We start from the raw sequence: 113947 nt of genomic DNA, 5'->3' as shown, positions 1-113947 counted from the left end.
ATGTCGTGCTGCCGGGCCTCGGCCGTCGCGACGAGCTCGGCGAGATGGCCGGCGCGGTCGAGGAGTTCAAGGTCCAGGCGGTCGCCAAGGCCGAGCGCGATGCCGCGACCCAGGAGGCGCAGAACAAGGCGAGCGCCACCGCGCGGCGCAACGAGCTCATTCGTTTCGCCGACGAATTCGAATCCGCCGTCGGCTCGATCGTCTCCAACGTGTCGGCGTCCGCCGTGCAGCTCGAATCCGCAGCCGGTACGCTGACCCGGACCGCGGAGACCACGCAGAACCTGTCGAGCCAGGTCGCCGGCGCCTCCGAGGAGGCCTCCAGCAACATGCAGTCGGTGGCATCAGCGACCGAGGAGCTGTCGGCGTCGGTCGACGAGATCGGCCGCCGCGCCAAGGAATCCAGCCAGATCGCCGACTCAGCCGTGCGTCAGGCCGAGCAGACCGATGCGCGGATCGGCAAGCTCTCGCGCGCCGCGCAGGAGATCGGTGACGTCGTCAAGCTGATTACCGCGATCGCCGAGCAGACCAACCTCCTGGCGCTGAACGCCACCATCGAAGCCGCGCGCGCCGGCGATGCCGGCCGCGGCTTCGCGGTGGTCGCATCGGAAGTGAAGTCGCTGGCGAGCCAGACCGCGAAGGCCACCGACGAGATTTCCACCCACATTTCGGGCATGCAGGCCGCGACGCAGGAATCGGTCGCCGCGATCAAGGAGATCGGCGGCACGATCGGGCAGATCTCCGGGATCGCGACCAATATCGCGAGCTCGGTCGAGCAGCAGAGCGCGGCCACGCAGGAGATCGCGCGCAGCGTGCAGAACGTCGCACAGGGCACCCAGGAAGCCGCCTCCAGCGTCACCCAGGTCAATCGCGGCGCCACCGAGACCGGGGCCGCCTCCGAAGAGGTGCTGAATTCGGCACGTTCGCTGTCGGTCGAGAGTTCGCGGCTGCGCGAGGAGCTCGACCGCTTCATGGCGAACATCCGCGCGGCGTAAGCGGACGCGTTGGTCTCTCCATCATCGTCGTCCCGGCGCAGGCCGGGACCCATAACCACCGCTGGTCGTTGGTGTATGGACAACTAGCCGCTTGCCCCTTCCGATGGCCGCGGCGTATGGGTCCCGGCCTGCGCCGGGACGACAACAACAATTCCGCTCGAAGTGTTTTCAGTGGCCCGGCGATTGTCCCCGCCGTCCCGCATCGCGGGAACCCTTGCCGGCCTGCGGCGTTGATATCGCGTGGCGGGCACTCTGTTTGCCGCAATCCTAGGAGGGAGAACCTTGGAACGTATCGTTCCAGGGATTTTCTCATTGGTCGATTCGGATGAACTTGCAGCAAGTGAGCTCTGCGACAGCGACAGACAAGACCGCGTCGCCGGCTGCGCAGAGCGGCGACCGCGTCATCGAGACCTCGATTCCGGTTCGTCTCGACAATCTCAGCTGGAGCGGCTTTCACACCCGTGTCGTGCTGGCGCTCGGCATTACTTGGATTCTCGACGGGCTCGAAGTGACGCTCGCCGGCGCGCTGTCGGGTGCCCTGAAGGAGAGCCCGACGATGAGCTTCTCCAACGCCGATGTCGGGCTTGCCAGCAGCGCCTATCTCGCGGGCGCAGTGCTCGGCGCGCTCGGCTTCGGTTGGCTCACCGACCGGATCGGCCGCAAGAAGCTGTTCTTCATCACGCTCGCGCTGTATCTCTCGGCAACGGCCGCGACCGCGCTGTCGTGGAATGTCGCGAGCTACGCGCTGTTTCGCTTCCTCACCGGCGCCGGCATCGGCGGCGAATACACCGCGATCAATTCGACCATCCAGGAACTGGTACCGGCGCGCTATCGCGGCTGGACCGATCTCGTCATCAACGGCAGCTTCTGGATCGGCGCCGCGATCGGTGCGCTGAGCGCCATCGTCCTGCTCGATCCTGCGTTCCTGGCGCCGGATCATGGCTGGCGGATTGCCTATTTCACCGGAGCGGTGCTCGGCCTTGTCGTGTTGCTGATGCGGATGTGGATTCCGGAAAGCCCGCGCTGGCTGATGATCCACGGACGCCCCGAACAGGCTCACAAGATCGTCGCCGACATCGAGACCTCAGTGCTCGGTCACGAACAGCCGAGCGAGGGCTTCGAGAAGATCAAGCTCCGGATGCGCGATCACACGCCATTGCGCGAGGTCGCGGTGACGCTGTTCTCCACCTACCGGCAGCGCTCGCTGGTCGGGCTCACGCTGATGGCCGCGCAAGCATTCTTCTACAATGCGATCTTCTTCACTTTCGCGCTGATCCTGACCGATTTCTTCGGCGTCGCCGCCAGCAATGTCGGCTGGTACATTCTTCCCTTCGCCGCCGGAAATTTCCTGGGGCCGCTGCTGCTCGGACGCTTGTTCGACACAGTGGGCCGCCGCACCATGATCGCGCTGACCTACGGCGTGTCGGGTGTGCTGCTTGCGGTGTCCGGCTATCTGTTCTCGATCGGCGTGTTCAGCGCGCAGACCCAGACCATCGCCTGGATGGTGATCTTCTTCTTCGCCTCGCCGGCGGCGAGCGCCGCCTATCTGACCGTGAGCGAGACGTTTCCGCTGGAGGTCCGCGCGCTCGCGATCGCGGTCTTCTATGCTGTCGGCACCGGCATCGGCGGCGTGATCGGACCGGCGCTGTTCGGCGTGCTGATCGACACCGGTTCGCGCAACAGCGTGTTCGCCGGCTACCTGCTGGGGTCGGCACTCATGTTGGTCGCCGCAGCCGTTGCATGGCGCTATGCCGTCGCGGCCGAACGAAAATCGCTCGAATCTGTCGCACGGCCATTGGCATTTGTGGAGTAAACTATGACGAAGCATGATGTGGCCGAAATGCCCCTGGATGATGACATCACCCCTGACGCGACGACCGGCAGCGTGCCGGCGCCGGCAGCGCTGATTCCACCGCTGGATCGCACTGCGGTGCTGCTCGATATCGATGGCACGCTGCTCGATTTCGCGCCGACGCCGCGCGAGGTCTGGGTACCGCCGGAGCTGGCGACGACGCTGAAGCAATTGCATGAGCGCACCGGTGGTGCGCTGGCGCTGGTCTCTGGCCGGTCGCTCAACGACATCGACCTGATCTTCGCGCCGGACACGTTTCCTGCGATTGGCGGCCACGGCGCCGAGATGCGGCTGCAGCCGGACAGCGAGGCGGTCGCCGCGCACGCGCCGCCGCTCGACAAGGAATTGAAGCGCCGCCTTGCTGCGATCGCCAAGCTCAGTCCCGGCATTCTGCTCGAGGACAAGGGCTATTCGCTGGCGCTGCATTATCGGCTGGCACCGGCCGCGGAGAAGGCGATCTATGAAGCGGTGTCGCTGATCCGCGCCGAGCTGCCGAATGCGCCGATCGAGGTGCTGCCAGGCAAGAGCGTCTGCGAGATCAAGCATTCCGGCTTCACCAAGGCGACCGGCGTGCTCGAGCTGATGACCCATGAACCGTTCAAGGGACGTCGCCCGTTCTTCATCGGCGACGACGTCACCGATGAGACGGTGTTTGCGATCATGCCTGATTTCAACGGTCTCGCATTCTCCGTCGGCCGCCGCGCGATCGGCGTCGCCGGGCATTTCGACGGGCCGAGCGATGTGCGTGCATTCCTTGCGCAGCTGCTCGACGATAGGGACGTCAGTCTGTCCTAACCAAATCATCTGCATCGCGTCGAATCGAATGCGGTTGTTTCGCGTCGTGAGCAGCTGTTCGCGCGAATTTTTCTTTTTCGCGAGTTCCCGCAAGTTCCTTAAGCGCGCGCCAGAATTTGGTTTCAATTTGGAGATTGTTTGATCCGGAACCATCTTGATGAATGGTTGTTAATACGCGAGTTGACCAACAGGAGGGGACCTGGTGAACCTCGTCGTCGTATCGAACCGCGTCTCGCGCGGAAAACCCAATGAACCCATGACGGGGGGGCTGGCTGCGGCATTGTTGCCGGTGGTGGAAAAGACAGGGGCAATATGGGTTGGTTCCAGCGGACGTGTCCGCGACGGGAACCACAAGGAACCTTTTGCAGAAGTCGAAGCTCTCGGCGCGGGCGCGCTGGCGATGCTCGATCTGCCGGCGGCGCATTACGGCGGCTATTACGAAGGCTTTGCAAATTCCGCGCTGTGGCCGGCGATGCATTCGCGCGCCGATCTGATTCGCGCCTCGCACGATGACTACACGAGCTATCGCGAAGTGAATGCGTTCATGGCGCGCGCATTGCTGCGCTTCCGCAAGCCTGATTCCGTGTTCTGGATCCAGGACTATCATTTTCTCGCGCTCGGTGCCGAGCTGCGCGATCTCGGCGTCACGCAGCCGATCGGCTTCTTCCTGCACACGCCGTGGCCGGCGCGCGCGGTGATCGCGGGCGTGCCCAATCATCGCGAGCTGATCGAGGCGATGCTGTCCTATGACCTGATCGGCTTCCAGACCGACGAGGATTGCGAGAACTTCCTGAGCTATGTGCAGAACGATCTCGCGTTCGAGGTGCGCGACGGCGTCGTCAATTCGCCGTTCGGCCGCACCCGTGCCGCGGTGTTCCCGATCGGCATCGATCCCGGCAAGTTCGCGCAGCAAGCCACCAAGGCGATGACGCATCCCGACGTGACGCGGCTGCGGCGCAGCCTCAACGGCGAGAAGCTCGCGATCGGCGTCGATCGGCTCGACTATTCCAAGGGGCTCGTCAATCGCATCAAGGCGTTCGACAAGATGTGGACGCTGCACCCGGCGCTGAAACGTTCGGTGTCGCTGCTGCAGATCGCAACGCCGTCGCGCGGCGCGATCGAGGCCTACGGCAATCTCGCGAGCGAGGTGGCGAAGCTCGTCACCGACGTCAACGGCGTGCATGGCGAGGTGGACTGGACCCCGATCCGCTACCTCAACAAGGGCTTTGGCCAGGGCGTGCTCGCGGGGCTCTATCGCACCGCGCAGGTCGGCGTCGTGACGCCGCTGCAGGACGGCATGAACCTCGTCGCCAAGGAATACGTCGCAGCCCAGAATCCGGCCGACCCCGGCGTGCTGGTGCTGTCGAAATTCGCCGGCGCGGCGAACGAGCTCGACGCCGCGCTGCTGGTCAATCCGCACGACATTGACGGCATGGCGCGCACCCTCGCAACGGCGCTCGCGATGCCGCTGACCGAGCGACGGATGCGCTGGGAAGCGATGATGGAGAAGCTCAACGGCGGCACCATCCAGCAATGGTTCGCCGACTTCATCGAGGCGCTGCAGGATACGCATGGTGCGGGAAACGCGGCGCTGCCGGAGCCACCGACCCTGTGGCCGCGCCGCACCGCGGATTTTGCCGCACGCTATCACTGAGCGAGCAGCGATCGCATGGCGGGATGGGCAAGGCGCACGGCGTTGTGCCTGCCTACGGTGTCATCACCCGCGCATTTGGAGGCTTGTGCCGTTTGGGCAAATCGGCGGCATGGGCCGCGACACGCGACCTGCCCGTCATTCCCAAGCTGCGGAGGTTTACGCGCTTGGGAATGACGAAGGGCGGGTCGTTCGGCTGTCGGGATTGATTTGCGCCGGTCTCTGACCGGCTACGGGCCAAAACCGCGCGCGACAGCCAGCAAAACTGCGACGCGCGACTGATGCCGTGGCCAATTTACCTAATATTTTCAATCTATTGGGGAAATTTAGCGCGCCGACCGCGCGCTCCCTTGCAAAATGCGGCTGAGCCCTTCAAGAGAAGCCTCCCGGAGAGATGGCCGAGTGGCTTAAGGCGCACGCTTGGAAAGCGTGTGTGCGGGAAACCGTACCGTGGGTTCGAATCCCACTCTCTCCGCCATTTGTACGATCGTACACGCCAGGCTACGATTTCGCGCGATCCGCAGGGACCCGCCAAGATGGCCAGGTGGCGACCGCTGGCACGGCGAGAACGACCGTGCATCCATGCCACGAGGCCGAGCTGAAGCGATTGCCTGAGCCGCCCCGACGTGTTCGATGCTCGCACCGGAGAACACCTTGCCGAACCCTGAAGGGGGACACGCTGCCCCTGGGAAAGGTGCGGCCGCTATCGGGGCCCGGAACCAACAAGGGCTGCCCGGTCGCTAGAAGCTGGCCGCATTGTGGTCGAGCGCGCGCGACGTCTCGATGCACATGCCGCCGTCGATCCGCGCCTGGACGGCTGGGTCGTAGTGTGGCGTTGCCAGCCTCTCGGTGCGCCTGGCAGCCGGACCGGGTGACTTGATTTGAACAGGTTGATTGGAGTCGATAGGCAGTACCGTCTTGTGAGAAATTCGCTTCAACGCCAGGTTCGACCGAATGCTGGTCACGCCTTGTATGCGTGAGAGCTTGTTGACGATGAGGTCTTCAAGCGCGTCGATGTCGGACACCATCACGCGCAGAAGATAATCGCTGTCGCCGGTCATCAGGTAACATTCCATCACCTGGCTGAGGCGATCGACTGCGCGCGTGAAATTCTCAAGTGAGAGCTGGACCTGCTTCTCGAGCTTGACCTGGATGAACGCGGTCACGCCGATCCCGACGACTGCCGGATCCAGCACGGCAATTCGCCGATCGATCACCCCGAGTTTCTCGAGCGTGCGGACGCGGGCGAGGCAAGGCGACGGTGAGAGGTTGACGCGCGAGGCAAGCTCGACATTGGTCAAGCCGGCGTTCTGCTGCAGTTCATTCAGAATCTTGATGTCGATCCTGTCCAGAGCGGTCGTCGTCATTTCGATTTCTCCCTGGCAAGCTGTGGCTTCATCGAGGCCCGGTCCCGCGCGTTATCTCGCGCGGTGACATCTCCATGACAGCGATGCTAGCCGCAGTCGCGACCGTGGGAATTTCGACAAAACGACGACTTGTATCGAAAAACGGTCAATCTCCCCGCGGCTGGTGAGCAACGACACCAAGGCCGCCATGTCCCGGCACAAAATGCTGCGCGACGACGGGCGCGGCCGATTGTTCGAGCATTAATGCCGGGCAAGCGGCGTGACTATCGCGCGACGATCGAAGTCTGCGGAGATCGTGGATCGACGGCCCATTCGGAATCGGGAGCGAGAAAGTGAAGCTCAAGCACGTCTATCTGACTGCCGTCGAGCCCGAAGAGCTGGCGGGGTTCTACGAAGCCCTCGGATTGACGATCCGCTTTGCCGACCGCGACAAATGGATTCAATTCGCAGGAGAGAAGGCCGCTCTCTGTGTCGCGAGCCCGGCGGAATCCGTATCTGAACCAACCCGCAATGCCGTCCTCGTCTTCGAGGTGGATGACCTCGAACTGGCTCTCGATCGCGCGCGGGCGCAAGGGGCTGAGGTGCTTGGCGACATCAGGGACATGGGCGCCCATGGCCGGGTCGCCCATCTCAAGGACCCTCAGCACAACACGATCCAGCTCTTTCAGGCCGCGGCCATGTAGGCCGCAAATCACCCGACAACTTCGGCTCCATGTATCAGGGCAATCCACCATGAACCTCCGAGTCTCTCCCATGCCCAGTCAGCAAATCCCGGCGTTCAGCAGCGCGGAGTTCCGCAGCGCCATGCGCAACGTCCCGGGCGCCGTGTCGATCGTGACGACCGGCGCGCGGCCGGGCAGGCACGGTCTGACATTGACGGCCGGTTGCTCGGTGTCGACCGAGCCATCGAGCGTGCTCGTTTGCGTCAACAAGTCGGCCGGCGCTCACGATACGATCAAGCAGAGCGGATCGTTCTGCTGGAATATCCTCACCTCGGATCACGCTGCGCTGGCTCAGAAATTCGCAGGCCAGGACGGAAGCAAGGGCGACATTCGCTTCAGCGAAGGCCTGTGGCGCGAACTCGCGACGGGCGCGCCGAGTCTCGTCGAGGCGATCTGCAGCTTTGATTGCCGCGTGTCCGATTCATACGACGCCGGCAGTCACACGATCTTCGTCGGCGAGGTGGTCGCGCAGGCGACGAACGCCGACCGCGAACCTCTCGTCTACGTGAACGGCGAATTCACCGTGCCCAAGCGCCGGTAACCATCCATGCTGTCACTCTGGCTCAATGTTCTCGCGAGTGGCGTCTTGCTCGGTCTGGTCTACGGGCTCGTGGCGCTCGGTCTGACGATCATCTTTGGCGTCATGCGGGTCGTCAATTTCGCGCACGGTGAGATGGTCGTGTTCGGCGTCTACATCGGTTATTGGGCCGTCCGCCTCTGGGCCGTTCCGGTCATCGTCGCGGCGGCGGTCGCGGCGGTCGTGATGTTCGTCTTCGGATATCTCCTGGAGACCCTGCTCGTGAAGCGGTTCGTCAACCGGCCGCATCATTACCAATTCATCGTCTTCATCGGCCTGTCGCTGCTCTTCACCGGCGTGTTGCTGGTGACGTTCGGGCCGGATCCGCGTCCCACCGCCTCGCAGCTGTCGTTTCACACCGTATCGCTCGGCCCCGTGACGCTGGATCTGGCGAGGCTGCAGGCAGCGGCAACCGCAGGCCTGCTCATCACGCTGTTGGGGGCCTATCTCAAGTTTTCATCGTTCGGCCGGTCGTTGCGGGCGGCCGCGGACAACCGGTTGGGCGGCCTGGTCGTCGGCTTGAACATCCCTCGAGTCTATGCGGTGACCTTCGGCATCGGCGCGGCCTGCGCGGGTGTCGCCGGCGCGTTGATATCTCCCCTGTTCGACGCGCAACCCTATCTGGCCGTCGACTTCACCCTGCTGGCGTTCGTGACGGTGATCGTCGGCGGTCTCGGCAGCTTCAGCGGCGCGCTGTTGGGCGGCCTGCTGATCGGCGTCGCTGAGGCAATTGCAGCGCTGACATTCTCGCCGTCGATGAAGACGGCGCTGCCTTATGCGCTCCTGATCATTATTCTGATTTTCCGTCCGAGAGGTTTTTTTGGTGCAAAAGAGATTTGAAGGGGCGCCCGACATCAAGCCGTGGCTTGCCGGAGCAATGGTCTTCGCCATCCTTGCCGTGGCCGGCGCCCTGGCAAATCCGTACCTGATCTCGTTGATGACGATCGTGTTGCTGTTCACGTTCCTCGGCCAATCCTGGAATCTGATGCTGGGGATCGGCGGGCAACTGTCGATCGGTCATGCCCTCTTTGTCGCCCTTGGAGCCTATTCAGTCGCCGTGCTCGACGTGAAGTACGGTATCTCTCCGTGGATCGGCCTCCTGCTTGGCATGTTCATCGCCGGATGTGCCGGCGCGGTGCTGGCGTGGCTGAGCTTCCGGTTCGAAGTGCGTGGAATCTATTTCGCGCTGCTGACGATCGCCGCCGCCGAATTCGCCAGGATCATGTTCAGCGGCTGGGAATTCGTTGGCGCCATGCAGGGGCTGTTCTTTCCCGCGCCGACGAATGCGATCGAGTTCGCGATGCTGCGGGGCGATGCGCGCTTCTATTACTTTGTCGCGCTAGCCCTGGCGGCACTCGGCATCGTGGGAACCGAGCTGATCTCGCGATCGTATCTCGGATATGTCTGGCGAGCGATGCGAGACGACGAGCAGGCTGCGCGCGCGCTCGGCGTCCGCACATTCCGGCATAAGATCCTCGTGATCGCGATATCGGCGGCGACCGCGGCGGTGGGTGGCGGAATTCTGGCGCTGGTGCAGGGATCGATCTTCCCGGATTCGATCATGGGCATGGGGCCCTCCGTCGACGTCCTGATCGGGCCCGTGGTCGGCGGGCTGGGCACGACGTTTGGTCCGCTGGTCGGGTCGCTTGCGGCCATACCCCTGAACCATCTGATGGGTGCGCTCGGCGACAGTCTCCGGATCCCGGGACTGAACAATATTGCCTACGGCATCGTGCTGGTGCTGGTCGTCTGGTTCCTGCCCGACGGCATCTGGCCGGCGATGGTGCGGCTCTCCAAGGCAATCCGGCCGCCGTCCCGGGTCTGGCTGCCGCAACCGAGGAAGGCCGAAGAATGACCGCCTTGCTCGATGTGAAGCAGCTCTCCAAATCGTTCGGCGGATTGGTCGCGGTGAACAATGTCAGCTTCGCACTGGAAGCCGGACGTATCACCGCGCTGATCGGGCCGAACGGCGCGGGGAAGACCACCTGCTTCAATCTCGTTGCGGGCGCCTTGCGGCCGACCGGTGGGCAGGTGTTCTTCGAGGGGCGCCCGATCGAGAACACGCCACCCGAACTTGTCTGCAGGATGGGTATTGCGCGGACATTTCAGATCGTGCGGCCGATGCGCGATATGTCCGTGCTCGAGAACGCCATGGTCGGCGCCTTCAGCTGGACCACGAATGTCAACGAGGCCAGGTCGACGGCATACGAGTCGCTCGAAAGCGTTGGGCTTGCCGGCAAGGCCGATGCGCGGACGGACCAGCTGACGCTGCCGGATCGGAAAATGCTGGAAGCCGCCAAGGCGCTGTCCACCCGACCCAAGCTGCTGCTGCTCGACGAGGTGATGGCGGGCCTCCGCCCCACCGAAGCCGCTGGCGTTGTTCGCGTATTGCAGAGGCTCGCCGAAGCCGGACTGACGATCCTGCTCGTCGAGCACGTCATGCGGATCGTGATGGAGGTCGCCTCGCGTGTCGTGGTGCTTCATCACGGCGCCAAGATCGCCGAAGGAAGCCCCAGCGAGGTGGCCATGGACCCGAGGGTGCTTGAGAGCTATCTGGGAGCGGGTTTCCATGCGTGACGGGGCGCTGCTATCGATCGACGGCCTTTGTGTCGCCTACGACGGCTCGAATGCCCTGAACGGTGTCTCCCTGCAGATCTGCAAGGGCGAGTTGATCTGTGTCATCGGTGCGAACGGTGCAGGGAAGACCTCGCTGATCAGATCGATTGCAGGAATCGTTCCATCTTCGGCCGGCGTCGTGAAGATGAACGGCGTCGATATCACTGGTATGCCGCCGTGGGAGATCTGCGAGCGCGGCATTGCGCAGGTCGCCGAAGGCCGGCAGATCTTTGGAAGCCTTTCAGTCGAAGAGAATTTACTGTTGGGGGCAGCGCTGAAGCGCGCGAAGACCACTCAGCTCGAGACGCTGGACGTTGTCTATCGATTGTTTGAGAGGCTGCGGGAGCGCAGGCGGCAGCTTGCCGGGACGCTGTCGGGCGGCGAGCAGCAGATGCTGGCCATCGGACGCGCGATGATGGCGAAGCCCGAAATCGTCATGTTCGACGAGCCGTCGATCGGTCTCTCGCCCGCGCTGACGGACGTGATGTTCGGCGTCGTGAGGTCCTTGCACGAGCAGGGGATCACCGTGCTGCTGGTCGAGCAGAACGTCGCGAAATCCCTGGCGTTGAGCAATCGCGGCTACGTCTTGGAGAACGGCTCGATCGTGCTGCACGGGCCGAGCGGTGAATTGTTGAGCAACGCCGAGATCCAACGCGCATATCTTGGAATGTAGTTGATCCGCCCGGCGCGGAACCCGGACAACATCAAGCAGATCGTGCTGCGATCCCGTGCCGCAGCGGCGATTTGTGCCGACGGGCGCCGATGCCGATGCGCTGTATGGCAACCAATTCCGTGGCGCGCCACATAGGCTGCTCCCATGGAGAACGACGATCCCCTTCTCGTCGAGCGCGACCTCGACATGGTCACGATGACCATGAACCGGCCGCCGGCGAATGCCTTGAACAATGGACTGGTCAAGCGCTTGCTGGACGCGATTCGCGAGCTGTCCGCTCACGCGTCACCACCGGGTATCGTCCTGACCGGCGCAGGCGATCGCTTCTTCAGCGCGGGTGGCGACATCAAGGAAGTCGCCGGCATCGAGGTTTCCCGACCCCGCATGCGGGACTTCCACGCGCTTCTGTGCGAGATGGAGCGATATCCGGGCCCGCTCGTATGTGCCGTCCGCGGTTATGCGGTCGGAGGTGCGCTGGAATTCCTGCTGTACGCCGATTACGTCGTCGCGGACCACGCCTGCATGGTCGGGTTTCCCGAGATCAACCACGGTCTCCTGCCTGCGGCCAAGGGAATGCGGCAAGCCGTTCGGAAGCTGGGGATTCGGGAAGCGCAGGCATTGCTTTACTGCGGTGAGCTGGTCGATGCGCGGAAAGCGCTCGTCATCGGAGCGGTCAGCGAGGTCACAACCACCGAGAATGTGCTGGTCCGTGCCGTGGAGATCTGCCGGCAGCTTCGTGGGAAGGAACCGAAGCTCTTCGCTGCCATCAAGCGTTCGTTGAACTTGACCGGGCAGATGGATGACGCTTCGCTTGAGGCGATGACGATCGAAGATCTCGGCGCCTATTTGACCGGCGATAGCTCGGCAGATGCACGCGCCCGCTTCCTGTCGAAGAATGCAAGGAAGGCATGAATGGCTGAACTGACGTCCCCTGAAGAAATCCGCCTGGAGCTCATGAGCTTCGAGGCGGTGTCGGCCGCCCTGGCTCGGGGATATTCGACGGTCTTGATACCGTGCGGCGCTGTCGAGCAGCATGGGCCGCATCTTCCGCTGTGCATGGATGCCGATCACGCGGAGGCGCTCGCGGCAAAACTGGCGCGGCTCTTCGGCTCTGCCCTGATCGCTCCGACAATCAAGGTCGGCTGTTCGGCCCACCATCTTGTCTTTCCCGGGACGATCTCCCTTCGACCGGAGACGTTCGAGGCCATCTGCCTGGACTACTGCACAAGTCTTGCCCGGCATGGTTTCAGGCGGATCCTGTTGTTCTCCGGACATATCGGAAACTTTCCTGTCCTGCGTGACATGCTTCCGCGGTTGCGGCGTGCAGTTCCGCCAAACGTCGAGATCGACGCGTTCTGCGACGCAATTGCCTGGATCGACCGGTGGCGAAGCGCCGTCGGGGATGCCGGCGGCGACCCCGATGCGGTCGGCGGGCACGCCGACATCGCGGAGACCTCGCTGATGATGTGGCTCCGTCCCGATAGCGTGCGGCTGGACCGGTTCGAAGCAGGGTACCGCGGCGCGCTGTCTGAAGAGCAGCTTCAGTCCATGTGGAGGAATGGCATCAAGTCGATCACGCACAACGGGATCATCGGTGATCCGCATGGATCGACCGCAGAGATCGGCGCGCAGTGTCTCGAGGCGATCGCGGATCTCCTGGTGACCTCGTTTGGTCGATGAGCCCGCGCCGGCGACGCCTCTACCGCGGGAAGCCGCAAGCTGCGGCGTTGGCCGGGACAAGAGTTGATCCACCCGCCGACAGCACAAAATTTGGAAAGTTACGCAGCCCCGACGAACATTCAGACGAAAATGTTGCTGCCTCTGTGAAACTCTCTGCCATCACGAATTCCCAGAGGATTTTGGAAGATGGCACTTTCGTTCGGGTTCTGGTCGGAGCAGGAGACCCAGGTCGGGCAGAGCTACGCGCGCCGGCTCCATGAACTGGTAGACGAGGTCCGCCTCGCGGAAAAGATGGGGTTCGACTGCGTCGCGCTGTCCGAGCAGCACGTCGCGCTCGGCGGCATCTCGAGCTCGGCCCCTGAGGTAGTCTACGGTTACCTTGCCGCGGTGACATCACGCGTGAAGCTGCGATCCGCAGTCACCCTGATGCCGCAGAAGATCAATCACGCCTTGCGCTCGGCGGAACGGCTGGCCGTCACCGATATTCTGTCGCATGGCCGCATGGAGTTCTACGCCGGTCGTGCCAACACGACCATCGCGATGCGCGCCTTCAACGTCGACCCGAATGAAACGCTCCCGCAAATGGAAGAAGGGCTCGCGCTCCTCAAGAAATCGATGCGCGAGGATATCTTCACCTTCGAAGGCAAGTATTACCAGGTTCCGCCGCGAATGCTGGTCCCGAAGCCGCTTCAGAAGCCCCATCCAGTGATCGGCATCGCTGCCACGAGTGAACGGAGCCATGGCTGGGCCGGCTCCGAAGGGTTCGCTGTGCTGAGCAGCAACATCTACCAAGGGTGGGACTATCAGGCCAAGCTGATCAACACCTACCGTCGAGCCTGGAAGCGTGACGAGCTTGGTCCGCTCGATCGCTCTCGCATCGGCCTTCCGCTGTTCTTTGGCATCGGTCCCACGGACCAGAAGGCGAAGGAAGACTACGCCGAACCTCTGATGCACTACGCCCGGATAGCGACCGACGCTTATCCCCGCCTGGCGAAGCTCTCCGGTGACTACGCCTACATGAGCGAGAGCCAGCCGGCGGCACAACGTGCCGGAAAGGATTGGGACTATCTGCTCAACGAATCGGCGACCACCGTTTGCGGGAGTCCGGACACCGTCATCCGTCAGCTCGAGAAGTTCGAGGCATTGGGTATCGATGAAGTCCTGCTTCATCTCGATTCGGTGAACCATGAGAAGATCATGGAAGCGATCGAAATGTGCGGCCGCTACGTGATCCCGCACTTCAATGACAAGAACAATGTCGTGCGACCCACCGAAGAAATCCTCGACAAGATTCGGGCGATGCGGCCGCAGAAATAAACTCAAGGAAAGCAGGACGGAGAAACCGATGTTACAGCACAGCTACAAGTATCTGATCGTCGAGAAGCGCTCCAGCGGCGTTGCCGTAGTCACGATGAACCGGCCGGAGATCCTGAACGCCATCAATTGGGACATGCACGAGGAGCTGGAGCGGATTTTCGTCGAACTCGATCACGACAAGGACGTTCGCGCGATCGTGCTGACCGGCGCGGGCCGTGGCTTCTGCTCCGGCGGCGATCAGAAGTCGCTCGACAAGGGCCCGCTGCCGTCGCCGACCAGGAGCGGGCGGCATTTGGTGCGCAATATGCTCGAGGTCGAGGTGCCGATCGTGGCGGCGGTCAACGGCGTTGCCGTCGGCCTCGGGGCGACGCTTGCGCTGTTCTGCGACGTCATCTTCGCAAATCCGACGGCGCGATTTGCCGATACGCATGTGACGGCCGGCGTGGTTGCGGGTGACGGCGGCGCGGTGATCTGGCCGCTGCTGATGGGGCCGGTGCGCGCGAAGCACTACCTGATGACGGGGGAGTTCATCTCCGCCGAGAAGGCCGCCGCCATGGGCATGATCAACGAGGTCGTCTCGAACAGGGACGTCAAGGACGCCGCGATCGAGTACGCCGAGATGCTTGCAAGCGGCCCTCGCGAGTCGATCATCTGGACGAAGTACAGCGTCAACAAGATCATCAAGCAGTACGCGCATCTGGTGCTTGACACTTCGGCCGCGCTGGAGATGCTGACCTTCGCGCTGCCCGAGCGCCGCGAGGCTGTCGCCGCCTTCGCTGAAAAGCGAAAGCGCTTCGCGGAGCGCTGAGATGGACGTCGAATCCATCACGTCGGGGGCTCAACTCGTCGACGTGACCATTCCGCAGCTTCTGAGCGCGCGAAGGGCGGAGCGGCCCGAGGCGGTCGCCTACAAGCAGAAGCGTCGCGGCGAATGGATCGCCGTGACCTGGCGGCAGTATTCGGATCAGGTGGCCAATCTGGCGGCCGCCCTGCAGAAGTCCGGGTTCGCGCACGGTGACCGTGCAGCCATCATGGGCGATGTGTCCCAGGAGTGGCTGCTCGCCGACATGGCGACGATCTGCGCCGGCGGTGTCATGGTCGGCGTGTACTTCACCTCGTCGCCGGAGGAGGTCGGCTACTATCTCAGCGATTCCAGCGCCTCCTTCGTCTTTGTCGGCAGTGAGCTTCAGCTCGGCATCGTCCTGGCGTCGGGCCAGGCCGAGAAGGCGCGGAAGATCATCGTGCTCGATCCGGAATGGAACGGGGCCGATGTGGCGGCAAACGTCGTCTCGCTCCGGACCTTTTGCGAAGGGATTTCGGTCGACGCCGATGGATTCCTTCGCAAGCAGGCCGGGCAAGCCACGGCGAGCGACCTGGTCAGCATCGGATACACATCCGGTACCACCGGCTTTCCCAAGGGCGCGATGCTGACTCATCTGTCGTTGCTCGCCGGTGCGCACAGCGTGACGACGTTCACCCCGCGGATGCGGTCCGACACGCACCGCGTCGTGGTGCATCTGCCGATGTCGCATACGGTCGCGCGCGCGCAGGCAACGACCTTGCCGTTGCTGGTCCGGATGGTGCCGCATTTCGGCGAGACCAGCATGGAATTCGCCCAGACCATCAAGGACGTGAAGCCGACATATTTCACCGCGCCGCCCCGCTTCTATCAGCGGTTTGCAACCCAGATCCTCAGCAAGGTCCATTCCGCATCGGCGAAGCAGAAGCAGGCCTATCAGTTTGCAATGACGATCGCGCGCAAGGCGCTCGACGACCGCCAGGCCGGCGGCACGCCGGATCCCTTGATATCGGCCCTCTTTGCGGTGTGCCAGGACCAGATCTTCCGTCCGCTGCTTGCCGAGGTTGGATTCGAGGAACTCGCGATCACCTACACATCCTCGGCTGCGATGCCATCCGAGCTGATGTCTTTGTGGCAACTATGGGGCCTGCAGCTGAAGGAATGTTACGGCCAGACGGAGCTGGTCGGCGCCAATCTTGTCCAGATGGCGGAATGGCCGGAAGCCGGCACCGTTGGCGTGCCCGTGCATGATGCGGCTTGGGAGACGGCGGTTCTCGAAGACGGGGAGATGATTGTCCGGGGGCCGGGGCTCTTCATTGGCTACTGGAACAAGCCGGAGGAAACCAAGTCGGCGCTGCGCGAAGGCTGGCTTTACACCGGAGACATCGTGGATATCGGCCCGACAGGCTTGTTCAAGCTGGTCGATCGGAAAAAGGAGATCATCAACACGTCCAACGGAAAATCCATCAGCCCGACGCAGATCGAGAATGAAGTCCGGCACAGTCCGTTCATTTCCGAGGCCGCGGTGATCGGAGAAGGAAAGAAATATCTCACCGCGTTGATCGAAGTTGACGCGGTCGCGACGATGGAGTGGGCGCGATCGCGCGACCTTCAGATCGCGCAATACGGGGATCTGGCGAATTCCGAGATAGTTGTTCGGATGATCGAAGCCGAGATCGGCAAGGCAAACAGCAGATTGGCCAGGGCCGAGCAGATCAAGGCCTTCCGGATATTGCCGGAGGAACTCTCTCCCGAGAATGGCGTGATGACTCCGACCAGAAAGAAGCGCCGTAAGCAGATCATCGAGAGATATCGGTCATTGGTCGATTCGCTTTATGACGACAGTGAAGACGATCTGGTCAAGGCCGAGGTGAAGGAGTGATTTGAACGGCGCATCTGCCGCGAGAGTCGCGCGCCGCGTGCGTCGCCAGTCATCGGGATGTTCAATTGGATCGTCTCAAGATTAATGCAGCTGACTGAGGGGGAACGTCACATGATGAGTCGCAATGAAACTGGTTTGACGCGCCGTGCACTGCTCGGCAGCAGCGTTGGCGCCGCCGCCGGGCTGCTATCGTGGCCGGCGAAGGCAAACACTCCCGGCAAGGTACGAGTCGGCGCGATCAATCCGAGCAGCGGCGTCCTGGCATTTCCCGGCCAGGCCTGCGTGCGCGGGATCGACGCCGGTGCGAAGTTCGCCAAGGAGAAGTTCGGAGTAGACATGGAGATCATCCATGCCGATACACAGAGCAGGCCGGAGAACGGGCGAATTGCCGCCGAGAACCTGATCCGGCAAGGCTGCACGGTGCTCATCGGGGCCTGGGACTCCGGCGCCACCATTTCGGCGCTGCAGGCCGCGGAAGCCGCGAAAGTCCCGATGGTGGTGCATATCGCGAGCGCGACCCAGGTGACGTCGCAGGGCTTCACCCAGGTCTTTCGCTACTATCCGACCTCGCTGACGGTCGTCAGGAAGTCGCTGATCGAATTGAAGTCGCTGTTGTCGTCGCTCCAGGATGTGCCGACGAGTGCGGCCATCATGCATCTCAACAACACGATGGGGCAATCGACCGCGGCCAGCATCGATCAGGCCTGGAAGGAGGTCGATGTCCCTCTGAAGATTGCCCAGTACATCCCGTACGACGAGAAGGCGAGGGATCTCTCGGTCGAGGTGGCAAAGGCGAAAGCCTCGGGCGCCGATGCGCTGGTATCGGTGACGCGCGTCAACGATGCCATCATGATCATCCGGGAATGCGTCAAGCAAGGATGGAACCCCAAACTGATCTTCTCGCCGAACTCCAATGGCGTGCAGGACAAGGCCTACTACGACGCATTGGGCAAATACGGTGACGGTGCGATACTGTCGACGCTGTGGTACAACCCGAAGGCTCCCGACGCCGCAGCGATCCTCAAGCAGTTTGCGTCCGACTATCCAAACGACTGGCTTGACGCAAATTCGGGATGCGCGTTCGAAGCCGTGCAGATCGTTGCGGATGCCGTGAACCGCGCCGGCTCTTCCGAATCGGTTGCCATCCATGCCGCGCTCAAGGCAACCGATATGACGCCGATCCTGATGTCCAGCGGCAGGATCAAGTTCGATGCCAGCGGTCAGAACATGGGAGGCAACGTGACTCTGCTGCAGGGGCAGAACGGTAGGCCGCGCGTTGTGGCGCCGCAAGTCGTGGCCGAGGCCACCCTTCAGTACCCGCTGGTGCCGTTCAATTCGAGATAGAGCATCGCCGGCCGCGGCTTCAGGAGACGAAGCCGCAACTTGCTGCCTATTCGACCGGCTCGCGACTGACGAAGCCCGACCGCTCGGCAAGGAAACGGCGAGGGCTCTTGCCCATCGTCTTCCTGAACATGGTGATGAAGGCACTCGGCGTTTCATAGCCGAGATCGAGCGAGACCGCCTGGACCGAAGATCCGGCCGACAGCCGCTGCAGCGCGACCAGGATGTGCAGGCGCTGTCGCCAGCGCCCGAATGTCATTCCGGTCTCCTTCAAGACCAGGCGGGCGAATGTGCGCTCGCTCATGGCATATCGGGCGGCCAGTTCGTCGACCGTGCTCCGATCGGCCGGATCATTGAGCAAAGATGTGGCCAGATGCTGCAACCGGCTATCGGCGGAGATCGGCAGGTACATCTGTTCGGTCGACATCTGCACCAGTTCGTCGAGCAGGACGCGCCCCAGTCGGCTTGTCGGCCCATCGATCGGATACAGCGGTGGGAATACCGACAATCGATGGATCAGCTCGCGGACCAGCGACGATATCGTGAAAGTGCAGCAAGTGGTCGGAAGCGCACTCGCCTGCGGATCGATGAAGACGACGTAGACCGTTTTCGCCTCTGACATGCAGTTGCTGTGCAGGACACCGGCGGGTATCCATACGGCTCCCTGCGGTGGAACGATCCATAGTCCTCCCGGTGCGCGGCACATGACCGATCCATGAGAGGCCACCACCAACTGGCCCTTCTTGTGCGAATGGAGCGGCAGCTCCTCGTTCCCCTGACCTGTCTCGATGGACATGGCGACAATAGGCCGGTCGAACTGGTCCGGATCGATCGGATCGTAGTTGATCCGGACGTCCGGCACATTCATTCGGGCAAAGCCCGGATCCGTTTCAAAGGCGGGCGACGTGCGCATCGAATTCGCTCGTGGAAGCCGCAGTTTCAATCTATTGGGCGGCGATGACGCCGACCGAGGATTCCTGCAAAGGATAGCTCTTTGACAGCTAATCGTCACGGGAAAGTAGGACGAGGGAGAAGATGCCGCGGCAGGGGACTCGATAAATTCTGCGCGCTTGGACCCGCGCGCGGTAGGCTGCCTCGGCCAGTGCTATCGAAGCCGTCGAACTGTCACCCGAACGTTGATCTTGCGCTGGAGGGGCGCTGACTGAGACCGTGAAGGGTATTCGCACATCAGCACGGGCCCAGCCGGCGGGGAGCCGAGCAGATGGTCCGCGCAGCGGGTCGGCTTCGAAGGTGGTTTTGTCGATCCGCGGCTCAGCCTCGGAACGTTGTGAAGGCCCGCCACATTTCCCGCGAGAAAATCTCGGGCTGCTCGAACGCGGCAAAGTGTCCTCCCTTGTCAACCTCGTTCCAATAGAACAGCTTGGACCAAGCAGCTTCCGCCCAGGAGCGCGGAGCAAGGAAGGTTTCGCCCGGAAAGATGGTCGCTCCCATCGGGAGATCGATCGGGTCGGACGACGCACGCGAGTTCGAGAAGAAGCTATTCTCCCGGATCGTGCTTCCGACGCCCTCCCAGTAGAGACGCGCGCTCGATGTACCGGTGCCAGTGAACCAGTACAGGGAGATGTCGTCGAGCATCTGATCTCGGGTCAGGGCGTCCTCGGGGAGGCCTCGATTGTCCGTCCATTCCCAGAATTTCTCGTACATCCACATCGCAAGCGCCAGCGGCGAATCGTTCAGCGCATAGCCGATTGTCTGCGGCCGCGTATTCATCTGGTCGGCGTAGCCGGCCATTTGGTTGAGATAGTGCTCGATGTTGTCCAGCGCCTGCTGTTCTTCCTTGGTAGGCCGCACCGGTGCCGACTTCGGCACGACCAGCGGCAGGTTGACATGGGCGGCAAGTAGACCCGGCGGGCGCTGGCTGGCCATGGCGTGGGTGATCGCCGAGCCCCAGTCTCCTCCCTGCGCGACCCAGCGCTGGTATCCGAGCCGCTCGTGCATCAGCACCGCCCAGGTTCGCGCGATGCGTCCCGGATTCCAACCCGGCTCGGTGGGTTTGTCGGAGAAGCCGTAGCCGGGGATCGACGGCACGACCACGTGGAACGCATCCTCGGCGCGTCCGCCGAATTGTGTCGGGTCGGTCAGGCGGTCGATGACGTCGAGAAACTCCACCACCGAGCCCGGCCATCCATGGGTGAGGACGATGGGAAGGGCCTGCGGATGCGGCGAGTAGGCATGAATGAAATGGATGCCGATGCCGTCGATGCGCGTGCGGAACTGCGGAAAGCGATTGAGGCGCGTCTCGAACTTTCGCCAGTCGTAGTCATGCAGCCAGTAATCGATGAGCGACTTTGCGGCAGCCAGCGGCACACCTTGCGACCAGTCGCGCACGGTCTCGCGATCGGGCCACCTGATGAGGCTGAGCCGCAACCGCAGATCGTCGATGGCGCCTTGCGGAATGTGGACCTCGAAGGGAGCGAGGCTGTCAGGCGCGGGCGGCAGCACCAGCGCCGGGCGTGCGTCTGGGCCGGCGACGGGAAACGATCGCGCATCGGACAAGGGAGCGGAGGTAGGCATATCAAACTCCGGATGATCGCGCCGGATAGACAACCGGGCGGGCTGATGGTGAGAGCAAATCCTGTGGCGGCCGCTAGTCTGGCCGGACCATCTCGAACATGGTGTCAGCGGTCATCTCGAAATAGTCGCCGCGGCGGCCGGCGCGCGCGATCGGGCGCGCGAGCTCAGTGAGATAGACGCCGTCCCTGATGAAGGCCTTGTCGATGTGGACAGCGACGACTTCGCCGAGCGTCAGCCAGGCCTTGGCCGGCTCGCCCGTCGTCCCCTTGAGCTGGATGATGTCGGTGACCCTGCACTCGAACGACACGGGGCTTTCCGCCACGCGCGGCACGCTGACGAACCTGCTAGGCGCTTGCGTCAGTCCGGCAATCGCGAACTCGTCGATCTCACGGCCGACATGCACGGCCGTCGCGTTCATCCGCCGTGCCAGGTTCATGGTTGCGAGATTCCAGCAGAACTCGCCGGTATCCTGGACGTTCGCGACGGTGTCCTTCCAGCCGGTCGAGGAGAAGCCAACGAGCGCCGGGGTGTAGCAAAAGGCGTTGAAGAAGCTGTACGGCGCGAGGTTGACGTTGCCCTTTGCGTCATGCGAGGAAATCCAGCCAATCGGCCGCGGCGCCACGATGGCGTTGAACGGGTCGTGCTTCAGCCCGTGTCCCTTCGACGGCTCGTAGAAGTGGATGTCCTGCGACGCAGCACGGGTTGCCATGGACTCCACGGTTCACATGTCCTGCCAGAATTGATCGTAGCTGGGCTTGCGCCGCTCATCGAAGGATCGCAGTCCCTCGCGCCACTCGGCCCGCGGAACGTCTTCGGGCGAAGACAGCACGCGCGCCCAATCCGTCTCGCCGTGATGGGCGAGGTTACGTTTTGCGGCAGCGATGGCGCCGGGTGGCGCCGACTGCACGATGCCGAGCGCGAGATCGATCGCGCTTGAAAGCACGTCGGCGGTCGGGACCGCGCGATTGGCCAATCCCCAGTCGACGGCCTGAGCCGCACTCAACCGGCGGCGCGTCAGTATCAGTTCGGCTGCACGCCTCGTGCCCACCACGCGGTGGAGGCGCGCCAGCGCGGTGTTGGGGATGACGCCGTGGCCCAATTCCGGCAGAGCGAAATAGCTCTCCGTTCCCGTCACGACGAGATCACAGCAGAGCGTCAGCTCGAATCCGCCGCCGAGAGCGCCGCCTTGTACCGCTGCGATGGTCGGACGCGTTTCCTCGGCCAAGGCGCGAAACAGAAGGGCAGGGTCTGTCGGATCGGGAGTTCCGCTCATCCATCCGGCCTTCAGATCGTCGATGTTGGCGCCGGCGCAGAACACAGGGCCATTCGCAGCGATCACGATGGCTCGCGCCTTCTCGGCGCGAGACCGCTCAATCAGCTTGAACAGCATCGCGACCGAAGCCCTGGAGAGGGCATTGCGTCGCTGCGGCTCGTTCAGGGTGAGAACGGCGATATCGCCGCTACGGCTGTAAAGCACGGGCATGGTCAAGTCCCCGCTGAACTGGAGGGATCGCCCAGCAGGTGCCGCCGGATCTCGTCCGGAACGGCATGCGGCTTACCCGCCTGAAGCAGCACGCACGACGCCGTAGCGGAGGCCACGCATGTCCCGTCTCGGAAGACGCCTTGCAGGACCTCGAAAGACGAGCGGCCGATATGGGTGACCATCGAACCGATGTTGACCTCACCGGGATAGAAAACCTCGGTATGGAATTCGATGCTCAGCCGTCCGACCACGACGTTGAGCCCGTCCATGAGGCGGCTGATCGCGGGAGCCGCGAACAGTTCCATGCGGCCGCTTTCCAGGAAGCTTGCGATTGCTGCGTTGTTGACGTGCCGGAATTGATCCGTGTCTGCGTTGCGCAGCTTTTCCAGACTCCAGAACCGGAACTGTTCCGGCGCGAGCGGTGGCGTTGAAGGGGGGCGCGAAACCGGAACCTGGTTCATCAGACGCTCCCTCACTCGCGCGGGCGGGAGTGTTCAGTGGCCTCGTGCTCGATCCGGTAGTAGATCTCCTCGGCCATCGGCTGACGCATTTCCTCGATGATGTGCCCGACGAGCCCGACTGCGCGGGCTGCCACGGCGAGGCCGCGGCACATCTTCCAGGGCAGCTTGAACTCCGAGGCGATGGCTGCCATCGCGCCGGTGACGTTGAGGGGAAGCGGTCGGCCGTATTGCCGGCTTGCCTCTGCGCCGATGTTCTCCATCAACTTGACGTAGCGGCCCGCAAAGCCGGTTTCGCGCGCGACCTTGAACAGGGCGGGTGTGCGCGGATCGATCGGCTTGTGGAAGGGGTGGCCGACGCCCGGGATGATCTCGCGCCGGCTTCTGTGAGCGTTGACAATGTCCGCCGCCAGCTGCTTCAGATCGACGGGCGCCTGCGGGTCGGGCAAGGCCTCCTGGAGCATCTTCGCTGCGTTGTCGAGCGAGCCAACGAAAACGGAGCCGAGCCCCAACAATCCTGCGGCGACCGAAGCCTGGACTGCCTCCGGCGCCCCGCAATAGGTCATGCGCGTGGCGAGGGAGGAGGGTGTGATTCCATGCTCGACCAGGATCACCATCATGGCATTGAACATGCGCGCTTCGTTCGCGTCTGGAAGACGGGCGAAGATCTCAAGGAAGGCCATCTGCCCAAAATCGACAACACCGACGATCTCGGAGCAGAGATCGAGCCCGTGGACCTTGATTTGTGTGGGGGTCGCCCAGGCGATGTCGGATTTGATCTCGTGGCGTTTCATGTCAACCTCGTCAGGTGATGGGAGCAGAGCTGAGAAGCTGGGAGGCGTGCTCCCTCAGCGCCGCCTTGCGGATCTTGGTGCCGTTCGGGCCGTCGATGACCGGAAACGCGTCGACCTGAACGATGCGACGCGGGACCTTGTAATTGGCGATGCCTTCGCGGCAGTAGGCGAGCAACTCGGTCTCGCCGAGTTGGCGGTCGGCGCGAATAAAGGCGACCGCAACGTCGCCTTCGCCCTCGAGGCGAACGCCGACGACCTGTGCAGCGGACACGTCCGGATGCCGGCAGAGAAAGGTCTCGATCTCGCTGGGATCGACCAGATAGCCGCGCAGGCGGAGGCCGTCGCCGATGCGCGACAGGAAAACGAAAGCGTCCTCGTCGGCATAGGCGAAATCGCCGGTTCGGTACCAGCCGTCGGAGGTGAACGACCGCGCGGTTGCGGCCTCGTTATTCAGATAGAAGGGCATCACGTTGTAGCCGCGGATCTGCAACTCGCCGGTCGCGCCGGATGCCACCGGCGTCGCCGTGTCAGGCTCGACGATGCGAAAAGCCATCTCGTCGGACAGCAAACGGCCGCCAGGTAGCGACCTCGCCTCGATCGATTCGGAGGGCGAGCGCACGGCCATCAGGGCAAAACCTTCGGACGAGCCGTAGACGCTAACGAGGCGCAACCCCCATTTGGCTTCGGCGGTCCTCATCACGCGGTCGGTCAGGCCTGCAAAATCGGCAAAGCCTCCGGCGCGCAGCGTCGAGATCTTCGCCGCGGGCACGTTGAAGACGGCATCCAGCAGCCCGTCGGAGCCGAACACATGGGTTGCCGCATGCCGCTCGATCGCCGACGCGGCTTCGGCGGCCTTGAAGACCGGAAGCAAGACGCAGGCGCCGCCGCCCGCCAACGTCGCAATGGCCTGGACAAATCCCAGCACGCCATAGAGCGGCAATGCGCACAGCGTCTTGTCGCCGGAATGGATGTCGAATGCGGAAGCGACGGCGTGCGCGTGGGTGCGGCAGCTATGCTGGTCGTGAACGGCGAGCTTCGGCGCACCAGTGGTTCCGGAGGTGCTGAACGTGCACAGCAGATCCTGTGGCCGGCCCGCAGCTTCCACGCGACCGTCGGCGCCAGCATGGAATCGGGTCGGGTCTGCGATCTCAATGACGTGTGCGAGCGTGAGTACTTCGCTCTGAAAGTCGCGCACAATCTGCGCAAAGGCCACTTCGAGGAAGTTGGTCGCTGCCACAACGGCTTTCGCGCGGGACAACGCGATGACATGGAGTGCTTCGGCGCGCCGGTATCGCGTGCTGATTGGAACGACGAGAATCCCCTGATGCGCGGCGGCAAACAGGAATTGCAGCCAGGTCGGGCCATCCGGAAGCCAGAGCGCGATCACGTCGCCACGCGTCAGGCCGAGGCCGCTTAGAAAGGCAGCCGCACGGTTCGACGCCTCGGCCAGATCCCGGCGGGTTGCGACATAGTCACCAAGATAGATCGCCGGCGCTTCGACATTGTCATCGAGCAGCCCGAAAAACGGCCTTGGCGCGCCACTCATTCGTCATCCCCTACGTGTCAGTTGGAAAGAGCCTGGCGAGCGATTTGAATTCGCTGCATCTCGGACGTGCCCTCGCCCAGCCGGAACGCGCGGGCGTCCCGATAGAAGCGCTCGATGGGGAGCTCGCACATGTAGCCCATGCCCCCGAAGATCTGGAGGCAGCGATCGACCACACGGCATCCCATCTCGCTGGCATACAGCTTGGCTCTGGACACAGCGATCCGTGAGGACGGATCTTCCTGGTCGCACAGCGCGGCGGCGCGATAGATCAGCGCCCGTGTTGCTTCGATCTCGACGTCATTGTCCGCGATCATGAACTGGATGGCTTGATGGCCCGCAAGTTGCGAACCGAAGGCTCGACGCTCTTTCGCGTAGGCGACGGACATGTCATGCGCGCGCTGCGCCAATCCCAACGAACGGCAGGCAGAGAGGATTCTGTCGTGGTTGATCGAGGCCATCATGACCAGGAAGCCGTCGCCGGGACGGCCGAGAACGTCCGCATCCGGAACGAAACAGTCCTCGAGCGAGAAGCCGTTCAGGTGATAGCCGCGCCACCCCATTTTCCTGTAGCGCGTCATGCCGGCGAGCCCGGGATTGGTGCGCTTGACGATGAAGGTGGTCAGGCGCCCCTTGAGGGAGGCGGAGGGATCGCTGACCGCCAGCACGATCACATAGTCGCAGGTCTCGACGTTGGAGATGAACTGCTTTGCGCCCTCGAGGCGCCAGCCGCCTTCGACCTTTACTGCCTTGGTCCGGATCGCGCCCAAATCCGACCCGGCATCCGGTTCGGTGAGGGCGTATGTCATCGTCACGCGGCCGGACACGAGATCGGGAAGAATGCGGCCGCGCTGCTCTTCATTCAGGTGGATCAGCGAGAGCGGCAGGAATCCGACGACCTCGGAGAGTGGAACGGAGGTGTGGGTGACCTCTTCCAGGATTCCGACCTGTGCTGCGACCGGAAGGCCGTAACCGCCAAGTTCGGCCGGAAGATTGAAGCCGTAGATCCCGAGCCCCGCGGCCTCGCTGCGCAACTTGGCCAGCAAGTCTGGCGAGACGTTGTCGTCGGTCTCGATCTGCTGTTCGAGCGGCTCCAAGCGGTCGCGGACGAATCCCCGCACCGTCTGGCGGAGCATCGTCATCTCATGCGAAGCAAGGTCGATCATGGAAATCTCCGAAAACGATTTCGTAAGTAACCTAGACGGCGGCGAACTCCTGTGTCAAGTGTTGGCGGCAAGAGGCTGGAATGAAACAGCGGATCAACATCGTAGAGCTCGCCCGGCATTTGGGGCTGGCCGTGTCGACGGTCTCCAAGGCCATCAATGACCGCGGCGACGTGAGCGACGCAACGAAGCGGCGCGTGCTGGAAGCGGCGGAAAAGTTTGGCTTTTCGCCGGATCCGGCGGGGCGGCGGCTGCGCACGCAAACATCAGAGACGATCGGCTTCGTGCTGTCGCCGCCGCAGACCCATTTCGCGCATCCGTTCTTCCTGGATCTGCTCATGGGGATCGACCAGAATCTCAGTCAGACCCCGTTTCAGCTCATTATTGTCTCGGCTCGAACGCTGGAGACGGAGCTCGATAGTTTCCGCCGCCTGGTCGAGCGGCAGAGGGTCGATGGCGTGATGTTCGGCCGCACGCGTCGCGACGACCCCCGGATCCGTTATCTCCAGGAGCGTAACGTGCCGTTTGTCGCGCTGGGCCGCAGCGAGACCGGCAAGCCGTTCCCCTTCGTGGATATCGACCGAACGGTCGCCGGTCGTAACGGAACGGCGCGTTTCATAGGGTTTGGGCATCGCCGGATCGGGCTATTGAGTACGCCGGGATACCTCATGATCAGCCATCTGCTGCAGGAGGGCTATCGCGCAGCCTTGAAGGCCGCGAAGTTGCCGTTCGATGCTGAACTCGTGGTCGAGACCGGCACCAGCGAGGAGGGCGGGCTGAACGGCGCCCGCCAGCTCCTCGCGCTGAGCGATCCTCCGACGGCGATCATGTGCGGTCACGACCTGATTGCCACCGGCGCAATGCAGGCGATCACGGAGACGGGGAGGCGCCCGGGCGTCGATATCCCAGTGATCGGATGTGACAACCACCCGCTCGGGCCCTATTTGAACCCGCCCCTGACCACGTTCTCCGCGCCGACCTTCGAGGCCGGGCGCCGTATGGTCGATCTGCTTCTGGCCCTTATGGACGGCCGATCAGCCAAGGAATTGCAGGAAATCTGGTCGCCCGAGCTGATTCTGCGCTCGTCTCACGGCAGCCAAATGGTCGCAGCCGGCGAAATCTGAAAGCCGGCATCTGCCGCTTGACAAGCCAGGTTGCCGCGAACTAGTTTACGAAATCGTTTTCGTAAATCGGGAGTTTGCGATGTGGCCTCTGCGGAAAGTCGCGGTTCTTGCATTTTCGATGCTGGTTGCGCTCGCCGGGCGGGCCTCAGCCGAGGATCTTCGCATCGGGGCGATCTTCCCCCTGAGCGGCGCAAATGCCGATTACGGCGATCTCTACATGGGGGCGACCGAGCTTGCGGTCTCCCATCTCAACGACACGAAAGCCCTCGGCGGAAAGCTGTCGATCGCCTACGAGGACAGCCAGGCGCTCCCGCAGCAGGGCGTGATCGCCATGAACAAGCTCGTGAACGTCGAGAAGGTCAGCTACGTGCTCTCGGCTTTCACCGGCGTGTCCAAGGCGATCTCGACCACAGCGACGCGGAGCCGCACGGTTGCGGTCAATGGCGGCGGAGTCGGGCCCGACCTTGCCGAGCTTGGCGAGTATTTCTGGAACGTCATCCCGCTCGCCGATTTCGAGGTGCGGGCAATGGCGCCCTACCTGGTGCAGAAGCGGGGATTGAAGCGGTTCGTCCTCGTCTATGTCGACGACCCGCTTGGCCAATCGATCAAGCGCGAGCTCGAATCCAGCCTGCCTTCGCTCGGCGCAACATTGGCCGAGGCGCTTTCGGTGCCGTCGAATGCCCAGCAGTTCAGTGGGGTGGCGGCCCGGGTGCGCGATGCCAAGCCCGACGTCGTCTACATCGCCTCGTTCGGCGCGCAGCAATCGCAGATCATCAAGCAATTGCGTGACAACGGCGTCACGCAACAGCTCGCCAGCTACTCGGGTTTTGCGATTCCCGCAATCGCCAGCCTTCCCGAAGCCAAGGGAGCGCTCTTCACCACGCAGCGCATCGACTGGAATTCAGACGATCCGGTGACCAGGCGCTTCACGCGGGAGTACCAGGCCAGGACCCGCCGGGCGCCGACCGCCTACGCCGCGAACTACTACAATGCTGTGCTGCTGTACGGGGCCCTGGCCTCGGCCTTGCAGAAGGCGGGCTTGCCGATCACGGGCGAAAATCTCCTGACGAAGCGACGCGAGATCGGCGCGTTCGATCTGGTCGGCGGGCGTGTCACCTTCGAGAAGGACGGCACGATCCGATCGGCGATGCAGATCAACGAAGTGGCCGGCGAACCGGCCGTCCTCGAGACTGTTGTGGCTCACTAACTTCTGGCGCCTGTGCGAGGAACCATGCTGCTTATTCAGCTCATCATCAACGGAATCCAGGTCGGGGCGCTCTACGGCCTGACCGCGGTCGGTTTCTCGCTGATCTTCGGGGCCACGAAGATCTTCCACTTCGCTCACGGCGCGAGCTTCGCGATCAGCGCTTACGTATTCTACTATCTCTATGCGGTCCTCCTGGTCTGGTGGCCGATCGCGATTCTTGCGGCCTGCATCGTGGTCGTGTTGTTCGGAGTTGCCCTGGACCGCTATGTCTATGGCCCGATCCAGAGCACCGATGGATCGTTCTTCACGATCTTCGTCGGCTCCTTTGGCGTCGCCGTCGTCATTCAGAACCTGATCGGGACCGTCTTCGGGCGCGGCTTCATCTCGGTGCCTTCGGTACTGAGCAGAAGCGTCGAGCTCTTGCCTGGGCTCTACGTGGCTCCGACGGCGGGCATCGCCGTCGTCACCGCGGTGGTGTGTTTTGTGGCGCTCCAGCTCTTTCTCGGCAGAACCAACATCGGGATCGCGCTTCGGGCTCTATCCGAGAGCCCCGCACTGGTGCGGACGTTTGGGTTGAATCCGAAGGCGGTTTCGACATGCGCGTTCGCGCTCGGCTCGTTGCTCGTGGTTCCCGCCGCGGTGCTCACCAGCATGACCTCGGGGCTGAATGCGGCAATCGGCGGCCGCGTCATGCTGATCAGCGTCGCTGCGACCATCGTCGGCGGCGTCGGCAGCCTGCGCGGCGCAGCCTGCGCGGGGCTGTTGCTGGGCGTTGCTGAAAATCTGGCGTTGTGGCGCTTCGATCCGCAATGGAGCGAGGCGGTCACCTTCCTCATTCTGTTTGCGTTCATCGTGCTGCGTCCGTCGGGCTTCTTCGGCCGCGTCGTGACCAGCTGAAGGATCTGTATCGTGATCGCTTATCTCGTGAACCTTGCAACGCTGGTTTGCATCAACGCCGTTCTGGCGGTCACCCTGAATTTCATCATGGGATATGCCGGCATCTTCTCGTTGGCCCATGCGGTGTTCTTCGGTATCGGTGCGTATGTCGCGGCATTCATTGCCCTGCGGTGGACGGATTCGTTGCTGCTTCAACTGCCGGCCGCGATGCTTATCGCCGGCGTGATCTCGGCTGCCCTTGCCTTGCCTGCCTTGAGGGTGCGGGGCGACTACTTCGTGGCGGCCTCACTCGGTTTTCAGGTCTTGGCTGCGACGGTGTTCTCGGAATGGAAGTCGGTCACCGGCGGCATCGGCGGGCTCGTCGGCATCCCGCCGGCAAGTATCGCAGGGCACGCGTTCACCGATCCCCTCCAGTTCCTCGGCCTCGCCGGCGTGACATTGGCCCTGGTGGTCGTGCTCACGACGGCGATCGTCCATTCGAGCTTCGGCCGCAGCCTCAAAGCCATCAGAGACAGCGAGTCGGCTGCGTTGGCATTCGGAAAGAATGTCGCGCTGATCAAGACGCTCTCGGTGTTCTACTCGACCGCGATCTGTGCCGTGGCAGGCGTTCTATACGCCGACTATCTCAGCTTCATCAATGTCGAGAGCTTTACCATCGATGCCTCGACGCTCTTCATGGCCATGGTGATCGTCGGTGGCATCGGAACAGTATGGGGGCCGATCGTCGGTGCGGTCCTTCTCACGCTGCTGCCGGCCGCCTTGACCTATCTGCCATTCCTCCCGCGCACCGAAATCGGGTCCGTGCAGCAGATGATCTACGGCCTGGCGATGGTCATGCTGATGATTTTCAAGCCGGACGGCCTCATGGGCGCAAAGCAGAGGGAGGCCTGATATGCTGCAAGTGTCGAAAGCTCAGGTCCCCCCAGCGACGCTTCTCGAGATCGCCAATCTCACCAAGAGTTTCGACGGCGCGAAAGCCGTCGAGGATGTCTCGCTGCATCTGCGCGAAGGGATCATCACCACGCTGGTCGGGCCCAACGGGGCGGGCAAGACGACGCTCTTCAATCTGATCACGGGACATCTGCGGCCGACTTCGGGCGATATCCGCTGGCGGGGCGAATCGATCGTCGGTACCGCGCCGTGGAAGATCGCTCGTCTCGGGGTTGCCCGGACCTTCCAGGATCTGCGTCTGTTCTCCCACATGACGGTGTTCGAGAACGTGCTCACGGTGATGGAGAAGAGCGCCTGGTTCTGGCAGGCCGAGGCCGGCAGCGGCGCGGAGCGTCGTCAGCGTGTGCACGAGATCCTCGAGATCACCGGCTTGCAGCACAAGGTCGGCGTGCGCGCGGACGATCTTGCCTATGCGGAGCGCAAGTTCCTGAGCATGGCGCGGATCATGGCCACCAGGGCCAAGATGTGGCTTCTCGACGAGCCGGCGTCGGGGCTCGATCCCAGGTCCTACGAGCGTTTCGTGACGCTGCTGCGCAGTGAGGTCCGGCGGGGCATCACGATCTGCATCATCGAGCACAACCTCGAGATCGTCGTCAGCATCTCCGACCGGATCAGTTTCCTTGACCAGGGGCGGCTTCTCGCCGACGGCGAGCCCGAGGAGATCCTCGGGAATCCGGAGCTATCATCCATCTATTTCGGCGAACGCAACTCATGACCGATGCTTTCATCAGCGTTGACAATATCCGCGTCGGCTACGGCGGCCGCGTCGTTCTCGACAATGTCAGCCTCGAGATTCGCAGGAATGAGGTGCTTTGCCTTGTCGGTCACAATGGCGCTGGCAAGTCGACCTTGCTTAACGCGCTGTTCGGCGTGGTCGCCCGGCAGGGCGGCGAGATATCGGTCGATGGCCAGCGCCTGCACCAGCCCGAACCAAAAAAGATGGCCGCCTTCGGGGTTGGCCTCGTGCCCGAAGGTCGCGGCATTTTTCCGGGCCTGACGGTCGATGAAATCTTCCGCCTCGCGATGTGGGCAACCGACGTGCCGCAGCGCGAACAGCCCGAGCGGATCGAGTGGGTGATGTCGATCCTGCCCCGCATCAAGACGTTCTACGCGCGCCGCGCGGGCACGCTGTCGGGCGGACAGCAGCAGATGGTCAGCATCGCGCGCGCCCTGCTGAGCCGTCCCCGCTGCCTCCTGATGGACGAGCCGTCGATCGGTCTGGCGCCGAAGCTGTTCCAGGATCTGCTCCAGCCGATCCGGCAGCTTCAGCAGCAGCTCGGGCTTTCGATCCTGCTGGTGGAGCAGAACGTGAAGGAAGCGTTCAAGATATCCGATCGCGTGCTGGTGATGCGCTCCGGCGCGATCATCCACGAAACTTCGCCCGACGCATTGGCGGACAACAAGGTCCTCATGCAGTTCTACTGAACTGAAGGCAGCATCATGCAACAACCTATCCTCTTCGCGAACAGCGCCCGGTTGCGCCCACCTGCCGGTCATTATTCCCACACCTGCACTGCCGCAGGCCTCGTGTTCGTGTCCGGACAGCTTCCGGTCGACGTGAATGGCAAGCCCATGAGCGACCAGCCGTTCGAACGGCAAGCCGAACAAGTGCTCGCCAATGTCGATGCCTGCCTGGAAGCCGCGGGGGTCGATCGAAGCCGGCTCCTCCAGGTGCGCATCTACGTCACCGACATGAATTTCTGGCCGACTTTCAACCAGATTTACGCCCATTGGATCGGCGACGTCCGGCCGGCGAGGGTGGTGGCCGGCGTGGCATCCCTGCATTTCGGATTGCTGCTCGAAATCGAAGCCATTGCACTTGCTCCGGCCCGAACGGGCCGTCGTTCACCAAAAACATCGCACAACGTGGAGGAAGCGTGATGCCCACGAGGCGCTCGACCATTCTCGGCCTGCTTGGCATGGCCGCGACACTCCCGGTATCGGGGGCCATCGCACAAGCCGGCACGGCGCCCGTCAAGATCCGCGTCGCTTCGGTGATCTCGTCGGCCTGGCTTCCGCTCTGGGTCGCGAAGGACAAGAGCCTCTTTCTGGAAAAGGGGCTCGACGTCGAAGTCATGACGGTCCAGAACCTCTCCACGACGATCGGTGCGCTCGGCCGCCAGCTGGACATTTCGGGTGCCACTGCGATCGATATCGTGAAGGCGGCGGCCGGCGGTCTCGATGTCGTGGGCGTGTGCGGCAATACGCTCGAGACCGCCGCCAACCGGCAGATGCGTCTCATCGCCGGCAAACAATCCGGCATCACCTCGATCGGCCAGCTGACCGGCAAGACAATCGGCACGCCGTCGATCAACGGCGTCGTCCACGTCGCAACCCTGCTTGCGCTCAAGCGCGGCGGGGTGGATCCGAAAAGCGTGCGCTTCATCGAGATGATGTTCCCCAACATGGTGGACCAGCTCAAGGCGCAACGCGTCGATGCGGTGGAAGAGGTCGAGCCGTTTGTCAGCGCGCTCATCAAGGCGGGCCACGTCGACCTCGGCGATCCGATGCTTCGGGTCGGCGATCCCGTTACGCTCACCAGTTGGATGGCGAACGGAACCTGGGCACGGGCCAATCCCGACGCGGTCGCGCGCTATGTCGCCGCTCTCGACGAGGCGAGAGCCTATATCGCGGCTCACGAGGTCGAAGCGCGCGAGATCCTCGCCAAATGGACCCGGCTGCCGAAGGACGTGATCGAGAGCATCGTGCTGCCGACCTACAGCACAACTTTAACGGCAACGCATATCTCGGCGTGGATCGAGGCGATGCGGGAGACCGGGCAACTCTCCGCTGAGTTGAACGCATCCAACCTCGTGCTGAAGTAACCCGGGACGACTGGCGGTGACCATGACAACCCAATCTGCTTTTCAGTGCGAGCGCCTCTGCATCGATCTGCCTGGCGCGCCGGGCGTTCGCCGCATCATCGAGGATCTCGATCTCGAGGTCGGACGAGGCGAGTTCGTCTCGATCCTTGGCGGCTCGGGCACCGGAAAGACCACCCTGCTCCGGACGCTGGCGGGGCTGACACCGTACAGCTCCGGCCGCGCCGTCTATGAAGGACACGAGGTCCGATCCCCGGCGCCCGGCATGGCCATGGTGTTCCAGGACTACGGGCACGCCCTGTTGATGTGGCGAACCGTGCGGAGAAACGTCGCGCTCGGCGTAGAAGGGCGACTGCGCGCCGCTGAGCTCGATAACAAGGTTCAGAACGCCATCCGCATGGTCGGCCTCGAGCGGTTCAAGGATGAATACCCGTGGCGGCTGTCGGGCGGCATGCAGCAGCGGGTGCAAATCGCCCGGGCGCTTGCCATGGAACCGAGCGCGCTGTTGATGGACGAGCCGTTCGGCGCGCTGGACGCGATGACGAAGGCCTCGCTCCAGGACCAGCTTCTGGCGGTCCAGGCCGAAACCGGCGCGACCGTGCTGTTCGTGACCCATGATATCGAGGAGGCGATCTATCTCAGCGATACGATCATTCTCCTGAAAGGCAGTCCGGCCCACATCGCGCGGCGCATCCGCGTCGACCTGCCGCGGCCGCGCGACCAGATCGTGACCAAGGAGCTTCCCGAATATCTACAGCTGCGTCATCAGCTCTACGAGGCGTTTCGCCATGAGATCCATGCTTAGACGCTCAATGGGCGTGCTCAACCCGTCTGCGCTCGCGACCGCCCTGGTTCTTCTCGTCGCGTGGGAAGCCGGCGTCAGGGCTGCCGCGACCCGGTTCGAATTCCTGCCGGCGCCGACGGAGATCGGCCAGGCGCTCTATGGCGCGATCCGATCCGGCCAGATCATTGCCGATTCCGTGCATACCGTCGCCTGCGCGCTGGCCGGATGGGCGATCGCGAGCGTGCTTGGCGCGGCCATCGGGCTCGCGCTCGCGTTCTTGCCGATCGTCCATCGCTTCTTCGGCGCGTCGCTCGAGTTGCTCCGGCCCTTGCCGGCCGTGGCGTTCGTTCCGGTTGCGGTTCTGTTGTTCGGTTTCACCGTCACCACGGAAATCACCGTGATCGTCTTCGCGAGCGTGTGGCCGGTCATCGTCAATACCGTCGCCGGTGCGAAGGCCATCCACCCGAGGCTCCTCGATACGGCCGCGACGCTGCATCTGTCGCGAACACAACGGCTCGGCAAGGTCATCCTTCCTGCGGTATTGCCATCGACCATGGTCGGCGCGCGTGTCGCGCTCGGGCTCGCACTCGTCGTCGCAGTTATCGCGGAGATGGTCGGCAATCCGGCCGGGCTTGGCTGGGGGCTGGTGACGGCGCAGGAGGCACTCCAGCCGGGCCTGATGTTTGGCTATCTGGTTGCGACCGGTGCGCTCGGCGTTCTCCTCAACGCGTGCCTGCGACTGTCCTTCGCGCGGCTGTTTCCCGGCATCCGGGAGCTCCAGCAATCATGATCGCAACCGACGCGCCCGCGCTAGCCGTTGTCGGTGGCAGAGGACGCCGACGGGTTCTCCATGCGGCCGCCAACGCATGGTCGGCGTTGCAAGGACTGCTGCCGCTGATCGCCTTGCTGTTGCTCTGGCAGGCGCTCGGCGATCCGCATTCGCCGTATTTTCCGTCTCCGTCGACGTGGGCGACCGCCCTTCGCGATCGGACGAGCGCGGGAGATCTTGTTCCTGCGGTGCTGGCGACGTTCCAGTCGGTCGCCGTGGCCCTTGTTCTTGCCACGGTATTGGGCGTCGGCATCGGCGGGTTGATCGGTGCCTCGCCGGCTCTGGCGCGCTGTCTCGGGCCGACGCTGGAGTTCCTGCGCACGTTGCCGCCGCCCACCATCGTGCCGGTGGCGGCCTTGATCATCGGCGTCGACGAAAAAATGAAGCTGTTCGTGATCGTATTTGCGGCGCTCTGGCCGGTTCTGCTCAACACGACCTCAGGTGTGCGGTCGCTGCATCCGACGTTGCTCGAAGCTGCGCGATCCCTCCATCTTGGTGTGGTCGCGCGGGTGACCAAGATTTTCCTGCCGGCGTTGCTGCCGTCGATCCTGACGGGCGTACGCGTCGCCGCGCCGCTGGCGATCATCGTATCGCTGCTCGCGGAGATGCTGACGCTGATGCCGGGGCTCGGTGCTCTGCTCCTGATGGCTCAGCGCAATTTCAACGCGGCCGAGGTCTTCGGCCTGCTGTCGGTCGTCGGCGCGTTCGGCTTCATCATCAACGCGGCGCTCGCCGCCTTCGAATCCTGGGCCTTGATGCCTCAGGGGCGGTCATAAGGGAAACGGATCATGTCCATCGACTTTGAACGAAAGGGCGCTGTTGCCCTCGTCACGATCAATCGGCCCGACGCCATGAATGCTCTCGACGTCGAGCACGATCGTGCGCTCGCCGAGGTCTGGAAGGAGTTCGAGGCCGACGCGAATTTGCTGGTTGCTGTCCTGACCGGCGCAGGCGGCCGTGCCTTCTGTTCTGGCGGCGATCTGAAAACGTATATGCCGTGGCGCCGCGAGCAAGCCTTGCACGGCGCGAACAGCACCATCAGTTTCGGCGGCATGACTCTCGCGGGCGAGATCACCAAGCCGGTTATTGCCGCGATCCAGGGCCATTGCATCGCTGGCGGGCTGGAACTGGCGATGGCGTGCGACATTCGCGTCTGCACGCCGGACTCGCGGTTTGGCCTGGCGGAGGTGCGATGGGGTGTGTTGCCGGGCGGCGGCGGCACCCAGCGGCTGCCGCGGCTCGTCCCCATGGGCTGCGCCCTCGAGATGATCCTGACCGGGGAGCCGATCGATGCGCAGCGCGCCGAGCGGATCGGTCTCGTGAACCGCGTGGTCGCTGCCGATGCGCTACTCGATAGCGCCTTTGCGGTCGCGAAGCGCATTGCGGCGAACGGGCCGCTTGCAGTCAAGGCCGCGAAGCGAGCCGTCCAGCACGGATTGGACGGCTCGCTGGAGGAAGGGCTGGTTCTGGAAGGTGCGCTGCAAAAGCAATTGCTTCAAACGGCTGATGCGGAAGAGGGGCTTCGTGCCTTCGCCGAACGGCGGCCTCCCGCCTTTGCCACCGCCACGCTAGCCGAAAAGTAAGGGTCACAAGAGGAAGGTTCAGTCTTATGTCGACGTCACACGAAAACAGACCGCGATTTTCGCCGGCCCGCCGCGTCCCGCTCGGACCGAGCGGGGATCTGCTGTTCTTGTCGGGAAGCCTTTGCGTCGACGAGGACGCGCGCGATAACATCGAGCTCCAGACCCGCCGGATATTCGAGCGCATCGCGCGCGTGTTGGGCAAGCACGGCGCCTCGCTGTCGGATATCGTGAAGACCACGGCCTTTCTGGCCGACCTCGCCGACTATGACGGCTTCAACAGGGCTCGCGTCGAAATATTCATGGGCGCCAAAGAGCCGCCGGCCAGTACCGCCATCGGAGCCGGGTCGCTCCTCGGTGTCGGCACACGCGTGGAGATCGAGGCGGTTGCATTCGTGCCGTCGCGCTGACGCGCCGTGAGTCGGGCCACGTCTTGGCTACCTCCGACCATCGCGCCAAGACGTCGCGCGTGCAATCGCCGCCGGATGGCTAAGCGACGGGATCGAGGTGGAGAGCCAAGCGTGCCTCCCGCGGCGAGGCGGGGCGGGCACCGTGTCGGCCGATGGCGTCGACGGCGAGCTTGACCAGCTCTGCATTGCTGCTTGCGAGCCGGTCCCTGGAAATGCGGATGTTGTCTTCGAGGCCAGTGCGCACTCCGTCACCGCCGCGGGCCAGAACCCATTCCATGACGCGCGCCTGGTTTGCTCCGATCCCCGCCGCCGTCCACGTGGACTGCGGCAGGACACGCCGGGTTTCGTCGAGCAAGATATCAAGGAGTCGCTCGTCGGCGGGCATTGCGTTCAGCACGCCCATCACGAATTGGACGTGTGGGCGCGTATCCATCAGTCCCTTGTCGATCAGGCGGCGTGCGCCGTGGATGTGGGACAAGTCGAAGATTTCGATCTCGGGCCGGATGCCATTGTCCCGCATTTTCGAGGCGAGGTCCTCGACTAGTGTCGTGTGGTTTTCATAGATGATGGTGGGGAAGTTGACCGAGCCCGTGGACAGCGACGCCATATCGGGCTTCAGATAAAGCGCCGAGCCGCGCGCGGCCGGGTCGCGGCCCCGTCCGCCGGTCGAGAACTGAACGATCATGCCGGGGCAATGTTTCTCAACGCCTTCCTTCACGACCGCAAACCGCGCGGCATCGGAAGACGGGCTTTCGTCGTCGTTGCGCACATGGATATGGACGAGCGACGCGCCCGCTTCGAACGCCTCGTGCGTCGATTCGATCTGTTCGGCGGGTGTCACCGGCAAAGCCGGATTATCACTTTTGCGCGGCACTGATCCGGTGATGGCAACTGCGACGACGACGGGTTTGGTTGGCATGGCTCTCGATCCTCAAGCGTCAAAGAACACGGTTTCACGCTCGCCCTGGAGGTGAATATCGAACGAATAGACCGTCTTGCCATCGCGCTGTTCGCGACGCGCCAGCAACGTATCGCGGCGCATCGCGGGCTCGATCATGCGCAGCACCGGATCTTCAGCGTTGGCGATCGGCTCGTCGGCGAAATACATGCGCGTTGACAGCCCGATATTCACGCCGCGCGCGGCCAGCCAGAGATTGACATGCGGCGCCATCAGCCCGTGCCCGCGGCGGCCGATGACGCGCCCCGGCTTGATGGTCTCGAAGGCGTAAACGCCCGTCTCGAAGTCCGTACCGGCGCGGCCCCAGCCGCGGAACGACGGGTCGACCGGCTGATCGTCCTGTCGGTCCGCCGGGTGGCTGTACCGGCCCGCTGCGTTGGCCTGCCAAATCTCCACCAGCATATCGCGCACCGGCGAGCCTGTCCCATCCAGAATGCGTCCTTCGATGCGGATGCGCTCGCCGGGCGTCTCGGGGACGAAGAGCACGTTGCCGAAATTGTTCTGGAATATGTCGAAGCCGGCCTGCTGGGGAATCAAGCCGATATGGACATAGGGACCAGCTGTCTGCGACGGCGTTTCGGGCGTATACGGCAGAACGGTCATCGCTCAGGTTCCCTCCCTCTTGTTCTCGAACAGGGTTTGACGACTTCCCCGCAGCACGATGTCAAAGCGATAGGCGAGCGTATCGAGCGGCACCGAGGCGTTGAGGTCGAGCCGTGCGATCAGGCGATCGCGCGCCTTCGGATCGGGGATCGTCTGCAAGATGGAGTCATGAGGGATGAGCGGATCGCCTTCGAAATACATTTGCGTGATCAGGCGCTGCGCGAATCCGGATCCGAAGATCGAGAAATGGACGTGGGCGGGCCGCCAGGAATTCACCTGGTTCCGGAATGGATACGCACCGGGTTTCACGGTGCGAAAGGCGTAGTATCCTTCCGCGTTCGTGAGCGTGCGGCCACAGCCTCCAAAGTTGGGATCGACGGGCGCGAAATAGGTGTCGTTCTTGTGCCGATATCGCCCGCCGGCATTTGCCTGCCAGATCTCGATCAAGGTGTTGCGAACGGGCTGACCGGCTTCGTCGCGGACGTGCCCATGAATGATGGTCCGCTCTCCGATCGGCTCGCCGGTTCGCGCATAATTGAGCAAGAGATCATTGTCGAGCGGCCCCAATTCTTCGGGCTTGAACAAAGGACCGGTTACCTCGGACAGCGAGGTTTGCAAGGACCAGAGGGGCATGCGCGGCGAACGCAATACGCTCGTCTTGTATTGCGGAGTAAACGCAGGCGGATGCAGACGACGGTCGCGTTGAAAGAATTCTCTCTCGACCATCATGGCCGGCGCCCCTGTTTTTCACATGTATGCTTCTTCAATGCTTGGAGCTCCACCGCATGCGAGCAGTCCATTTTTACATCCTGCCGAGCGAGCCCGGTGATCGCGGTACCGCGTCGTGGACTTCGCCGCTTCATGCCAACGGCAGCCCTACATAGTTCTCAGCAAGAGTTGTCGCGGCGGCCCGCGACGATGCCACGAGCTCGAGCTCTGCGAGTTGACGCTTCAGGTCGAATTCGGTGCCTTCATGGAATCGGTGCAGCATCGACGTCATCCACCAGGAGAAGTGTTGAGCGCGCCATACCCGCCGAAGCGCAGTAGGCGAATACGCGTCTAGAAGCTCGGTGGATCGACTGGAATAGTACGAGGTCAGTGCTCGGGCGAGGACGTGCACGTCCGCCGCCGCCAGATTCAAGCCCTTGGCGCCGGTCGGAGGGACGGAGTGCGCTGCGTCGCCTGCAAGGAACAGCCGGCCATGCTGCATCGGCTCGCAGACGAAGGAGCGCAGCGGGATGATCCCCTTCTGAAAGATCGCTCCCGTCTTGAGCTCGAACCCGTCGCCGCCTACCCGCGTCTGCAACTCGTTCCAGATCCGGTCATCGGACCAGTTGTCGATGTTGTCGGCGGGATCGCACTGGAAATACATGCGCTGCACGTCGGGGGACCGCGTCGAGATCAGCGCGAACCCGCGTTCATGATGGGCATAGATCAGCTCCTCGGATGACGGGGGTGCCTTGGCCAAGATGCCGAACCAGCCGAACGGGTAGACGCGGAAATAGTCGCGGCGGACCAAATGTTCCGGAATGGCCGCGCGGCTTGTGCCGTACCCGCCGTCGCATCCGGCGACGAAGTCGCAGGACAGTTCCCGCGTCTCGCCGTCCTTGGTGGTGAATCGGATGACGGGCTGGTCGGAGCTGAGGCCGTCGATGCCCGTTGCCTTGGCTTCAAAATGAACCTGGCCGCCAGTACGCAAGCGAAGCGCGATCAGATCTTTCAGAACTTCATGCTGCGGGTAGACCGTGATCTTGCGGCCATTCGTCAGGTCTTGAAGATCGATGCGATGCCCGCGGCCGCCGAATCGCAACTCGAAGCCGCCATGCACGAAGCCCTCGCGCTTCATGCGCTCTCCGGCGCCGATCTCGGTCATCAGGTCTACGGTCGACTGCTCAAGCACGCCGGCCCGAATCGTCTTCTCGATCTCTTCCCGCGACCGGCTTTCAACGATGACCGATTCGATGCCGTTCAGATGCAGTATATGAGAGAGCAGCAGCCCCGCCGGACCGGCTCCGACAATACCTACTTGTGTTCGCATTGAGTGTTCCTCTCGGGATGTCCGCGTCAGGTTTCGTGTGCGGGGATGTGGCGTCGAACGACGGCGAGCGAGAGGGCGAGGCCGGTCATCGCGACGCCCAGCATCAGGAGATAGCCATCCTTGCCGCCGGCCGTGATCACGGTTGCACCGGCGAAGGCACTGAGGATCGCCCCAAGCCGACCGAAGGCGAGGGCGGAGGCGGTGCCGGTGGCCCGGACAGTGGTCGGGTAGACGTAGGCGCAGACGGCATACATGGTCGACTGCACCGCATTGGCGAAGAAGCCCTGCACACCGAACCCGATGATCAGAATGCTCGTCTGTAGCGCGATGTTCACCCTGGTCAGGTAAAACGCGGTAGCGGCGCCGAGGAGGCTGCACAGCAGGAGCGGCCAGCGGGAGCCAAACCGGGTGATGGTCATGGCGCAGATCAATGCGCCGAGGACTCCGCCGAAATTGTAGGCCGTCAGGCCCGCGCCGGCGATTGCAACGTCCAGTCCTTCTGATGCAAGCATCGTCGGCAGCCACGTGAAGGCGCTGTAGACGGCCAGCAGGTTGAGAAAGAAGGCGCACCAGAGCGCGATCGTGTCGCGCGTCCTGCCCTGCTCAAACAGCGCAAAGAAGCCCTCGCGTTTCTCGATCCGCTGCTCGCCTAGATCGGTAAAGACAGTGTCGGCCGCGACCGGTCGCGTCATGCGTCCGACGAGCCGGCTCAACTCGGCCCAACGCGCCGGCCGGCGCACGAGAAAGCGGGGTGTTTCGGGGAGAATGAAGAGCAGGATGAAGCTCAGGAGCACGGCCAGAGCGCCGCCAAGAAAGAACAGGGCCCTCCAACCGAGGTTCGGCAGGACGAGGCCGGCGAACAGGCCGGCCAGCATGCCTCCAAGCGGGACACAGACGATGGTCGCGGTAATGGCGAGCGTCCGCCGCCGCGCGGGTGTGAATTCCGCTGCAACGGTGGTGGAGCTCGGCAAGGCTCCGCCAATGCCGAGGCCGGCGATGAATCGTAGTGTGCCGATCTGCCAGAGGTTGGCCGCAAAGCCGATGCAGAAGGTTGCCAGCCCGAAAACCATTACGCTGACGATCACAGCCCCGCGTCGTCCGAACCGGTCGGCTAGGAGGCCGGCGAAGGCGCTCCCTATCCCCATTCCGATCAGCCCGGCCGCAAGTGCGGGAGCAAAGTCGCCGCGGGTAACACCCCACTCCTTGATCAGGACTGGAACGGCGAAGCCGATCAGCTGTCCATCGAACCCGTCCATGATGATCGACAGGGCGGCGATGAAGACGACCATCTTCTGCATGGCGCTCCAGGGGCTGTTATCGAGCAACTCGCCGATGTCGAGGGAAGGATGCGCGCTTTCGCGGCCGCCGCTCATCCCGGCGGAAAGGCGAGTTGGATCTAAGCCCGTTGCTGCGATGTGCAGAGCGTGGCCCATGGGAGACGGCTCGTTCACGACGGATTTCCTCTCTGTTGTTTTGCGTCGTGTTGGTCGAAGTGCCGACACGATCCTTCGCTTGCCTGCATCACCGGCGCAGGATGTCCGCTATTCAGGAATTGCAGGCGATCTTCGAATCGATGTGTCGAATTAGGGTCAAGACGGTGTCGGTAATTGGCGTGGAAATGCCGCGTTGCCTCGCGTGCCCCACGACGGTGCCGCAGATCGCTTCGATCTCCGTGGGCTTTCCGGCAAGCACGTCCTGCAGCATCGAAGGCTTGTGACCCGTGTGGTGATGCATCGCAGATGCCAAGGTCTGCTCGACGTGCGAATGGTTCACCGCAAAGCCGCAGGCGATAGCCGTCTTGCAGACTTCCGCAGCGATCGCGATCGCCAGCCCCCGAGTGATCGGGTCGCGGCCGATCTCGCCGACCGTTGAGCGCGTCAGCGCGCAAAGCGTATTCAGCGCGGCGTTGAACGCCACCTTCTCCCAGATGGCCGTTTCGACCTGCGGATCGACGGTGGCGTTTAGTCCTCCGCGCGCGAGCAGATCAGGGAGCTGTGCCAGAATCGGCGCGGCAGGCTCGGCGATCGCCGCGAGGCGAGCGACACCCGTTCCGTGCGACCCGACATGACCCGGAGCGACCAGATCGGCAGGATAGGTCGTCATGCCGATCAGGACGTTCTGGGGGCGAGCGAACGCGGTCAGCGCGAGCTTGTTGTCGAGGCCGTTCTGAAGGCTCAACAATACCGTCCCGGGGCCGATGCAGCTGCGGACCGCCGAGAGTGCAGTCGTCGTATGCATGGCCTTGGTGAAGACGATGATGAGGTCGAATGTCGTCGTCACTTCGTGCGGAAGGAGAGCCGGGACGCGGATGAATCGTCTGCCCGAGTCGGTGCTCAATTCGAGGCCGTGCATGCGGATCGCCTCCACATGCGGAATATTCAGATCAATCAGGGTGACGTCCGATCCGCCTTCGAAAAGGCAGCCGCCGAACAATGATCCCATCGCGCCGGAGCCGAGAATGGCGATCCGATGCTGCTGTAGCTGCTGATCTGACATTCTGTGCTCCATTTGGACGAGCTTCCTCGCGCCTCCCCTGAGGGGAGGCGACATCACTTCATTGGAGGTTGAGATCGGGCTCGTGCTTGATCAGAACGGATAGTGTCGTTCGCTGGTCTGAATCGTCATCCAGCGAACGTCCGTGAACTCGGCAATTCCGGACTTGCCGCCAAATCGGCCGTATCCGCTGTCCTTCACGCCTCCGAACGGCATCTGGGCCTCGTCATGCACGGTGGGGCCGTTGATGTGGCAGATGCCGGACTGGATGCGCGCCGCGACGCGCATGCCTCGCGCCGTATCCCTGGTGAACATGGCGGACGACAGGCCGTAGGCGTTGTCGTTCGCACAAGCGATCGCGGCGTCCTCGCCCTTGACCCGAACGATCGGCTTGATCGGTCCAAACGACTCTTCGCTGTAGATTCGCATGTCCGGTGTGACGCCGTCGATCAGCGTGGCGGGCATCAGCGTGGAATCGGCCTTGCCGCCGCACAGCAGTTTCGCGCCCTTCGCGAGTGCGTCGTCGATCAGTTCGTTGCAGCGCTTGACGGTCGTCATGTCCACGACGGAGCCGAGAACGACAGGGCCCTTCCTCGGGTCGCCGAGCGGCAGCTTGGAAGCCTTGTCGGCAAGGCGGCCTACAAACTCGTCTGCGATGGTCTCATCGACAATGATGCGTTCGGTCGACATGCAGATCTGCCCCGAATTCGCGAAAGCACCGAACGCCGCCGCGTTCACGGCGGCGCCGATGTCGGCATCGTCCAGGATGACGAGCGGTGCCTTGCCGCCGAGTTCGAGGACGGCCGGCTTGAGATACTTCGCGCATGTCGCGGCTATGATCTTCCCGACGCGGGTCGATCCGGTGAAGTTGACGCGGCGGACAGCGGGATGCGCGATCATCGATTCGACGACGGCGCCGGCATCCGACGGCGCGTTGGTCACGTAATTGACGACCCCCTTGGGGAAGCCGGCTTGCTTGAAAGCCTCGACGATCAGCCCATGCGTCGCGGGGCACAGCTCGGAGCCCTTCAGGACGACGGTGTTGCCGCAGGCCAGCGGCAGCGCGATGGCGCGCACGCCGAGGATGACAGGTGCATTCCAGGGCGCCATGCCCAGGACCACACCGGCGGGCTGCCGCACCGCCATCGCAAAGCTGCCGGGCACGTCGGAGGGAATGATCTCACCGCTGATCTGCGTCGTCATCGCCGCGGCTTCGAGCAGCATGCCGGCCGCGAGATGGACGTTGAAGCCTGCCCAGATCCCCGAGCCGCCGGTTTCAGCAGCGATGGACGCGGCAAATGCCGGGCCCATGGCTTCCAACGCGTGCGCGGCCCGGGTCAGCAGGGCGCGACGTTCCGAGGGGCCCGTCGCAGACCAGCTCGGGAAGGCTGTGGCGGCTGCTTCCACGGCAGCGACCGCATCGCGCGTCGTGGCGGCCGGCGCGCGCGTCGCAACCTGGCCATCGAGCGGATTGAGGCGCTCGAATGTGCCGTTACCGGTGGCCGCTTGTGGTTCGCCGCCGATCAGCATTGAAATCGAATTCATGTCTACTCCCTCGGTTCTGTTCTATTTGTGCAGGTCTCTGTCCTCGACCTCGACTTCGATCAGGGTTGGTCGTTCGGACTTAAATGCGGTGGCCAGGGCGTCGTGGAGGCCTTCGGCCTTCTCGACATGCGTTGCGGGGCAGCCGAAACCCCTTGCGATCGAGACGAAATCGAGCCCAGGTAGGTCGGTGCCCTGGACGGGCTCCTGCGAGCCGAAGCCGAACACGGGCGCGAAATCCTGTAGCGCGGCGTAGCGCCGGTTCTTGAGAATGACGAAGCTAACGGGCAGGCCGAGTTGCGCCGCGCTCCAGATTGCCTGGATCGAGTAGAGGCTCGAGCCATCGCCCATGAGGGCGATCACGCGGCGGCCGGGCTTGCCGAGAGCCACGCCGACAGCCGCCGGCATGCCGTAGCCGAGGCCGCCGCTATCCATCGTGTAGAACGATTCACTCTGTGTAATCGGCAGGTGCGCCTGCATCACGGCCCTGGCGCCCGGCGCTTCCTCGACGATGATGCCATCAGCTGGTTTCGTATCGGCGATGGCCTGCATCACGTAGGCGGTCGAGAGCGGTGCCGTCGGCTGCACTCTCGGGGCGCCGACGCGCGCCGGCGGGGCATCGCGTCTCGCTGGCGCCGCACGTGCGAGAAGATCCAGGAGGCCCAGCCCTACGCTGCCGATCGCGGCCATTCCCTCCGGCGTCCATGCGGCGGTCTGCGGGTCGTCGGTCAACTGGCAGAGCTCGGCCCCGGCCGGAAGATGCGGACCGAACCCCTCGACATGATAGGAGAACGCCGGCGCGCCGATCGCGAAGACGAGATCGTGTCCCTGAAGCAAATGGACGATCTTCTCGCGGATTGCCGGCAGGAAGCCGGCGAACAATCGGTGGTCTTCCGGGAAGCTGCAGCGGCCGGACATCGGCGCAGCGAAGACACGCGCATTGTGCGTTTCGGCGAGCCGCCGGACCTCGTCAAATGCCCCGTCGCGATCAACGGCCGCCCCGACGACAAAGGCCGGTCGCTTCGCGCGGTCGAGGGCGTTCCCGATCTGCTCGAGAATGGCGGGAGCGGGGCGGACCTGCTGGCTGACGGTGCGCGCCGGCAGGTATTCGGCTGGACGATCCCAATCGTCCACCGGCACCGAGACCAGGACGGGACCGCAGGGCTGGGTCATGGCCATGTAGTAGGCGCGCGCGATTGCATGCGGCACGTCCTCGGCACGCGCGGGTTCGATGCTCCATTTCACATAGGGCTTCGGAAGCTCGGTGGCTTCGCGGGAGGCGAGAAACGGGTCGAACGGGAGAATGGAGCGGGCCTGCTGGCCGGCGGTAATCACGAGGGGCGTCCGGTTCTTGAACGCGGTGAAGATGTTCCCCATCGCATTGCCGACGCCCGCCGCCGAATGCAGGTTGACGAAGGCCGCATTGCGCGTCGCCTGCGCGAAGCCGTCGGCCATGCCGACGACGACGGCCTCCTGAAGTCCGAGAACGTAGCGGAAGTCATCGGGGAAGTTGCGGAACAACGGCAATTCCGTCGATCCCGGGTTGGCGAAGACGGACGTCATGTCGAGACGGCGCAGCAGATCGATGACCGCATCGCGCACGGTCGGTGCCTTCACGCGTCGTTGTTCGAACGTATCCGTCCCTGTGGCCATGTCCGCTTCTTCCCGGTTTCCGTTGTTGTCGGGACACTAGGGGACGGCCCCATTGCAGAGAATTGAAAAAATCGGGAAAAGCCATTACACTCGGTTATGGCATTGAGCATCGAACAGCTGTCGACCTTCACGACGATCGCCAAGGCGGGAAGCCTCGGCCGGGCCGCCGCCCAGCTGAACATGACGCAGCCCGCGCTCAGCCGCGCGATCAAACGGCTGGAACAGCAGCTCGGCGCCGAACTTTTCGAACGCCACTCCAAGGGAATGCAGCTCACCGATATCGGCAGGGCGTTCTTGCCGCACGCGACGTCGCTGCACGCCGAAGCCTCGCAGGCATTGGAAGAGATTCAGGCGTTGCGCGGCGGCGCGAAGGGGACCGTTCGGGTCGGGGCGGTGGCGAGCATCGCGAGTTCGATCCTGCCGCCTGCGATCGAGCGTACCTTGACCAGGTGGCCTGGCCTCCATTTCGAGGTATTGGAGGGCGTCTGGGATCTGCTAGCGGCGAGTTTGTCGAAGCACGAAATCGATCTCGCCTTGGGCGCGGAAGCGCCCGACACGGACGAAATCGTTGCAGTTCGCGATTGCTACTGGGAGGACACCAGCTACGTGGTCGTTGCGTCGGACCATCCTCTCAGGCGTCGCCGAAAGCTGACGCTCGCCGATACGCTTCACGAGAAATGGACGATCCCGCCGCCCGGCACCGGTCCGCATCAGCATGTCGAACGGGTGTTCGCCGAACAGGGCCTCGGCATGCCCGATGTGATCGTCAGAACGCGCTCGATCACGGTGCTCAAGAGTCTGGTCGTTGATTCCGGGTTTCTGAGTTGGATGGCGGAGCCGATGTTCGAGCCGGAGCGACGCGCCGGCCTGATTGCTCCGCTTTCGATCGCCGGCGTCGATGGGAGCCGAAGATTGGTGGCATTTCGCCGCCGGCGGGGTCTCCTCGCCGTGCCGGCGCTCAAACTGCTGGACGAGTTGAGGCGGCTGACCTCGGCGGGAAGCCGCAAACGCTGATCGCAAGTCCAGCCATGGCGGCTGGACCGCGTCCTCTAGGAATGCATCGCCTCGCCGTTTCTATAGTCGCGCGGCGCCAATCCGAACTTGATCCGGAAGGCCTTGCTGAAGTGGCTGAGATCGTTGAACCCGTTGTCCATCGCGATCTGGGACACACCGCGCGCGCGCAAGGCCGGATCCTTCAGTTGTTCGGCACATCGATCGAGCCGCCTCGACCAAATGTAGCGCGACAATGAGGTCCCCTCAGCTTCGAGCAGCTGGTTGATATATCGCGTCGACAGCTTGAGCTCGGCCGCAATTGTGGCCGGTGTCAGTTCGGCGTCGTGAACGTTCCGCTCGACCGTCTCCTTCACTCTCATCAGGGCCAGGCTCCGATATTCGGTAAGGGAGGGTGAGCGAGAGTCGGCCAATTCCGCCAACAGGGCGAGCAGAAGATCCTTGAAGTTCTGCGATACCTTGAGGCCAGCCGCACGGCTCGTGAGATGGGGCGCACGATCGATGAGATGCGACACGTAGCCGAAGACCATCGGTGCGAGCTCCGATCGTTCGCTCAAGTTGCAAGCCGACAGACGATTCAGATGCGGAATCCGGCCGACGCACTGCTCGCGGGGGACCCGAATGCACGCAATTTCAAACGCCTCGTGCGAGGAAAGCTTGTAAGGTCTCGTTGCGTCACACAGCGCGCCGTCGCCGAGCTTGAGCTGCGCCGAGCGCCCGTCCTGCTCGGCGACCAGCGAGCCCGACAGCACGAAATTGAAGACCAGCACAGAGCTGTCCGCGCGGGAGATGCCTGCCGTGCTTCGCTGAGCCACGTGGGGTGAAGCCTTGATGCGGCCCAGGTCGAGACCATTGATCGGAGTGCAGTGGAAGGACGCATCAAACTGACCCTCGCCGAGCAGCCGGTAGTCCAGGTCGACGAGATTGCGGCACACCACGTCGTGCCAAAAGTCGAAGCGCTCTCGCGGCGGAAGGCTCGCCGTCGACGCGAAGCACGGCTGCATCGAAGCAGCCTTTGTGGCTTCCAGAAGCATCTCTTGATTCCCCTCGGTCCGTTACGATGGGGGTTCTTGGGCGCCCCTTCGGCGGTCGATCGCTGACCGTCATCCGCCAGCGCGAAGTTTATTGCTCAATTTTGAGCGATCAAGCACGAAATATGCCAATTTTACGAATTTGGTCGAGGCATTCCCTCGGGGAGGGACATCGCGTCCCGCCGTCTCAAACAAGTTTCTGTTCCGTCCGAACCAAGCCGTCTCCGGCCGAAGCTGACCAAAGTGGGCCCGCCAATTCGGTCAGCATTTTTGCATCGGAGAGAATTATGGCTTCAAGGATTAACTCCAGACTTGTCCCCGAGACCGGTATCGCCGACCCCGCGCGACGCGATTTCCTCAAGGCCGCCGCGGCATTGACGGCGGGGGCGACTCTCGGCTCGACCGGCCGCGCCTGGGCCGCCGCCGACAAGAAGATCCGCATCGGCTACATCAGCCCGAAGACCGGGCCTTTCGCGCCGTTTGCCGAGGCCGACGATTTCATTCTCGATCAGGTCAGGAAATCGCTCGCCGGCGGATTGTCGGTGGGGGGCTCGAAATATGAGGTCGAGATCATCGCGCGTGACGATCAGAGCAGCCCGGATCGGCAGTCCAACCTCGCAGCGGAGCTGATCAACAAGGAGAATGTCGATCTGATGCTCGCGCAGGTCTCGATCGGTCCGGCGGTGTCGCAGCAATGCGAGCTCAACGGCGTTCCCTGCATTTCGACGATGGGCCCCTGGCAGGCGTGGATGTTCCCGATGAAGGGCGATCCGGCCAAGGGCTTCAAGAACGTGTTTCATTTCTTCTGGGGGATAGAGGACATCGCGGCCGTCTATCTCGACATCTGGAAGGACGCGGACACCAACAAGGTGGTCGGCTCGGTCTTTTCGAATGACGTTCCCGGCAATGCCATGGGCGATCTGAAGCTCGGAATGCCGGGCGCCTTCGCCAAGGCCGGCTACAAGATCGTCGACATCGGCCGGTTCCCGGTCGGCGCCGATGACTTCTCGACCCACATCCAGGCCTTCAAGAAGGAGGGCGTCGAGATCGTCACCGGCCTGTTCAATCCCCCCGAATGGGCGACCTTCCTCAATCAATCGGCCCAGATGGGATTCAAGCCGAAGCTTTGCACCATCGCGAAGGCGTTGCTGTTCCCGGGTGGCGTGGCGGCTCTCGGACCACGCGCGGAGGGCATGTCCACCGAGATCTGGTGGTTGCCCAGCTACCCGTTCCGCTCGAGCCTGACGGGGCAAACCGCGGCCGAGCTCGCCGCTTCCTACCAGGAAACCACGAAGCGGGAGTGGACGCAGCCGATCGGCGTCGCGCATGCTCTGTTCGAGGCCGGCGTACAGGCCCTGAAGGCAAGCGGCGATCCGAAATCCCCGGGCAAGGTCGTCGAAAGCCTCCGCAAGCTCAAGACCGACACGGTCATCGGAAATCTCGATTTCGGTGCGAGCGGCATCGCGAATGTCTCGAAGATCCGGGTGGTCGGCGGGCAGTGGCATGTCGAGGCCGGCGGAAAGCCGCACCTCTACATCACGAGCAACAGCACGGCGCCCGAAATCAAGGCTGAGCGCAAACTCGAACTGCTCAAGAGCTGACGACGATGACAGCGTTGCTGGAGCTACGGGACGTCAGCAAGCATTATCGCGACATGGTCGTGATCCCCGGCCTGACGCTTACGGTTCGGGCAGGCGAGTTCGTCGGCGTGATCGGACCGAATGGAGCGGGCAAGACCACTCTGTTCGGCCTGATCTCCGGCAATCTCACTTGTAATTCCGGCGCGGTCTATTTCGGTGGGGAAGACGTCACCGCGCTCGGCGCCGACGCGCGTTGCCGCGCGGGCATCGGCCGGACGTTCCAGATCCCACAACCGTTCCAGGGCATGACCGTGTTTGAGAACGCGCTCGTGGCGGCGACCTTCGGAGCTTCTCTGCACGGGAAGCAAGCGAAGCAAAAAGCCAGGGAAGCGCTCATCAGCTGCGGCATCGAGCATCTCGGTGATACAACCGCCGGGCGGCTTACGTTGCTGCAGCGCAAGAGGCTCGAACTGTCTCGCGCGCTTGCGACCGAGCCACGGTTGCTGCTGCTCGACGAAGTCGCGGGCGGGCTGACGGACGCCGAGGTCGGCGAACTGCTGGATCTCGTCACCTCGATCCACAAAGCCGGCGTGACCGTGATCTGGATCGAGCATCTCGTCCATGCGCTGGTCTCGTCAGCCGATCGACTGCTCGTGCTGTCCGAAGGAAGGTTGCTCGGCGACGGCGCGCCCGGCGCGGTCATGAGCAGTCGCGAAGTTCGCGACGTCTATCTTGGATCCGATCTCGACGAGCAGGCGCATCATGCTGCGCACTGAAGATCTCAACGCGAACTACGGCATGTTTCAGGCCCTGTTCGGCATCAATTTCTCGGTCGGGCGTGGCGAGGTCGTGTCGTTGATCGGAGCGAATGGCGCCGGGAAGTCGACGCTTCTTCGCGCCATCGTGGGCTCCGTCCAGGTTGCCGCCGCGAGCGTGCTGCTTGACGGAAAGCCGGTCGGCGGCTCCGTCGAGATCGATCAACTAGACCGTGGAATTGCGCTGGTGCCGGAAGGTCGCCGGCTGTTTCCGAGCCTGACCGTCGAGGAGAATCTGCTGCTCGCCGCGCGAAACGGCCGTCGTGGTCCATGGACGCCCGACCGTCTCTATCGCGAATTGCCGGTTCTCCAGAAGCTGCGGTCTCGTCCCGCTACGGCTCTTTCCGGCGGTCAGCAGCAGCTCGTGGCCGTCGGCCGGGCACTCGTCACGAATCCCGACTTCCTTCTCTGCGACGAGATATCGCTCGGGCTTTCGCCGGTCGCGGTCGAGGCGGTCTACGAGTTGCTCGCCACCGTCATCGACGAAGGCATGGCCATCGTCCTGGTCGAGCAGAACGTGCGTCGCGCGCTCGCGAAGTCGTCCAGGTACTACTGCATGTTGAAGGGAAATGTCGTGCTCGAGGGAAACTCGAAGACCGCCGACTATGCGCGCGTGTCGGCCGCGTATTTTGGAGACTGATCGTGCAGATCGCCGCGGAAACGTTGCTGAACGGGTTGATGCTGGGTGCGCTCTACGCGCTGTTCGGGCTTGGCCTGAGCCTGAGCGTCGGGGTCATGCGCATGATCAATATCGCCCATGGCGATCTGATCGTCGTCGGGGCCTATCTGACCAGTGCGGTGATGAGCGGCGCGGGCGCTGGTGCTTTCACCGCCTTGCTCGTGGTCATTCCGATGATGTTCGCGCTCGGTTGGCTGCTTCAGGTCACCTTGCTCAATCGCGTCGTCGGACGGGATCCTCTCGCTCCGCTGCTTCTGACATTCGGCCTCTCGATCGTGTTGCAGAATGTCCTCCAGGAAATGTTTTCGGCTGACACGCGCAGTTTGCAGGCCGGCGATCTGGCTGGTCTGGGCTTCAGCGTTGCCGGCGTCTCCATCGGCGTTCTTCCGCTGCTTTCCGCACTCGCGAGCGTCGCTCTGCTCGGGGCGACGCACTGGTTGGTCGGGCACACGCATTTCGGATGCCAGGCGCGCGCAGTGTCAGACGATCCGGGCACCGCAAGGCTGGTCGGCGTGAACGATCGCCGCTTCTTTGCGATTGTAACCGGGGTCATCTTTTCGACCATCGGCGTCGCGGCGGTGCTGTACGCGCTCAGAACGCCGTTCTCGCCGACGGCCGGGCCCGAGCGGCTGCTGTATTCGTTCGAGGCGGTGGTGCTCGGCGGGCTGGGCAATATCTGGGGTACGCTTTTCGGCGGGCTCGTGATCGGCGTCGCTCAACTCTTCGGCGCGAAGATCGCCTCGGGCCTCGGTCCGTTCTTCGGTCATCTCGTATTTCTCGTCGCTTTGCTCGCTCGTCCCCAAGGTCTGTTCGGAAAGGCGGCATCATGACCGCGGTCACCCTGTCGAATGCGAATTCGAAGACGACATTGGTACGGATTTCCGCGGGGGCTGGGCTCCTTGTCGTCGCTACGCTCGCAGTCTTGATTCCCTGGTTCTCGACGTTCGCCGTGCAGCGGCTGCTCGTCGAAGTCTTCACGCTGTTTGCCGTCGCGCTCGCCTGGAATCTACTCGCCGGTTACGGCGGTCTGGTTGCCATCGGCTTGCACGTGTTTGTGGGCGTAGGTGCCTATTCGCTGTTCACGCTATCGAACCAGCTGCAACTCAATCCGTTTCTGCTGCTGCCTGCCGCAGCCGTCTTTGCCGCCGCCTTCGCGCTTGTTTCAGCCTGGCCGATGTTCCGCCTGAGCGGCGCCTACTTCGCGGTCGGCACCTGGGTTCTCGCCGAAATGATGCGGATACTGACGTTGAACTCGCCATGGCTGGGAGCCGGAGGCGGCATGCCGCTGGAGGCGATGGGCGATATCGATCGGTGGACGCGCAACGCGGGGGTATACTGGGCAGCGTTGTTCGTCGGCGTCGGATCGCTTGTCGCGAGCCGACAGGTGCTACGCGGCGCGCTGGGGCTTGCGTTGATGAGCGTGCGTGACTCCGAACCTGCCGCGATGGCCAGCGGCGTTCCGGTCGCCCGTGCGAAGATCGCGCTTTGGGTCCTGTGCGCCGTCATGGCGGGGCTTGCCGGCGCGGTCTCGTACATGAATACGCTTCAGGTCACGCCGGATGCCTCGTTCTCGCTGAACTGGACCGCCGCCGCGATCTTCATTGCCGTTCTCGGCGGCATCGGAACGCTGGAAGGCCCGATCGTGGGGACCGTTGTTTATTTCCTGCTGCGCGAGACCTTTGCGGGCTATGGCGCCTGGTACTTCATTGGGGTCGGGCTGCTTGCGATCTTGACCATGGTGGCAGCTCCAGGCGGCGCCGTTTCTCTCATTCCGGAAAAGTGGCGCCTCGATCCGTTCCGGATACGCCGGCGCATGGCCGAGTCCGATCCGGACCGATCCGCGTCATTCCCCACAACCTGAAACCTGGTCCGGAGATCTCGCCATGCAGGACACGAAATTCAAAGTCGCGGTCGTTCAGGCCGCACCGGTATTCATGGATGCGCCGGCTTCCGTGGCCAAGGCGATTGGCTTCATCGAGGAGGCGGGTGCAGCAGGGGCGAAACTGCTGGCGTTCCCGGAAGTCTGGATTCCAGGCTATCCTTGGTGGCTTTGGCTCGGGACGCCGGCTTGGGGAATGCAGTTTGTTCCCCGCTATCACGCCAATTCGCTGCGTGCTGATGGGCCCGAAATCCTCGATCTCTGTGCGGCCGCCGCCAAAGCGAAAATCAATGTTGTGATGGGCTTCTCCGAAATCGACGGAGGAACGCTCTACCTCAGTCAGGTTTTCATTAGCGATGCGGGAAAGATCATCTTCAACCGTCGAAAGCTCAAGCCGACCCACGTCGAACGTACGCTATATGGTGAAGGAGATGGGTCTGATTTCCGCGTCGTCGAGAGCAGCGTCGGACGCCTCGGAGCCTTGTGCTGTGCCGAGCACATTCAGCCGTTGTCGAAGTACGCCATGTACTCGATGCACGAGCAAGTTCACGTGGCGTCGTGGCCATCCTTCACGCTGTATCGCGGCAAAGCCTACGCTTTGGGCCACGAGGTGAATCTCGCCGCCAGCCAAATCTACGCGCTGGAGGGAGGTTGCTTCGTCCTGCATGCCTCGGCAATTACCGGTCAGGATATGTTCGACATGCTTTGCGATACTCCGGAAAAGGCCGATTTGCTGAACGCGGAGGGAGCGAAGCCGGGTGGAGGCTATTCGATGATCTTCGGTCCCGACGGTCAGCCGTTGTGCGAGCATCTGCCGCAGGACAAGGAAGGCATCCTCTATGCTGACGTAGACCTGTCAATGATTGCAATCGCCAAGGCGGCCTACGACCCTTCGGGGCACTACGCCCGCGGTGACGTCGTCCGCCTCATGGTCAACCGTAGCCCGCGTCTCACGAGCGTCAGCTTCAGCGAAGACGAGACGGCCGCGGTCACATTCACCGAGACTTGAACGGTCTACGCGATATTGGTCGACTTGCGGAGAACCGTGTGGGGTTGCCCTTATGACAAGAACGGCGTGGCTTGAGGTCTTGCAGTGACCCCGATTAGCGTAGACGACTATCGAAGCCTGGCTAAGCGTCGCCTTCCAAAAATGGTGTTCGACTATCTCGATGGGGGAGCCGAAAGCGAACGTGGTTTGCACCGAAATCTTGGAGCTTTTGCGGCGATAAAGCTTGCTCCTCGGCGCCTTGTCGATGTCAGCCAGCGCAGTTCGTCGGTATCTCTATTCGGACGGTCGCTTCCAACGCCCTTTGTGGTCGCACCGACAGGCCTGAACGGCGCTCTGTGGCCTGACGGCGATGTTGCGCTAGCCCGGGCCGCTCGCAGTGCGGGGATCCCGTTTGTACTTTCGACTGCATCAAACGCGACAATTGAGGACGTGGCGGAGCGGGCGGGCGGTGATCTTTGGTTTCAGCTTTACGTCGTGCAGCGAGATCTGGCGCAGCAGCTTGTCCGCAGGGCCAAAGATGCGGGTTACCATGTGCTGGTCCTCACCGTTGATGTCGCGGTGAATGGCAAAAGGGAGCGTGATCTGCGAAATGGGTTTGCGATTCCGTTCCGCCAGACTCCCCGATCGGTTCTGGACGCCGTAACTCATCCAGGGTGGGCGCTCAGGCAAATCCGCCATGGGTTGCCCCAGCTCGCGAATTTTGCCAGCCCTGAGGCAACCGACGTGAACGCACAAGCCGCCTTGATGCGTCGGCAGATGGATGCCAGCTTCAGCTGGCAGGATCTTCAGGCGCTCCGCGACGCCTGGCCGAGTACGCTCATAGTGAAGGGCATTATGACTCCGGCCGACGCAAGTCGATGCCGGGAACTTGGCGTTGATGCCGTCGTTCTGTCCAATCATGGAGGAAGGCAGATCGAGGACGTTCAGGCGCCCATAGATTTGTTAGCGCAAATGTCGGATCAGACTGCGATGCCACTCCTCGTCGATGGCGGCATACGCCGCGGAGCAGATGCGGTTAAGGCGTTGGCGCTCGGTGCCAAGGCGGTGTTGTTGGGACGTGCCATCCTTTATGGGCTCGCCGCTGCCGGCGAAGAAGGGGCTCGTCACGTGCTTGAAATCCTCACTGCCGAACTCGATACGACGCTGGCACTTATCGGCTGTCCAGAGGCCGCACGTCTTGACAGCCAGTTCATCCAATTATGAGGAGCCACACACCGTCGCGCCGGCGTCAAAGCAGACGCGCCGCTGGCCGCGCCCGAAGCAAGAATGACGGTGGGAAGGATATGCTCATCGAGCATATCCGGGGGATGGAACGGCAATCTAGAGTTTGACGGAAATTCCTCCAGTCTGCGACGGAACGTGAAGGACATTGCAATGAGAGAAGGAAGCATCACCGTGGCGGCCGTCCAGAGTGAACCGGTATGGTTTGACCTGGCCGCCACCACCGAGAAGACCATCACCCTGATCGCAGAAGCTGCCCGGAAAGGCGCTCGGGTCATCGCGTTTCCGGAGGTCTGGCTTCCGGGCTATCCCGTGTTCCTGTGGCTCGGGGATGAGCAATGGCAAGCCGATTACAGACGTACCTATATCAAGAACTCGGCTGAGCATGGTGGCCCGGAACATAAGCGTATCGCCGCCGCGGCACGAGAGCATGGCATCATGGTCGTGCTCGGCGTCAGCGAACGTGACGCGGAAGGCCGCATCTTCATCGCGCAGTGGATCATCGATGAATCAGGGAAGACCATCCTCGCACGGCGCAAGCTGAAGCCATCCAACGCCGAAGGTACCTTCTACGCAGCAGGCGATCCCAACACCAACCTGATCGTGGTGGATACGAACGTCGGCACGATCGGGGCGCTGAACTGCTCGGAGCACAAGCGTCCATTGCTGCGCCACATCATGCTCGGGCTCAACGAACAAATCCACGTCGCGGCGTGGCCGGCTTTCGGTCTGGTGCCGGAGAACATCCCGATGAGCGCCAAGGTCAACATGAACGCGACCAGCGGGTATGCCGCGGAGGGCGGGATGTTCGTGCTCGCGCCGACCCAGGTGATCGGCGCCGCGTTGCAGAAGGAGTTCTCCGACACGCCGGAGCGCGCCCGGATGATCAGCAGCGGCGGCGGGGCAACCCACATTTTCGGACCCGACGGCCAGGATGTTGTGGCGCCGCTCGGCCACGACGAGGACGGCCTCCTGATTGCGACGATCGATCTGTCGAAGGTCCGCCGCCCGTTCGACCCGGATCCGCTGTCGCCGATTCCCGCGCTGGCGTCGCAATCGGCCGTCTGAGAGCGGCGCGCACGGCGGCCTGGAAGAAAACGCCCTCGACGACCACGAGGGCATCACCCTGAGCTGGTCTCGCTGTAAACCGGACTGATCCGGTGGCGCCCAGTCCGTAAGCCGAGCCGCCAGTCGGATGCTGTCGGCCGTCCCGAATTAATCCCTTTGTGCTCTCGGCAGCTCCCCTTATGGTGGCAAGAAACTTGCACGGTCACCTGGGAGGAGGGACAATCGATGGTGCACGTCCGTGACGTCAGCTCGCAAGATCTGAAGCTATTCGGTGACATCGTCGTGCGGCTCGAGCGGATGGAGCCGGGTGCCGACCTGAGACGGGCAATATTGCCCGATCTGCTTCGGCTGCTGCGCGCTGATTTCGGAGCATCGTATATCTGGCATCCGGATGCTCAGCATTTCCAGCACGGCGTCGCATTCAACATGGATCCGCAGAATCTGAAGCGTTATGACGACTGGTATCAATTTCATGATCCGATGACGGCTCAGCTTCGTCAGCGTCGGCGCGCATCGTTCGTCGAGGAGGTGCTGTCCCGGCGCGACATGGTGCGCACCGAGTTCTACAACGACTTCCTGGCGCGCGATGGTCTTCACCACGGGGTCAACATGTATGTTTTCGACGGCCACCGCGACCTCGGAGACCTTCGGATTTGGCGTGCGGCGTCGCGACCTGATTTCGAAAGTCGCGAGATCGATCTTCTGACCGGTCTTGAGCCGTTTTTGCGAGGCGCGATGTTGCGCGCGATACATCGCTACGAGGATCTGACACCACGGGAAACGGATGTTGCCGACCTGATCGCTCGCGGCTGCACGGACCGGGACATCGCGCGGCTGCTCAATATCGGCTTCGCGACCGTGCGCACTCATATCAACAATGCCATGCGGAAGCGCTGTTGCGCCAACCGGGCTGAACTTGCCGCCACGGTCGTGCGCGAGAAGGCCAACAGCTAGGCGGGGTGTCTCCGGCTACTTCGTCGCCGCTGCCTCGATGTTGCATTGCGGCGAAGGGGCGGCTCCACATTTCTGTTGATACCGCCGTTGGCGCGGGCATCCTACTCATCGTCCCTCAGAAGCATCATTCGAGAGCGGGCGATGAACAATCTGCACGAACTGGGTGTGGTGGAGGCCGCTGCCGCGATCCGCTCGGGAGACCTCACGGCGGAGGGCCTTGCAGCGGCACTCCTGGAGCGGGCGCACACGCATTCTTCCCTGAATGCATTCATGACTCTCGAGCCGGACCAAGTCATGGCCGCGGCTCGCCGCGCCGACCAGCAGAGACAGGCCGGTCAGCAGCTTGGGTCGTTGCACGGGGTGCCGATTGCACTGAAGGACAACATCAATACTGCCGACATGCCGACCACTGCCGGAACGCCCGGTCTGCGCGAACACCGGCCGCGGGCAGATGCGCCGGTGGTCAGCGCCCTGAAAGCGGCGGGCGCGATCCCCTTCGGCAAGGTCGGAATGCACGAGTTGGCATTTGGAATCACCTCGAACAATTCAGCCTTCGGCGCCATCAAGAATCCATTCGGTCACCGTCACGTGCCTGGAGGCTCGAGCGGCGGTTCTGCCGCAGCCGTCGGCGCGCGCATCGTTCCGGCCAGTATAGGCTCGGACACCGGCGGATCAGTCCGCGTTCCAGCCGCTTTCTGCGGGGTGATGGGGTTTCGGCCAACCCTGCTGAGGTGGCCTCAGGCTGGCATCGTTCCGATCTCATCGACACGGGACACGGCTGGTCCCCTCGCGCGCAAGGCGGCTGACCTTGCCGCGTTGGACGCCGCCGTCACGGGCGAGCGAGATCCGATGCCGGTGACGCGGCTGTCCGGCTTTCGCATCGGCGTGCCGCGGGGATTCTTCTGGGAGGATCTTGAGGAGGAAACGTCCCGCATATGCGAATCCGCGCTCGAAGCGCTGAAGCATGCGGGCGTTGTCCTGGTCGACGTCGATCTGCCGGAAATTGCCGCAGTCGATGAGGCTGTTTCATTTACAGTCGCCTTGTATGAAGCGAAGCGGGACTTGGACCGGTATCTGGAAGGCGAAGGCGTTGCTAAACGCTTCGCAGAGATCGTGGCGGAAGCCGCGAGTCCCGACGTCAAGACCATTCTGAGGCCGCTGCTGGACCCGGCAACGGCGATCTCCGAGCGAGCCTATCGCGACGCGATCGAGGTTCATCGGCCGAAGCTCATTTCTCTCTATCGAGCCTGCTTTTCCAACCATCGAGTTGACGCCATTGTCTTCCCGACGGCGCCCGTGCCGGCGCCACTCATCGGTGAAGACGAAACCGTGATCCTCAATGGACGCGCCGTTCCCACCTTTCCGACGGTGGTGCGCAATACGGATCCGGGAAGCAACGCGGGAATTCCCGGCATCAGCCTTCCCGTCGGGCTCACCCGGAGCGGATTGCCGATCGGTCTCGAATTCGATGCTCCCGCAGGGCGCGATCGAGATCTGCTCTCTCTTGCCATTGCACTGGAGAGCCTGTTCCCGGCACCGCCGTTACCGTGAATCGATTGCCGACACAGTGGATGCGATAATTGGAGGAAAAGATGCTCACATCGTTCAAATTGACCCGTCGGAATTTCGTTCGTGCTGCGAGCGCAGGTGCTCTGGCGATCGGCGCGCCCGCGATCCTTCGCCCAGCCATGGCGGCGGATGTGCTCAAGATCGGCGTGCTTGTCGCCGATTCGGGACCTGCCGCGCTGTTCGGTCCTGCACAACGCGCCGCCGCAGAACTGGGCGCCGCGACCGTGAATGCCAAGGGCGGAATCCTCGGCCGCCAGGTCGCCATCGTGTTTGCCGACGCTGGCGCATCGCCGGCAGAGGTGGCGAAGAGTGCCGTCAAGCTGATGTTGAGCGACAAGGTCGAGATGATCTTCGGCTCGCATGATAGCGCAGTGCGACAGGGCGTCGAAAACGTCGTCAAGGGTAAACTCCCGTACGTTTACACGCCGGTCTTCGAGGGAGACGATTGCTCGCCGAACGTTTATTTCCTCGGTGAAGTGCCTGAGCAGGAACTGCAGAAGACGTTGCCGAAGCTGCTCGAATTCGCGAAGGGAAAGACCTTCTATCTGGTCGGAAACGACTACGTCTGGGCCCGCACGACGAACGAGAAGGCCAAGAAATATATCGGCGAGATCGGTGGCAAGGTCGTGGCGGAGGACTACTATCCGCTCGGCGCGCCGAACAAGTTCGAGAACACCGTAGCCAAGATCAAGGCCGAGAAGCCTTCCGTCGTGCTGCAAACGCTGGTCGGTGGCGACAACGTCAACTTCAATCGAACCTTCGCCGATTTCAACCTGTCCGACGACATCGTCCGGCTGTCCTGCCTGCTCGAGGAAAACACCCTGATGGGCATCGGGAAGGACGCCAGCAAGAATCTCTACTCGAGCCTCGGCTACTTTGCCGACATCGATCTGCCGGAGAACAAGACGTTCATCGGCGAACTCGCCAAGAAGTATGGCGACAAGGCGCCGCAGCAATGCACGATTTCCAAAGGCCTCTACGATGCCTTCATTTTCGCATCCGCTGTGGCTGCAAAATCGAAGTCGCTCGGTGCCAAGGAGTTCGCTGCCGCGGCTGAGGGAATCTCGTTCGAGACGCCGAGCGGACCGATGACGATGACGAAGCGTCACACCACGAAGAACATTTTCCTCGCTCGATGTGATGGAACGAAGTTCACCGTGATCGATACGTTCTCGGCTGTTCCGACCCAGCAGTCCTGCACGTGACGAGCTCCGACGAGCATGGAAACGCTTCTCCTGACGCAGGTCATCAACGTCGTCTATGAAGTCCTGATCCTCGCCATCATCGTCCTCGGCCTGGCCGTGGTGATGGGCTTGTTGAATGTGCTCAACATCGCCCATGGGGAGTTCATCATGATAGGCGCGTATACTGCCTATGTGGTGCAAAAGTCGGGGCTGCCGTATGTGCTTGCGGTCCCAGCGGCTGCGGGCGTGTGCGGCATCATCGGTCTTGTGGTGGAGCGTTTCCTTATCAGGCCATTGCGTTACGAACCGTTTGAGACGCTGCTCGCAACCTGGGGATTAGGGTTGTTGCTTCGCAAGCTCGTCGAGTTGGGCTTCGGCCGTGGATATCGCAGCGTCGAAATCCCCGTCGTCGGCTCATTGAATTTCTTTGGCGAAGCATATCCGACTTATCGATTGGTGCTGATGGGCGTTTCGGCATCTGTGCTGGCCGGCTTGTTTCTCTGGTATCGCCGGGCGCCGACCGGAGCACGGATACGTGCCATGGTCGGCAACCCGGTATTGGCGGAGGCGGTCGGCATCAAGACACGAGAACTGGCCCGGAACACGTTCGTCACCGGCACTGCCATGGCGGGTATCGCCGGTGTGATGATCGCGCCGCTGACACCGGTCGAGCCGTTCATGGGGTTGGCGTTCATCGTGAACTCGTTTTTCGCGCTCGTGGTCGGCGGAATGGGCACCGTTGCGGGCTTGTTCGCCGGTGCCGGCATTATCGGTGGTTTGCAGAGCGTGCTCTCGGCCACCGTCAATCCGACCACGGCCTATCTTGCCATGCTCTTTCTCTCCATCCTCTTTCTGTGGCAGCGACCCCGTGGCCTCTTTCCTCGTCCGTAACGCGCTGATACTGGCGGCTCTGGTCCTCCTGCCGCTCTTCCTGGGCGAGTTCTGGGCGTATCAGCTTGGGCTCTATTTCCTCTATGGCCTGGCGGCGTTGGGCATCGGTCTGACCTGGGGACAAGTCGGCATCCTGCCGCTCGGACAGGGCATGTTCGTCGCGATCGCGGCGTACCTCACTGCATACGGGCTGTTCGGCTTCGGCACATCGCCAATGGCCTATCTCGTTCTCCCTGCGGCCAGCGTCGTCGTGGCGGTGTTCGGTTTTGCCTTCGCGGCCCTGGTCTTTCGCGGTCGCTTCGAGCAGGGGCCATCATTCTCATTGATGACGCTTGCTCTGACCCTGGCCGCTTTCCAGATAGCGAACGGCTGGAGCAGCGTCACCGGCGGCTTCAACGGACTTCGCAACATTCCGGGGCTGCCTGGCCTCGATGGCTTTCTCGACCTCTACCATCTCATCGCAGTGGTCCTGGCCCTGAGCATCGCCGGCGTGGACTATCTGGTGCGCGCTCCGATCGGGGTATTGTGGCGAGCCATCGCCGACAACGAGCGCCGGCTTGCCTTCCTCGGCTATGATGTTGCGTTGCTCAAGGCCGCGGGATTTGCTGTTGCTTGCGGTCTTGCCGGGCTCGCAGGTGCGCTGTATGCGCCACAGCAAAACCTGGTGACGCCGGATCTCGCCGGCTTTGCCTTTTCCGGCGATCTTGTGATTTTTGCCGCTGTCGGGGGGCGGGCCACCGTGCTCGGCCCCGTGATCGGCGCCCTCGTCGTTGGTGTGCTCTCGGCAGAACTGCGCGATCGTTTCCCGTGGTGGGAGATTGTCATTGCCTTGTTCTTCATCCTCGTGGTGCTGCGCCTACCCGGCGGGCTCATGACACTCTTTGCGCCATTGCGGCGACTATCGCTCGGGCGCAATGCTGTTCCGGTCCCGCTAGAGGCGCCGAGCAAGCCGCGTACTGCGTCGCCGCTCTCGGTGGCCTTCGAAGACGTGCGCGTACGCGTAGGTGACGTGACAATTCTCGACGGTCTCTCGGTGCGGACCGGAGAGGAAGCGGTACTCTGCGTCATTGGCCCTAACGGGGCAGGCAAAACGTCGGCACTCAATGTCATGACAGGCGTATTGCCGAAGCGCGGCGGTCGTATCGTCATCGATGGACTGGACGTGCTGCGACCCGAGCCGGCTACTGTTGCGGGCAAGGGAGTGGCTCGCAAGTTCCAGACGCCCTCCGTATTTCCGAAGCTGACGATCGATGAAAATCTGGCGGTCGCGCTGTGGGCCGGGCGTTGGCGGCTTTTTGATCTCCTTCGTCCGAGCCTGTTCGGATGGACTTCGCCGTTGCTGGAAGAAATGCGGGGACGCTTTCAGTTCCTGGAGCAAGGCGGCAAGCTGGCGTCCGCTCTTTCGCACGGCGAACGTCAGCTCCTCGAGCTCACGATGGCACTGATCACCGAGCCGCGATTGCTATTGCTGGACGAACCGTGCGCGGGCTTGTCGCATGAGGAGACGTCTGCGGTGATCGAGGCGATCCAGTGGGCGCGGCAATACCTCAACTTGCGCATCATCATTATCGAGCACGACATGGAATTGGTGCGACGGCTTGCCGATCGCGTTGTCGTTCTGCATCAAGGCCGCTTCCTTGCGGACGGCAGCATCGAGGAAGTCCAGCATAACCCGGAGGTTCAGGCGGTCTACGTTGGAGGCTCGAGGTGACAGGCGGCTATTTCGAGATCGAAAAGATCTCCGGCGGGTATGGATCGGGGCGGGTCGTGCGGGATGTCAGCATTTCGATCGGACGCGGGGAAGTCGTGTGCCTCCTCGGTCGAAATGGAGTCGGAAAATCCACCCTGGCAAAACTCGCCTGTGGATTCCTGCGGCCGCTCAGTGGGGCGGTGCGGCTGGCGGGGCACGAGATAACCGGGGCGCGACCATCAGAGAATCTCGCTGTCGGGTTAACGTATTGTCCGCAGGAAAGGGTGGTATTCGACGATCTTACCGTCGCCGAAAATCTCTCGCTGATGCGCGCGAACCGTCGGCTCGACGATCTAGATCGCTACTTTCAGGTGTTCCCGAGACTATCCGAACGGCTTCGGCAGCATGCCGGTACGCTCTCCGGAGGTGAGAAAAAGCTGTTGTCGCTGGTCCGGGGCCTCGCGGAAGGATCGGACATGATCGTCATCGACGAGCCGACCGAAGGCGTTCAATTCGAGAATGTGGTTCGGATGGCGGAGCTGATCGTTGCGCGCAAAAACGCCGGAGCGTCATTTCTGGTCGTTGAACAAAATTTGACGCTGGTCGATCGGATAGCCGACCGCATCGTGATCATGGATCATGGCGAGGTCGTCTTGAGTGCGGCTGCATCCGAGGTCGATCGAGAGGATATTCTCACCCATTTGACCGTATGACGCGACTTAGCTGGAGTCAGTATTTCAGCGCTCGATAATGCTGCTGGCGATCACGCGCACACACGCGAGCACGTCATCCGAGAAAGCGATATCGGCCGCCGCCGCTGATGTCTGAGTCTGGCGCTTTGATTGGCTTCCAGAGCGACGTCGACGGCGGCGATCGACCACAAGCCGGCAGCTCAGTTGGAGAACACCTCCTTGTACATCTCCAGCTGGGCCGGAAACTTGCTGACCAGCGTACGCCAATCCATCACATTGAAGACGAGGCCTTGCGGGGCGCCGGCGACCCTCGGTGCATCCGGCATGGTCCCCTGCATGCCGATCTCGGCGAGCAGCGCCTGTGCTTCCGCGCTGAACAGCCAGGCGGCGAACAGCTTGGCGGCGTTCGGATGAGGTGCCTTGGCGAGAATGGCTTCGTTGAGCGGGATCGAGATGACGCCTTCCTCGGGGAAGATGAACTCGAACGGCGCACCCTTCTTCGCGGCCGCCTTGAAGAAGTGGTAGGGAACGTCCAGACCGATGGTCGCCTGGCCTGAAGCCACCGCCTGGATTGCCTGGGCATTGAGTTGCGAGACGATGGGGTGATTGGCGGCGAGGCGTGCGAACCAGGCACGGTCGAGCTTGCCGGCGAGCGTGAGTGCCGTCAGCGCCTGGCCGGTTCCGGAGGCGCTCTGCAGCGTGGAAATGGAGAGCTGCTTGTCCCACTTGCTGTCGGTCAGTTCGCGCCAGCTTTTCGGCGCGTCAGCCGGCTTGACGTAGCTCTTGTTGTAGAACGGGCCGCTGACCGTCAGCGTCCAGTCGAACCACATCTTGTTCTTGCCGACGTATTTCTCGTCGATGCCGGCGGCCGTCTCCGGCTGATAGCTGGCGAAGAAGCCCCTGTCGGCGTATTCGGGCATCTCGTTTGGCGTCGTGTAGATGATGTCGCCGGCGGCCTGGCCCGAGGCGGCCTCTGCCTCCAGCCGGCTCGTCAGCTTCGGCCCGAATAGATCGACGCCCACGATCTTGATCTTCGGGAAGCGCGCCGAGAAAGCAGCGAAGATCGGCGTATTGGCGCTGGTGTTGGGATTATAGACGACAAGCTCGCGCTCATCCGCGGCCACCGCCGCGTCGTAGAGCGGCTTGAGAATCGCGGAGTCGTCTCGCGCCAGCGCAGCGCCCGTGCTCAATCCGACGACAAGGACTGTCGCCACGCCATGGAGCTTTCTCGTCCAAAAATGCCGAGTCATTCTGCTGCTCTCTCTCATGCTCACGGGTTCTCAACGAAGAAGTGGTGCGATATCTGGAAGTTGAAGGAAAAGGTGGTCGCGGGCCTTCGGTGCAGGCGTGCCGTCGGCCGACTGCGAAACCAGCAGCGGCCGGCCAGCTGCCGTGATCTCGATTTCGAGCGAAGGACCAAGCCGGGTGACACGGCTGACGGTAGCGGCGATGTGGTTGCCCTTCGGTGTTCCGGTCAGGCTGACATCCCGCGATCTCAGGCCGATGGCAAGCCGCTCCCCGATCGCGAACCGTCCTGATGCCTGCACGTTGACACGTGCTCCGTCGAGATCGAGGGTCACCCGGCCATCGGCAAGATCCGTCACGATGCCTTCGGGCATGTTGTCGTAGCCGACGAAGCCGGCGACATAGCGTGTGGCCGGGTTGAACAGCACTTCGGCGGGCGGGCCGTACTGCACGACCACGCCCTGATGAAGCACCGCGACCATGTCGGCGAGTGCCATGGCCTCGGTTTGATCGTGCGTCACCATTACGCTCGTCATGCCGAGGCGGTCGTGGATGTTGCGCAGTTCGCGGCGCAGCTGGTTGCGGAGTCCGCTGTCGAGGTTAGACAAGGGCTCGTCGAGCAGCAGGATCGAAGGCTCGATGCAGAGCGCGCGCGCCAGCGCGACGCGCTGCTGCTGTCCGCCCGACAGCTGACTGGGAAAGCGATCGAGCAGGGGGCGAAGCCCGATCAGGTCGGCGAGATCCGACACCCGGGTTTCGATCGCCGCGGCGCTGGCCCGCTTCTGGCGCATCGGAAACGCGATGTTGTCGAACACCTTCATGTGCGGCCACAGCGCATAGTGCTGGAAAACCATGCCGAGGCCCCGCTTCTCGGCCGGGACCGGAACGGGCATCTTCTCGTGGAACATCGGCCGGCCTTGCAGATCCAACTGGCCGGAGCTTGGGTGCTCCAGGCCCGCAATGCAGCGAAGCAGCGTTGTCTTGCCGCAGCCGGAGGGGCCAAGCAGGCAGAGATAGGTCCCCGCCGCAACTTCGAGATTGATCCCTTTCAGGATCTCAGTCGTGCCGTAGGACTTGCTCAGCGCCGAGATCCGGATGCTGGGGTCGGCAAGGGTATTGTTGGGAGAGAGCATCGTTCTTTCTCGTGGGTCTTCAGGCGAGTGGACGGCCCTAGCAGCCGGCGACGGCGATACGGCGTTGGTTGCGCAGGGCGGCGTAGAAGCGGGTGGAAAAATAGAGACCGGCCACCGTCAGCAGGAAAAGGGTGATGTAGCTCAGGAAGAACGCCGCCGCCTGCGCCACCTCACCGTTGCTGAACAGGGAGTAGGCATAGGTCGCAACGGTCTGGCTGTTCGTGCTCTGCAACAGCAGCGGCACGTCGAGCGCGCCGGCGATGGCGAGACTGACCAGCACCCAGGCCGCGGCAAGGCTCGGCGTGCACAGACGGGCGGTGATCGCGAGCATGACCGTCGCCGGCGGTGCCGCGCTCATCCGCGCGGCGTCCTCGAGCTCCTGGCTGACCTGGGCGAGAATGCCCTCGCAGGCCCGGATCGCCAGCGGCAGGTGGGCGACGACCAGGGCGATGGCCATGAGGATGTTGGAGCCGTAGAGCGCCCGCAAACCAGGCGTGCTGACGAAGGTCCAGACAAAGGCCAGGCTGAGCACGATGCCGGGCGCGGTCGCCGGCACCCACGATGCGACGCGGACGAAAAGGCGCAGACCACCGAGTGTGGTTCGGGTGTCGACATAGGCCATGACGAAGGCGATGGCGATGACGATCAGTCCACCGACCATCGACATCGCCAACGTGTTCAGCAGGATCATGACCTGGCGTGCGTCGGCGAAAATCGCCTGGTAGTTTGCCAAAGTATAGGTGCCGTACATGCCGAAATACGGTTGAAGCGAACCGATCACCATCTGGGTGAGCGGCAGGACAAGCGCGAGCGTGAGGAAGAGCGCGATCGCGAGCGAGACCGCCCAGTCAAAGCGTGACGGCTCGGCCGCGGCGGCCTGGCGCGACTTGCCGACGATCGAGGTAAAGTCGCGTCCGCCGACCAGCCGCGCCTGAACCAGGAGCAGCAGCGTAATCATCAGCACGACGACCAGGGACAGCGCGGTGGCTGAAGCCCATTGCGGCGTCGCTTCCTTGCTGAGATAGGCCTCGACTGCGGTCGACAAGGTCTCGATGCCGGCCGGGGCGGCGAGCAGCGCCGGAAAATCGTAGACTTGGATGCCCTCGACGAACATCAGCATGGCGACAGCGACCAGCGCCGGCGTCAGCAGCGGCAGCGAGATCCGCAACACCGCCCGCCGCCGGCTGACTCCGGACATCACGGCCGCATCCTCCAGGCTGCGATCGATCTGCAGCACCGGCCCGAGCAGAAGAAGATAGGCAACCGCGGAGACCTTGAGGACCGTGACCCAGACGAGGCCGCCGAAGCTGTAGATCGTCAGCCAGTCCGGCATGTCGTGGCCGAATGTCCGGAAGAGACTGGCGATCAGGCCACTGCGCGGGGCGCCGATCATGCCCCAGCTCACGGCAAAGAACAGTCGCGGGATGGCCGCAATGAGCACCATCGCCGGCACCAGAAAGCGGACGGCGCGTGCCGAGCTCCGCGCGGTTGCGAACGCGAAGCCGAGCCCGATCGCGATCGAGCAGATGAGTACCAGGCTGGAATAGAGGGCAGAAACGCCAAAGGCGCGGTACGTGGCCGCGCTGCCGAACACGGTTCGGAATCCCGAGAGCGTGAAAGAGCCGTCGCCGAATGGCGTCGACTTGAAGGCTCCAGCGATCAGCGTGAAGAAGGGCCAATAGACGAATGCGATCAGCAGGAGACAGAAGCCAATTCCCCAAGGCCCCAACCGCCAAACTAGCCTAACCAAGCCCGCCAAACCGCGTCTCCCGTATCATCAGAATTTTATGACGCCGCACTTTGATATGGCGGGGTTACGACTGGTTATGCTGTGTCGGCATATCGCGAGATTTCCTGCGTCATGAGCAAAGTGTTGCCCGCGGTCCAGGCGACAAATCCGCGAATTGAGCAGCCGATGGCGAAAGGCTAGGCATGCCTTTCCGCGCACGCGCGGTCCACAGGTCAGCCGCTCTCAACTTGAGGAGCCGGACGCGACTGATTGCCGCTGTGTCAAACTGCATCCGTGATGATGTCTCCCAGCGCGCCGCGTCCCCATTCCGACCAGGAGCCATCGTAGAGGCGGGCATTGAGCCCCAGACGCGCAAGGCCCAGTGCCAGAACGCAAGCTGTGAGGCCCGATCCGCAGCTCACGATGGGCTCCCGGTCTGTCGGGTATCCGAACATCGTGCGCAGGGTCGATGGATCGACAAACAAGCCGTCGGATCGCGTCAGCGAGGTGAAGGGCACGCAGGATGCGCCCTGCATGTGTCCCGATCGAAGACCAGGGCGGGGCTCCGCCGCGGCGCCGGCAAATCGCTCCTTGGAACGGGCATCGAAGATCGTGCCGTCACCGGCGGCGACAGCTTTTGCCATCTCGGCACCGGTCAGCACACGCCCCTTGTCCAGCGTCCAGGTTCGCGGTGCCACGGTCCGATCACCGGCGTCTCCCGAAACGACGGGACATCCTGCGTTCATCCAGGCGCTGAAGCCGCCGTCGAGCACGTAACAGTTTTCGATGCCGAACAGCTTGAGCGTCAGCCATACGCGCGGCGCACTGAAATGGTTGACGCTGCGATCGTAGACGGCGACCGGCCGGCTGCCGTCGATGCCGAGTTCGGCAGCCGCGCGCGCGAACGTCCCGGCATCGGGCAGCATGTGCGGCAGATCGCTGCTCCGGTCGACGATCTCGTCGATTTCGAACAGGCGTGCGCCCGGAATCCGGAGTGCCTGGAAATCGGCTCGCGCCCGCGCCGGATCGGCCGGCATGTAATAGGTCGCGTCAATGATATCAAAATCGTGCAGGCGCCGGGACAGCCGGGCTGCCGAGATCATGGGGTCATCCATCAAGAAGAGTCCTCAAATGCTTGGAATGATTTTTCCTGGATTCATGATGTCCCTTGGATCAAGCGCGGCCTTGATTCGCCGCATGATATCCAGCGCTGGCCCATGCTCGGCATTCATGTACTTCATCTTGCCGATGCCGACCCCGTGTTCACCGGTACAGGTGCCTTCGGAGGCGAGCGCGCGTGCGACCAGGGCGTCGTTGATCGCCGCGATCTGCGAAAGTTCACTGGCGGAGCTGGTATCGACCGAAAACACGACATGGAAGTTGCCGTCTCCAACGTGCCCCATGATCGCCGCGGGAACCGTGCATTGCGACAGCAGTGACTTCGCATGGGCGATCGAACCGGGCAGGGCGGAAACCGGGACGCATACGTCGGTGGCCCAGCCGCGGCATCCGGCCCGTCGGCTCACGACCGCCTTGTAGGCAGAATGCCTGGCGGCCCAGAGCCGGTTTCGGTCCTCATCTCTCTCGGCCCAGCGGAAGTCGATGCCGCCATTGTTGTTCGCGATCTCTCCGAAGAGCGCGACCTGCTCCTGCACGCTCTGCGTCGAGCCGTGAAACTCCAGGAATAACGTGTCCGCTTCAGCTTCCTGCAGGTTGGAAAATGCGTTGACCGCCCGGATGCAGGCTTCATCGAGATATTCGATGCGGGCGATCGGCAGACCGAGCTGGATGGCCTCGGTCGCGGCTCGCGTGGCCGAGATCGGATCGGGAAAACGACAGGTGGCGGAGCGGACGGATTCGGGACGGCCGTGCAATCGCAACGAAACTTCCGTGATGACGCCAAGTGTCCCTTCCGATCCGACATGGAGCCGGGTCAGATCATATCCTGCGGAAGATTTCCGAGCCCGCCCGGCAGTGCGAATAACGTCGCCCTGCGGGGTGACCACGGTCAGATTGAGGACGTTCTCGCGCATTGTACCATAGCGCACCGCATTTGTGCCGGATGCGCGCGTCGCGGCCATGCCGCCGAGCGTGGCGTTGGCGCCGGGGTCGATGGGAAAGAACAGACCGGAATCGCGAATCTCGGCGTTGAGCTGTTCACGGGGCACGCCGGCCTGGACGGTGCAGTCGAGATCTTCGACGCTGACGCGCAACACGCGGTTCATCTGGGTGAGATCGATACACAGCCCTCCGCTGACGGCAGCTGTGTTGCCTTCAAGCGAGGAGCCGTTACCGTGCGCGATGACGGGAACGCCCGCACGAGCACAGGTCAGAACGGCTTCGACCACTTCCGGCGTCGATCGGGGCCAAACCACTGCGTCTGGAGGTGCCGCTTCATGGTGCGCCTCAGTTCCCGCATGGCTGGCGAGAACGCTCGAATTTTCCGAGTACCGGTCACCGAAAATCTGCTTCAACGCCTCCCGCGTCGCCGCGCCCATCACTCCTGACATTCTTCTCTCGCTGTCATCGACGCCAGATCGCTCCCCGCGACGGGAGAGCCGGGCGGGAAAATAGAGGTCCGCGACGTCGTTTGGCCTATGCCAAATCTGGATAACTCAGGTGTCGCCTTCGCCGCCGGTCGGCACGAGAAGATCGCCCGTTTCGTCGCGGGTGGCCGAAGCGATTGCGGTGAGGAACACGCGTCGCATCTGCTGGACGAGCGGATTGCTGTCTTCTCCCTTTCGCCAGACGAGGTAGCGTTCCAGGAGAACGCCGGGCACCCGGGTGAGGCTCCAGTGCCCTGTCCGTATCTCTTCGGTCAGAGCGGAATAAGGGCCGAGCGTGCAGGCCTGCGCTCGATCCACCAGGCGCTTGATGCTGGAAATTGTCGCCAGCCGCATGTCGATCTGAGGCGGTCGACCGAGCCTGCGAAGACAGTCATAGGCCGTCTCGTTGAATGTCTCGTCGGAATCGGGGACGGCGAAGGGCAGCGTGACCTCTGACGGCGGTTGGGAGAGGCTTGGATGCACCGCAAAGAACAAGGGTTCGGAGTAGAAGCGCTGAGCCTCGATGCGAGGTGAAAAGTCGCGGCGGGAGACGACCGCGATGTCGAGATCGCCTTCGAGAACACTGTTGAGCAGAAACCGTGTTTCCGCTTCCTTGATCTCGAGGATCACTTTGGCAATCGTTCGATAAACCTCGCTCACCATCCGGTCGAGCAGCAAGAGGCTGACGCCGGGTGGCAAGCCGACCCGCAGCTGTATCTCCGGTCCCTTCTCGTCGTCGCTCATGGCTTCGCGGATGCGGTCGAATTCTCCGATCAGGCTCGCCGCACGCACCAGCAGTCGCTGGCCGGCGTCGGTCAGTTCGATGCCTTGAGGCTGGCGAATGAAGAGCGTCGTGCTGAGGTCGTGTTCGAGCTGCCGCATCCTGCGGCTGAGCGCCGGTTGTGCGATGTTGCGGTATTCGGCCGCCTTGTTGATGCTTCGAAACGTGGCTACGTCGACAAAATAGCGGAGCTGCCGGTCGTCTATGCTCATCAGCCCGAAACGCTCCGCCCTCGCTACTCGGCCACGCCGATTGGCCCTTCTGACTTTCCTGTCGGTCAGCACCCTAACGCAAACCCGCACAAGTGGCCAGCCGAACGGCGGGCGGTGATGTCCACACTTCCCTGCAAGGCGTCCTGCTCTTATTGGCGCGCCAGAAGCTTGCGCGCAAAATCGGGGTAGGGCTTGCTTAGGGCATCGCGAACGGGGCCGCGGATAAGCTCGCGTTCGGCTGTGGTCGGGACTGCAGTCATCTCGACCCGGTCCGTCACATCGAAGGAAAAGCCGGTATGCTCGCGCACTTCCTCAAGGCTGTGGCCGGGGTGCACGGAGACGAGGGTGAAGCGCTCCTTCTCCAGATCGAACCGGAACAGGCACCGTTCGCTCAAAAGCCACCTCGGGCTACCTGTCCGGTATGCCTCCTTGGGACCGATCGCCGACGCGGATTTGAAGTCCACTGCTTCCACCAGCGTGCGGCGGTCATGCTTGGGAAAGAACAGCACGATGTTGCGGACGAGGTAGAACAGCGACGCGGCGCCGAATGTCCCGGCGAACCGCTTCTTTGCCTGGGGATAGGGGCCTATCCCGACCAGGTTGATGTTGGCTTTGCCATCGACCTGAACGCCGCCAAACACGAATACGTCGAGCCGGCCCTGCGCCGCCATGTCGAACGCCTCGGCTCCGCCATCGACAAAGGGCGTTCGCCCGGGATCGCCATGAACCGCGACATAGAATCCTGGATCGACCTGCTCTCGCAGCAATCCCGCCGCGGCGGGTATCGGGGAATTCACGCCGGCCGTCATGAATGTGCCATCGCCGAACAGGCGCGCCATCGTGGCGATCAGCAGCTCTTCCTTTGAGTATGTGTCGGATCGCGCGATCCCAGCCATCGGGTTGCTCATTGCGCCGGCCCTCGCGGGGTTAGGGCGCGGTGCAGATATCTGTCGAATCCTTCGCGGGTCTGGGCTGCTGCCGCATAGGCGTCCAACTCGGCGCCGTCCTCAGGATGCACAGGCGGCAATGCGGTTGGCCAAGCGCCTCCTGCTGCGAGGGCAATACGGTCTATGTAGTGAGACGCAAGAAGGCCCGGCGCCAACTCGGCGTTGCCGGCCAGGTCCTCGGGCACGATTTTATCCACCGTCACAAGCACCTTGCCGGCGGCTCGCGCCATCGACTTGAGCTCCCGCCGCTTGCCGACCCAAACATTCCCGTGCTCATCCGCCAACGGCGCGTGAAAGATGGATATGTCGGGGTTGATCGCCGGGACGACGACCAGCGGTTGGTGCGGAGGGAACGGATTGGTGATGATCTTCCAATCCGCACGGTGCGTCAGCACGTCCGATCCGAAGATTCCATGAACCGCCATGAAAGGCAGCCGCTTTTCCCCCGCAATGTATCCCGCATGGGTCGCGGGGCACGTGGAGTCGATGATCTTGATTTCGCCGCCCTCGACCGCCGCGCAAAAGCGGGGCGCGAGTCCGCGGGGGCCAAGGCTCACCCCCGCCGCTTCCACGGAGGCCACGCATCCCGCGCCAATGAGCATGTCGACCTGAATGCCCGCCGTCGGCCCGCCGATCATGCGCAAGCCGCGCTTGCCTGCACGGATGATCTCCAGCGTCAGCGCCATCGGCACGCCCGAATTGTCGCTTGGCACCGCAACGGACGCCCCGTCCGGTATGAGCGCAGCGAGTGCCGCTGCATTCGCTTCGAAACGGGGGCTGCTCATTGCGACGCTTTCTCTCTAGCGAGTGTCGGATGAAGCTCGGCGGCGCGGCGGAGAAGGGCGAGATCCCTGCATTTTTCGATCAGCGCCTCCCTTTCAGGTTCGGGGATCGCGTGCAGCAATCGGCGCGCCTTGTTCTCCACCGCGTCCGCCAGCGCGGCGACGTCCTCTGCCGGTTGCCCGGCATCCGCATGGCAGGAAAAGTTCCGGCCGTCGGTGAGCAGGATGTCGAGGCGCGCTGCCTCGAACGGCACGGAAGGGTCGATGTTGATGTCGATGCGCTCCGCCGTTTCGCGCAGTGCCGGACGCGTCACCGTCGCCTCGCAGAAGGAAGATGGATCGGACGTGTCGATGTCGCGGAGCGCCATTGCCAGGCAGAAGCGCAAGCTGAACTTGGCCTCCAATCCATCCCGGGGCGGACTGATGAACACGATCCTGTGCTTTTCGCGCTCGACATGAATGGTGGCCTTGCCCACCTGGGCGCCATCGATGCCGTGCTGCCGCCGCAGTTGATCCCATGCCTGCAACGTGGCGTGGGTGAGGAAGCACGAGGCGTGCAACTTGAACAGATTGCGATAGAGATGCCAGCCGCCCTCCGGCTTGGCTCGCGCTGCATCGGCGTTAAATCCGTCCGAGAAGACCTCGATCACGCCCTTGGGGCGTTCGAGGATGCCGGCCATCCCGGTGATGCCCTGCGCGGCCCAGAGGGCGGCTCGCAAGCCCGCCTGCGCCGCCAGGCCGACATTGAGCGACTTGCTCATCGAGCCGTAATTGCCGTGAATGCCGCCCGCCTGTGCCGCACCAAGCGCCATCGCCATTTCGGTCTTGTGCGCGTCGAGGCCGAGCAGCTTGGCGCAGGCCGCGGCCGCGGCAATCGCGCCGGTCGTGGTGCCCTGCCATCCCCGGTGGAAGAGGCGGCCCTCGAACCCCGTGCCCATTGCGCACATTTGCTCGAAGCCGGCGACGAAAGCGGTGAGCATCGCCTCGCCCGATGCGCCGATGTGTTCTGCGAGGGCAAGGACCGCCGGCGCAATGTTGATGGTGACGTGCCCGGGCACGGCATTGTGGACATCGTCATAGTCCAGCACATGCCCCGCGGTGCCGTTATAGAGTGCGGCAAGCGAAGCAGAGGTTCTCTCTGTCCGGCCCAGCATGGTGACGCGCGGCGCCGCGCCCTCATCGAGGATCTGCCGCGCGAGAAGTGGGACGGGTGCCTCGCGCAGACCTCCGACAGAGACGGCATACCAGTCGAGAAGCGCGAGGTGAGCCAGCCGCAACGCCTTTTCGGGTATCTGAGCGTATTGCAGGTCGACCACTTGTCGTGCGAGGTCGGCGGTAAGGCTGTCCTGAGCGGTTTTCTGGTTCACGGGATGCCGCGTCCGATCATGCTTCTGCTGGATTGACGATGCGGATCAGCTTCGTCTTGTGCGACGATCGGGGCAGCGTTCCGTCGCGCACGAGCGTCACTTCCGTCGGTATGCGCAGTACGTCCTTGATTTTCGCTTCGATCCGGCCTGAAAGACCATCGAACGGCTCGTCGTCCAAGGAACCGACGATCTCGACACGGATGCGCACGGGAGGGACGACGCGCGGCGGCGGTGCGTCGAGCACGATCTCCATCTGACCGTTGGTCAGCGGCTGGAAGCCGTCGACCACGTCCTTGATCGCCGACGGAAAGATCTTCACACCGCGCACGTTCAGCAAGTCGTCTGCGCGTCCCTGAACCGAATAGCGGGTGCCGAAGCGGCCGCAATGGGGGCATTCGCCGACGCGCAGGGAGACCAAGTCACCGGTTGCATAACGCAGTCCGGGCGCGGCCTCGTAGTAGAGGCCCGAATGGATCGCTTCTCCGCTTGCGCCATCGCTGAGCGCAAGCGGCTCACGGCTCACCGGATCCACAAGATCATAGCGGAAGCAATATTCGTCGGCGAGGAAGTGCAAACCTTGATGATCGGGTCCGCCGCACTCCACCGCGGCATTGTGCCATCCGCCGAGCATTGTGTCATGGAGCCGGGCGCCGAAGCCGTCCTGCAGCTTCTTGCGGACATGGGGCAGGCTCGCGCCGGGCTCTCCCCCGCAGAACACGATCTCGACGCCGAACTCGCTTGCCGGCTTGCCCAGTTCTTTCGGCGCCCGGTCGATCAGATATGTCAGGAAAGACGGAGTGCCGGATACGACGCGAGGTCGGCAGGCATCGAGATATTGGAGCGCGCGACTGACGCCAGCCTCCGCGCCGAGCGGAATCGGATGGGCGCCATAGGCCTCGAAGGCCTGCATGAATGTCGTCCCGCCGAGCCACATGCTCAGGCCGAACAGGTGCAAGGCCGTATCGCCGGGGCGAACGCCGGCCAGATCGAGCATTCTGCCCACGACGTCATGGGTAATCTGCAGGTCGCGCCGGCTGAACAGGTAGAACGTGGGCATGCCGGTCGTGCCCGAGGTCCCGGCGACGTGTACGACATGCTCTTTCCGCGCACACAGATGCAGGCCGAAGGAGTGTCCATACTTCTCCAGGCTCGCAAGCTGCGATTCGCGGTGTTCGCTCTTCGTCATGAGGGCGGGCAGGCGGCGAAAATCGTTGATCGACCGGATGTCCGCGCCTGAACGGACGCCGGCGTCCCGCAGCTTCGGTCCGAAGAACTCATTGGTGATGCAGTGATCGATCTGAGCTGGAATTCGCGCCATGCGGATGTCGTCGAGCGCAGCCAGATATGCCGCGGCGTCTCTCCGCTTGACGGCGTCGTCCCGCGCGGCGAGGGATGTTTCCAGGTTCATTGCGATATCCCTCCATGCCGGCATCGGGAGTGCCGGCGGGACCTTCCGCCCGAATCCTGCCCCGCCGATCGTCGATTTTTCGGCAGATTGTGTAGCGCGACGGTCCCGAGGACTTGTTATGCTGTCTCGATATAGGTCTGGTCGGGGCGGCCTCGCGCCGCGAGCGTGGTCCACGCGAGGGGACATATGCCGACTCGGCATGATCAGGGATCGGTGCCGAGGCGCTAAAGCTTGTCCGCGTCCTGGCGTATGGGTCTTCAAGCCAAGCCGATCTGCGGCGCGATGCGGGTACGCGAGGATTGTCTGAATGAGTCCCGACGTGGAAGAAGCGACCACAATCGAAAGCTATGAGACCCTGCTGCTGCGAGCCGGCGCCACGGGATTGAACCGGCAGGATATCGAGGACCTGGCCCCCGGGCTTCGGGCGATCGACATGAAGATCGCCTTGCTGAGGCGGGCTTGCCGGGATGACGGCGGAGCAGATGGGGGCGGCTGATCCGCATGATGAGCTTGGTCCAGCCGGACCGGTCGCTTGTCTGTAGGTGCCGATGAAAGCAACAAATGACGACAGAGTTTGAGACTCTCGCAGCGGCTTCCCGCGCCCTGGAGAAGGGTGAAGTCAGTGCGATTGACCTGACCAAGGCCAAGCTGGCGATCTGCGACCAGGCCGAGCCTGTTCTTCGCAATTTCATCACGCTCGATCCGAAGTCCGCCCTGGACATGGCCGCGGCGGCGGATGAGCAACGCAGGGGTGGGGATGAGGTATCGCCGCTCGCGGGGATTCCGATCGCATTCAAGGACATCATCGATGTCGGCGGCATGCGATGCACTGGGCATTCCCGGCTCTATGCCGATCGCGTGGCCAAGACCGACGCTTTCACCGTCTCCTTGCTGCGAAATGCCGGAGCTGTGTTCCTCGGCAAGCTGGCGACCAATGAGTTTGCCATTGGATTGCATGATGACGAGACCGCGTTGGCACCGCAGCCGCGCAATCCCTGGAATGCCGCTCACAGCACCGGCGGTTCTTCGTCAGGTTCAGGTTCGGCGGTCGCCGCAGGGCAGGTCTTCGCGGCGTTGGGAACCGATACCGGCGGCTCGATTCGTGTCCCAGCCGCGTTCAACGGGGTATGTGGCCTGAAGCCGTCCGAGGGCCTCGTCAGCCGATCCGGCACCATGGCCCTGTCGGAATCGATGGACAATGTCGGGCCTCTGGCCCGGACGGTTGAAGACGTCGCGCTTCTGCTCGACGTGATCGCAGTCGTCGATCCGCACGAGACGGTGCAGCTCCGGCGTCCCGTTGCCAGCTACGCTTCGGAGAGTGCCAGATGCCCTGACGGCTTGAAGTTCATGCGTCTTCGATACTTCGATCGGGTGCTGGGCGATGAGCAGATTCGGGCAATTGACGCAGCCGAAAAGGCTCTGACGAGCATCGGTGCGGAGGCAGTCGAAGTCGAGTTTCCTTCGTTGGAGGAGCTCGACGCAGTCGGCGCAATCATGGCGACCTGTGAAAGCTACAGCTATCACCGCGAACGCCTCGCCGCGCATTCCGGCCTCTACGGTCGCGACACTCGTCTCAAGCTGCATCTCGGAGCCCTGATCTCAGGCGATGACTATCTCCTTGCGGCCCGACAGCGAGCGGTCCTGCGGCAGCGGTTCGCACTGGCCATGACACAGGCTGACCTCGTGCTGATGCCGCCGAGCAGGGGCGCCGCGCCCGTCTATGCTCCGCCGGCGTCGCCCAGCTTCGCGCAATGGACCAATGTCGGCTTCAATCCGGCGGCAAACGTGCTCGGTGTTCCGTCACTGACAATGCCGGCAGGCACGGAGAGCGGGCTGCCTGTGGCCGTTCAGTTGATCGGCCGCCATAACGACGATGCCCTCGTCCTGGCAGCGGGCCGTGCGGTCGAAGCGGAGTTGCGGGCAACCGGAGCTTGGGCACCTCGCTGGCCTACCTTCTGAGCCAGCGGCCGATTTCAACCTGCGGGACGCGACGAACCATGCCGGCGGCTGTCGGCATAGACGTATCGGAATGTCAGCGGCAAATGAGCGCTGTCGAGCGGAGCGAACGTCGTTTCGCGACCGGACAGGCGTAAACGAGTATCTCGCGCATCGGCTCTGATTCAATCAGGGCCGATGCGCGAGCGCGTTGCAGGCCGGCCGCGCTAGCGGATTGTCGTGCGATACATGCGCCGGCGGAGCGATGCCGGAAAGTCGCCAATCGCGCAGTGCAGGCACGAATAATTGTCCCACATCAGGAGATCGCCCACAGCCCAATTGTGGCGGTAGACGACGTCCTCGCGGGTGACATGCTGCAGCAATTCATCGACCAGAGCCATCGCCTCCGCGTGCTCCATGCCGTCGATCGCGACGATCGCGCCCTCGCTCACGTAGAGGCACTTGCGTCCGGTCTTGGGATGGATCTTCACCAGGGGGTGTCGGTTGTCCGGGATCGAGGTCTCGCTGCGCGTCTTGCGCGCCCCTGACTTCTCGGAGGCTGTCTGATTTGCCCGCCATTCTGCATGATAGTCGTGGCTGAACGTCGCCATGCGGCCCTCGAGAAAGTTTTTCATGTCGGAGGACAGCGTGTCGTAAGCGTGGCTGGTGCTCGCGAACATCGTGTCTCCCAGCGCGCGCCCATTCTCGACCGGAACCTCAAGGGCATACAGAAGCGATCCCCGCGGCGGGGCGTCCGTGTACCACATGTCCGTGTGCCAGCAGCGGCCGGCGTCGCCCACGCCGATCGGCTTGCCGTTCTCGATGACGTTGGAGACCACCAAGATGTCGGGATAGTCCGCCAGGTTGAACTGCGCCATTGGAAACCGCACGAGTTCGCTGAAGCGTTGGCTGAAGCGAATCTGTTGTTCGGGAGACATGTCTTGTCCCGAAACGACGATCACGCCGTACCGCTCGTAGAGCTGCCTCAGCTCGTCAAACTCGGCGTCGGATATGTCGCGTGACAGATCCAGTCCGGTAATCCTGTGTCCAAGGGGCCGGTCGTTGAGCTGAACATTCACGTTTGACATCGTTTCCTCCGCGTTTCCGGAAAACCGGTAGCAGGTCCGCCCCGCCCGACGGGAATGCTGACGTGGCATAGCCGCGGCGACGGTGGGCGGCCGCCAGGGCTTCAACACCCTTGGCGGCAGCAAGCCGTCACCGCATCACATGGCCTCCGCGATGAACCAGGGAGAGCATGTATCGGGAAAAGTCATAGCGGTTATTCGGTGAGTTTGCGGACGGCCCTGCTAGGTGTGTGGAGCGGGCAACGCCATCACATCAAACCGGCGGAGGGCATGGGTGCTGGACGAACGGCTATTCAGGAAGGCGGCAAGCAACTGGGCCTCAGGCGTCGCCGTGGTGACGGCCACCGATTGCGACGAAGGACCCTCGGGGCTGACGATGACCAGCGTGACCACGCTGTCTCTCAACCCGCCGCAGTATCTCGTCTGCCTCGACCAGAAGTCGGCGACGCTCAAGCGCATCCTCAAGAGCCGCATGTTTTGCATCAATTACCTCAACGCCGCGCAGCAGGAGGTATCGCGCATCTTCGCAACGAAGAATGCCGACAAGCTGGACATTCTGGATCGCTTCACCAGCAATGGCGTTCCCTACGTGTCCGATGCGATATCGATCATCGAATGCCGCATGGCGCAAAGCTACCCGGGAGGGGATCACACGATCATCATCGGGGATGTTCTCAATGCCGAATATTTCGGGGGTGATCCGCTCGTCTACTTTCGAGGCGGCTACCGCGAGATTTCAGCCCCCGAATGAAGCGCGTATCGTTGCAAAGGAGAATGCATGCCTGAAAGGCAAATGAAACTCGGCCTGTTCATGTTGCCGACGGGGCAACACGTCGCCGCATGGCGCCTGCCGGAATCCAGGACCGATATGCACATCGACGCCGGCTACTATGCCGAGCTCGCCCGCGAGATCGAAGCGGCCAAGTTCGATCTCCTGTTTCTTGCCGATGGTGACGGCATTCACGGTGGGTGGCCCCTGGAGGCGCTGTCGCATACCGCCAACAGGGTCGTGGCGCAGTTTGAACCGCTGACGCTGTTGTCGGCGCTCTCTCAGACGACAAGCAAGGTGGGATTGGTGGCGACGGCGTCCACCACCTATTACGAGCCCTACCGGGTCGCGCGCCTGTTTGCCTCGCTGGACCTGATGAGCGGCGGCCGTGCGGGCTGGAACGTGGTGACCACGGCCAACACCGATTCCGGCGAGAACTTCGGCTACGCGGACGGTCTGAGCGCAGAGCAGAGATATCATCGTGCGGAGGAGTTCGTCGATGTGGTCAAGGGCCTTTGGCAAAGCTGGGAGGACGATGCCTTCCTGCGCGACAAGCAGACCGGTCAGTTCTTCGATCACACCAAGCTGCACACCCTCAACCACGCCGGGGCGCACTTCAATGTCAGGGGGCCCTTGAACGTTCCGCGTTCCCGCCAGGGGCACCCGGTGATCGTGCAGGCCGGATCGTCCGGGCCGGGCAAGGCGCTGGCGGCCCGTACCGCCGAGATCGTGTTCACCGCGCAGCCGGACAAGAAGAAGGCGCAGCAATTCCACGCCGAGATCAAGACGCTGGCCGAACAACACGGCCGGAGCGCCGAGGCCATCAAGATCATGCCCGGCCTGGCCGTCACGGTGGCGCGCACGGAGGATGAAGCCCTCGAGAAGATGGCCCAGCTTCAGAGCCTGATCGACCCGACCGTCGGATTGGCGCACCTGTCGAGCTTCGTCGGCTTCGACCTGTCCGGCTACCCGCTCGATGGACCCCTTCCCGAAATTCCCGAGGCGAGCGCGAAACTGATCCAGAGCCGCCAGCAGCTCTTCATCGACATGGCGCGGCGGGAGAATCTCAGCATCAGGCAGCTTTATATCCGCGCCTCCGTTTCCAAGGGGCACCTCAACGCCGTGGGAAGCTTCAAGCAGGTCGCCGACTTGATGGAGGAGTGGTTCGTCGAGAAGGCGGCTGACGGCTTCAACGTCATGCCCTCGACGATGACCGGCGGCGTTGCCGATTTTGCAAGGCTGGTGGTCCCCGAGTTGCAGCGTCGCGGCCTGTTTCGCAAAGAATATGAAGGGGCGACCCTGCGCGAGCATCTCGGGTTGGCTCGACCGGGTTCGCGGCTTCGGCCTCAGCCAGAATTGCGCGAACAAGTGTCCGCAGGCTGACAGCGGAGGGACGGCTCGGGGAGAAAGTCTTTCGTTCCGCGCCGGACGGACGATACACTGACATGCACGGTGGGGTCGGAATCGACAGTGATCCGGGGTTTCGGGTGATCCGCAGCAAGGGCAGCGCCAAAGTCAGGGCAAGACAGAGATGGATATCAGGCAGCTGCAGTACTTCATGCTTGTGTCCGAACATGGCGGCTTCTCCGCTGCGGCCACTTCCTCAGGAGTCGGGCAACCCGCGATCAGCAGGCAGATAAAGCTGCTGGAGGAGGAAGTCGGAACGCCGCTATTCCTCAGGCACGGCCGCGGCATCGTCCTGACCGGGGCCGGGCGCCGGCTTCTCGACCATGCGCGGGCGATCGTTGACCGCATGGAGAGGGCGAAGGCGGACCTTGCAGAGATCAACAACACCATGGCCGGTGAAATTGTACTTGGCTTGCCCGCCAGCATCGGGTCGACGCTGACGGCGCCGCTGCTCAAGCGCTTCATGAGCGGTTTTCCTCTGGTCAAGCTCAGCGTGGTGGAGGGATTGAGCGGCCATCTGCACGAATGGCTGCTTCGTGGCGACGTCGATCTCGCAGTCGTCTATCTGCCGAGGGTCAGCAGCGAGTTGTTCTCGGAGACGCTGTCGTCCGATCAGATTTATCTTGTCGGTTCGCCAGAGACCGGCGTCCATGCCGATACAATCGACTTCGAGGATGTCCTCGGCTTGCCGCTCATCCTGACCTCTCAGTTGCACGCGCTGAGGAGGGAGGTCGACCTGCTGGCGAAGAAGCGCGCGCGCCAGATCAACGTAAAGTGCGAGGTCGATTCGATACTCTCGATCAAGGATCTGGTCGCGGAGGGCTATGGATACGCTCTCCTGCCGCTTCGTCTCGTTCGGCCGGAACTCGACAGCGGACGGCTGCACAGTGTCCGCATCGTCAACCCAGAACTGACGCGAAATCTGCTGCTCGCGATGTCCCCGCGCACGAAAGACACGCCGTTGACCCGGGCTGTTCGCAAGGAAATCAAGGCGATCGTAGCCGACGGGGCGAACTGAGCCGTTACCAGAGGGTCATCAGCTCAAACAGGCTTTCGCAAGGTTGGCGAATCGCCGAGCAGGATATCCACGGGCTTCGTTCGGTATCGGAGATGCGCCTCACGTCGACGTGCGAGCTTGGCATTGCTGCCCAACGTTTGAACGTCGGCCGCTCCTGTTTGCCCAATTGTTGGAATTGCTGCCCGTGCGTTGAGCGCCGCTGTTCGCACGAGAATTAATCGCTCGCTATGTCGACTTAGCATATCCGCGCGGAGCCCCCCTTGCACGAGAGTGTCATGAACTTCGGGCGTGGGATCCTGTTTTTTCAGAGGGGGAAGACTTATGAAGCGATTTATCCTTAGTTCTGCGGCGAGCCTGATCACGCTGAGTGCAGCTCAGGCCGCCGATCTTCCGGTGAAGGCCAAGGCGGTCGAATACGTCAAGACCTGCACCCTTTACGGTCCTGGCTTCTACTACATTCCTGGGACCGACACCTGCATCAAGCTGGGTGGTTATTTGCTCGCGGACGTCGTCGTCAACACGAACGCTGACAACGTCGGCAACACCGCTGGCGCTGGCGGTGCCAAAAATCGCTTCACGAATGGTTACACCTGGCGCTCGCGCGAGGACCTCAACATCGACACCCGCACCGCGACGGAATATGGCGTGGTCCGCACTTACTTCGACACGGTATTTCAATGGGCGACTGATACCTACGCCGGCAACGGAACGGGGGCGACGGTCTATTCGCCGGCCGGACCTGCGCCGTTCAGTCAGGCTCCCAACAACGCCAACGGCGGTGCCGTCGCAAACGGTACGGTCGGCGTGTATTACGCTTTCATCCAATTCGCCGGGTTCACCATCGGCAAGACCGCCTCACAGTTCAGTGCGCCCTGGTTGGCCTATCCAGGCAACAGTTTCGACGGTCTCGTCGGCGGCGGCAGCACGATCACTGGTGTCAACCAGTTCACCTATACTGCCGAGTTCGGCAACGGCGTCTCGCTGTCTCTGTCGGCCCAGGATCAGACGGCTTACTATCAGGCCGGCGTGAACAACCTGGCCGCCGGCGGTGCGTGGGGCACGAGCGACTACGCGGGCACGATCGCTCCGGACCTCGTCTCGATGCTGCGCGTCGACCAGGCCTGGGGGCTCTTCCAGGCTTCGTTCGCTGCGCATAACAACCATGCTGCCTATTACGGTGGTACCGAGTTGAGTGGTCATCCCGACGACAAATGGGGCTGGGCTGGTCAGCTGGCGCTGTCGATCAAGAATATCCCGACGGGACCTGGCGACACCATCAACGTGCAGGGCGTCTACACCAACGGTGCGACGCGCTACAACATCCACGAATTGGCCACCCAGGCGGGAACCAACACGCTTTATGGCGGCACAAGCCTGGCCGGCGCCTATCAGAGCGTCGGGTTCGGCATGGCGCCCGACTCGGTGTTCGCGGCAGGCGGTTCGCAGCAGCTGGTTTCGACCTGGGGCTTCCGCGGTGCTTACGTCCACAATTGGGACCCGTACTGGAATACGAGCATCTACGGCGCCTATGCCGGCGTCATGTATAACAACACCGCCAAGGGCCTGATCTGCGGTCCTGCTGGCAACGGCGTGGGTGGCACGTTCGGCGCGACCTTCGGGACCGCCGGGCTGGCTTCCTGCAACCCCGACTACAGTATCGCCCAGATCGGCACCCAGACCCAGTGGACTCCCGTCAAGAACCTGACGTTCATGGCTGACCTCACGTTCATCCATCTGGATCAGAAGATGGCGGGCGTGGTCACCACGAGCGGCGCCACCGTCGGCAAGCCGACGGCGGTGTACGAGTTGAAAGACCAGAACAACGTGCTTCTTCTGCTCCGCGCGCGGCGCAACTGGTAACGACGGCGCAGAAAGAGCTATTCGACGCTATTAGCCTCAAGAAAGGCTATGCATGCCCGCATAGCCTTTCGCGTTCTTTCGTGAACCAGTTCCTCCCAGGCTTGGGCCGCTCTGCATGGTGGCCCAATTTCTTGCCGGTTCACCGGCTCGGTCGGATGTACGGTCGTATCTATGTCGCGCTTTGCCAAACGTTCGGAATCACGCTTGAAGTGTATCCGCTCTGAAACGTCTTGACCCCACCGCCGGCCTCGAACGAGTGACGCCTGATCGCGCCGATATTCCCACCATACAGGTGCACGCTGACGGAGATTCTTGATTTACTCCCATTCCAGACCTTGTGGATGTCGCCGATCGACGGCGAGACCATGTCGATTGCACCTGCTTCGAGTATTTCGTTCGAGCCGCATTCATGGACATCTCCATCGGCCGCAACGTAGCGCTGCGAGATTTCCGATCCGCGCAACACGCCCAGGATTCCCCAAACGGTGTGGTCGTGGATCGGCGTCGCCTGGCCCGGCCCCCAAGCAAAGCTGACCAGCGAGAATCGCTCGAGCGGATCGCAGTGCAGCAGGTACTGCCGGTAGCTGTGTCCATCGGGCTCGGCAAACGCGCGAGGAAGCCAGTCATCCTTGGACAGAAGCTGGCTCATCAGCGGACGAGCTCGCTCCAACAACGCCGCTTCGTCCAAGCCCAATTCTGCGAGCTTGGTCATTTCGGCGATGAAGAGCCTTAGAGGCTGGATACCGGCCATTGCGAGGTTCCTCCGATTGCGGATCAGACTGCTTCGGTGTGCTGGCCCAGTCTCGGTGGCGGGCGCCTGATCGGCAGGTTCTTCCCGTCAATCAGTAAAGGAGACCCAAAAATGCGCGTTGTCCCGCCGGATGGCAATTCCAACTCTCGGACCCATCCGGACGCCTCGATCTGCGCATCGCCGAGCGCCGTATCATAGCTGATGGCTTGATCTATCTCAACGCCGTACCCAAAACAGAGGCCAAATTGCATCGGAGGCCTCGATACGTCGTCCAGCAATCGGGAGGTGAAGAATGTACCGGCATATTCTCATACCGACAGATGGGTCGGAAATGGCGGAGCATGGGGTCGCGCAGGGATTGGCGCTCGCAAAATCCCTCGGAGCCAAAGTATCGGTCATCTTCGTCGTCGAGCCCTTCTCGGAAATAGGGGCGCGGTATCGCGAGGTGCTCGCAGGATATGCGGAGATACGCAAGGAACAGGCCACCAGCGCGCTGGATCGCGCGGCGCACGCGGCGAAGCAGGCCGCTGTTCCCTGTGAGACGATCCAAATGGAGAATGGGCAACCTCATCAGGCCATCATCGCAGCGGCCAAGGATAAGGGCTGCGACCTGATTGTCATGTCCTCGCACGGGCGCAGCGGACTTTCCGCGCTGCTGATCGGCAGTGTGACCAACAAGGTGCTGGCACAGGCCAAGACGCCCGTCCTGGTTTGTCAGTGAAGGTGCGAACCGTAGCAGCCCGATCCCGACGGGGCGCGGAAGGCCTGCGTGATCAGGTCTGCAGGTTCGGTCGAGGGCCATGGCTGGCCAGGCGACTACGCGCGCGTCGGCTCATCCCGCGACAACGACCACCATGATCGATCCCCAGGTCGTCAGCAGGATGTTCGAAATCGGATAGGCGGGCGTGTAGCCCAGCACTACCACGGAGCTGCCGGAGCGCTCCTGAATCGCGGCCATCGCAGCCGTCACCGTCTGCGCCCCGGTCAATGCGCCGAGCAGGAGGATCGGGTTCATGCGCAGGACGAAATGGCCAAAGCAGAAGCCGACGATCTGCGGCAACAGGGTCACGATCATGCCGCCCAGCAGCAGACCGATGCCCGACTCCCGGATGGCGGAGAGGAAGATCGGCCCGGCGTGAATCCCGGTCAGGCCGACAAAGGCCGCCAGTCCGAGCGACGTCATCAGGCTGACCGCGCCATCGGGGATCCGGCCGAAATACGGCAGGCGGGTGCGGAGATAGCCGACCAGAAGTCCGGCGAGCAGGGTGCCGACGCTGGTGCTCAGCGAGATCGTGATGCCGCCAACGGAGAAGCTCAGGAGAACGCCAACGAGGCCGCCGAGAAAGATCGCGAGCCCCAGTACGACGAAATCGATGCTGGTGCTCGGCGCGATGATGACGCCGATGCTCTTGGCCGCATTCTGCACCACCGGTTCTGGACCGACGATGCGAAGCAGATCACCGCGCTGCAGGACGACGCCGGCGGCAATCGGCAGTGCCTCGCCACCCCGGCTCAACGAGCGCAGATAGAGGCCGCGAGCCCAGCTCTGTTCCGACGCTTGCTCGAGACTCGTGCCCGCAAGCTTCGGGTTGATCAGGAACACGTCGGCCGAGATCAGCGGGATATCGAGCAGCTCGCGGTCCTCGACCTCCTCGCCGCGCGGTTCGATCAGCTCCACGATGGTCTGCCGCGGCGCGGACAGCGCGATGACGTCGCCTGCCGCCAGCATCGTTCCGGGCTCCGCCTCGAGGATGCGCTCGCCGCGGCGGATGCGGTGGATGAACACGCGTTGCCCGGGCACGCGCGCTTCGGCGGCGGCAACCGTCAGACCGGCGATCGCCGCGTCATCATCCAGCCGGTAAGCGCGCAGCTCGAACTTGCGCCAGGCCGACGCCAGGCCGGGCCTGGCGCGCGTGATGCCCAGGGCCTGCTCCAGCTTGAGCGCTTCCGTCTTCAGGTCGATCTTCAGCAGCGCCGGCACGACGATCGTGCAGAATGTGATCACGCCGGCATAGCCGAAGATGTAGCAGACGGCATCGGCCACCGCGATGTGCGAGACGAACAACGCACGCTGTGCGTCGGACACGGGCAGCGAATTGACTGCGTCGGTCGCCGTACCCATTGCGGCGCTCTGGCTCAGGGCGCCGGACATCAGCCCGGCCGCAAAGCCGGGGTCGAGCCGCAGCACGCGGGCCACGGCGATCGCCGCCGCAAGACCGGTGAGGCTCACGACAACGGCCATCAGCATCGGCTTCAGCCCGTCGCGCTTCATCGCCAGCACGAATTGCGGACCGACCGAATAGCCCACCCCGAACAGGAACAGCAGGAACAGGAACGATTTGGTCATGCCGGAGACGGGCACATGTGCGAAATCGCCGACCGCAAGGCCGGCGAACAGCGCGCCCGTCACCGGGCCAAGGCTGAAAGCGCCGATCCTGAAGCTTCCGATCCAGTAGCCCGCCGCGATCACCAGGAACAGCGCGAGCTCCGGATAGCGGACCAGGAACTGCTGCAGCCAGATCAACATCTGCCTGGCCGCGGCTAAGTCATCATCATCACCAGCACCATGCCCCAGATCGTCAGCAGCGTGTTTCCGACCGCGTAGGTGACGGTATAGCCGAGGCCGGGGATCTGGCTTTTCGCGCGGTCGTTGATCATGCCGAGCGATGCGGTCGTGGTGCGCGCGCCGGAGCAGCATCCGAGCAGGATCGCGTCGTGGAAGCGGAACAGGTATTTGCCGACGAACATCGCCAGGATCAACGGCACGGTGGTCACGACGACGCCCCAGAGGAACAGGCTGAAGCCGAGCTTCTGCAATCCGGCGACAAATCCCGGTCCCGAGGAGATGCCGACCACGGCGATGAAGACGTTGAGGCCGACCGAGTTCATGAACCACACCGTCGGTGACGGGATGCGGCCGAACGTCGGGTGCACGGATCGCAGCCAGCCGAAGAACAGACCGGAGATCAGCGCGCCTCCGGAGGTGGATAGCGTGAGCGGCACGCTTCCGATCTTGTAGACGAAGGCGCCGACCAGGGCGCCGATCGCAATGGCTGCCCCGATGAAGGCGACGTCGGCAATATCGGTTGCGCGATCGGGCCGGCCCAGCATCTTTGTGGTGGCAGCGACATCCGACGTGCGGCCGACCAGGGTGACGATGTCGCCCCGGTTGATCTTGGTATTGGGGAGGATCGGAATTTCGGTCGCGATCGCGCCCCTTGCGATCTTGCGCAAGAACACGCCGCGCGCGCCGGGTTCCCTCGCCAGCTGCTCCAGCGTCTTGCCGTCGACGTCCTTGCTGGTCACGTAGACATCGACACCCTCGATCGGCACCGCCAGCAGCTCGCGATCATCGACTTCCTCGGCCTGCTCGCCGATCAGCTGCACGAGCACGTCGCGGCGCCCGGCGACGGCAACGACATCGCCGGCATGGATCACGGTGTCGGAGGTTGCCTCCACGACCTTGCCGCCCTGCCGAAGCCGGAGGACGAAAATGCGATGATCGGGAATCAGGGCCTCGGCCTGCGCGACCGTCTTGCCGACGACAGGCCCGCGCTCGCGAACGCGATAGGCGCGCAGATCGAACTGGTGCCAGGCCGTCCCCGGACCGCCGAGCTCCTTCTTGCCGCCATGCTCTTCCTCGTATTTCTTGCAAGCAGTCTCGAGATCGATGCCGAGCAGCGCGGGTCCGAGCAGGGCCAGCACGATCGCCGATCCGACCGTCCCGAAAATATAGGTCACGGCATAGGCGACCGGCATGGCATCGAGCAGCTTCTTGGCTTCGTCCGCGGGCAGACCAAGCCGATTGATGGCGTCGGTCGCGAGCCCCATCGATGCGGAGATCGTCTGCGAGCCGGCATAGAGCCCGATGGCGGATCCGACGTCGTAGCCGGCGATCTTCGCGCCGAAATACGCCGAGAGCAGACAGAACACGCAGACCACGGCCGCGAAAATCGCCTGCGGAATACCGTCCTGCGCGATGCCGCGCACGAATTGCGGTCCGACGCCATAACCGATCGCGAACAGGAACATCAGGAAGAAGAACGGCTTCAGCGGGCCGGAAATGGTGATGCCGATCTGGCCGATGATGACCGCCGCGACCAGCGTCGCGGTGACGGCGCCGAGTCCAAGACCCTTGTAGGTGAAGGATCCGAAATAGTAGCCCAGCGCCAAGGAGAGGAAGATCGCGATCTCGGGATAGGTGCGGAGCGTCTGGAAGAACCAATCGATCATGATGTCACCCGTTCATGCTGTCCCGGAACCTCGGCTTGCGCCTGCTTCGATCCAGCGCCGGGTGCGCTGAGGCAGGGCGAAGCAATCGTGTCGGGGACATCAGGCAACGGTCGGCGAGACGGATGTTGATCTATGTCAATCGCAACGGCGTTTGCCTTGCAGCTTCATCGTCTTGTCACAGGCGTGGGTTCGCACGTTGCACCGCGACGCGAGCGTCCTTCGGTGCGTGCATCGCGCGCACGAGACCGTTGACATAGATCAAGGGCCGTTCCCGGCTGCCGATCATGCTGCGCGCGATTGCGCGGGCAACAGAGCCTGTCGCTTCCATTCCAACAGCGTGCATCGCCCCGGGAGTGTCAAAATGGCCGATCTTCTGACCCTGAAGAAATTCGAGGCGCTGAGCCCGTTCGAGATCAAGGACGAGCTGATCAACCTCGCGAAGAGCAATTCGAAGCGGAGCCAGATGCCCTTCCTGAACGCCGGACGGGGCAACCCCAACTGGATCGCCACGACGCCGCGCGAGGGCTTCTTCCTGCTCGGGCAATTCGCCATCACCGAGAGCAAGCGGGTGATGGAGCATCCGGCGGGGATCGGCGGCATGCCTCAGGCAAAGGGCATTGCCGGACGGTTCGAGGCCTGGCTCGCACAGCACAAGGAGATGCCCGGCGCGAGCTTCCTGACAGAGATGCTGCCCTTTGCGGTCAAGAAGTTCGGCTTCGATCCCGATGCCTTCGTCCACGAGCTGGTGGATTCGATCATCGGCGACAATTACCCGGTACCGGATCGCATGCTGGTGCACAACGAGAAGATCGTGCACGAATACCTGATGTGGGCGGTCTGCGGCGAGCCCCGGCCGGCCGGGAAGTTCGACATCTATGCGGTCGAGGGCGGCACCGCGGCGATGTGCTACCTGTTCAAGTCGCTGAAGGCCAACCGGCTGCTGGTGCCCGGTGATACGATTGCGCTGGCGACGCCGATCTTCACGCCCTACATCGAGATGACTCACCTGGAAGACTACGATCTGAAGGTCGTTCAGATCAGGGCGCCGCAGGAAAACAAATTCCAGTTCACCGACGAGGAAATCAGGAAGCTGGAAGATCCGAAGGTCAAGGCCTTCTTCGTCGTCAATCCGTCCAACCCTCCGGGGATGGCGTTGAGCAAGGAGACGATCGCCAAGTTGGCCAATCTGGTCAGGACCAAGCGCCCCGACCTGATGATCCTGACCGACGACGTCTACGGAACCTTCGTGCACAACTTCCGCTCGTTGCTCGGCGAGCTGCCGCACAACACCATCGGCGTCTATTCCTATTCGAAGTATTTCGGCTGCACCGGATGGCGCTTGGGGGCGATCGCCATCCACGAGGACAACATCTTCGACAAGAAGATCGCCAATCTTCCGGACGATGCCGTGAAGGCGCTCGACAAGCGCTACGGGCCGCTGACGCTGGAACCGCGCAAGCTCAAGCTGATCGACCGCATCGTGGCCGACAGCCGCGACGTGGCGCTCAATCACACCGCGGGACTGTCGTTGCCGCAGCAGGTGATGATGAGCCTGTTCTCGCTCGCGGAGATGCTGGACGTGAACAAGGCCTATCAGGCTGCCTGCATGGAGATCGTCAACAAGCGCCTGTGGTCGCTGCTCGACGGGCTGGGGCTCGCCGACAAGCTCAGCCCCAATCCGAACTACGATGCGTACTACGCCCTGATCGATTTCGAGTTCTGGGCCCGCAAGAACATCGGCGACGACGCCGTCGAACACCTGAAGAAGAATGTCCACCCGCTTGACCTCGCGTTCAGGCTGGCTGAGGCCCACGGGATCGTGCTGTTGAACGGAGGCGGCTTCGATGCACCGGAATGGTCGCTCCGGGTATCGCTCGCGAACCTCCCTGATGATGTCTACGACGATATCGGACGCGGCGTCCGGACCATCGCCAGGGGTTATCGCGATGCCTACGAAGCGGCGACAGGAAAGAGCGGGGCGACGAAGCGCTGACCGCGTACAATCAAGCCGCTCCGGGTGTGTCGCGGCCGTCGGCCGGCTGCCATAGCCCGATTGGGTGAGCCAGTCTGTCGCAAGTGATTTCGACCGGGTGGCACAGGCTGCACTGGTCACCCGGCTTCACCGTGATCTACGCTCACGATCATGGGAAACGGCGGCGACATATTTAGTCGAATCGTTCGCGCAAGCCCATCGGCTCGCGCCCGCGGCTGGTTGGATCGTTGGCTTGAGGCCATCGACGGCGACCTTGCTTTCAAGGTGCTGGTCATGGCAGGCGGAATGCTGTCGACCGCGGCGTTTGCCTTTGGATTGCTATCGCTCTGAGCGAGCCAGCACGGCACGGATACGTTCGGCGGTGATGGATGCACTTCAGGCTGGCTGCAAGTCCGATCGAACGTCGAGACGACATGTCGGCAAGATTCGGTATTGCAGCCTGCGCCACGTTCTTTCTGCTCTGCTGCGCACAGCAGACGGTCGCGTTGCCGCTGACGCCTTTCCGTTATGAGGCCCAGGCGCAGCGTCATTGTCCTGGCGATAGCGTCGTCTGGCTCGATTTCCGCCGTGGACGTTATTATCTCAAAGGGCAGAGCCGCTACGCCAGGGGCTACGATGGCGGCTTCGTGTGCAGGAATGAAGCCCGCGAAAGCGGCTACCGGCGTTCACTGCTCGGCCTCCGGTGACGTGACCGGAGGCCCACCTGGCGCCTGACGATCGGCCTACCATCCGTAATAGCGCGGTCGGGCGTAATAGGCCGGCGCGTAGCCATAGCCTCCGCCAGGCGAGCAATAGTCGCCACCGTATCCGGAGCCATAGCCGTATCCGGCGCCGTAATACGGATACCCGGCATAGGCCGAGCTCGCGATGGCTCCGCCAACGATTGCACCGGCAGCGGCGGCGCCCCATCCTCGATAGCCCCAGCCGCCGTAGCCTCCTCGCCAACCGCGATAGCCCCAGCCGCCGCGCCAGCCACCACCCCAGCCGCCCCAACGGACCTGAACGGCGTTGTTGTCGACCGCGGCTTTCATGGTCGCGATGTTGGTCGGCAGCGGAGCCGCCTGGCCCGCGCCAATGCCGACCGTGCTCGCAAGCAAGGTCAAGACCAGCAAGGTTTTGGTGTTGTTCACGACATCCTCCACATCAGGGTGACACGCGCGGCTGTGATCGAAACGGCTGAGGCAAGCCTGTCAGCCGGCGCCACCAGACGCTTGATCTGGATCAAGCAGCGTGTGCCGAGGCGATGGCACCGCTTCCAATGTGCCTGCTGACGCTCAATCGAAAGCACGCCCTTGAAAACCCTTCGCCAGCTCGTGGCCGGAGACGAATTCATCCAGCTGGCAATTCGCCTCGGATTGCTGGCGCTGCTGGTCTACTGGTCGTTCCTCCTGGTCCGCCCGTTCGTGCCGGTCCTGGCCTGGAGCGTGGTGCTCGCGGTCGCGCTCTATCCGGTCTTCAATTGGCTCACAGGGATGCTCGGGGGTCGCGCGGGCCTTGCGGCCCTCGTTCTGACCCTGGTTACCCTAGGTGTCGTGATTGGGCCGGCAACCTGGCTCGGCATCGGGGCGGTGGAGGGCGTGCGGGAGATCGCCGCGCAACTCAGCGCCGGTCATGTTCTCGTGCCGTCACCGTGGCCGGAGGTCAAGACCTGGCCGCTGATCGGTGGTCCGCTCTACGACCTCTGGGATCGGGCGTCGACCAATCTGCGCGCGGTGCTGCGCGAAGTGGTGCCGCATCTGAAGCCGCTCGCCGGGTTGTTGTTTGCGTTCGCAAGCAATGCGGGCGTCGGGATGCTGAAGTTTTTGCTCGCGGTCGCCCTGGCAGGGTTTCTGTTTCCGCACGGTCGGCAGCTTGCTGCCGCGTGCCGGAGCTTCCTGTCCCGCATCGTGCCGGAGCAGAGCGAGCACTTCCTCGACCTGGCAGGCGCGACCATCCGGGCGGTGTCCCAGGGCGTCATCGGCGTCGCCGTCCTGCAATCGCTGCTGGCCGGCGTCGGCTTCAAACTGGCAGGGATTCCGAGCGCCGGGTTGCTGGCATTTGTCGTGATGCTGCTCGCGATCGTGCAGATCGGCGCGGTGGTCGTGCTGCTTCCCGTTATCATCTGGCTCTGGTCGGCCAAGGACTTCTCGACGGCGCTTGCTTTTACATTGTTCTTCCTGGTCGTCGGCGTCATCGACAATGTGCTCAAGCCGCTGGTGATGGGGCGCGGCCTGACCACGCCTGCGCTTGTCATTTTCGTGGGCGTGATCGGCGGGACGCTCGCCCACGGCATCGTGGGCCTGTTCATCGGGCCGATCATTCTCGCCGTCGCCTGGGAATTGTTCACGGCATGGATCCGCGACGACCGCGCGCGGCTGGCAGGACAGCAGTGATGCTATTTCAGCTCATCGTGGGATCGGCGGTCAGTGCGATCAATATCGTGCTGCATTCGCTGTTCACCGTCGGGGTGATCGGACTGCTGCGAAACGTCACCCTGAGCGCTGCCGGCCGGTTCGGGCTGCAGCTCAGCGGCGTGATGGTGGCGGCTGCGCTGATCCTGATGGTGGCACACACGCTGGAGATCGTGGTGTGGTCGCTGGCCTATCTCGCGGCCGGTGCGGCACCCGCCGGCAGCGATCTGCTCTATTTTGCCTTCGTGAACTACACCACGCTCGGTTACGGCGACGTGATTCCTGTCAAGGAATGGCGGCTGATCGGACCGATGGCGGCCATGAACGGCATTCTGATGTTCGGCTGGTCGACCGCGGTCCTGTTCGAGGTGCTGCAGAAGACCCTCGAGCGCCAGGCCGCGTTCGCGAAATCCCCCTGATGCCGCTTCAATTGTCGAGCTGGGCCAGCTTGCCGCGGTCAACCAGCATGATTTCGCGCTGGTTCGAGCCGAGGAAGTCGAGGGCTCCGTAGGCATGCAGCTTGGATAGTGCACGCGATACGGTCTCGAGGGTCAGGCCGAGATAGTCGGCGATGTCACGCCGGCACATCGGCAGAGCGACGACGCCTACTCCCGTCAGCCGGCGATCCATTTCGAGCAAGAACGCCGCCACGCGTTCCAACGCGGTCTTGCGGCCGAGCAGCAGCATGTGGTCTTCGGCGTGCCGCAGGTTGCTGGTGGTCATGACCAGCAGGTTGCGAGCCAGTACGGAATCGGAATAGGCCCCCCGTTCGAGGCTCATCCGCTTGATCAGGCGCACATTGGTGTCGACGACAGCTTCGGCGGTGAAGCGATGGTGTTCGGTGTTCTCAAGGCCGAAAATGTCTCCGGCGAGATGAAAGGCGCCAATCTGGCGCCGTCCGTCGGAGAGCAGCTTGTAGCTGCGGACGGCCCCTGAGACGACCTGGTAAACATATTCCGCGGGCTCCTTCTCGCCGTAGATCTCGGCGCCCTTCCTGTAGTGGAATTCGCTGGTGACGAAATCGGCGTGCTGGGCGGTCAGCCCGCCGAGGATGCTCGGTGCGTTGGCCGGTCTGACATTGACGCGAGCGAACATGGAGCAACTCTCTTCACCAAGACGCTGCGGCTCGAAAATGCTGGTCCGCGCACAATGACTACGACACGGCCCGGCCGGGCTCTATTGGTCTTGAGGCCATTGTCCCAAGGGACAGGGTACGCGGAATGCGCCAATTTGTTCGCAATTGGTATGCAAGTCGTGCCTTACTTTTCAATATTTGCGGCGATAACCGTGCTAGCTTTCCTGACCCCGTTGACCTCCGGCTGCGAGCGCTATGGGCAAGGCAATTCGGCTCTCTGGACTGATCATCCTGCTGGCTAGCTTGTTGTCGCCGGCTGGTCTCCGGGCGCAGGGGATGCGTCCGCATTCCATGCTGGTGCTGGACCAGTCCGATCGGCGCGGCCCGTTCTACTACCAGGTCTTCGTCGGGCTGCGGGATGCCGTGAGCGCACATGGTCACGCGCCGACGACGATCTACACCGAGAGCCTCGATCTTAATCGCTTCGGAGGTGAGGCCTATCAGGACGGCTTCCGGAGATTTCTCGAGGAGAAATACCGTGATCGACCGATCGGCGTCGTCGTTGCCGTCGGCGCGGCGGCGCTCGAGCTTGCGATCCGCTGGCGCCCGCAGCTCTGGCCGGACACGCCGATCGTGTTCGCGCTGGTTGAAGAGGGCGATTTCAAGCGATTGCAGCCGCCGGCCTACGTCACCGGCGGGATCGTGTCCTTGAAGCTCAAGGATGCCGTTCTGGCCGCCCGCGCTGTGGTACCAGATCTCAAGACGGTCGCACTCGTTGGCGCCGAATGGGATCGGCAAGTTCTTTTCCGCAATTGGAAGGATCAAGTGGCGACCGGCCTTCCTGGCCTTGACCTGATCGAGATTATCGGACGTCCGATGCCCGAGGTCATCGAGCAGGTAGCCGCGCTACCCGACCACAGCGCGATCATTTACACAGGTCTCTATAGCGACGGCAAAGGCAATTACTATCCGCCCTCGGATGCCCTCGCATTCGTCGCAGCGAAGGCCAATCGTCCCATTGTGGTTGCAGCGGAGACGTTTCTCGAGCCGGGCGGCATCGGCGGATTCGTGATCTCCCCGTCCTTGATCGGTGCCGAGGCGGCACAACGGGCACTGCGGATTCTGGATGGCGAAGCGCCGGACAGCCTGCCACCGTCGGTCATCGACGCTGTGAAGCCGATCTTCAATTGGCACCAGATGCAGCGCTGGAATGTCAGCGAGGCCAGTCTGCCGCACGGCAGCGAAATTCGCTTCCGCGAGCCGTCCTTCCTGGAAAAATATCGCTGGCGGGTGATCGCGCTCACCACGGCGGTGCTGTTTCAGACCCTGCTGATCGCGTTCCTGCTGCACGAGCGGTACATGCGACGAAAGGCTGAGGTCGAGGCCGGCAATCGCCTGTCCCAGCTTGCTCACAGCAATCGGCAGGCGACGGCCGGAGAACTGTCATCCTCGATCGCTCATGAGCTCAATCAGCCGCTCGGCTCGATCCTGACCAATGCCGAGAGCGCGGAGCTGATCCTCGGCTCGCCGACGCCCGACCTTCAGGAGGTGCGGGAAATCATCTCCGACATCAAGCGCGACGACCTGCGTGCGAGCGAGGTGATCCGCCGGATGCGCAGCCTGCTGAAGCGTGCGCCGTTTGAGAAGAAGGAGATCGACCTCAACCAGACCATGCGGGAGGCATTCGATTTCCTCAAGCTGCAGGCTTCGGCACGCAATGTCGCGATCTACCTGCAGACGTCGCCGCAGGTCCTGCGGGTGCAGGGTGACCCGGTCCAGTTGCAGCAGGTCATCCTCAACCTCGTGGTCAACAGCATGGATGCGATGGCCAAGATGCCCTACGGGCGCACGATCATCGGCCGTACTGACGTCAACGGGGCGGCGTCGGCCGTGATTTCAATCTCCGATTCCGGCTCCGGAATTCCTCAGGATCGGTTGGACGACATTTTTGATCCGTTCTTCACTACGAAGGAGCAGGGCATGGGCATCGGCCTGTCGATCGCGCGGACCATCGTGCTGGCGCACGGCGGTCAGATCTGGGCCGAGAACCAGTCCGGTGGCGGTGCGGTTTTTCACCTTTCGCTGCCGCTCGCGGCGTAGCTCGTTTGGGCTCTTACTTTGGCGGTAGGCAGTGCTAATCTAGCCAGCGCTGCATTTTCCGTCGGTCGCGCAGGAGAGGGCAATGCACGCTTACGTGCATATCGTCGACGACGACGCCTCGTTTCGCACAGCACTCGAGCGCAGGCTCAAGCTCGCCGGCTACCGTGTCGCGACATATGCATCGGCGCGGCAACTGCTCGATCGATTGCCGAGCGATGATGACGCCGGCTGCATCGTGCTGGACGTCCGCATTCCCGGAATGAGTGGCCCAGAGCTGCAGGTCCGCCTCAACGAGCTGGAGTCGACGCTTCCGATCGTCTTCCTCACCGGACACGCCGACACCGCGACCACCGTCCAGGCGATCAAGGCCGGCGCCGAGGATTTCCTGACCAAGCCGATCGCGTCAGAGCAACTGATCGAGGCCATCAATCGCGCCGTCGCGCGGCACGAGTTGGCCCGCAGTCGGCGCACCAAGCTCGACACACTCCGTGCCCTGCTGGCGAGGCTCACCCCACGCGAGCGGCAAGTGTTCGATCTGATCGTACGCGGCCGGATCAACAAGCAGATCGGCTATGAGCTCGGCACCACCGAACGCACCATCAAGGCGCACCGTCACCAGGTCATGGAGAAAATGCAGGTGCAATCGCTTGCCGAGCTGGTCTCGATCGCCGAGCGGCTCGGCGCGCGCGCGCTCGATGGCGAGATCAAGGGTTGACCGGCTCGGGCTGGCTCCTGCCGTCCATGTCCCATGGTACAATATGAAAGCGCTGTCACGGCGCGTATCTCCGGTATTGGCCGCGACGGTATCGCGCGCCGGCGAGATTGCCGTGTATCTTTCGTCCAAGCGTGGACGTTGGGCAGCAGGTCGAGGGTTTGGCTTGGTGATAACGTAGAGGCGTCAGGATTTGCCTACCGCGAAATTCGTCTTCGTCGTGGATGATAATCCCTCCATGCTCCGTGGCATCGGACGGCTGCTGCGGGAGTATGGATTCGCATCCAGATTGTTCGAGACCGGAAGTGCCTTGCTTGGGCATGGCAGCTTCGAGAGCGCGCTGTGCATCATCCTGGACATCAATCTCAGCGATGGTTCCGGGATCGAACTGCGACACCGCCTGGCGGATCAGGGCATCGAGGTTCCCGTCATCTACATCACCGGAAATGACAATCCGGCGACGCGCATGGCCGCGATGGCATCGGGATGCGTCGCCTATCTGACCAAGCCGTTCACGGCAAAATCGCTGATGCAGCCGATCGAACAATTATTGGCTGGGGTGGTCTAGCGATCGCGGGTCTCCATCATTCGTCGATGGCTTGATCGAGCGTCAGCGCGGGTGGTCCCTTGCGGACGCTCGCAAAGCGGTCGAGCGGGACCGATGTGGTCACCGTCAGGATGCTGGTATCGACTACGTCGATCGTGAGCGCCTTTCCGGCATCCATTTCCTCGAGCAGCTTGGGATCGGCAACATCGGCTGCGATGCACATGTTGCTCACGCACCAGGTATAGGGCAGGCGATGGACCTTCTGCTGGTCGACCGACAGCTTGACTCCGGCCTGCAAGTACATGCCGACCGGCAGGAACAGCTGGAGGCGGCCGGTTCCGTCTTCACGCTCGATCAGATCGATGCGAACAGCCGTCTGGCCGGTCCCGAAGGTGCCGGTGATCGTGGTCCGACATAGTGTCTTGGCGCCGGCCGCATTGAAACAAAGCTTGCGCCAATCGCCGAATTTGACGTCTCGCGCCACGCGTGCGCCCCGCGGAGTGACCTCGGTGCCGTCCCCGACCGCAGCGGGCGGCGAGGGCGTCTGCTGACTTTGCGCCGCACCGATGCCGACCGCAAACAACACCAACGTCGCCAGGGCATGATACAAGGCATCATATCGGACCATGGATGCTTCTCCAGCGAGACTGTGTCTAGCGCACCTTGTCCAGAAATCGTTCGACCAACGGCGACCAGATGGGAATGGCATCGGCAGAGCCGATCAGGAAATGCCCTTCGTCGCCGAATGGCGGCAACAGGTGGTACTCGGCTCGGCCGCCGGCACGCGTGAAAGCCTCATGCATTCGCTTCGACAGGGCCGGCCCGAAGAACGTGTCGTTCTCGATGTAGAGCCACAACATCGGCACCCGTGACGTGTTGCCAAACACGCCGGTCGCTTCGACCAGTCTGTCGGGATTGCAATTGTTGTTGGGTTTGCCGTCGACCCGGCCGCCGCGGCCGGCCGCGAAAGTGATGATGGCTTTGACTTGCGGCGGGTTGAGGCTCGACAGCGCGATCGCCGCCCAGCCGCCGGCCGATTGCCCGACGACGATGACGTCTTTCGGCACGATGCGCCGTTCGGCCACCATGTAGTCGATGATCCAGAGATCGACCTGTGCGACGGCAAGGCCCGGATCGAGGAAATTCGGATTGCTGCATTTCCCGACCTTGGAGAAGAACGGGCCATAGAGACCACGTTCGGGAATATCGATGGCCGCGGCGCCATAGCCCGTGCCGACCGGCGCAACCACGAGGTAGCCGTGCCGCGCAAACCACATCGCGGCGTCGCGAAACTCGACCAGCGGGAAGAAGCTGCGATCCCGGGCGTTCAGCGACACGCCGTGATTCATGATGACCAGCGGGAAAGGGCCATCGCCGAGCGGCCGAACCAGATAAGCGAACATGGGTAGTGGCAGCGGCAACGCCCAGATCTCCTCCTGGATGCGCTGGGGTGGGCTGTTGTCGTCGGCGCGTGCCGGGGTCGTCAGACCGAGCAGCAGCAGAAGGGTTACGGTCGCGAGGGCTCGTAAGCCGTGCTGACGCATGTCATGCCCTCCGGCGGTCCGCGGACGAATGTGCAGGCTACGGCAATCATAGCGCTGATCCGCGAGGGCGACGCTTGATCTGAATCAACGTCGATCGATCTGCCCGGCGCAACCACATGCGTCCAGCGCGGCGTGATATGGCGGGGTTGATGTCGATCCAGAGTGAGACAAGTTGGGTCCGACGGTTTCCGCCGGCGAGCTGGCTTGCCGACTATCGCGCATCCTGGCTTGGCGCGGACGCCATCGCCGGGGTCACGCTGGCGGCTTACGCGATACCGGTGTCGCTTGCCTATGCGGGCCTCGCCGGCCTGCCGCCGCAGATCGGTGTCTACGGCTACCTGCTCGGCGGCGTGGGCTACGCCCTGCTCGGCTCGTCCCGGCAACTCGCGGTCGGGCCGACCTCGGCGATCTCGCTGATGATCGCCGGCGCCGTCGGCGTACTGGCCGGCGGCGATGCCACGCGTTACGGGCAGATCGTCAGCGTCGTTGCCTTCAGCGTCGCGCTGCTCTGCCTGATCGCGTGGCTGTTCAAGCTCAGCCTGCTGGTGCGGCTGATCAGCGATAGCATCCTGGTGGGCTTCAAGGCCGGCGCAGGACTCACCATCATCATGAGCCAGCTGCCGAGCCTGTTCGGCGTCGCAGGCGGCGGCCACAATTTCTTCGATCGCGCGATCAAGATCGCCGGCCAGCTTGGCGATACCAGGCCGCTGGTGCTCGGCATTGGTGTGGCTGCGACCGTGCTGCTGTTGCTCGGCGAACGGAGACTGCCCGGCAAGCCCATTGGGCTCGCGGTGGTCGTGCTGTCGATCCTGACGGTCTCCGCGCTCGGACTTGCGGACATGGGATTGCCGGTGACTGGAAAGATCCCGACCGGGTTGCCGGCGCTGGCGCTGCCGACGTTCGGCTTGCTCGAATTCGACGATCTGTTTCCGATTGCCGCCGGATGCCTCGTGCTGGCCTACGTGGAAGGCGTGTCCGCCGCGCGAAGCTTTGCGGCAAAGCACGGCTACCCGCTGGATGTCCGGCAGGAGTTTCTGGGGCTCGGCGCGGCCAATCTCGCGGCGGCCCTTGGGCACGGCTATCCCGTCGCCGGCGGCCTGTCGCAGTCGGCCGTCAATGACGCCGCCGGGGCGCGGACGCCGCTGGCGCTCGTGTTCTGCTCCGTGACCCTCGCACTCTGCCTGCTGTTCTTCACCGGTCTTCTGACCAATCTGCCGAAGACCGTGCTCGCCGCGATCGTCTTCTCGGCGGTCTACAAACTGGTCGATATTCCGGCGCTCGCCAGAATGTGGCGGATCAGCCGGATCGATTTCTATGCCGCGGTCATCGCGCTGGTCTCCGTGCTATTCCTCGGGATCCTGCAGGGCGTGCTGCTGGCCGCCGTCGCCTCGATCTTCCTGCTGCTGTTGCGCGCGTCCCAGCCGAATATCGCGTTTCTCGGCCGTCTGCCCGGCAGCGGCCGCTATTCCGACCGGGCCCGGCACGACGACGTTGAGCCCTTGACCGGGATCATCGCGTTTCGTCCGGAAACCTCGCTGCTTTATGTCAATGCCGAGACGATCATGGAAACGGTGCTGGCGGCGTTGCGGGCGTCCCCCGACGTCAAGCTGGTGGCCTGCGACCTGTCGGCTTCGCCATTCATCGATCTGGCAGGGTCGCGCATGCTGAACGATCTGCATCAGGAGCTCGCATCGCGCGGCATCACGTTCTGTATCGTCGGCGCGCACGCGCAGTTGCGGGATCTGCTTCAGGCGGACGGTCTTGCCGACAAGACCGATAGCGCAGACTGGATGCGCACGCTCGACAGCGTGTTGGACAGCAGGAAGCCGCCGGCAAACGGCTAGCGTCCGCGGCCATGCGGACCGCTCCCGACATTGCAGCCCTGTTGCACCGCAAGGCTTGACTTGGATCAAACCGGGCGGTGGGCACCGTTCCTACGATCGAAGCGAACCAGCGCCAAAATCGGGAGATATTCATGGCCAACGACGCGAAGCCGGCACAGCAGCGCATCGACCAGTTCTTCTCCGGACCCGGCGGGCGCGCCGACAATTGGCGCGATCTGGTCGAGGCGGCAAAGGCCTGGAGCAAGGGCGGCGGCCGCGCGGCGTATGACGCGGCGTTGTCGGCGCTTGCGGTCACGGAGGAGTTTCACGGCTACCCGGGCCTCCGTCTGATGACGGCGCTGAAGGAAGCCGCGGCGGCGGGCGACGCCGCCACCTCGCATATGCTTGCGACGCGGATCGCGCAGGCGCTGCAGACAAAATCCTTCCGCCAGCAGGCCAACGACTGGAGCACGCAGGACGACGGCAATGGCGAGGTTCCCGATCTGCTCCCGCCGACGCTCGGCCAATCGGCCGCGCGCCGTCCTTATTTCGAGACCCTGATCGTGACCGGGGTGCCGGCCAGCAACTGGCCGGGACTGCTGGCGGAATGGCGCAGGTTGCGGCGTCCGGTCGACGCCTTCATCTATGAGCCCGTGGTGGTTGGCAGTCTCGAGGACGCCTTCTGCGCGGCAATGCTCAATCCCAACATTGCGGCGGTGGTGATCAATGAAGGCTTTGCGCTGCGCTCGCGCCACGATGCGCCGGTGCTTCGTGCCATGACCGGCGCCATGGGGCTCAACGAAGAGTCCGATGCGTCCGCGCTACGGCTGGCCCATATCCTGAAGCGGATCCGTCCCGAGCTTGATCTCTATTTGATGTCCAATCGCGACGTGGAGGAACTGGCCGGCAATCCCGAGGCCGACGTGGTGCGCCGGGTGTTCTACTCGGTCGAGGATATCCTCGAATTGCACCTTTCAATTCTCGAAGGCGTGCAGGATCGCTTCGACACGCCGTTCTTCGACAATCTGAAGAAATATGCGCAGCGGCCTATCGGCACCTTCCACGCGCTGCCGATCGCGCGGGGCAAGTCCGTGTTCAAGTCGGACTGGATCCGCGACATGGGCGAGTTCTACGGGCTCAACCTGTTCCTGGCCGAGAGCAGTGCCACCACCGGCGGCCTCGACAGCATGCTGGAGCCGACCGGCAACATCAAGAAGGCGCAGGAAAAGGCCGCGCGCGCGCTCGGCGCCGACCGCGTCTACTTCGTCACCAACGGCACCTCGACGTCGAACAAGATGGCGGTGCAGGCGTTGCTCGGCCCCGGCGACATCGCGATCGTCGATCGCAACTGCCACAAGTCGCACCACTACGGCATGGTGCTGGCGGGCGCGCAGCCGCTCTACGTCGAGGCATTCCCGATGACGGAATACTCGATGTATGGCGCGGTGCCGCTGAAGACGATCAAGCAGGCGCTGCTGAACGCGAAGGCCGACGGCCGGCTCGATCGGGTCAAGATGATCGACCTGACCAATTGCACCTTCGACGGTCACATCTACAACACACGGCGGGTGATGGAGGAATGCCTCGCGATCAAGCCCGACCTGATCTTCCTCTGGGACGAGGCCTGGTTCGGCTTCGCGCGGTTCTCGCCGTTCCTGCGGCGGCGAACCGCGATGGGCGCGGCGAACGAGATCGAAGCCTGGATGCGCGATCCGAAGTCGGTTGCGGCCTACGAGAAGCAGCAGGCCGAGCTCGGCAAGAACCCCTCTGACGAGGTGCTGCTCAAGACCAGGCTGATTCCCGATCCGCGCCAGATCCGGTTGCGCGTCTACCAGACCAACTCGACGCACAAATCGATGTCGGCGATCCGGCAGGGCTCGATGCTGGCGGTCAAGGACATCGAATTCCACACCGTCGAGGCGCAATTCAAGGAGGCCGTGTTCACGCACGCATCGACCAGCCCGAACCAGCAGCTGATCGCCAGCCTCGACGTCTCGCGCCGGCAGATGGAGCTCGAGGGCTACGGACTGGTGGCCAATGCCATGGAGATCGCATTCGCGATCCGCAATGCGGTCAACACCAATCCGCTGATCTCCCGATATTTCCGCGTCCTCGGCGCGGATGCCATGGTGCCGAAGCAATATCGCCAGAGCGGGTTCACCGACTATCTGGCTGAAGGCACCAATTGGGCGAGTGCCCTGAAAAGCCTGAACGATGACGAGTTCTGCCTCGATCCGACCCGCATGACGCTGGTCTGCGGCACCGCGGGCTACGACGGAACGCAGTTCAAGGGCCTGCTCGCCAACCGCTACAACATCCAGGTCAACAAGACCTCGCGCAATTCGGTGTTGATCCAGTCCAACATCAACAACACGCGCAGCGACGTCGCGCATCTGGTGCGCGTGCTGGCCGAGATATCAGGTGAAATCGATCGCAGCCTGGCCAAGGGCGGCGCGAACGCCAGGGTCGATTTCGACATGCGGGTCAACAGCCTGATGAAGGACGTGCCCGACCTGCCGAACTTCTCGCATTTCCACGAGGCGTTTCGCGGCGATGCCGGGACCAGGACGAACGAAGGTGACATCCGCAGCGGGTTCTATTCGGCCTATGACGCCGCTGGATGCGAATATATCCGCCTGCACGATCCCGAGATCGACCGACGCCTGAAGAGCGGGCCCGCTCTCGTCTCCGCGAGCTTCGTGATCCCCTATCCGCCGGGCTTCCCGATCATGGTCCCCGGCCAGGTCATCACGCAGGAGACCATCGATTTCATGCGCAAGCTCGATGTCAAGGAGATCCATGGCTACGACGCGGCCGAAGGTCTGAAGCTCGTGACCACCGATGCGCTGGCCAGGATGGGCAAGCCGCGGGCGGCCGCGCCGAAGCTGAAGGCTGCATCATAAGGGGAAGAAAATCCCGCAAGGGCCTTCGCCTTCTTGCGGCGATGATCCCTGCGCAACCACTCGTATCGCAACCGGTTCCTGGAGGGACATGATGAGGAAAGTGGGTTTGATCGGAGCTCTCGCTGCACTGGTGACGGGATTGGCCGCGTTCAGCACGCCGTCGCTGGCTGAAACCGGCTCGGTCGCCGTCATCTTCACCAAGGGCGGATTCATCGTTGGTGTCGGAGGTGGCGAGGGCGTTTTGACGCTGCGCGGCAAGCACTATCCATTCACGGTGTCGGGCATGAGCGTCGGCTTCACGATCGGCGCCTCGACCACCAAACTTGTCGGACGCGCCATCAATCTCAGGGGGCCCGCCTCGATCGAGGGCTCCTACAGCGCCGCAGGCGCCGGTGGGGCGATCGCCGCGGGCGCCGGCGGCGTGCAATTGCAGAATGCCAATGGCGTGATCCTGCAGCTCAGCGGCCCGAAGGTCGGGGCCGAAGTCTCGGCAGCGGTGGGGGGCGTCTCGATCCGCTTGAAATAGGTTGAAGGACCAGGCCGCGCCCGGCGCGGCCTGGCCTTTCAATAACGTTCCTCGACGAACTTCATCCCGCGCAGTCCGGCCTGATCGTTGTAGCGACCCTTGTTGGAGCGCCGCGGCAGCTTGACCTTGTCGCGCTTGACCCGTCCGTGGGGAATTGTCTTCAGCAGGAACGAGATGCAGTTCAGCCGCGCCCGCCGCTTGTCATCGGAACGGATGATGTGCCAGGGCGCATGCTTCGAGCTCGTCGCCTTGAGCATCAGGTCGCGCGCGCGGGAGTAGTCGAACCAGCGCCGGTAGGATTCCGTATCCATCGGGCTCAGCTTCCATTGCCGCAGCGGATCGTCGATCCGGGCCCTGAAGCGCCGTTCCTGCTCGTCCATCCCGACCTCGAGCCACAGCTTGATCAGGATGATGCCGCCTTCGATGATGTATTGCTCCATTTGCGGACACAATGAGAGAAACCGCTTGTGCTCCGCCGCCGTGCAGAATCCCATCACATATTCGACGCCTGCCCGATTGTACCAGCTGCGATCGAAGATGACGATTTCGCCGGCGGCCGGAAACTGCTGCATGTAGCGCTGGATGAAGAGCTGGGACTTCTCGCGGTCCGATGGCGCGGGCAGGGCGACGACGCGAAACACGCGCGGACTGACCTTCTCGGTCAGGGCCTTGATGGTCCCGCCCTTGCCGGCCGCATCGCGCCCCTCGAACAGGATGATGACCCTGAGCCTGTTCTCTTTCACCCACTCCTGGAGATGGCAGAGCTCGATCTGCAGCTTGTGCAGCTCTTCCTCATAACGCTTGCGCTTCATCTTTCCGTTGGAATTGTCCTTCGCCATGGATCCCCGTCCGTTGTTGAGCTGTCAGCCCCAGGCAATGACGATGCCGATGTCGCCAGGCATGCCGCCTGGGTAATCGACGACCTGGTAGCGGATGCGATAGCCGCGCGGCTGCAGGTAGTCCGCCCAGAGCTGGTATATTTCCTTGGGTATGCCGGTCAGCGTTTTCTCCCAGCCCGTTTCCATCTGATTGATGGCCCGCCCCTTGTCGGTGCACAGCGTGTTGGGGAAGCGATAGACCTGCACTTCAGTCAGGCCGTTGCGCACCGCGCGCTGAATCACCGTCGATGCCAGTTTGACCTTCTCGTCCTCGCTGAGCCCGGAGGGCTTGCTCAACCGCTCGATCAAGGCCTGCTTCTCGGCTTCGATCGCGGCGGCGCGCTTGGCATGCTCCTCGGCCTTTTCCGCTTCCTTGAGCGCTGCCTGGCTCTGGATCTCGTTCGCGTTCGGGATCAGGTCATCGATCTTGTCTCGCATGGCTGGGGACTCCTGGGCCGAGCTTCGACGTTCCCTCGAACGGTAGGAGCGAGCCGACCGGCTTCCTTGATCCAGATCAAGCAAGCCGCATGGCGGAAAGGCACGGTGCGAGGCACTGCCGCGAAGCGCGAGGCGCCCGCAAGGGAGATGAAATTTGAGCGAACAGTTGCATCCGGCGGCCCCCCATCATCTGCCGTTCTTCATTCCCGGCGCCGACGGCTCGGACACCCTGATGGTGGTGATGGGTATTTTCCTCGTCGCTACGGTCTTGTGGGTTGGCACCCTTTACTGGAAGCTGCACAGCCTGCCGGAGCGCATGGCGCACAAGTCGCAGAAGCTTCAGTTCGAGATCGTCGCCGTCCTCGGCCTGATCTCGCTTTTCACCCACATGCATATCTTCTGGGTCGCCGGTCTGCTGCTGGCACTCATCGACCTGCCCGATTTCGGCACGCCGATGCGCAGCATTGCCGATTCCGTCGAGCGCATTGCCGACGCCACGCCGGGCGCGCCTGCGGCCGAACCGGAAGCCGTGGCTGACGGCAGTACCGACGTCCGGACGCCCGCGAAGCAGGAGGTGCACGACCATGCTTGAGCTCATGATCTGCTCGCTGGTGACGATCCTGCCGGATTATCTCTACCGCCGCTATCGGCAAGGCAAGCGGTTCGGCAAGGAGATCACGTTCTTCTCGGTCTGGTACGAGCTGAGGTGGGGCATCACCGGCTGCCTGATGCTGACGATCTCGCTGATCACGATGATCTTCTACTTTCATCCCTCGACGAGCTCTGCGGCGATCTACTTCAGGACCGTGCCGATCCTGCCTGAGGGCTCCGGCCGCGTCGTCGAGGTCAATGTCGACTTCACCGCGCCGGTGAGGAAGGGCGACGTGCTGTTCCGGCTCGATAGTTCGAAGCAGGAGGCCGCGCTCGAGACCGCCAAGCGAAAGGTCGCCGAGGTGGATGCGTCGCTGATCTCGGCGCAGGCCGATGTCGTCAAGGCGGACGCTCAGATCGGGGAGGCGAAAGCCTCCTTGCAGCAAGCCAAGGACGAACTCGACGTGAAGAGCGAACTGCAGCGCCGCAATCCCGGCATCGTGCCGCAGCGTGACATCGAGAAGCTGCAGGTTCTGGTCGATCAGCGGCAGTCCGGCGTCGATGCGGCCAGCGCCGTCAAGGAATCGGCGACGTTGCGCGTCTCCACGCTCCTGCCGGCCGAGAAGGCGAGCGCCGAGGCCGCGCGGGCGCAGGCGCAGGTGGATCTCGACAAGACCTTCGTCCGTGCCGGCGTCGATGGCCGGGTCGAGCAATTCCTCGTTCGCCCCGGGGACCTCGTCGCCCAGATCATGCGGCCGGCCGGAATCCTGATACCGGACGAAGCCGGCCGCAACAGGTTGCAGGCGGGATTCGGGCAGATCGAGGCCCAGGTGATGAAGCCTGGTATGGTCGCGGAAGCCACCTGTATGTCGAAACCCTGGGTGATCATCCCGCTGGTCGTCACCAGCGTGCAGGATTTCATCGCCGCCGGCCAGTTTCGCGCCAGCGAGTTGTTGATCGACCCGCAGAACCTGCAAAAGCCGGGTTCGATCCTCGTGTTCCTCGAGCCGCTCTACAACGGCGGTCTTGACGGCGTGACACCGGGCAGCAGTTGCATCGTCAATGCCTACACCAGCAACCACGATGCGATCGCCGATCCGAAGACCGGCGTGTTGAAGGGCTTTGCCCTGCACGCCGTCGACGCGACCGCACTCGTTCATGCCTTGCTGCTGCGGATCCAGGCTCTGCTGCTGCCGATCCAGACACTGGTGCTCAGTGGTCACTGACGGGCGCGAACAGGGAGACAGCAGATGAAGCCGGACGGCAAGCTTCGCGCGATCGTGATGGCGAGCACACTTCTTGTGCTGCCGGGTGGCGCGCACGCATTCGATCTCGCCGGCGCCTGGGCGACGAGCGCGGACCAATGTGGCAAGGTGTTCGCCCGCAAGGGCAGGGCGAACCAGGTCACGTTCACGAATTTTTCGGGGATCTATGGCGGCGGGTTCATCGCCGAGTCCGATCGTCTCAGGGGCAAGTTCGAAAACTGCAAGATCAAGTCGCGCAAGGATGATGGCAAGGATCTCAATATCATCGTGAGCTGCGCGTCGGGGATTATGACGTCCAACGTGCAGTTCTTCCTCAAGGTCGTCGACGACGATACCATTACGCGGGATTTTCCGGGCGTCGAGGGGATGCAGGTCTCCTATCACCGCTGCAAATTCTAGCGGCATGCAGCCTTTGACCAATTTACGCGGCCCGATATATTGAGCGTTGTGACGCAGGATCCGGTCAACGCCGGATTGATCGAGTGACGCTCCGTGGATCCTAACAGCTTGCCAAGATCGTTGCGCATTGCCCTGGTGGCCGGGCTCGTGCTGATGCTCGGCGGCGCCGGTCTATTGGCCTATCGCTGGTATGCTCGGCCGACAACGCTCACCGTCGCGGTCGGTTCGCTCGATGGCGAGGCCAACAAGTTGATTTCGGCGATCGCCGGCAAGCTCACGGAGTCGAAAGCAGCGGTCCGGCTTCGTCTGGTCCAGACCACGGGGCCGCTCGAGTCCGCCGCTGCGTTCGCGTCCGGAAAGGTCGATCTTGCGGTGGTGCGCGGTGACGTCGGCGACCTGTCGCAGGCCCAGGCCGTGATCGTGCTCGCCCACGCGGTCGTATTGATCGTTGCACCGCCCGGGACTTCGATATCCGACGTGACGGAGCTGAAGCGCGTCACCGTCGGCGTGATCGGGTTCGACGCCAACCAGAAGCTGATCAAGGTGTTGTCGGACGAATACGATCTTGCCCGCGCGGGCGTCACGTTCAAGCCGCTGCTGCCCTCGGAGGCGCGCCGGGCGCTGGAGACCAAGGACGTCCGCGCCATCCTGCTCGTGATTCCTCTGACCGAGAAATACCTGTCCCTTGTGCGGGGCGCTCTGCCGCACACCGCGCGAACCGGCCCCGTGATGATCGCCATCGAGTCCGCGGGTGCGATTGCCGAAAAGGAGCGCGCCTACGAGAGCTTCGACGTGCCCAAGGGAACGTTGCGGGGCTCGCCGCCAATTCCCCCCGACGACCTGACGACGCTGCGGACCTCATTCTACCTGGTGGCACAGAAGAAACTTGGCAACGACCTGATTGGCGACCTGACCCAGTCGATCATGACCGCGCGCCATGATCTGCTGGCTGAGTTGCCGGGGTTGGCGCAGATCGTAACGCCCGACACCGATGCGGACGCCTACATCCCCGTGCATCCGGGCGCCGCCGCGTTCTACGAGGGCACCCGCGAGAGCTTCCTCGATCAATGGGGCAATGCGATCTTCCTGGCGCCGATGATCGCGGGCGGGCTCGCGTCGGTGCTGGCCGCGGCCTGGAAATTTCTCCGGCCGGCAGAGACCAAGAGCCGCCAGGAGGCACTCGACACGCTCTATGCTCTCGGGCCTCGAATCCGGACGGCCGAGCATGTGACGGAGCTGGAAGAGATCGAGCGCGAGATCGACCAGGTGCTGCGAACGCAGCGCATGCAACCGGTCGCGGACGACCAGGTCGAGCGCGCTGTCACGGCCGTGAACGTTGCGGCGCACCGGCTCGAAAATCTGATCCACGATCGCCGCGCCCACCTTGCGGCGCAGCCGCAAAACCAGGTCGGAAGCTGAGCGGACAGTCGCTTTCCTTGATCTCGATCAAAGGGCAGACGCGGCCGTGACCGATGCTGCCCGCCGTCGGTGTCGATGGAGGTCGCGATGTTCCGTTGGGACAAGATCCTGCTTGCGGTTGCGCTGGTGTCGGCGATTCCCGTCGCCGCGGTTGGGCAAACCGCCGACAAGCCGCCCGCGCAGAGCAGTCAGCCACCGGCAGCTGCGCCGACGGCCCAGCCGGCGGACAAGCTGTTGAAGCCCGAGCAGCTCGAAGCGCTGGTCGCGCCGATTGCGCTCTATCCCGACGAACTGCTGGCCAACGTGCTGGCGGCGTCGACATACCCGCTTGAAGTGGTGCAGGCCGATCGCTGGCTGAAGGAGCGCAAGAACCTGAAAGGCGATGCGTTGAAGACCGAGGTCGACAAACAGGCCTGGGACGACAGCGTGAAGGCGCTTGCGAGCACACCCGACGTCATTTCGATGATGAGCGAAAAGGTCGATTGGACCAAAAATCTCGGCGATGCGGTGCTCGCGCAGCAACCTGACGTGATGGATGCGATTCAGCGGTTGCGGTCGAAGGCCTATGACAACAAGAAGCTGGTGACGACCAAGCAGCAGAAGGTCAGCGTCCAAACACAAGAGAACAAGCAGGTGGTCGTGATCGAGTCGGCGGATCCGAACACGATGTACGTGCCTTATTATGAACCGGCCACAGTCTACGGGACCTGGCCTTACGCGGAGTACCCGCCCTACTACTTCGGCTATCCGTCCTATATCGGCGCAGGCGTCATCGCGACGGGCCTCGCATTCGGCGCCGGGTGGGCAATCGGCCGTTGGGGCAACTACTGGGGCGGCGGGTGCAACTGGGGCAACCGCAACGTCTACGTCAACCACTACAACCGGGTGAACAATATCGGCAACAGCTGGCAGCACAACCCGGCGCACCGGCAAGGCGTCCGCTACAGCAACACCAACGTCCAGCAGCGGTTCGGCGGCAATAATGTGAGGGCTGGTGCCTCGGACCGGATGGATTTTCGTGGCCGTGACGGACAGCAAGTGCTGCGTCCGGACCAGGGAGCGGGAGATCGGGCGGGAGACCGGGCGGCGGATCGTGCGGGTGACCGTGGCGGGGATCGTGCCGGCACGCGCGATCGGCCCGGAGGCGGTGATCGCGCAGGTGCTTCAGATCGCGCAAAGGGCGGCGGCGATCGCGCGGGAGCAAAGGGAGGCGGCGATCGTGCAAAGGCCGCCAACCGCGGCAGTGCCGGTAACCGCGCGGCAACAGCCAATCGCGGTGGCGGCGGCAATCGCGGCGGAGCCATGAACGTGTCGTCCGGACGGTCGGCCGCGGCGGCATCGGCGCGCGGGCGATCGAGCATGGCCAGCATGCCGCGCGGCGGCGGCGGAGCAAGCTTCGCCGGTCGTGGCGGCGGCGGAGGCGGAGGTGGCTTCCGTGGTGGCGGTGGAGGAGGCGGCGGTTTCCGCGGCGGGGGCGGTGGCGGCAGACGCTCGGACATTGCACTGAAGCACGACGTCGTGTTGCTCGGCTACCTCGCCAACGGCCTCGGCTACTATCGTTTCAGCTATCTCGGCAGCAACAAGGCCTATGTCGGCGTGATCGCGCAGGAAGTCGCGCGGGTGATGCCGCAAGCCGTGACCCAGGGCAGCGATGGTTATCTCAGGGTCTACTACGACAGGCTCGGCCTCAAGCTGCGCAGCTACAGCGACTGGCTTGCCGCCGGCGCGCAAATCCCGGCCCGATCGGAGGTCTCGCGATGACCAGCTTCTCGACGTTCCGATTGAGCCGGCTTGCATCCGTCGGCCTTGCGGCGGCAACGGCGGTGGCAATGTTGATCTCCTCAGCCGAGGCGCAACAGGCCTACCCAAATCCCGAAGACGCCGCGGCGGCGCTGGTTGCCGCGGTGAAGACCGGCGGGAAACGGGCGATGCTGAAGGTGCTGGGCCGTGATGCCGAAGACATCGTCGAGTCCGGCGACGAGGTCGCGGATGCCGAGACGCGCCAGCGCTTTCTCTCCGCATACGACGCGAAGCACGTCATCAAGGCCGAGGGCAACAAGAACGCCACGCTGATCCTCGGCGCGGACGACTTCCCGTTCCCGATCCCGCTGGTCAACAACGGGGGCGGCTGGGAGTTCGATGCGGCCGCGGGGCGACGCGAGATATTGTACCGGCGCATCGGCCGTAACGAGCTCGATGCGATTCAGACCTGTCTCGCCTATGTCGACGCCCAGAACGAATATGCCGACAAGGATCGTACCGGCGAAGGCGCGGGGGTCTACGCGCAGCGCATCGTCAGCAGTCCCGGCAAGAAGGATGGCCTGTTCTGGCGTGACGATCGCGACCAGAGCCCGCTCGGCGAACTGGCGGCACAAGCCACAGCGGAAGGCTACACGGTCGGCGGGCAGGGCGCGCCGTACCACGGATACTATTTTCGGATTCTGAAGGCGCAGGGCTCCGACGCCCCGGGCGGCGCGCTGAACTATGTCGTGAAGGGCAAGATGATCGGTGGATTCGCGCTGGTCGCCTATCCCGCCGAATACGCCAACTCCGGCGTTATGACGTTCCTGGTCAACCACGCCGGCACTGTTTATCAAAAGGATCTCGGTTCACGCACCGATTTCCTCGCCAAGCGCATGATCGTCTTCGATCCGGATCACACCTGGAAGAAAGTCGACCTTTCGAAACCTTGAGCGAGGAGAGGGCTTCGGCGATGCGATGCATGATCCGTTCCGTCATACTGGCGCTGGTAGCGATGATCCTGGCGGTCACGCCCTGCTCCGCGCAGGCGACCGGCCACGTCCAGGTCAAGTTCGTGAAAGCGGCTCTCGTTGTCGGTGGCGGCGGCGGGAGCGGCACGCTCATCTACCGTGGGCGACATTATCGGTTCATCGTGTCCGGCTTCAGCCTCGGAATAAGTGCGGGGGCGTCGGTGACCTGGCTGGAGGGCACTGCCACAGGCATCAAGGAGGTCAACGATTTCGCCGGCAGCTATACGCTGGTCGGAGGCGGCGGCGCATGGGCCGCCGGCGTAGGCGGCGTGAGCATGCGAAATGAACACGGTGTTCTGCTTACGCTCAAAGGGCCGAAAGCGGGGCTGGAATTTGCAGCAAATCTGGGCGGGCTAACGATTTCGCTGCGGTGACCAGGGACTTGCTGGCAAGACATTCCTGGGTTCGGAGCGTCCAACGCAATGAGGTTTGCAACAGGTCGCACGTGGCGCCGTGCCGAGGCGTCGCGGGAATGGCGTCGGCTTGTAAATACGTATATGGAGTGTCCTTCCACATACGCAGAACCAAGCCTGGAGAGTTCCGATGGCGGATGCCGCGATCAAGTCGGCTCGGCGCGTGTTCGAGATCATGGAGTTCTTCGATCGCGCGCGTCGTCCGCTCGGCCTCAAGGCGATCTGCGACGAACTCCGCTACCCCGTCTCGAGCGGCGCGGCGATGCTGAAGAGTCTCGTGACGCTGGGCTATCTGGAGTACGACCGCAAGACGCAGACCTACCTCCCGACCATGCGGATCGCCGTACTCGGGCGGTGGGTGTCGGAGCAGCTGTTCGGCGAAATCAGGATGCTGCCGCTGATGGAGGAGTTGCGCGACCGCACCCGCGAAACGGTGATCGTGGGGACCCAGAGCGACATCAGCGCGCAATATGTGCATGTCGTGCGCTCGAACCAGGCGCTGGCCTATTCGGCCGAGCCGGGATCGCTGCGCCCGCTGGCGCGCTGCGGCGTCGGTCTGACATTGCTCAGCAACAAGTCGGACGAGGAGATCGACACGCTGGTCTACCGCAGCAATCATGCGGAGCCGGTGCGGAGCCACCGCGTGACGCTGAAGGACGTGATGGCGAACATCGAGCGCATCCGCAAGCAAGGCTACTTCTTCTCCCGCGGCATCTACAGCGAAGGCATCGGCGTGATTGCGATGCCATTGCCGCAAGCGCCGTTCACCCGCAGTTTCGTTGTCGCACTCGGCGGGCCGGTGCATCGCCTCGAGCGGCATCTCGACCAGAACGTCGCGGCGCTGCGCGCGGCGATTCGCCGATTCTTGCCGAGAAATGTCACAGGCTGAACCGTTTCCATGGATATGGAAATGGACAACATATCCATGTAGCGGATTGCGGTCCGCGTCCTGCCCGATCTAGTTTGCCGGCGAAATGACGAGCCGGCCCGCAGATCGCCCGGCACAATCGGCACGGGAGGACAGACGTGGACTTTGCGCGAGGAGAAAGCGACGAGATCATCGCCGAGACGATCGGGCGCTTCGCGGCTGACGAGCTGCGTCCCCGTCTTCGCGAGTTCGAATCCGCGCGCATGGTCGGCGAAAGCGTGCGGGAGCGCTTTGCCGCGCTCGGCTTCGAGGCGCTGGATATCGCCGAGCAAGCCGGCGGTGCCGGCCTCGGTCTGCTCGCTCGTGTCAGGACCAACCGTCTCCTCGCCGAGGTCGACGCCGGCGCCGCGCTGGCGCTGGACCGGTTCGCGCCGGCGATCTACGTGGTCGAGGAATTCGGCGGTGTCGAGATCTTGAAGTCGCTCGCGCCGGACTTCGGGCGGTCGAAGGTTCGTTTCGCCCTGGTGATGGATCATGACGCCGGGGCTGTTGCCGGTGCCCGCGTCGCCGGCCAGGTGGCCTGGACGCCTGCGGCCCGGGCAGACGTGCTTGTCGGCCTTGGTCCGCAGGGCGCATGGGTGTTGCAGGAAGGCTTTGCATTCGAACCCGTCCGCGGCGCG

The 113947-nt window shown here is 63.1% G+C and carries 109 protein-coding genes and 1 tRNA gene (2 of these 110 running past the window's edge); 71 read left to right on the top strand and 39 right to left on the bottom strand.

The features are described 5' to 3' along the window. The 5 genes from BRSPCE3_RS30760 to BRSPCE3_RS30740 form a co-directional block, all read left to right on the top strand. Positions 1-992, top strand: partial view of a methyl-accepting chemotaxis protein gene (locus tag BRSPCE3_RS30760; RefSeq protein ID WP_244070088.1) — the 3' end only. 1042 nt of this gene lie to the left of the window's left edge; the window shows 992 of its 2034 coding nt (coding positions 1043-2034); its start codon lies beyond the left edge, outside the window; the stop codon is at positions 990-992. A gap of 325 nt (positions 993-1317) precedes the next feature. Then, positions 1318-2805 (top strand): MFS transporter, encoded by a 1488-nt coding sequence (locus BRSPCE3_RS30755; RefSeq protein ID WP_244070087.1) that lies wholly within the window; start codon positions 1318-1320, stop codon positions 2803-2805. A gap of 27 nt (positions 2806-2832) precedes the next feature. After that, positions 2833-3639 (top strand): trehalose-phosphatase, encoded by an 807-nt coding sequence (otsB, locus tag BRSPCE3_RS30750; RefSeq protein WP_244070144.1) that lies wholly within the window; start codon positions 2833-2835, stop codon positions 3637-3639. A gap of 202 nt (positions 3640-3841) precedes the next feature. After that, a complete protein-coding gene (locus BRSPCE3_RS30745; RefSeq protein WP_244070086.1) occupies positions 3842-5293 on the top strand; it encodes a trehalose-6-phosphate synthase in 1452 nt (483 codons plus the stop codon). A 385-nt stretch (positions 5294-5678) separates the two neighbouring features. Next, positions 5679-5768: transfer RNA gene (locus BRSPCE3_RS30740), tRNA-Ser, on the top strand. A gap of 262 nt (positions 5769-6030) precedes the next feature. On the opposite strand, the gene BRSPCE3_RS30735 is transcribed toward BRSPCE3_RS30740, so the two are convergent. Next, complete coding sequence (locus tag BRSPCE3_RS30735; protein ID WP_244070085.1) at positions 6031-6657, bottom strand: Lrp/AsnC family transcriptional regulator; 627 nt, start codon at positions 6655-6657, stop codon at positions 6031-6033. A 332-nt stretch (positions 6658-6989) separates the two neighbouring features. Between BRSPCE3_RS30735 and BRSPCE3_RS30730 the strand changes: the two genes are divergently transcribed. The 12 genes from BRSPCE3_RS30730 (at position 6990) to BRSPCE3_RS30675 (ending at position 18267) form a co-directional block, all read left to right on the top strand. Next, a complete protein-coding gene (locus BRSPCE3_RS30730; RefSeq protein ID WP_244070084.1) occupies positions 6990-7340 on the top strand; it encodes a VOC family protein in 351 nt (116 codons plus the stop codon). A gap of 70 nt (positions 7341-7410) precedes the next feature. Further along, a complete protein-coding gene (locus BRSPCE3_RS30725) occupies positions 7411-7920 on the top strand; it encodes a flavin reductase family protein (RefSeq protein WP_244070083.1) in 510 nt (169 codons plus the stop codon). Between the two features lie 6 nt (positions 7921-7926). After that, positions 7927-8796, top strand: coding sequence for a branched-chain amino acid ABC transporter permease (locus BRSPCE3_RS30720; protein WP_244070082.1), 870 nt, complete (start codon positions 7927-7929; stop codon positions 8794-8796). Then, complete coding sequence (locus BRSPCE3_RS30715; RefSeq protein ID WP_244070081.1) at positions 8780-9811, top strand: branched-chain amino acid ABC transporter permease; 1032 nt, start codon at positions 8780-8782, stop codon at positions 9809-9811. The genes BRSPCE3_RS30720 and BRSPCE3_RS30715 overlap by 17 nt, the downstream gene beginning before the upstream one ends. Continuing rightward, positions 9808-10533: an ABC transporter ATP-binding protein gene (locus BRSPCE3_RS30710; protein WP_244070080.1), complete on the top strand. Its 726-nt coding sequence runs from the start codon at positions 9808-9810 to the stop codon at positions 10531-10533. Before BRSPCE3_RS30715 ends, BRSPCE3_RS30710 begins: the two co-directional genes overlap by 4 nt. After that, positions 10526-11245 carry an ABC transporter ATP-binding protein gene (locus tag BRSPCE3_RS30705; protein ID WP_244070079.1) on the top strand — a complete coding sequence of 240 codons (720 nt, stop codon included), beginning with the start codon at positions 10526-10528 and terminating at the stop codon, positions 11243-11245. Before BRSPCE3_RS30710 ends, BRSPCE3_RS30705 begins: the two co-directional genes overlap by 8 nt. A gap of 144 nt (positions 11246-11389) precedes the next feature. Continuing rightward, positions 11390-12157 carry an enoyl-CoA hydratase/isomerase family protein gene (locus BRSPCE3_RS30700; RefSeq protein WP_244070078.1) on the top strand — a complete coding sequence of 256 codons (768 nt, stop codon included), beginning with the start codon at positions 11390-11392 and terminating at the stop codon, positions 12155-12157. Beyond that, complete coding sequence (locus BRSPCE3_RS30695) at positions 12158-12925, top strand: creatininase family protein (RefSeq protein ID WP_244070077.1); 768 nt, start codon at positions 12158-12160, stop codon at positions 12923-12925. Positions 12926-13111: 186 nt separating this feature from the next. After that, complete coding sequence (locus BRSPCE3_RS30690) at positions 13112-14242, top strand: LLM class flavin-dependent oxidoreductase (protein WP_244070076.1); 1131 nt, start codon at positions 13112-13114, stop codon at positions 14240-14242. Positions 14243-14270: 28 nt separating this feature from the next. Further along, positions 14271-15050, top strand: a complete 780-nt coding sequence (locus tag BRSPCE3_RS30685) for an enoyl-CoA hydratase/isomerase family protein (protein ID WP_244070075.1) — start codon at positions 14271-14273, stop codon at positions 15048-15050. 1 nt (position 15051) lies between these two features. Continuing rightward, entirely contained in the window at positions 15052-16923 is a 1872-nt protein-coding gene (locus tag BRSPCE3_RS30680; protein WP_244070074.1) for a long-chain fatty acid--CoA ligase, read from the top strand. Between the two features lie 135 nt (positions 16924-17058). Then, entirely contained in the window at positions 17059-18267 is a 1209-nt protein-coding gene (locus BRSPCE3_RS30675; RefSeq protein ID WP_244070073.1) for an ABC transporter substrate-binding protein, read from the top strand. A gap of 46 nt (positions 18268-18313) precedes the next feature. On the opposite strand, the gene BRSPCE3_RS30670 is transcribed toward BRSPCE3_RS30675, so the two are convergent. From BRSPCE3_RS30670 to BRSPCE3_RS30635, 8 genes are all read right to left on the bottom strand, one after another. Next, entirely contained in the window at positions 18314-19177 is an 864-nt protein-coding gene (locus BRSPCE3_RS30670; RefSeq protein ID WP_244070072.1) for a helix-turn-helix domain-containing protein, read from the bottom strand. A gap of 359 nt (positions 19178-19536) precedes the next feature. Next, positions 19537-20799, bottom strand: coding sequence for an epoxide hydrolase family protein (locus BRSPCE3_RS30665; protein WP_244070071.1), 1263 nt, complete (start codon positions 20797-20799; stop codon positions 19537-19539). A gap of 73 nt (positions 20800-20872) precedes the next feature. Next, positions 20873-21508, bottom strand: a complete 636-nt coding sequence (locus BRSPCE3_RS30660; protein WP_244070070.1) for a flavin reductase family protein — start codon at positions 21506-21508, stop codon at positions 20873-20875. Between the two features lie 12 nt (positions 21509-21520). Continuing rightward, a complete protein-coding gene (locus tag BRSPCE3_RS30655; protein ID WP_244070069.1) occupies positions 21521-22282 on the bottom strand; it encodes an enoyl-CoA hydratase/isomerase family protein in 762 nt (253 codons plus the stop codon). 2 nt (positions 22283-22284) lie between these two features. Continuing rightward, positions 22285-22743, bottom strand: coding sequence for a thioesterase family protein (locus tag BRSPCE3_RS30650; protein ID WP_244070068.1), 459 nt, complete (start codon positions 22741-22743; stop codon positions 22285-22287). Between the two features lie 11 nt (positions 22744-22754). Next, positions 22755-23534 carry a citryl-CoA lyase gene (locus tag BRSPCE3_RS30645; RefSeq protein ID WP_244070067.1) on the bottom strand — a complete coding sequence of 260 codons (780 nt, stop codon included), beginning with the start codon at positions 23532-23534 and terminating at the stop codon, positions 22755-22757. 10 nt (positions 23535-23544) lie between these two features. Further along, the gene (locus BRSPCE3_RS30640; protein WP_244070066.1) at positions 23545-25080 is read right to left on the bottom strand and encodes an AMP-binding protein; all 1536 of its coding nucleotides are present in this window, start codon (positions 25078-25080) and stop codon (positions 23545-23547) included. Positions 25081-25097: 17 nt separating this feature from the next. Next, a complete protein-coding gene (locus tag BRSPCE3_RS30635; protein WP_244070065.1) occupies positions 25098-26243 on the bottom strand; it encodes an acyl-CoA dehydrogenase family protein in 1146 nt (381 codons plus the stop codon). 80 nt (positions 26244-26323) lie between these two features. Between BRSPCE3_RS30635 and BRSPCE3_RS30630 the strand changes: the two genes are divergently transcribed. The 13 genes from BRSPCE3_RS30630 (at position 26324) to BRSPCE3_RS30570 (ending at position 36844) form a co-directional block, all read left to right on the top strand. Then, positions 26324-27364, top strand: a complete 1041-nt coding sequence (locus tag BRSPCE3_RS30630) for a LacI family DNA-binding transcriptional regulator (protein ID WP_210185697.1) — start codon at positions 26324-26326, stop codon at positions 27362-27364. A 79-nt stretch (positions 27365-27443) separates the two neighbouring features. After that, the gene (locus BRSPCE3_RS30625) at positions 27444-28571 is read left to right on the top strand and encodes an ABC transporter substrate-binding protein (RefSeq protein WP_244070064.1); all 1128 of its coding nucleotides are present in this window, start codon (positions 27444-27446) and stop codon (positions 28569-28571) included. Positions 28572-28595: 24 nt separating this feature from the next. Next, on the top strand, positions 28596-29468 hold the full coding sequence (locus BRSPCE3_RS30620; protein WP_244070063.1) for a branched-chain amino acid ABC transporter permease: 873 nt from the start codon (positions 28596-28598) through the stop codon (positions 29466-29468). Positions 29469-29480: 12 nt separating this feature from the next. Next, the gene (locus BRSPCE3_RS30615; protein WP_244070062.1) at positions 29481-30359 is read left to right on the top strand and encodes a branched-chain amino acid ABC transporter permease; all 879 of its coding nucleotides are present in this window, start codon (positions 29481-29483) and stop codon (positions 30357-30359) included. Between the two features lies 1 nt (position 30360). Then, a complete protein-coding gene (locus BRSPCE3_RS30610; RefSeq protein WP_244070061.1) occupies positions 30361-31134 on the top strand; it encodes an ABC transporter ATP-binding protein in 774 nt (257 codons plus the stop codon). Continuing rightward, positions 31131-31844: an ABC transporter ATP-binding protein gene (locus BRSPCE3_RS30605; protein ID WP_244070060.1), complete on the top strand. Its 714-nt coding sequence runs from the start codon at positions 31131-31133 to the stop codon at positions 31842-31844. Before BRSPCE3_RS30610 ends, BRSPCE3_RS30605 begins: the two co-directional genes overlap by 4 nt. Before the next feature lie 15 nt (positions 31845-31859). Next, entirely contained in the window at positions 31860-32300 is a 441-nt protein-coding gene (locus BRSPCE3_RS30600; protein ID WP_244070059.1) for a RidA family protein, read from the top strand. After that, positions 32300-33244 (top strand): ABC transporter substrate-binding protein, encoded by a 945-nt coding sequence (locus BRSPCE3_RS30595; RefSeq protein WP_244070058.1) that lies wholly within the window; start codon positions 32300-32302, stop codon positions 33242-33244. Before BRSPCE3_RS30600 ends, BRSPCE3_RS30595 begins: the two co-directional genes overlap by 1 nt. 22 nt (positions 33245-33266) lie before the next feature. Then, on the top strand, positions 33267-34046 hold the full coding sequence (locus BRSPCE3_RS30590; protein ID WP_244070057.1) for an ABC transporter ATP-binding protein: 780 nt from the start codon (positions 33267-33269) through the stop codon (positions 34044-34046). A 7-nt stretch (positions 34047-34053) separates the two neighbouring features. Beyond that, on the top strand, positions 34054-34815 hold the full coding sequence (locus BRSPCE3_RS30585) for an ABC transporter permease (protein WP_244070056.1): 762 nt from the start codon (positions 34054-34056) through the stop codon (positions 34813-34815). After that, positions 34812-35630 carry an ABC transporter permease gene (locus tag BRSPCE3_RS30580; protein WP_244070055.1) on the top strand — a complete coding sequence of 273 codons (819 nt, stop codon included), beginning with the start codon at positions 34812-34814 and terminating at the stop codon, positions 35628-35630. The genes BRSPCE3_RS30585 and BRSPCE3_RS30580 overlap by 4 nt, the downstream gene beginning before the upstream one ends. Before the next feature lie 12 nt (positions 35631-35642). Further along, positions 35643-36437, top strand: coding sequence for an enoyl-CoA hydratase/isomerase family protein (locus BRSPCE3_RS30575; RefSeq protein WP_244070054.1), 795 nt, complete (start codon positions 35643-35645; stop codon positions 36435-36437). A 26-nt stretch (positions 36438-36463) separates the two neighbouring features. After that, positions 36464-36844 (top strand): RidA family protein, encoded by a 381-nt coding sequence (locus BRSPCE3_RS30570; RefSeq protein ID WP_244070053.1) that lies wholly within the window; start codon positions 36464-36466, stop codon positions 36842-36844. A 79-nt stretch (positions 36845-36923) separates the two neighbouring features. Here BRSPCE3_RS30570 and BRSPCE3_RS30565 read toward each other — a convergent pair whose 3' ends face one another. The 8 genes from BRSPCE3_RS30565 to mdlC all read right to left on the bottom strand — a co-directional run bounded on the left by BRSPCE3_RS30565 (position 36924) and on the right by mdlC (position 46131). Continuing rightward, positions 36924-37763 carry a 3-keto-5-aminohexanoate cleavage protein gene (locus BRSPCE3_RS30565; protein WP_244070052.1) on the bottom strand — a complete coding sequence of 280 codons (840 nt, stop codon included), beginning with the start codon at positions 37761-37763 and terminating at the stop codon, positions 36924-36926. A 12-nt stretch (positions 37764-37775) separates the two neighbouring features. Then, positions 37776-38405: a protocatechuate 3,4-dioxygenase subunit alpha gene (gene pcaG / locus BRSPCE3_RS30560; protein ID WP_244070051.1), complete on the bottom strand. Its 630-nt coding sequence runs from the start codon at positions 38403-38405 to the stop codon at positions 37776-37778. Between the two features lie 3 nt (positions 38406-38408). Next, positions 38409-39134 carry a protocatechuate 3,4-dioxygenase subunit beta gene (gene pcaH / locus BRSPCE3_RS30555; protein ID WP_244070050.1) on the bottom strand — a complete coding sequence of 242 codons (726 nt, stop codon included), beginning with the start codon at positions 39132-39134 and terminating at the stop codon, positions 38409-38411. A gap of 130 nt (positions 39135-39264) precedes the next feature. Continuing rightward, the gene (locus tag BRSPCE3_RS30550) at positions 39265-40443 is read right to left on the bottom strand and encodes a 4-hydroxybenzoate 3-monooxygenase (RefSeq protein WP_244070049.1); all 1179 of its coding nucleotides are present in this window, start codon (positions 40441-40443) and stop codon (positions 39265-39267) included. Between the two features lie 26 nt (positions 40444-40469). Beyond that, on the bottom strand, positions 40470-41894 hold the full coding sequence (locus BRSPCE3_RS30545; protein ID WP_244070048.1) for an MFS transporter: 1425 nt from the start codon (positions 41892-41894) through the stop codon (positions 40470-40472). Between the two features lie 94 nt (positions 41895-41988). Then, on the bottom strand, positions 41989-42939 hold the full coding sequence (locus tag BRSPCE3_RS30540; protein WP_244070047.1) for a ketopantoate reductase family protein: 951 nt from the start codon (positions 42937-42939) through the stop codon (positions 41989-41991). A 90-nt stretch (positions 42940-43029) separates the two neighbouring features. Beyond that, positions 43030-44481 carry an aldehyde dehydrogenase gene (locus tag BRSPCE3_RS30535; protein ID WP_244070046.1) on the bottom strand — a complete coding sequence of 484 codons (1452 nt, stop codon included), beginning with the start codon at positions 44479-44481 and terminating at the stop codon, positions 43030-43032. 21 nt (positions 44482-44502) lie between these two features. Further along, complete coding sequence (gene mdlC / locus BRSPCE3_RS30530; protein WP_244070045.1) at positions 44503-46131, bottom strand: benzoylformate decarboxylase; 1629 nt, start codon at positions 46129-46131, stop codon at positions 44503-44505. Positions 46132-46227: 96 nt separating this feature from the next. Here mdlC and BRSPCE3_RS30525 point away from each other — a divergent pair, with 96 nt between their 5' ends. Next, positions 46228-47145: a LysR family transcriptional regulator gene (locus BRSPCE3_RS30525; RefSeq protein WP_244070044.1), complete on the top strand. Its 918-nt coding sequence runs from the start codon at positions 46228-46230 to the stop codon at positions 47143-47145. A gap of 35 nt (positions 47146-47180) precedes the next feature. Here BRSPCE3_RS30525 and BRSPCE3_RS30520 read toward each other — a convergent pair whose 3' ends face one another. Next, the gene (locus tag BRSPCE3_RS30520; protein ID WP_244070043.1) at positions 47181-48176 is read right to left on the bottom strand and encodes a helix-turn-helix domain-containing protein; all 996 of its coding nucleotides are present in this window, start codon (positions 48174-48176) and stop codon (positions 47181-47183) included. A 284-nt stretch (positions 48177-48460) separates the two neighbouring features. On the opposite strand from BRSPCE3_RS30520, the gene BRSPCE3_RS30515 reads away from it, so the two are divergent. The 14 genes from BRSPCE3_RS30515 (at position 48461) to BRSPCE3_RS30450 (ending at position 63425) form a co-directional block, all read left to right on the top strand. After that, on the top strand, positions 48461-49774 hold the full coding sequence (locus BRSPCE3_RS30515; RefSeq protein WP_244070042.1) for an ABC transporter substrate-binding protein: 1314 nt from the start codon (positions 48461-48463) through the stop codon (positions 49772-49774). 53 nt (positions 49775-49827) lie between these two features. After that, a complete protein-coding gene (locus BRSPCE3_RS30510) occupies positions 49828-50529 on the top strand; it encodes an ABC transporter ATP-binding protein (RefSeq protein ID WP_244070041.1) in 702 nt (233 codons plus the stop codon). Next, complete coding sequence (locus BRSPCE3_RS30505) at positions 50516-51208, top strand: ABC transporter ATP-binding protein (RefSeq protein ID WP_375709986.1); 693 nt, start codon at positions 50516-50518, stop codon at positions 51206-51208. The genes BRSPCE3_RS30510 and BRSPCE3_RS30505 overlap by 14 nt, the downstream gene beginning before the upstream one ends. Positions 51209-51210: 2 nt before the next feature. After that, a complete protein-coding gene (locus BRSPCE3_RS30500) occupies positions 51211-52077 on the top strand; it encodes a branched-chain amino acid ABC transporter permease (protein ID WP_244070039.1) in 867 nt (288 codons plus the stop codon). Then, positions 52074-53108, top strand: a complete 1035-nt coding sequence (locus tag BRSPCE3_RS30495) for a branched-chain amino acid ABC transporter permease (protein ID WP_244070038.1) — start codon at positions 52074-52076, stop codon at positions 53106-53108. Before BRSPCE3_RS30500 ends, BRSPCE3_RS30495 begins: the two co-directional genes overlap by 4 nt. A 22-nt stretch (positions 53109-53130) precedes the next feature. Further along, entirely contained in the window at positions 53131-54135 is a 1005-nt protein-coding gene (locus BRSPCE3_RS30490; protein ID WP_244070037.1) for a nitrilase, read from the top strand. Positions 54136-54219: 84 nt separating this feature from the next. Further along, entirely contained in the window at positions 54220-55338 is a 1119-nt protein-coding gene (locus BRSPCE3_RS30485) for an alpha-hydroxy-acid oxidizing protein (protein ID WP_244070036.1), read from the top strand. A gap of 192 nt (positions 55339-55530) precedes the next feature. Continuing rightward, complete coding sequence (locus BRSPCE3_RS30480; protein WP_244070035.1) at positions 55531-56424, top strand: carbon-nitrogen hydrolase family protein; 894 nt, start codon at positions 55531-55533, stop codon at positions 56422-56424. Between the two features lie 225 nt (positions 56425-56649). Next, positions 56650-57378, top strand: coding sequence for a LuxR C-terminal-related transcriptional regulator (locus tag BRSPCE3_RS30475; protein ID WP_244070034.1), 729 nt, complete (start codon positions 56650-56652; stop codon positions 57376-57378). Between the two features lie 141 nt (positions 57379-57519). Further along, positions 57520-58929: an indoleacetamide hydrolase gene (gene iaaH / locus BRSPCE3_RS30470; protein WP_244070033.1), complete on the top strand. Its 1410-nt coding sequence runs from the start codon at positions 57520-57522 to the stop codon at positions 58927-58929. A gap of 41 nt (positions 58930-58970) precedes the next feature. After that, complete coding sequence (locus BRSPCE3_RS30465) at positions 58971-60152, top strand: substrate-binding domain-containing protein (RefSeq protein WP_244070032.1); 1182 nt, start codon at positions 58971-58973, stop codon at positions 60150-60152. A 15-nt stretch (positions 60153-60167) separates the two neighbouring features. Beyond that, positions 60168-61022 carry a branched-chain amino acid ABC transporter permease gene (locus BRSPCE3_RS30460; protein WP_244070031.1) on the top strand — a complete coding sequence of 285 codons (855 nt, stop codon included), beginning with the start codon at positions 60168-60170 and terminating at the stop codon, positions 61020-61022. Continuing rightward, entirely contained in the window at positions 61000-62733 is a 1734-nt protein-coding gene (locus tag BRSPCE3_RS30455; protein WP_244070030.1) for an ATP-binding cassette domain-containing protein, read from the top strand. Before BRSPCE3_RS30460 ends, BRSPCE3_RS30455 begins: the two co-directional genes overlap by 23 nt. Next, positions 62730-63425: an ABC transporter ATP-binding protein gene (locus BRSPCE3_RS30450; RefSeq protein ID WP_244070029.1), complete on the top strand. Its 696-nt coding sequence runs from the start codon at positions 62730-62732 to the stop codon at positions 63423-63425. Before BRSPCE3_RS30455 ends, BRSPCE3_RS30450 begins: the two co-directional genes overlap by 4 nt. Positions 63426-63604: 179 nt before the next feature. On the opposite strand, the gene BRSPCE3_RS30445 is transcribed toward BRSPCE3_RS30450, so the two are convergent. The 10 genes from BRSPCE3_RS30445 to BRSPCE3_RS30400 all read right to left on the bottom strand — a co-directional run bounded on the left by BRSPCE3_RS30445 (position 63605) and on the right by BRSPCE3_RS30400 (position 75554). After that, positions 63605-64618, bottom strand: coding sequence for an ABC transporter substrate-binding protein (locus BRSPCE3_RS30445; RefSeq protein ID WP_244070028.1), 1014 nt, complete (start codon positions 64616-64618; stop codon positions 63605-63607). Positions 64619-64684: 66 nt separating this feature from the next. Continuing rightward, positions 64685-65782, bottom strand: a complete 1098-nt coding sequence (locus BRSPCE3_RS30440; protein ID WP_244070027.1) for an ABC transporter ATP-binding protein — start codon at positions 65780-65782, stop codon at positions 64685-64687. Positions 65783-65819: 37 nt separating this feature from the next. Beyond that, on the bottom strand, positions 65820-67376 hold the full coding sequence (locus BRSPCE3_RS30435; RefSeq protein WP_244070026.1) for an iron ABC transporter permease: 1557 nt from the start codon (positions 67374-67376) through the stop codon (positions 65820-65822). A 416-nt stretch (positions 67377-67792) separates the two neighbouring features. Then, positions 67793-68614: a sulfurtransferase gene (locus BRSPCE3_RS30430; protein ID WP_244070025.1), complete on the bottom strand. Its 822-nt coding sequence runs from the start codon at positions 68612-68614 to the stop codon at positions 67793-67795. Positions 68615-68638: 24 nt separating this feature from the next. Then, on the bottom strand, positions 68639-70021 hold the full coding sequence (locus BRSPCE3_RS30425; RefSeq protein ID WP_244070024.1) for an FAD-binding oxidoreductase: 1383 nt from the start codon (positions 70019-70021) through the stop codon (positions 68639-68641). A gap of 105 nt (positions 70022-70126) precedes the next feature. Continuing rightward, complete coding sequence (locus BRSPCE3_RS30420; protein WP_244070023.1) at positions 70127-71050, bottom strand: LysR family transcriptional regulator; 924 nt, start codon at positions 71048-71050, stop codon at positions 70127-70129. A gap of 149 nt (positions 71051-71199) precedes the next feature. Continuing rightward, positions 71200-71958 (bottom strand): CoA-transferase, encoded by a 759-nt coding sequence (locus tag BRSPCE3_RS30415; RefSeq protein ID WP_244070022.1) that lies wholly within the window; start codon positions 71956-71958, stop codon positions 71200-71202. Then, entirely contained in the window at positions 71955-72782 is an 828-nt protein-coding gene (locus BRSPCE3_RS30410; protein WP_244070021.1) for a CoA transferase subunit A, read from the bottom strand. Before BRSPCE3_RS30410 ends, BRSPCE3_RS30415 begins: the two co-directional genes overlap by 4 nt. Further along, on the bottom strand, positions 72779-74146 hold the full coding sequence (locus BRSPCE3_RS30405; RefSeq protein WP_244070020.1) for an MmgE/PrpD family protein: 1368 nt from the start codon (positions 74144-74146) through the stop codon (positions 72779-72781). The genes BRSPCE3_RS30410 and BRSPCE3_RS30405 overlap by 4 nt, the downstream gene beginning before the upstream one ends. A 16-nt stretch (positions 74147-74162) precedes the next feature. Next, complete coding sequence (locus BRSPCE3_RS30400) at positions 74163-75554, bottom strand: phenylacetate--CoA ligase family protein (RefSeq protein WP_244070019.1); 1392 nt, start codon at positions 75552-75554, stop codon at positions 74163-74165. A gap of 307 nt (positions 75555-75861) precedes the next feature. Between BRSPCE3_RS30400 and BRSPCE3_RS30395 the strand changes: the two genes are divergently transcribed. Next, positions 75862-76050 (top strand): hypothetical protein, encoded by a 189-nt coding sequence (locus tag BRSPCE3_RS30395; RefSeq protein WP_244070018.1) that lies wholly within the window; start codon positions 75862-75864, stop codon positions 76048-76050. A 65-nt stretch (positions 76051-76115) separates the two neighbouring features. Further along, a complete protein-coding gene (locus BRSPCE3_RS30390) occupies positions 76116-77513 on the top strand; it encodes an amidase (RefSeq protein ID WP_244070017.1) in 1398 nt (465 codons plus the stop codon). A gap of 203 nt (positions 77514-77716) precedes the next feature. Here the strand turns inward: BRSPCE3_RS30390 and BRSPCE3_RS30385 are convergent, their stop codons facing one another. Then, positions 77717-78577, bottom strand: a complete 861-nt coding sequence (locus BRSPCE3_RS30385) for a TauD/TfdA family dioxygenase (RefSeq protein ID WP_244070016.1) — start codon at positions 78575-78577, stop codon at positions 77717-77719. A 271-nt stretch (positions 78578-78848) separates the two neighbouring features. Here BRSPCE3_RS30385 and BRSPCE3_RS30380 point away from each other — a divergent pair, with 271 nt between their 5' ends. From BRSPCE3_RS30380 to BRSPCE3_RS30365, 4 genes are all read left to right on the top strand, one after another. After that, entirely contained in the window at positions 78849-79325 is a 477-nt protein-coding gene (locus BRSPCE3_RS30380; RefSeq protein WP_244070015.1) for a flavin reductase family protein, read from the top strand. A gap of 42 nt (positions 79326-79367) precedes the next feature. Then, positions 79368-80726, top strand: coding sequence for an LLM class flavin-dependent oxidoreductase (locus BRSPCE3_RS30375; RefSeq protein WP_244070014.1), 1359 nt, complete (start codon positions 79368-79370; stop codon positions 80724-80726). A 148-nt stretch (positions 80727-80874) separates the two neighbouring features. Further along, entirely contained in the window at positions 80875-81768 is an 894-nt protein-coding gene (locus BRSPCE3_RS30370; protein ID WP_244070013.1) for a LysR family transcriptional regulator, read from the top strand. A 321-nt stretch (positions 81769-82089) separates the two neighbouring features. Continuing rightward, on the top strand, positions 82090-83628 hold the full coding sequence (locus tag BRSPCE3_RS30365; protein WP_244070012.1) for a porin: 1539 nt from the start codon (positions 82090-82092) through the stop codon (positions 83626-83628). Between the two features lie 169 nt (positions 83629-83797). Here BRSPCE3_RS30365 and BRSPCE3_RS30360 read toward each other — a convergent pair whose 3' ends face one another. Together BRSPCE3_RS30360 and BRSPCE3_RS36195 are read right to left on the bottom strand one after the other, a co-directional pair. Further along, entirely contained in the window at positions 83798-84379 is a 582-nt protein-coding gene (locus tag BRSPCE3_RS30360; protein ID WP_244070011.1) for a cysteine dioxygenase, read from the bottom strand. Between the two features lie 23 nt (positions 84380-84402). Continuing rightward, the gene (locus BRSPCE3_RS36195) at positions 84403-84630 is read right to left on the bottom strand and encodes a CoA transferase (RefSeq protein WP_375709980.1); all 228 of its coding nucleotides are present in this window, start codon (positions 84628-84630) and stop codon (positions 84403-84405) included. 41 nt (positions 84631-84671) lie between these two features. Between BRSPCE3_RS36195 and BRSPCE3_RS30355 the strand changes: the two genes are divergently transcribed. Further along, on the top strand, positions 84672-85100 hold the full coding sequence (locus BRSPCE3_RS30355; RefSeq protein ID WP_244070010.1) for a universal stress protein: 429 nt from the start codon (positions 84672-84674) through the stop codon (positions 85098-85100). Positions 85101-85211: 111 nt separating this feature from the next. Here the strand turns inward: BRSPCE3_RS30355 and aspT (BRSPCE3_RS30350) are convergent, their stop codons facing one another. Together aspT (BRSPCE3_RS30350) and aspT (BRSPCE3_RS30345) are read right to left on the bottom strand one after the other, a co-directional pair. Continuing rightward, entirely contained in the window at positions 85212-86906 is a 1695-nt protein-coding gene (gene aspT, locus BRSPCE3_RS30350) for an aspartate-alanine antiporter (protein WP_244070143.1), read from the bottom strand. A gap of 14 nt (positions 86907-86920) precedes the next feature. Continuing rightward, positions 86921-88612 (bottom strand): aspartate-alanine antiporter, encoded by a 1692-nt coding sequence (gene aspT, locus BRSPCE3_RS30345; protein WP_244070009.1) that lies wholly within the window; start codon positions 88610-88612, stop codon positions 86921-86923. 361 nt (positions 88613-88973) lie between these two features. On the opposite strand from aspT (BRSPCE3_RS30345), the gene aspD reads away from it, so the two are divergent. Next, a complete protein-coding gene (gene aspD / locus BRSPCE3_RS30340; protein WP_244070008.1) occupies positions 88974-90605 on the top strand; it encodes an aspartate 4-decarboxylase in 1632 nt (543 codons plus the stop codon). 413 nt (positions 90606-91018) lie between these two features. Beyond that, positions 91019-91291: a hypothetical protein gene (locus tag BRSPCE3_RS30335; RefSeq protein ID WP_244070007.1), complete on the top strand. Its 273-nt coding sequence runs from the start codon at positions 91019-91021 to the stop codon at positions 91289-91291. Between the two features lie 36 nt (positions 91292-91327). Here BRSPCE3_RS30335 and BRSPCE3_RS30330 read toward each other — a convergent pair whose 3' ends face one another. Next, the gene (locus BRSPCE3_RS30330) at positions 91328-91735 is read right to left on the bottom strand and encodes a hypothetical protein (protein ID WP_375709979.1); all 408 of its coding nucleotides are present in this window, start codon (positions 91733-91735) and stop codon (positions 91328-91330) included. Between the two features lie 162 nt (positions 91736-91897). Here BRSPCE3_RS30330 and BRSPCE3_RS30325 point away from each other — a divergent pair, with 162 nt between their 5' ends. Next, on the top strand, positions 91898-92977 hold the full coding sequence (locus BRSPCE3_RS30325; RefSeq protein ID WP_244070006.1) for an AI-2E family transporter: 1080 nt from the start codon (positions 91898-91900) through the stop codon (positions 92975-92977). Continuing rightward, the gene (locus BRSPCE3_RS30320) at positions 92977-93414 is read left to right on the top strand and encodes a potassium channel family protein (RefSeq protein WP_244070005.1); all 438 of its coding nucleotides are present in this window, start codon (positions 92977-92979) and stop codon (positions 93412-93414) included. Before BRSPCE3_RS30325 ends, BRSPCE3_RS30320 begins: the two co-directional genes overlap by 1 nt. 7 nt (positions 93415-93421) lie before the next feature. Here BRSPCE3_RS30320 and BRSPCE3_RS30315 read toward each other — a convergent pair whose 3' ends face one another. Further along, complete coding sequence (locus BRSPCE3_RS30315; RefSeq protein ID WP_244070004.1) at positions 93422-94090, bottom strand: helix-turn-helix domain-containing protein; 669 nt, start codon at positions 94088-94090, stop codon at positions 93422-93424. Between the two features lie 613 nt (positions 94091-94703). Here BRSPCE3_RS30315 and BRSPCE3_RS30310 point away from each other — a divergent pair. The 3 genes from BRSPCE3_RS30310 to BRSPCE3_RS30300 all read left to right on the top strand — a co-directional run bounded on the left by BRSPCE3_RS30310 (position 94704) and on the right by BRSPCE3_RS30300 (position 97450). Continuing rightward, positions 94704-96170: an ABC transporter substrate binding protein gene (locus tag BRSPCE3_RS30310; protein ID WP_244070003.1), complete on the top strand. Its 1467-nt coding sequence runs from the start codon at positions 94704-94706 to the stop codon at positions 96168-96170. Between the two features lie 82 nt (positions 96171-96252). Then, positions 96253-96885, top strand: a complete 633-nt coding sequence (locus BRSPCE3_RS30305) for a response regulator transcription factor (RefSeq protein WP_244070002.1) — start codon at positions 96253-96255, stop codon at positions 96883-96885. Between the two features lie 190 nt (positions 96886-97075). Next, entirely contained in the window at positions 97076-97450 is a 375-nt protein-coding gene (locus BRSPCE3_RS30300) for a response regulator transcription factor (RefSeq protein WP_244070001.1), read from the top strand. A 16-nt stretch (positions 97451-97466) separates the two neighbouring features. Here the strand turns inward: BRSPCE3_RS30300 and BRSPCE3_RS30295 are convergent, their stop codons facing one another. Together BRSPCE3_RS30295 and BRSPCE3_RS30290 are read right to left on the bottom strand one after the other, a co-directional pair. Continuing rightward, positions 97467-98015, bottom strand: coding sequence for an invasion associated locus B family protein (locus BRSPCE3_RS30295; protein WP_309296342.1), 549 nt, complete (start codon positions 98013-98015; stop codon positions 97467-97469). 67 nt (positions 98016-98082) lie between these two features. Then, positions 98083-98973, bottom strand: a complete 891-nt coding sequence (locus BRSPCE3_RS30290) for a S9 family peptidase (RefSeq protein WP_244069999.1) — start codon at positions 98971-98973, stop codon at positions 98083-98085. Between the two features lie 149 nt (positions 98974-99122). On the opposite strand from BRSPCE3_RS30290, the gene BRSPCE3_RS30285 reads away from it, so the two are divergent. The 3 genes from BRSPCE3_RS30285 to BRSPCE3_RS30275 all read left to right on the top strand — a co-directional run bounded on the left by BRSPCE3_RS30285 (position 99123) and on the right by BRSPCE3_RS30275 (position 104225). Next, positions 99123-100817 (top strand): SulP family inorganic anion transporter, encoded by a 1695-nt coding sequence (locus tag BRSPCE3_RS30285; RefSeq protein WP_244069998.1) that lies wholly within the window; start codon positions 99123-99125, stop codon positions 100815-100817. Between the two features lie 131 nt (positions 100818-100948). Next, complete coding sequence (locus tag BRSPCE3_RS30280) at positions 100949-103699, top strand: decarboxylase (protein ID WP_244069997.1); 2751 nt, start codon at positions 100949-100951, stop codon at positions 103697-103699. A gap of 91 nt (positions 103700-103790) precedes the next feature. Continuing rightward, a complete protein-coding gene (locus BRSPCE3_RS30275) occupies positions 103791-104225 on the top strand; it encodes a hypothetical protein (RefSeq protein WP_244069996.1) in 435 nt (144 codons plus the stop codon). Positions 104226-104263: 38 nt separating this feature from the next. Here BRSPCE3_RS30275 and ppk2 read toward each other — a convergent pair whose 3' ends face one another. Further along, complete coding sequence (gene ppk2 / locus BRSPCE3_RS30270) at positions 104264-105064, bottom strand: polyphosphate kinase 2 (RefSeq protein WP_244069995.1); 801 nt, start codon at positions 105062-105064, stop codon at positions 104264-104266. Between the two features lie 24 nt (positions 105065-105088). Continuing rightward, positions 105089-105541, bottom strand: coding sequence for a hypothetical protein (locus BRSPCE3_RS30265; RefSeq protein ID WP_244069994.1), 453 nt, complete (start codon positions 105539-105541; stop codon positions 105089-105091). A gap of 154 nt (positions 105542-105695) precedes the next feature. Here BRSPCE3_RS30265 and BRSPCE3_RS30260 point away from each other — a divergent pair, with 154 nt between their 5' ends. The 9 genes from BRSPCE3_RS30260 to BRSPCE3_RS30220 form a co-directional block, all read left to right on the top strand. Beyond that, a complete protein-coding gene (locus tag BRSPCE3_RS30260) occupies positions 105696-106133 on the top strand; it encodes a hypothetical protein (RefSeq protein ID WP_244069993.1) in 438 nt (145 codons plus the stop codon). Next, positions 106126-107358 carry an HlyD family secretion protein gene (locus tag BRSPCE3_RS30255; protein WP_244069992.1) on the top strand — a complete coding sequence of 411 codons (1233 nt, stop codon included), beginning with the start codon at positions 106126-106128 and terminating at the stop codon, positions 107356-107358. Before BRSPCE3_RS30260 ends, BRSPCE3_RS30255 begins: the two co-directional genes overlap by 8 nt. Positions 107359-107382: 24 nt before the next feature. After that, entirely contained in the window at positions 107383-107796 is a 414-nt protein-coding gene (locus BRSPCE3_RS30250; RefSeq protein WP_244069991.1) for a hypothetical protein, read from the top strand. A gap of 153 nt (positions 107797-107949) precedes the next feature. Further along, entirely contained in the window at positions 107950-109215 is a 1266-nt protein-coding gene (locus tag BRSPCE3_RS30245; RefSeq protein WP_244069990.1) for a TAXI family TRAP transporter solute-binding subunit, read from the top strand. 87 nt (positions 109216-109302) lie between these two features. Continuing rightward, the gene (locus BRSPCE3_RS30240) at positions 109303-110976 is read left to right on the top strand and encodes a DUF3300 domain-containing protein (RefSeq protein ID WP_244069989.1); all 1674 of its coding nucleotides are present in this window, start codon (positions 109303-109305) and stop codon (positions 110974-110976) included. Beyond that, positions 110973-111908: a DUF2950 domain-containing protein gene (locus BRSPCE3_RS30235; RefSeq protein WP_244069988.1), complete on the top strand. Its 936-nt coding sequence runs from the start codon at positions 110973-110975 to the stop codon at positions 111906-111908. Before BRSPCE3_RS30240 ends, BRSPCE3_RS30235 begins: the two co-directional genes overlap by 4 nt. Before the next feature lie 29 nt (positions 111909-111937). Next, positions 111938-112360: a hypothetical protein gene (locus BRSPCE3_RS30230; RefSeq protein WP_244069987.1), complete on the top strand. Its 423-nt coding sequence runs from the start codon at positions 111938-111940 to the stop codon at positions 112358-112360. 169 nt (positions 112361-112529) lie between these two features. Then, positions 112530-113288, top strand: coding sequence for an IclR family transcriptional regulator (locus tag BRSPCE3_RS30225; protein WP_244069986.1), 759 nt, complete (start codon positions 112530-112532; stop codon positions 113286-113288). A gap of 137 nt (positions 113289-113425) precedes the next feature. After that, positions 113426-113947 carry the start of an acyl-CoA dehydrogenase gene (locus BRSPCE3_RS30220; protein ID WP_244069985.1) on the top strand. The gene runs 540 nt beyond the window's last position, so 522 of the gene's 1062 nt are visible here — the first part of the coding sequence; its start codon is at positions 113426-113428; its stop codon lies off the right edge, out of view.

This window comes from Bradyrhizobium sp. Ce-3, from assembly GCF_022835695.1.
Taxonomy (GTDB): domain Bacteria; phylum Pseudomonadota; class Alphaproteobacteria; order Rhizobiales; family Xanthobacteraceae; genus Bradyrhizobium.
Note: the sequence above shows the minus strand (reverse complement) of the source record. Positions and strands in the feature narration are given on the sequence as shown.

Bases quoted from the DNA above. Each gene is read 5' to 3' on its own strand.
- BRSPCE3_RS30755 (WP_244070087.1), top strand. From the start codon at position 1,318: ATGAACTTGCAGCAAGTGAGCTCTGCGACAGCGACAGACAAGACCGCG.
- otsB (WP_244070144.1), top strand. From the start codon at position 2,833: ATGCCCCTGGATGATGACATCACCCCTGACGCGACGACCGGCAGCGTG.
- BRSPCE3_RS30735 (WP_244070085.1), bottom strand. From the start codon at position 6,657: ATGACGACGACCGCTCTGGACAGGATCGACATCAAGATTCTGAATGAA.
- BRSPCE3_RS30725 (WP_244070083.1), top strand. From the start codon at position 7,411: ATGCCCAGTCAGCAAATCCCGGCGTTCAGCAGCGCGGAGTTCCGCAGC.
- BRSPCE3_RS30720 (WP_244070082.1), top strand. From the start codon at position 7,927: ATGCTGTCACTCTGGCTCAATGTTCTCGCGAGTGGCGTCTTGCTCGGT.
- BRSPCE3_RS30710 (WP_244070080.1), top strand. From the start codon at position 9,808: ATGACCGCCTTGCTCGATGTGAAGCAGCTCTCCAAATCGTTCGGCGGA.
- BRSPCE3_RS30705 (WP_244070079.1), top strand. From the start codon at position 10,526: ATGCGTGACGGGGCGCTGCTATCGATCGACGGCCTTTGTGTCGCCTAC.
- BRSPCE3_RS30700 (WP_244070078.1), top strand. From the start codon at position 11,390: ATGGAGAACGACGATCCCCTTCTCGTCGAGCGCGACCTCGACATGGTC.
- BRSPCE3_RS30695 (WP_244070077.1), top strand. From the start codon at position 12,158: ATGGCTGAACTGACGTCCCCTGAAGAAATCCGCCTGGAGCTCATGAGC.
- BRSPCE3_RS30690 (WP_244070076.1), top strand. From the start codon at position 13,112: ATGGCACTTTCGTTCGGGTTCTGGTCGGAGCAGGAGACCCAGGTCGGG.
- BRSPCE3_RS30685 (WP_244070075.1), top strand. From the start codon at position 14,271: ATGTTACAGCACAGCTACAAGTATCTGATCGTCGAGAAGCGCTCCAGC.
- BRSPCE3_RS30680 (WP_244070074.1), top strand. From the start codon at position 15,052: ATGGACGTCGAATCCATCACGTCGGGGGCTCAACTCGTCGACGTGACC.
- BRSPCE3_RS30670 (WP_244070072.1), bottom strand. From the start codon at position 19,177: ATGCGCACGTCGCCCGCCTTTGAAACGGATCCGGGCTTTGCCCGAATG.
- BRSPCE3_RS30665 (WP_244070071.1), bottom strand. From the start codon at position 20,799: ATGCCTACCTCCGCTCCCTTGTCCGATGCGCGATCGTTTCCCGTCGCC.
- BRSPCE3_RS30660 (WP_244070070.1), bottom strand. From the start codon at position 21,508: ATGGCAACCCGTGCTGCGTCGCAGGACATCCACTTCTACGAGCCGTCG.
- BRSPCE3_RS30655 (WP_244070069.1), bottom strand. From the start codon at position 22,282: ATGCCCGTGCTTTACAGCCGTAGCGGCGATATCGCCGTTCTCACCCTG.
- BRSPCE3_RS30650 (WP_244070068.1), bottom strand. From the start codon at position 22,743: ATGAACCAGGTTCCGGTTTCGCGCCCCCCTTCAACGCCACCGCTCGCG.
- BRSPCE3_RS30645 (WP_244070067.1), bottom strand. From the start codon at position 23,534: ATGAAACGCCACGAGATCAAATCCGACATCGCCTGGGCGACCCCCACA.
- BRSPCE3_RS30640 (WP_244070066.1), bottom strand. From the start codon at position 25,080: ATGAGTGGCGCGCCAAGGCCGTTTTTCGGGCTGCTCGATGACAATGTC.
- BRSPCE3_RS30635 (WP_244070065.1), bottom strand. From the start codon at position 26,243: ATGATCGACCTTGCTTCGCATGAGATGACGATGCTCCGCCAGACGGTG.
- BRSPCE3_RS30630 (WP_210185697.1), top strand. From the start codon at position 26,324: ATGAAACAGCGGATCAACATCGTAGAGCTCGCCCGGCATTTGGGGCTG.
- BRSPCE3_RS30625 (WP_244070064.1), top strand. From the start codon at position 27,444: ATGTGGCCTCTGCGGAAAGTCGCGGTTCTTGCATTTTCGATGCTGGTT.
- BRSPCE3_RS30620 (WP_244070063.1), top strand. From the start codon at position 28,596: ATGCTGCTTATTCAGCTCATCATCAACGGAATCCAGGTCGGGGCGCTC.
- BRSPCE3_RS30610 (WP_244070061.1), top strand. From the start codon at position 30,361: ATGCTGCAAGTGTCGAAAGCTCAGGTCCCCCCAGCGACGCTTCTCGAG.
- BRSPCE3_RS30605 (WP_244070060.1), top strand. From the start codon at position 31,131: ATGACCGATGCTTTCATCAGCGTTGACAATATCCGCGTCGGCTACGGC.
- BRSPCE3_RS30600 (WP_244070059.1), top strand. From the start codon at position 31,860: ATGCAACAACCTATCCTCTTCGCGAACAGCGCCCGGTTGCGCCCACCT.
- BRSPCE3_RS30595 (WP_244070058.1), top strand. From the start codon at position 32,300: ATGCCCACGAGGCGCTCGACCATTCTCGGCCTGCTTGGCATGGCCGCG.
- BRSPCE3_RS30590 (WP_244070057.1), top strand. From the start codon at position 33,267: ATGACAACCCAATCTGCTTTTCAGTGCGAGCGCCTCTGCATCGATCTG.
- BRSPCE3_RS30585 (WP_244070056.1), top strand. From the start codon at position 34,054: ATGGGCGTGCTCAACCCGTCTGCGCTCGCGACCGCCCTGGTTCTTCTC.
- BRSPCE3_RS30580 (WP_244070055.1), top strand. From the start codon at position 34,812: ATGATCGCAACCGACGCGCCCGCGCTAGCCGTTGTCGGTGGCAGAGGA.
- BRSPCE3_RS30575 (WP_244070054.1), top strand. From the start codon at position 35,643: ATGTCCATCGACTTTGAACGAAAGGGCGCTGTTGCCCTCGTCACGATC.
- BRSPCE3_RS30570 (WP_244070053.1), top strand. From the start codon at position 36,464: ATGTCGACGTCACACGAAAACAGACCGCGATTTTCGCCGGCCCGCCGC.
- BRSPCE3_RS30565 (WP_244070052.1), bottom strand. From the start codon at position 37,763: ATGCCAACCAAACCCGTCGTCGTCGCAGTTGCCATCACCGGATCAGTG.
- pcaG (WP_244070051.1), bottom strand. From the start codon at position 38,405: ATGACCGTTCTGCCGTATACGCCCGAAACGCCGTCGCAGACAGCTGGT.
- pcaH (WP_244070050.1), bottom strand. From the start codon at position 39,134: ATGATGGTCGAGAGAGAATTCTTTCAACGCGACCGTCGTCTGCATCCG.
- BRSPCE3_RS30550 (WP_244070049.1), bottom strand. From the start codon at position 40,443: ATGCGAACACAAGTAGGTATTGTCGGAGCCGGTCCGGCGGGGCTGCTG.
- BRSPCE3_RS30540 (WP_244070047.1), bottom strand. From the start codon at position 42,939: ATGTCAGATCAGCAGCTACAGCAGCATCGGATCGCCATTCTCGGCTCC.
- BRSPCE3_RS30535 (WP_244070046.1), bottom strand. From the start codon at position 44,481: ATGAATTCGATTTCAATGCTGATCGGCGGCGAACCACAAGCGGCCACC.
- mdlC (WP_244070045.1), bottom strand. From the start codon at position 46,131: ATGGCCACAGGGACGGATACGTTCGAACAACGACGCGTGAAGGCACCG.
- BRSPCE3_RS30525 (WP_244070044.1), top strand. From the start codon at position 46,228: ATGGCATTGAGCATCGAACAGCTGTCGACCTTCACGACGATCGCCAAG.
- BRSPCE3_RS30520 (WP_244070043.1), bottom strand. From the start codon at position 48,176: ATGCTTCTGGAAGCCACAAAGGCTGCTTCGATGCAGCCGTGCTTCGCG.
- BRSPCE3_RS30515 (WP_244070042.1), top strand. From the start codon at position 48,461: ATGGCTTCAAGGATTAACTCCAGACTTGTCCCCGAGACCGGTATCGCC.
- BRSPCE3_RS30510 (WP_244070041.1), top strand. From the start codon at position 49,828: ATGGTCGTGATCCCCGGCCTGACGCTTACGGTTCGGGCAGGCGAGTTC.
- BRSPCE3_RS30505 (WP_375709986.1), top strand. From the start codon at position 50,516: ATGCTGCGCACTGAAGATCTCAACGCGAACTACGGCATGTTTCAGGCC.
- BRSPCE3_RS30495 (WP_244070038.1), top strand. From the start codon at position 52,074: ATGACCGCGGTCACCCTGTCGAATGCGAATTCGAAGACGACATTGGTA.
- BRSPCE3_RS30490 (WP_244070037.1), top strand. From the start codon at position 53,131: ATGCAGGACACGAAATTCAAAGTCGCGGTCGTTCAGGCCGCACCGGTA.
- BRSPCE3_RS30475 (WP_244070034.1), top strand. From the start codon at position 56,650: ATGGTGCACGTCCGTGACGTCAGCTCGCAAGATCTGAAGCTATTCGGT.
- iaaH (WP_244070033.1), top strand. From the start codon at position 57,520: ATGAACAATCTGCACGAACTGGGTGTGGTGGAGGCCGCTGCCGCGATC.
- BRSPCE3_RS30465 (WP_244070032.1), top strand. From the start codon at position 58,971: ATGCTCACATCGTTCAAATTGACCCGTCGGAATTTCGTTCGTGCTGCG.
- BRSPCE3_RS30460 (WP_244070031.1), top strand. From the start codon at position 60,168: ATGGAAACGCTTCTCCTGACGCAGGTCATCAACGTCGTCTATGAAGTC.
- BRSPCE3_RS30440 (WP_244070027.1), bottom strand. From the start codon at position 65,782: ATGCTCTCTCCCAACAATACCCTTGCCGACCCCAGCATCCGGATCTCG.
- BRSPCE3_RS30430 (WP_244070025.1), bottom strand. From the start codon at position 68,614: ATGATCTCGGCAGCCCGGCTGTCCCGGCGCCTGCACGATTTTGATATC.
- BRSPCE3_RS30425 (WP_244070024.1), bottom strand. From the start codon at position 70,021: ATGTCAGGAGTGATGGGCGCGGCGACGCGGGAGGCGTTGAAGCAGATT.
- BRSPCE3_RS30420 (WP_244070023.1), bottom strand. From the start codon at position 71,050: ATGAGCATAGACGACCGGCAGCTCCGCTATTTTGTCGACGTAGCCACG.
- BRSPCE3_RS30415 (WP_244070022.1), bottom strand. From the start codon at position 71,958: ATGAGCAACCCGATGGCTGGGATCGCGCGATCCGACACATACTCAAAG.
- BRSPCE3_RS30410 (WP_244070021.1), bottom strand. From the start codon at position 72,782: ATGAGCAGCCCCCGTTTCGAAGCGAATGCAGCGGCACTCGCTGCGCTC.
- BRSPCE3_RS30400 (WP_244070019.1), bottom strand. From the start codon at position 75,554: ATGAACCTGGAAACATCCCTCGCCGCGCGGGACGACGCCGTCAAGCGG.
- BRSPCE3_RS30395 (WP_244070018.1), top strand. From the start codon at position 75,862: ATGAGTCCCGACGTGGAAGAAGCGACCACAATCGAAAGCTATGAGACC.
- BRSPCE3_RS30390 (WP_244070017.1), top strand. From the start codon at position 76,116: ATGACGACAGAGTTTGAGACTCTCGCAGCGGCTTCCCGCGCCCTGGAG.
- BRSPCE3_RS30385 (WP_244070016.1), bottom strand. From the start codon at position 78,577: ATGTCAAACGTGAATGTTCAGCTCAACGACCGGCCCCTTGGACACAGG.
- BRSPCE3_RS30375 (WP_244070014.1), top strand. From the start codon at position 79,368: ATGAAACTCGGCCTGTTCATGTTGCCGACGGGGCAACACGTCGCCGCA.
- BRSPCE3_RS30370 (WP_244070013.1), top strand. From the start codon at position 80,875: ATGGATATCAGGCAGCTGCAGTACTTCATGCTTGTGTCCGAACATGGC.
- BRSPCE3_RS30365 (WP_244070012.1), top strand. From the start codon at position 82,090: ATGAAGCGATTTATCCTTAGTTCTGCGGCGAGCCTGATCACGCTGAGT.
- BRSPCE3_RS30360 (WP_244070011.1), bottom strand. From the start codon at position 84,379: ATGGCCGGTATCCAGCCTCTAAGGCTCTTCATCGCCGAAATGACCAAG.
- BRSPCE3_RS36195 (WP_375709980.1), bottom strand. From the start codon at position 84,630: ATGCAATTTGGCCTCTGTTTTGGGTACGGCGTTGAGATAGATCAAGCC.
- BRSPCE3_RS30355 (WP_244070010.1), top strand. From the start codon at position 84,672: ATGTACCGGCATATTCTCATACCGACAGATGGGTCGGAAATGGCGGAG.
- aspT (WP_244070143.1), bottom strand. From the start codon at position 86,906: ATGTTGATCTGGCTGCAGCAGTTCCTGGTCCGCTATCCGGAGCTCGCG.
- aspT (WP_244070009.1), bottom strand. From the start codon at position 88,612: ATGATCGATTGGTTCTTCCAGACGCTCCGCACCTATCCCGAGATCGCG.
- aspD (WP_244070008.1), top strand. From the start codon at position 88,974: ATGGCCGATCTTCTGACCCTGAAGAAATTCGAGGCGCTGAGCCCGTTC.
- BRSPCE3_RS30335 (WP_244070007.1), top strand. From the start codon at position 91,019: ATGTCGGCAAGATTCGGTATTGCAGCCTGCGCCACGTTCTTTCTGCTC.
- BRSPCE3_RS30320 (WP_244070005.1), top strand. From the start codon at position 92,977: ATGCTATTTCAGCTCATCGTGGGATCGGCGGTCAGTGCGATCAATATC.
- BRSPCE3_RS30315 (WP_244070004.1), bottom strand. From the start codon at position 94,090: ATGTTCGCTCGCGTCAATGTCAGACCGGCCAACGCACCGAGCATCCTC.
- BRSPCE3_RS30305 (WP_244070002.1), top strand. From the start codon at position 96,253: ATGCACGCTTACGTGCATATCGTCGACGACGACGCCTCGTTTCGCACA.
- BRSPCE3_RS30290 (WP_244069999.1), bottom strand. From the start codon at position 98,973: ATGCGTCAGCACGGCTTACGAGCCCTCGCGACCGTAACCCTTCTGCTG.
- BRSPCE3_RS30285 (WP_244069998.1), top strand. From the start codon at position 99,123: ATGTCGATCCAGAGTGAGACAAGTTGGGTCCGACGGTTTCCGCCGGCG.
- BRSPCE3_RS30280 (WP_244069997.1), top strand. From the start codon at position 100,949: ATGGCCAACGACGCGAAGCCGGCACAGCAGCGCATCGACCAGTTCTTC.
- BRSPCE3_RS30275 (WP_244069996.1), top strand. From the start codon at position 103,791: ATGAGGAAAGTGGGTTTGATCGGAGCTCTCGCTGCACTGGTGACGGGA.
- ppk2 (WP_244069995.1), bottom strand. From the start codon at position 105,064: ATGGCGAAGGACAATTCCAACGGAAAGATGAAGCGCAAGCGTTATGAG.
- BRSPCE3_RS30265 (WP_244069994.1), bottom strand. From the start codon at position 105,541: ATGCGAGACAAGATCGATGACCTGATCCCGAACGCGAACGAGATCCAG.
- BRSPCE3_RS30255 (WP_244069992.1), top strand. From the start codon at position 106,126: ATGCTTGAGCTCATGATCTGCTCGCTGGTGACGATCCTGCCGGATTAT.
- BRSPCE3_RS30250 (WP_244069991.1), top strand. From the start codon at position 107,383: ATGAAGCCGGACGGCAAGCTTCGCGCGATCGTGATGGCGAGCACACTT.
- BRSPCE3_RS30245 (WP_244069990.1), top strand. From the start codon at position 107,950: ATGCTCGGCGGCGCCGGTCTATTGGCCTATCGCTGGTATGCTCGGCCG.
- BRSPCE3_RS30240 (WP_244069989.1), top strand. From the start codon at position 109,303: ATGTTCCGTTGGGACAAGATCCTGCTTGCGGTTGCGCTGGTGTCGGCG.
- BRSPCE3_RS30235 (WP_244069988.1), top strand. From the start codon at position 110,973: ATGACCAGCTTCTCGACGTTCCGATTGAGCCGGCTTGCATCCGTCGGC.
- BRSPCE3_RS30230 (WP_244069987.1), top strand. From the start codon at position 111,938: ATGATCCGTTCCGTCATACTGGCGCTGGTAGCGATGATCCTGGCGGTC.
- BRSPCE3_RS30225 (WP_244069986.1), top strand. From the start codon at position 112,530: ATGGCGGATGCCGCGATCAAGTCGGCTCGGCGCGTGTTCGAGATCATG.